The organism is Hallella absiana (assembly GCF_025457485.1).
Taxonomy (GTDB): Bacteria; Bacteroidota; Bacteroidia; order Bacteroidales; family Bacteroidaceae; genus Prevotella; species Prevotella absiana.
Genome location: NZ_JAMXSP010000010.1, coordinates 1 through 115,343, shown reverse-complemented (window position 1 = coordinate 115,343; position 115,343 = coordinate 1). Strand labels below are relative to the sequence as shown.

Sequence of the window (115,343 nt, the reverse complement as noted above, 5' to 3'; positions counted from 1 at the left end):
CGGTTCGGACATCATTGCCGCCATCGTGCACAAGTACCGCGACGTGTCGCTGGGCCGCATCATCCTGCTTTGCGACATGACCATCATCACGTCCAGCTACGTAGTGCTGCGGTCGTGGGAGAAGGTGCTCTATGGCTATGTGCTGCTGTTCATCGTGTCGTTTTGCGTGGACTATGTCATCAACTCACTGCGGCAGAGTGTGCAGTTCCTCATTATTTCGGACAAGTATCAAGAGATTGGCGAGGCCATCAACAAGATCGCGGACCGCGGCTGCTCCACGCTCAACGGCAACGGCTTCTACTCCAAGAAGGACATCAAGGTCATCTTCTGTATTGCCAAGCGCAGCGAGTCGAGTCTGATCTTCGACCTTATCGATGAGATCGACCCCGACGCCTTTGTGGCGCAGAGTGCCGTGACAGGTGTCTATGGCCAAGGCTTTGACCGTGTGAAGGTGAGGAAGAAGATCAGTCTGGAAGAGATCAACAAGCAGATAGGCGAGAGTGCCAAGCAGAGTTAATCGTTCTGCTGGCGGTTTTCCTTCTGATAGGCTTTGGGCGTGCAGCCAGCGTGTGCCTTGAAGAAATTGGTGAAGGCACTCTGGTCGCCGAAGCCTAAGGAAAAAGCGATCTCGCCGATGGGCATGTCGGAGGAGCGCAGCATGGTGCAGGCTTCCTCAAAGGCGAGGTTGTTGAGGTAGTTGTTGATGGTGTTGCCCGTGAGCTCACGCACCACGCGACTGAGATAAGTGGTGGTGATGCTGAGTTTGTCGGCATAGAATCCGATCTGTCGCTCTTGCCGGAAGTGCTTATGGGCCAGAAAGAAGAAGATTCTCAGAATGTCTTGCTTATGCCGGAGGTCGGGCGTTACGAGACTGCGGTCGTAGGGCAGTTCGCTGACAAAGAGCAGGCAGACGTGCACCAGTGAGCGTAGCATCTCCACCTTATATATATGTACATAGTGTATTGTGCGTCGGATTTGTTGGAAGATACCACTGAGTTCCGCAGCCTGTGCCGCGTCGAGATGATAGAGGCATGGCTCCGTGCCGCCATTGGGCATCAGGGGAGCGTCACCGCCGTCGAGTTGCATGAGCTGCTGATAGAAGCTGTCTTCTAAGAGCAGTCCCTCAGTCTCCGTGTCTTCGGGAAATGAGCAGTCGACGGGTTGAAAAGGATGAAGCAGAAGCAAATCACCGCTATGCAGTTCCATCCGCTCATCGCCCACGGTGACAGTGGCTGTGCCCGAGCTGATGAGGTGGAGCTCGTGGCAGCTGATGCTGTTGGTATAGGCGCGCAAGTCACTCTTGCCGCCCTCTTTTGAAGAGAAGTAGGCGACACTCCCGCCGAAGATATCCCGGATGTGATAGCGTTCGGCAAGCTGGGGTAAGCTAAGGTTTCCGCGACTGGCCATAGTGAATGTTGCGGCAAATATAGCGAATAGTTTTGGAATTTACAAAAAAAACTCTCTCATTCTTAAATACGATATCCAAGAAAACCTTATCTTTGCAGCAGTATTAAACCTAAACGCAAAACTAATATGGCAACAACCCTCATACTGATAGAACTGCTTGTCGTCTTGGTGTTTATTTTCATCGGAGCGCGCGTGGGCGGCGTAGGCTTGGGCATCTATGGCATGCTCGGCACCTTTATCCTCGTCTATGTCTTTGGCCTTGCCCCGGGCAAGGCCCCCATCGACGTGATGCTGATCATCCTTGCCGTCATCACAGCTTCGGCAGCCCTGCAGGCTACGGGCGGACTGGAATATCTCGTGGGGCGTGCCGCGCTGTTTCTTCGCCGCCATCCCGACCATATCACCTACTATGGTCCGCTGTGCTGTTTTGCCTTTTGCGTCTTTGCCGGCACGGCACATACCAGCTACAGTCTACTGCCCATCATCAGTGAGATCGCCCAAGCCAACAAGACACGGCCCGAGCGTCCGATGAGCCTCTCGGTGATCGCTGCCTCGCTGGGCATCACCAGCAGTCCCGTGTCTGCCGCCATGGCCGCGATGATCTCTTCTGATCTGCTCGGCGGACAAGGAATAGAATTGGGAACCATCCTTATCGTCTGTCTGCCGGCCAGTATCGTTGCCATCCTGATAGCCGCGCTTATCGAGAACCATGTCGGCAAGGAACTTGTCGATGACCCGGAGTATCAGCGTCGCGTGCGCGCGGGGCTCATCGACCCCGAGGCCGACGCCAACAATCTCAAGGAGGCCGAGACCGAGCATAACCCGCGCGCGCTGCGTGCCGTATGGGCTTTCTTCTTTGGTGTGGCTCTCGTGGTGCTCTTCGGCTTCGTACCCTCATTGCGTCCCGAAGGCGTGACGATGAGCGAGACGATCGAGATGGTGATGATGAGCGATGCCATCCTCATCCTGCTTGTCGGCAAGACCAGCGTGAAGGAACTGCCCAAGGGCAACATCTTCACGGCGGGCATGAACGCTGTCATTGCCATCTTCGGCGTGGCGTGGATGGGCTCCACTTTCTACACAGGTAATGCCGACGCCATCAACAGCACTCTCTCCGGCATGGTCGCCACGGCACCGATGCTCTTTGCCGTAGCCTTGTTCCTGATGAGCATCATGCTCTTTTCCCAGGCCGCCACAGTCACCACGCTTTATCCTGTCGGCATTGCCTTAGGCATCAACCCGCTGCTCCTCGTGGCGATGTTCCCGGCTGTCAACGGCTATTTCTTCCTGCCCAACTATCCTACAGAGGTTGCCGCACTGGAGTTTGACCGCACGGGCACCACCCATGTGGGCAAGTATGTCATCAACCACTCCTTCCAGCTGCCCGGCTTTGTCACCACCTTTGTCTCCATCGGCGTAGGCTATCTTGTCACCTTGCTGCTTTCCTGATATCATTTACTCATTATATATTATTCATTATTTATTATATTGGTTATGAAAACAAAACGTCTCTCATTGCTTTTGCTGCTCTTTACCTTCGTGGTATGCCTCGCAGCCAATGCCAAGCCTAAGATCAGAATCATTGCCACCGGCGGAACCATTGCCGGAGTGAGTACCTCAGCCACCAACTCTGCCTACAGTGCCGGACAGGTGGGTGTGCAAGCACTGATACAAGCCGTGCCGCAAATGCTCGACGTGGCGGATGTCAGCGGTGAGCAACTCGTCAACATCGGGTCGCAGGACATGAACGACAATGTGTGGCTCAAACTTGCCAAGCGCATCAATGAGCTGCTCAACAACGAGGGCTACGATGGTGTCGTCGTCACCCACGGTACAGACACGATGGAGGAGACCGCCTACTTCCTCAACCTCACCGTACACAGCGACAAACCTGTCATCCTCGTGGGATCCATGCGCCCCTCAACGGCAATCAGTGCCGACGGACCCGGAAACATCTATGCCGGTGTCGTCGCTGCCGCCAGTCCGCAGTCAGTAGGCCGTGGCGTGATGGTGTGCATGAACAATCTGCTGCTCGATGCTAAGGATGTCACAAAGATGCACACCACCGACGTGGCTACCTTTCAAGCTGCCAACTTCGGCAAGGTGGGCTATGTCTACAATGGTCAGGCCATCTACTGCCGCGACATCACCAACCTCCACACCACCAAGAGCGAATTCAATGTCGATAATCTCACTTCACTGCCTAAGGTTGGCATCGTCTATGGCTACGCCAACTGCTCGCCGCTGCCCATGAAAGCCTTTATGGACGCCAACTTCGACGGCATCGTGCTCGCTGGTGTCGGTGACGGCAACTTCTATAAGGATGTCTTCGACGTGGCTCTGCAGGCGCGTGCCAAGGGCATCAACATCGTACGCTCCAGCCGTGTGCCCACCGGACCCACCTGCCTCAATGGTGAGGTCGACGACAGCAAATACCACTTCGTCGCCGCGCTCACCCTCAATCCGCAGAAGGCACGTGTGCTGCTCATGCTCGCGCTCACCAAGACACGCGACTGGCAGAAGATACAGGAGTATTTCCAAAAGTACTGACACCACCGCGCCTTTCTGAATCCTCAACTCATTAACCAACCAATAACAGTCTACCGCCATGAAAAAAATGATGATATTGGCGGCCGCACTCTTCTTTGCGATGGGTGCTGCCGCACAGGGAGATAATGTCGGCATGGGAGGCCCAGACGGCAACTATACCAGTCTGGCTGAGCGCATTGCCAACCTTGAGAAGAAAAACGATGCCTTCAACGTCTACTTCAACTATGCCGCCTCGGCGCAAGCCAGCTACGACGGCCACACGTGGAGCAGCAAGCTGGCCAATAAGCAGCTCAGGCTGGAGATCAAAGGCAACATCACCCCACAGCTCTTCTACCGTCTGCGTCACCGCATGAACAAGGCCAATACGGCGCAGGGCGAGGACAACTTTGCCAAAGCCACCGACATCATGATGGTGGGATACAACGTCAGCGACAAGCTCACCATCATGGGTGGTAAGATGTGTCAGATATGGGGCGGACATGAGTTCGACGAGAACCCCATGTATATCTATCAGTATTCCGACATGGTCGACAATATGGACAACTTCATGGCGGGACTGGTGGTGGCTTATCATCCCGTGCCCTCGCAGGAGATTGCCGTGGAGGTGTCGGATGCTAACAACGGGAAGTTCACCGACGAGTATGGTGCCGGGGCTGTGGCTGTCACGGGGCGCGGCGATGGCATACGTCAGCTTGAGAAAAGCAACAATCCCCTGACCTATATCGTCAACTGGAACGGAAACTTCTTCGGCGGACGCTTCCAGACACGCTGGAGCTGGGGCTTGCAGACGCAGGCTCGCCATGAGTACTCTCGCATGTGGGTATTCGGGCAAAAGCTCAACCTGCCCACCGTGCAGTGGTATGTCGACTACATGGGGGCGTGGGACGGACTCGACCGGTTGCGCATCGCCACCAACGACCTCGGTGCTTTCCTCGACGGACAGAAAAACGCCTACTTCAGCGACGTGCACTACAACTCTCTGATCTCGAAGGTCAACTGGCAGTTTGTGCCACGGTGGAACTTCATGGCCAAGGGTACCTACGAGACGGCGAGTGTCAGCAAGATAGAGCAACTCAAGGACTACCGCAAGTCCATCGGCTATCTCGCCAGTCTGGAGTACTATCCCGTCAAGGACCAGGATCTCAGACTCTTCCTCGCCTACGTCGGGCATCACTACGACTTCAGTAGTAAATGCGGACTTGCAGACTACAGCACCTCGCGCATCGAACTCGGTTTCATGTATCGCATCAAGTGCTTCTAACCTTGGAATCAGACGAGGATAATAAAAAAACAGCAAGTGCTTTCACAATTTATTGTGAAAGCACTTGCTGTTATGGATGATTTTACTTATCTTTGCCACAAAATAACAATATATTGTGAATACTAAGGAAATTGGAGAATTCATAAAGAAACGAAGGCAGGAGTTGCAAGTCAATCAGCTGACGCTTTCTGAATTGGCAGGTGTAGGCATCAACACGCTTGTGGCTATTGAGCGTGGAACCGGTAATCCTCAGTTAGCAACATTGCTTGCCGTGCTTGATACACTAGGATTGCAAATGAAAATAGAACTTAAAGATTAAACATGATGAGACAGTGTGAGGTTTATATTCATGACTTCTCTACTCAATACTCGTTAACCCAGGAATTGATCCATCACTCTTTTCTCTCAGAGCGTAACAAAACTATTTATTGGCGAAGTACGGATTATAGACGGAAGATGCTGGCATAACTCTGCTGATACACTTGCAATAAAATCAGAGTCGAATTCTTGTTAGAGTTCTTGAAAACGTGCGAGGGCCTTTAGTTGCGTCTACAATTCCTGCCGCGTTTCGTTATTTACAAAAAGGCGAATGTTTTTTGTAAATAGATTCATGCTAAAACGCTTAACTTTGCAGGCGTAAACAATAATCATTTCATCAACCATTCATAATTACTACTATGGCAGAAGAAAAGAAATACAGAGTGGAGTCTGACCTCTTGGGCGAGCTCAAGGTGCCCGCTGAGGCTTACTACGGTGTGCAGACACAGCGCGCCATCAACAACTATCATATCTCGCGCAAGAAGATGCGCGACTATCCCGACTATGTCATCGCCATCGCCTACGTGAAGCTCGCCGCCGTGCAGACCAACCATGCGCTGGGCACTATCAACGACGAGATTGCAGGTGCCATCTCCCAAGCCTGCCGCGAGATCATCGATGGCAAGCTCCACGAGAACTTCCCCATCGACATGATGCAGGGCGGAGCCGGCACGTCGGTGAACATGAATGCCAATGAGGTCATTGCCAACCGCGCACTCGAGATCATGGGTCACAAGAAGGGTGAGTATCAGTATTGCTATCCCAACGACCACGTCAACTGCGGACAGTCGACCAACGACGTCTATCCGACGACCATCCGCCTGGCCATTATCCGTATGAACAAGACACTCGTCGGCTCGCTCACCGGACTCATCTCGGCATTCCGCTACAAGGCTGACGAATATCGTGACGCCATCAAGATGGGACGCACGCAGTTGCAGGATGCTGTGCCGATGACCTTCGGGCAGGAGTTCAATGCTTATGCCGATAACCTCGAGGAGGAAATCCTCAACCTGGAGCGCAACGTGAAGCTGCTCCACGAGATCAACATGGGCGGTACTGCCATCGGCACCGGCCTTAACGCTGTGCCCGGCTTTGCCAAGCTCTGCGCCGCCAACCTCAGCAAGCTCACCGGCGAGAGCTTTGTCTCTTCACCCGACCTTGTGGAGGCTACGCCCGACACGGGAGCCTACGTCAGCTACTCTGGAGCACTGAAGCGCTTGGCTGTGAAGATCTCCAAGATCTGCAACGACTTGCGTCTGCTGGCTTCCGGTCCACGTTGTGGCCTGCATGAGCTCAACCTTCCGCCAAAGGCTCCCGGTTCCAGCATCATGCCCGGAAAGGTCAACCCCGTCATTCCTGAGGTGACCAACCAGACCTGCTTCAAGGTCATCGGCAACGACACCACCGTGACCTTTGCCGCTGAGGCCGGACAGCTCGAGCTCAACGTCATGGAGCCCGTCATCACGGAGTGCCTCTTTGAAAGTCTTTGGTGGCTCAGCAACGCCATCACCACGCTCACCGACGAGTGTGTGCTCGGCATCACCGTCAACAAGGAACGCTGCTACGAAATGGTGAAGAACTCCATCGGCATCGTTACTGCCCTGAACCCTTACATCGGCTACAAGAGCAGCACGAAGATTGCCAAGGAGGCCAACGAGACCGGACGCTCGGTCTACGACCTCGTGCTCGAGCATAAGCTCATGACCAAGGACGAACTCGACAAAGCCCTCGACCCCAAGGAGATGCTGGAGTCGCATAAGTTCCTCACCAAGCATCTGTCGTCGAACTGATCATAAAGATATACAAGGAAAGCGGTTCACCTCTGAGAGGGGTGAACCGCTTTTTGCGTCATTTCCGGTCATGGTCATGTTGGTCAAACTCGACTTTTGTTACTCAACTTCCGTATATGAGAAAGGTATTTACCATAAAATTCTTGTGGGTTAAATAATAAAGTTGTATTTTTGCGGAGAATAAGATTAAATAGAGACGATTATGAAAGATTTTACTTTAAGAAAAAAGTTCTTAGATTGTAAAAGCGGAACCAGTAGTCTTTTTAAAGGCTTTGTTATGTTGGTAGTTCTGATGCTCATGACTACGAGTAGTGCGATGGCACAAGAAGCAAAATTTGAGGTGATTGATGGCTTTCGTTATTTGTTGGATTCTGATACGAAGACAGCTACACTTGTGCCTAAAACTGATGGTAAATATTCTGGTGATATTATTATTCCAGAGAAGGTTAAGGGTAATGATGGGGTAGAGTATGTTGTTACTTCATTGGGTGATCATTGCTTCGATGATTGCAGTGGTTTAACCTCTATCACCATCCCTTCATCTGTTACTTCATTGGGTAAGGCTTGCTTCTATGGTTGCAGAGGCTTAACCTCTATCACCATCCCTTCATCTGTTACTTCATTGGGTTCATCTTGCTTCGAATGGTGCAGTGGCTTAACCTCTATCACCATCCCTTCTTCTGTTACTTCATTGGGTGATTATTGCTTCTCTCTTTGCAGTGGCTTAACCTCTATCACCATCCCTTCATCTGTTACTTCATTGGGTGCTTCTTGCTTCTATGCTTGCAGTGGCTTAACCTCTATCACCATCCCTTCATCTGTTACTTCATTGGGTGCTTCTTGCTTCTCTGGTTGCAGAGGCTTAACCTCTATCACCATCCCTTCATCTGTTACTTCATTGGGTTTTGGTTGCTTCGAATATTGCAGTGGCTTAACCTCTATCACCATCCCTTCATCTGTTACTTCATTGGGTCAGTGTTGCTTCCAAGGTTGCAGTGGTTTAACCTCTATCACCATCCCTTCATCTGTTACTTCATTGGGTGGGGCTTGCTTCGAAGATTGTCAAAAACTGGAAAGTGTATATTTTAAAGGTAAATATTGTAGATCAAATTACGCAAACTTAAAAATACCAACGACAAGTATAATCAAGGTTCCTACAGAATACCTTCAGGAATATAAAGATGCCTTTGGCTCTGATTATAAATATATCTATGCCTGGAATCCAGACGAAACAGGAGATGATAACAAGCCAGTTACTCAGTGCTCTACACCATCTATCTCTTACGAATCAGGCAAATTGATGTTCGCTTGCGAAACAACAGGAGCAAAGTATCATTATACAATAACTGATACAGATATTAAGTCTGATGCGCTGAGCGAAAATGGGGAAGTATCTCTTTCTGCTGCCTATAATATTTCTGTTTATGCTACAGCAGATGGATATAAAGCATCTGATAAGGCGGAGGCAACGCTGTATTGGATTAATGCTAACTTGGATACTGGTACTAACATCAATATGGTAAGAACACGTGGCGTTGTGGCTTCTGCCCATGATGGTATTGTTACTCTCTCTGGACTTGATAATGGCGAAGTGGTGAAGTTCTATGCTACTGATGGCAAGTCTCTCGGCTCTTCGGTTGCAGCAAATGGTGCAGCCTCTTTTGCCGTAAACGAATCATTAGTTATCGCCAAAGTAGGTAAGGATTCTATAAAGATTGCGGTGAAATAATAATAAAACAATTATATTGCATAATTTAAGTTGTATCTGTTTACCACAATATGATTTCTTACATGAACTTTTAAATCTGCCGAATTGTCGAAAACAACAATAGAAACAAACGGAATATCAAAAGAGGTTTTGAGCAAATAGCGAAGGAATCTCCGTATATGAATAAGGTGTTGTGTCCATCGCGAGTTGGAATCTGAAAGAAGTCAGCGGCAAACATCTGCCCCGACGTACAGAAACCTAATACCAAGGCTTGCTTGCGAGGGAGAGGCGGCCTAAAGCGTCAAAGCCCTATAATAATAAAAACCATTAAAACTATGTAGAAATATTTGATTATTTGAATTCTTCTTCTTATCTTTGCGATATGAAGAGTGCTAAGGTGTTAAAGATATTGCATGTATCGCGCCAGACGCTCGTGCAGTACGTGAAGAAAAAAGATATAAGAGTCGTTAAGTTGCCAAACGGAACGTATGACTACAACGATGATGACGTATATCGCAAGGCCGGACTTGCTGCCGAAAGAATGAACGTGGTCTATTCGCGTGTATCAACGGCAAAACAAAAAACCGACCTTGATAATCAAGAAAAGACTTTGATTGACTATTGTAACAAGAATGGCATTAAGGTCAGCAAGTCTTATAAGGACATTGCGAGCGGAATGAATTTTGACCGCAAGCAGTTCAGACAACTTCTTGACGAGATACTTAATTTCAAAGTTAGCAGGTTGTACATTACGTACAAAGATAGACTTTCTCGCATATCATTCGATATGTTCAAGAGACTGTTCAGCGAGTTTGGATGCGAGATAATAGTCATCAATGATACGGACGATAAGGCAAACGAGACAGAGATATTCGAGGAAATCATTTCGATGCTTCATTGCTTCGCTATGCGGATGTATTCACGCAGGAGAAAAAAGAAACTCGAAATAATGGAAGAGGATTTGAAAAATGAGATTAGTCTATAAGTTTTACATACGCCACACGGAAGAACTTGACAGGTTGTTTAGAATTTCAAACAATCTGTACAATCAGGCGCTGTATCTGTTCCGTCAGCAATTGGATGCCGACGGTACGTGGCTATGGTATAACGACATGGATAAGCTCATGAAAAAGACCCTCAACCTTGAAGGCCAGTGTAACTACAGATTATTGAAATCACAATGCTCCCAGCAGGTGCTGCGTGTTCTCGACAAGAATATTAAGGCTTACTGTAAAAGTATTAAGGATTGGAAGAAACACCCCGAAAAATACAAGGGAGCGCCTAAGATGCCTAATTACCGAAAGCGTGGTGGTATGTTTAATATGTATTATACCAATTATGCGTGCAGTATTAAGGATGGGAGAATCCGACTTGCTAAGGGTTTGTTTGTCTCTGTACCCCAATGGGAGAAATATGGCGGGAATCTAAAGTCGGTACACCAGGTGCGCTTAATACCCAACAGCCGTAACATCAAGGTCGAAATTGTCTATGAAAAGGAAATAGAGCAAGCTGATGTTGATAAGACAAAATACGCTTCTATCGACCTTGGACTTGATAATCTCGCTACGATGGTTACTTCTGAAGGCTGCACGATTTATAGCGGCAAATATCTCAAATCTTACAATAACCACTTTAACAAAACACTCTCTCACTTGCAGTCTATCAAGGATCTGCAAGGCATAAAGCGAACGACAAGAAGAATCACTCGTATGTACGACAAGCGAGACCGCTATTTCGAGGATGCCTTTCAGAAGGTTAGCCGTCAGATTGTCGATACACTTGTGCGGAACCGTATAGGAACGCTGGTTGTAGGCTACAATGCCGGATGGAAACAAAACTCCGACATGGGCAAAAAGAACAATCAAAAGTTTGTTCAGATGCCTTTTGCGAGACTGGCAGACTATCTCCGCTATAAGTGCGAGATGATTGGAATTAAGTTCATTGTGCACGAGGAAAGTTATACAAGCAAGTGTGATGCTCTTGCTCTTGAACCTATTGGGAAGCATGAAACATATCTTGGACGCAGGGTAAAGCGCGGACTATTCCGTTCCTCGACCGGGAAGATGATTAATGCTGATCAAAACGGAGCCTTGAACATCCTTAGAAAAGTAGTCGGCGATTCCGAGTTCTCTCGGATAGTCGGTAGCGGGCACTCGTTATGTCCGATACGATACTGCAATCCGTTTCAAACGGTTGCAGGAAGTATGTAAAAAGTAGAATAATTATTAACACATTTAATACTTTTAATAACGTTAATATAGAGTATCTGATGGGGCTTGGCCATACCCCTGTCGAGCAATTCTGTTACAATTTGCCGCATCAACCAACTCTTTCCGGCTCGTCGTTGTCCGGTCATCACCTTGATGACTCGGTTGCCCGTGAAGGGCATGATGCGGTCGAGATAGAGTTTCCGTTCTATCCCATTTTCGAAATGGTTTCCCTGCCAATAGTTCAACCTCGATATTCTTTCCAACCTTTCGTCCATAGCTCTAATGTTTTTGCAAAGATAGCGATAAAAAATCAAATACACTTGAAAAACTACTGCAAATTACGCGAAAAATCAAATGTATTTGAAAAAATACGTGTTCATTCCGCTATGATTCATTTGTTCCTGTTACCCTTATGATGATCTTTTCGCTTGGGTGAGGGTGGGAGAAAATGCCAATACTATCTCTATACTTCTTGTCTCTATCTGTTTAGAAAACTGACAAAAAACGGGCTCTGAGAAGGCGAAAATTGAAAACGGATGGCCACTTGCTCGATTTTTCGCGAATTTTGGGCTATTTTCTAACTTGCTGAATATCAGTAACTTTGATTTTTAATCACTTTTTTATTGTGGAAAAAAGGCTGTTTTGACCCGATCATCTCACCGTTTTGACCCGGTCATCTCACCGTTTTCTCACCATCAAACAACTGAGATGACCGGATCATCTCGGTTGTTTGTCCGGGACAGCCTTGTTTTTTGTCATCAAGAGCCCCGTTTCTCATCGTTTTCGGCAAGGAATTTTCTCTGGAAGCGAAGGTCGGGATGAAGATGTTTTGTCAAAGAAAATAATGATGTTTTCCTGCTTTCGCCATTTCTTTGGATTGTGTCGGTGACTGTTTGCCGAGGCTATCGACGAAGATACCCGTGCACATTTCTTTGGCACCATGCCGCTTTTTGACGAAGACCTGCTGCATTGCGTGAAAGGCTTGAGCAACTAATCGAGCAGACAAAGAACTGCATGAACGCAGCCGCAAAGAACTTGAAGAAGCGTGACGTCAAGCCGATGCGGCAGAAGGGCGACGACTTCATCAGTGTCTTGCAATCCATCATCACCGTCATTGATGACCGCCAATGGCTTGTCGACAAGTTCGGCGATGAAGGCATCTATCAGGACGTTGCTGGACTGTGCAAGATTGCCACCATCGGCGAGATAGCCGAGAAGGACTATAGTCTCACTCCCGGTGCATACGTAGGCGTGGCGGCCCAGGAGGACGATGGCGTTGACTTCCACGAGCGCATGACCGAGATTCATGTCGAGCTCAACAAGCTGAACGCCGAGGCCAACAAGCTGATGGAAGAGATAAACAAGAACTGGGAGAAGATAAGTGGCTGATTATTTGGAAGAATCACAAGAAAAACTTATCTTTGCAATGTTATAATAAGAAAGGATATGGAAACGATGACAAGAGAACAAGCATTACAACGGCTTCATAATGCCAAGCAAGTGAAAAAGAACCTCGTCGACAAGTTGACGAAGATAGCCGTTGAAGAATATGAGAAGAGCAATGGCGCAAAGCCAACATATATAGAAGTTCTATGAAACTTGATGTTGACAAGATAAACGAGAAGTCACCTTATTTCGTCAACAGTATTGGAGACTCCTATGTGAGTTCGGTTATGTTTGGGGATGAGGCTGTTGCTTGATGACCATGTCACGACAAAGGGATTATTGCAATTAGAGTTGAAAGAATATTCACCTTAGACATGAAACTATTAGTTTTCGCGACGCGCGACGCGTCGCCTCCTATGAGAAGAAAAACACAAAAAGAGCCACCCCAGTCCAGTGTGGATCGAGATGGCTGACCTATATTATATACTACAAACGAATTTAACTTCTGTATGTCAATAGACGTTTACTTTACCACGAACTTCTTGCCGCCCTGGATGTAGACACCCTTCGGCAGGTTGTTCTTGCTGCTCATGCGCACACCGTTGAGTGAGTAGATCGGTGCGTTGGCAGTGTTCTGAGTGTTGGCGTTGATGGTCTTGATGCCTGTTGCACCACCCTTGGCCGTGTAGACAGTCACCTTGCCCAAAGCGTCGGAGATACGATAGAGGCTGAAAGGTTTGTCGCCAGCGAGCACAGCGGTCACAGGAGCGTTGTCCTGAGCAAGATACTCATCAAGAGAGGCTACGGAAGGATGGAGCGAAGTGCCGCCATAATTGCCCACAGAAGCCACGGTGACGATGTCGTCTGCTGTCGCGCCGTCTACCTTGAAGAACCAGTTGCTGATCCATGAGCCAGCGCCGTCGTCGCCCTTGCGGCCGTCGAGGACGAGGCCGATGCCCTGATAGATGTGTGCGGTGACAGGTACATAAGCTGCAGCGTCTGTCTGATTGCCGTCAGGACCGCAGGCGACGAGTCCGCCGATGACATTGGCGTCGGTGAAGGCAGAAGCCTTCTTGGTGTACTGCGGAATCACGTTGTAGACGATCTTCTTCGGAGAAGTGTTGCCGTCCTTGTCTACCTCTGTCTCAGTGGAGGACAGCCCGTAGAAGCGACCGTAGTTGGAATAGTTGTTGTTGACGTTGTCGCCTTTCTCAAAACCAGCTGCTGTAATGTCTTTCTCACTCATGTGAGCCAGGTCGATGGTCTTCTTCACCTCATACTCCACACCGTTCTCGACAGTGGTGTTTGTCGAGCCGTAGCCGAAAGCCTGAGAAGTGATTTCCAGCGTACCGGCCTGATCCACGTCGATAGTGATGGGGAAGGCTTTGGGATCAGTAGACTCAGTGACCTTACCGTCCTTGCCGGTGAACTTATAGGTGCCGTAGATAGCCGGTGTGAGCGGCGTGTTGCTGTTGTCACAAGTGACGTTGTAGGTCTTGGCATATCCGGCCTTGACGTTGACGACCTTAGCCTCGGCGGCAGGCAGAGCGATGACATTGTTTGTAACCTCGGTGACAACCTCGTCAGACTTCATGTTGTCGAGCGTAGTCCATGCTTTCAGCGTACCACTCTCGCAAGCGTCGGTGACGGCCTTGTCGGTGTTTTTGGGATCATAGTTGGGATTGTTGGACCAAGTGTAGGTGCCATTGTCCACGTCGGAGTAGTTGACATTGGTAGTAGTGCCGTTGAAGTCGAGATGCAGGATCTCGTCCTCTTGGAACTTGACGGTGTAGACGCGCTGCGCGTTGTTGACGCCCGTGAGCGTGACAGTCGGTGTGTTGGCAGCCGTCTTGTCCACGCTGACCTCGATTTCGTCGAACATGATGTCCGGGGTATAGCGGCCACCGAGGACATAGAGTCCTGTTGCGGTCATGTCCACGCCCTCTGGAACGGTATAGATTTCAGAGGCGATAGGATCATCGGAGGTTGCCGACAGAATAGTGTACTCCACAGTGCGTTCCTGCGTGTCGATGTCGAGCGTGACGGTGTAGTATGTACCTGCGGTGAGCGCCTTGTAGTTGGTTGAGTCACCGTTGATGGCAAAGTCCTGATCGCCGGAAGCTGATGCTGTGCGGCCGGTGTTGCCGAGCTGTGTGAGGTCGAAGAGCGCACCCTTGTTGTTGGTGCGGTAGTTGGCATTAGGCTTCTTATTGGCGATGGACTCTTCAGACATCACGGCGATCTCAGAAGTCATGTGATTGTTACCGAACTTGTTGAAGCAGAAGCCGAAGGTGATCTGGTAGCTGGTGAAGTCAGCGCTGAGTTCGTTCTTGATGAGTGCGGCGTCCCAGAAGAGGTGTGCCGAGCGGTCGTTGCCCGATGGGACGAATCTGAGGAACTTGCCTTTTTCGTCTGAGCCGATGCTCAGTCCTGCGGCAGCAGATGGTGAGGTCCATCCTGTCTCTGCCACGCTGGTAGCCGTCTCGAAGTTCTGGCTGTAGAGAACCTTCTTGGCGCTGGTACTCAGGGAGCAGAGCAGTCCCATGAGTACGAGAAATAGGTAATAAACGTTTTTCATACGCTTTGGTTTTTAGAATGTGATGTTATTAATGAATTGTTGCTTCGCGTGAGTCTGGACGGGGGACAGTCCCCGTCCAGTATAGCCGTTGAGAGTTGCAGACCTTATTTCCAACCTTCGTTCTGCGTGAAGTTGCAGTTGAGCGCGTCTTTCTGCGGGAAGGGGAAGAGATACCATTTGTCGTCCCAAGTGCGTGTGGCGATGGTCTGCTCTTCATATTTCATCGTGCCGTCGTCCAGGCGCGTGATCTTCATGCCGCGGATGTTCTTGAGATATTGCGGAGCCTCTTTCCAACGTCTGAGGTCGAAGAAACGGTGTCCCTCGAAGGCGAGTTCCACGAAGCGCTCATTCTCATATTTCTTTTTGAACGCGTCGAAGCTCAGTCCCGTAGCCATGTTGGGTTGCTTGGCTCTGGTTCTGACAACGTTGATAGCCTGTGCTGCTGTCATGGGCAGACCGTCGGGTGCCGTGTATCCGCTGCCGGTGTAGTTGAGTGCCGCCTCGGCATAGTCGAGATAGAACTCGGCGAGGCGGAAGATGACCCACTCGTGGGTGAAGCTGTTGGAACCGGTCTTGGCGATGATCGTTCCCTTGTTGACGTATTTCTTCAGATAGTATCCCGTTGGTGTGCCGTAGGTGACTGACGACGAGTTGGCTCCACCTTCAAAGGTCTCCAGAGCCGCCTTGTCGGGCCAGTTCTCGCCATTGACAGCCACGGTCAAGGCCAGTCGTGCGTCTCGATTCTTGTAGGGATCCTGCGGATCGTATCCGCTGCCCTGCTCGTCGATGGCTTTTCCGTTGGTCATCTCGTAGGCGTCCACGAGGTTCTGCGTGGGGCAGTTGCCACCGCCGGCATTCTCTATGCCGATGGGATAGTTGTATTTCTCAAAGGCGTTGCTGGCTGTCGTGCGTCGTGCGAAGATGATCTCTTTGATACCGTCCTTGTAGCTGTCCTTGTCGAAGAGCTTGCTGTAGTCGGGCAGCAGTCCCATGCCCTCCTGGCGTGCCTCGGCGATGACGGCGTTGCTGAGCTGCGCTGCTTTCAGCCACCGGCTCTTGTCGCCCTTGGTGTTGAAGAGCGGGCTGGCCCAATAGAGTGCGGCACGGGCACGCAGTGCCATGACGGCGAGCTTGTTGGCACGGCCTGTCTGAGCCTTGTAGTACGACATGTCGCCCAGGTCGCCATAGTTGACGATGATGCTGTCCTGGATGTCAGCGCATTCCTTGTCGATGAACGCAAAGATGGAGTCGGCGGGCATCTGTGGCAGGCTGTTGGCCTCGTTGGCCGTCATCGTGCGTGTCTTCAACGGCACGTTGCCGTAGCGCTTGACAAGCTCGAAGTAGAAGAAGGCACGCGCCCAACGCGCCTCGTAGCGATAGTTCTTATAGAGGAACATCTGCTGCTGGTAGTGCTCATCCTCGGTATACTCCGGGAAGGTGCAGTCGCTGAACTCGTCGAGCACGAGGTTGCTGTAGGTGATGCCGTCCCATGCTGATTTCCACACGCGCTCCTTGGCGTTGGTGGGTCCCCAGGCGCCGTTGTAGAAGTCCTCAATGGCGTTGCCGGGATGGGAGTAGACACTCTCGTCGGTGGCAGAACTGGACATGGCCCCGCTGTAATTGCCGAAGTCATAGTCGATGTCGTTGTAGATTTCGGTCATCAGTCCGCCCACGCGTTCGAACATTTTCTCTTCGTAGGCCTTGTCATGGACGTTGTACTCCTTGTAGTCCATCTTGTCGGTACAGGAGGAAACCAGCGTCATGGCCAGCAGACCGCTGAATATATATTTCGCTTTCATGGTATATCTTTTTGTTTTTTTACCTTTTACTTTTTTACCTTTTTACTTTTTACCTTTTTCAAAAGGTGACATTCAGTCCCACGATGACGCTTCGTGTGAGCGGGCTTGTGGCCCCGTAGCTCTCAGCGTCGACACTGCGGAGGTGGTCAAGGGTGAAGAGGTCATTGCCGCGCACATAGACACGTGCCTCGGAGAGAGCTTTGGTCTTGCTGAGTAGCGTCTTCGGCAGGTTGTAGTACACCTCGATGTTGCGCAGTTTGAAGTAGGCGCGGTTGCGGAGCCAGAACGAGCTGGTTTGATAGTTGTTGGCATTGCTGCTCGAACTCAGGCGTGGGTACTCAGCGTTGAGGTTGTCGGGTGTCCAGCGATGGTCGTAGACATCCTGCGAGAGCGTGCGGTTGTTGATGAGTCCCCAGTAATATCCGCTGGTGTTGAGCAGTGCGCTGTATCGGTCCACGCCCTGGAAGAGTGCGTTGAATCCCACGCCTTTGTACTCAGCACCGAGGTGGAGCGAATAGAAAATCTCGGGGCAGAGCGTGCTGTAGCCGATCTTTGTGCGGTCGTTGGCGTCGATCTTGCCGTCGTGGTTCACGTCCTCGTACTTGATGTCACCGGGCTTCACCTCAGAGAAAGTCTGTGGCGCGCTGGCCTCGATGTCGGCCTGGTCCTTGAAGAGTCCGACGGCCTTCAGTCCCCAGATGCTGTTGAGCGGGTAGCCAGTGGTGACGAGGTTGTCGTAGGCTCTCGGCTCTTCGGCCTGGTCCTTGATCTTGTTCTTGTTGAGGCTGAACGTACCGCCGATGTTCAGCGTCACGTCGCCTACCTTCTGGCTGTAGTCCGCAGCGGCCTCAAAGCCCCAGCTGTCCACGACGCCGGCGTTGATGTAAGGCGCGCTGAAACCGATGATGCTGCCATAGCTGCCGCTACCGTCGACCCAGATGTTGTTGCGGCGCTGGAAATAGCCGTCGATTTGCAGGTCGAGGCCGTGGAGAATGGAGGCATCGAGCCCCACATTATATTTATAGGCCTTCTCGTGCGAGGGGTTGTCGGTGGCCATACGTCCGAGCGTCGTCCGTCCCCACGAGCTGTCGTAGCTGGAGTCGAAGGGATAGGTCACGCCGTCGTTGCTGTAGCTCTGCGTGTAGTAGGTCCACACGTTGTCGCCGGGGAGATAGTCGGTGTTGACGATGCCGAAGGAGGCACGCCACTTGAGGAAGTCGACCCATTCGGCGTTTTTCATCCATGGTTCCTGGCTCATCACCCAAGCAGCACTGAACGTTGGCGCCACTGCCCATTTGGTGCCCGGTGCCAAGCGGCTGGAGCCGGTGAGCACCCACGCCATCTCTGCAATGTAGCGGTTACGATAGGCATAGTGTGTGAGCCATGAAGCAGTCTGACGATAGACCGAGGTGTTCACGCCCGTGGTGTTGTGGTATTCATATTCCCAGCGCAGCGAGGAGAAGAGGTAGTGAGCCTCTTGCAGCGTGCGCTCATAGTTCAGACCACCGTCGAAATGGAAGCGACGGTTGTAGGCACTGGTGTTGGCACCGATACCCTGCGTGCCTTTCTCGCCGCCGATGGAGTAAGTGCCGGGTGTGGGCACACCGTCGTTCCATGTGGCGGGAGCGTAGAAACCGTATTGGAAAGTCTTGCTGTGATTTTCGTAGAGCGTGGAGTAGGTGTCGTAGCCCATGCGTGCCGAGGCACTGAGTCCGGGAATGAACATGCCCAGATTCTGGCGCAGCGAGAGGTCGGCGTAGAGCGAGCGCTCATGAAGTTTGTAGTAAGCAGCGGCCGCCGTGTTGGCTACAGGGTTGTCGGTGCCTGCCCAGGTAGCACTGCCGCCCCACAGCCCGTCTTTCTGAAACTTCACGGGGAAGGCGGCCGACGGCAGGTTGTAGACCAGTCCCCAGAGGTTGGTGGCGTTGCCGGGCTGCGACATCTCGCTGAGCATGCCCAGCACGTTGACCTTCATCAGCGTGGTGGGGCTCAGGTCTATGTCGAGGTTGATGCGCATGTTGGCTCTGACATACTTGTCCTGTGTGTGGTTGCCGTTGTCGTCGACATCGTTTTTGATGAATCCCTTGTCCGACAGCAGGTTGAGCATGGTGTAGTATTTAAAATTCTGGCCACCGCCGTAGAACTCCGACGCGATCTTGTTGGTCATGCCGTGATGGCGGAAGGTGGCGTCAACCCAGTTGACGTTGGGGTAGAGGTCGGGATAAGCACCACTCTGGAAAGCACTGATCTCGTCGGCTGTGTATTTCGGCGCCTTGCCCTCGTTGGCCAGCGCCTCGTTCATGGCAGCGGCATAGGTGGGTGCGCTGATGAACTTCGGGCGGTTGATCTGATAGTTGAACAGATGGTCGTAGGAGACTCTGACGCCCTTGGAGTTGTACTTTCCGCGTTTGGTGATGACGTTGATGGCACCATTGGCGCCACGGTTGCCATAGAGTGCCACGGCGGCAGCGTCCTTGAGAATGTCGACATGGTCGACTTCGGTGGGGTCGATGATGTTCATGTCGCGCTCAATGCCGTCGACGAGAACCAGCGGCGCGCTGCCGCTAAGCGACTGCAATCCTCTGACATAGAATGTCGGGTTGGCACTGAAGTAAGTACCGGCGTTGCGCATGGAGACGAGTCCGTTGCCGCCAAGTCCCACGAGACCGTCGCTGATATTCTTTGACGAGCGTCTGCCGGTCTGCTCACCGCTGATGGTGGTTACGGCTGCAGTGGACTGCGCACGTGTGAAGTCCTTGTTGGCTCCCGTGGCTATGCTGGCCTTGACAAAGGCGTCGTGGCGGGCCAGCGTCGTATCGATTTGTGCTGCTGCGGGCAGGGCGGTTCCTGCCAGCAGGGCGAGCACGCAAAGTTGTGTCTTGTTCATATTCGTTATTAGTGCTTAAAGGAAGTAAGGCGCTTCACATGCATCATTCCCAGCCGGGGTTCTGCACGAGGCCGTAGTGCTTGTTGATTTCGGTTTTCGGGAAAGGCCACAGATACCACTTGGCGACTTCCTGCGACTGCGGGTCTTTGTCCCAGAGATAGTGCTGGCGGTTCTGGATGGTGAACTTCTCGTATTCAAAGCGTGTGGGCTCCTTGGCGCCACCGTCTTTGTTGGCTCCTCTCCAGGGGATGTACTGACGGATATAGCCACCGGTGGGTCCCTGTTCCATGCGATAAGTGATGAGTCCGTGGAGCTTCTTGGTCATCCAGTCCCCACGCTTGTAGCGGATCATGTCGTAGTAGTGGTTGTTGCTCAGTCCGAGCTCGCAGGCACGCTCACGCAGTATCTCGTTGATGAGGTTTTGCTTGTTGCTGTGCAGGTCGAGGCTGGGATTCTTCAGTGCCAGACCTTTCAGTCCTACGCGTGCACGAACGATATCGACTTGTTTGAGGGCATCGTCGAGGCGGTCGCACTGTGCGAGGCACTCGGCATACATCAGATACATCTCGTCGAGGCTGAGGTAGACCCACTGCGTGAATTTGCGCAGGTAGTCTTGGTTCATGTAGTATTTGTTCTGGTCGTAGCCAGTGGCATAGCGGCTGGATAGCGCCTCGGTCTTGACAACCTCTTTGCTCGTCTCGTCGTAGCGGGCAACGGCGTTTCCGGCATCAGCACCGCCGACCCAGAGCTCGTAGACGTCACCGTTGGACTTGCCGGTGGTCCAGTCGAGTGAGGTCATCTGTCCGTTGACGATGCACTCCTCGTAGAGGCGTGGGTCACGGCTGGCTGTCTTCTTAAAGCCACCGCGTACCTTCTCATATTTATAGAAGAGCTGTCCCTTGGCGCCTTCTACCTTGCCTTTGATGCTGTCGCTCTTCCAGTCGAAGGGCGTGCCGTCGGCCCAGGGGAACATCTCTACATATTCTTCAGTAGGCAGACAGTTTTGTCGGGCCGGGTTGTCGAGCCACTGGTGCCAGGTATAGGTGCCGGACTTGTAGGCGTCGACACCGCCCACGCGGGTAGAGTGGAGGATCTCTTTGCTGCCCTGATAGGCGTAGCCCATGCGATAGGCCTGACGGTAACCGTCGGGAGTCTTGGACTCAGCCTGTGTCAGCTCATACCATCCGTTGGCGTTGAGCGCATCGAAGAAGTCCTGGCAGGCCTTGAGAGCTTTCTCCCAACGCTCCTGCTTGAAGTCGCCGTACCATACCATGTGCTTCTGCTCAGCTTCGGAGCTTCCGCCGTAGTAGCCTTGTGCAGCATTATAAATAGGAGAAGCGGCGAAGGTGAGTATCTTGGCTTTCAAAGCCATGGCTCCGGCCTTGGTCCATCGTCCGGTATTGTTCGTGGCGTCGGTCTCGGTGGTGTTGCCGTTGTAGGCCCAGGGCAGTGCACCGGAGTTGATGGCCTGGTCGAGCTGGTCGACCATGAAGGTGACGGTGGAGTCGAGGGTAGCGCGCGGCATGTCGTAGGAGCCTTCCGTGCCCGAGTAGGAGTGGTCGATGATGGGCAGTCCGCCATAGACAGCGAAGAGATCGAAGTAGCGGGCTGCGATGAGACAGCGGGCCTGGGCCGTAAAGCTCTGCTTTTTCTCTTCAGAGAGTCCGGGCACGTTGTTGACGTTCTCGATGAGCAGCCAGGCAGCGCGCACAGCTTTCCACACGTTGTCGTTCTTGTAAGACAGCAAAGGATCCTGGTTGGCATCGAGTGTACCGGAGTAGTAGGCCTTGTAGATGGTGTTGTTGTCCCAGTGCATCACCCAGCAGTCGGTGAGCTGGTCGAACTTGCCGCTCCAGGGACTGGCCGATGTGCCGCAGTTGCTGTTATAGGGCAGTCCGTAGTATTGCAGGGCATAGATGGAGTTGAGAAACTGCTCGGTGTAGATCGGGCTGTTGAACACCGTATCCTTGGTCACCGTGGAGCCCGACGGTTTCTCCAGCGCGTTGCTGCCGAGTTTGATTTCGTCGGTGCACGATGTGGTGGCGATCGTGGTGAGGGCAGCGAGTGCGATTCCGGCGAAGAGTTGTATATGTGGTTTCATGATAGTGTTTTTATTTTTAGAATGCTACTTTCAGGCTTGCAGTATAGGTGCGGTTGAGCGGGTAGGAGGGCGCATTGCTGGCGCGAGTCTCTGGGTCGCCCCACTTATACGGAGTGATGGTGAAGAGGTTGTAGGCGCTCAGAGCCAGTTGCAACTGGTTGAGGCCGAGGGTCTTCATCAGTGGGAAGTGGAAGTCATAGGCCACTTGAATGGTCTTCAGCCTGAGGTATTTGGCATCTTTCTCGTAGAGCGTGCTGGTGGCGTAGTTCTGTGCGGCGTTGGTCCAGGTGGCTCTTGGGTACTCAGCACTCTGCGAGGGGTTGTTGGGATTCCATGTGTTTTCGACCTGGAACTGTAGCAGTCCGCCCTCTGTGGTGGAGTTGGAGCTGAAGAAAGGCTGGCGGAAGATGTCGCTGAGCATACGGCTGACGTTCCACGCGCCGGTGAGCTGGGCAGAGAAGGAGAAGTTCTTCCACTGCATGCCGAGGTTCAGGCCGGCGATATACTGTGGGTCGTCGGTGAAGCCATAGTCGTAGCTGGCATCGTCGCCGTCGATCTTGCCGTTGCCGTCGAGGTCGACATACACGGCGTCACCGGGCTTGAGGTTGGCGACCATCTGCGTGGGGAACGACTTGGCACCGAACTCCTTCATATAGTCTTGCTCGCAGCCCTCGTAATAGAACTTCCAGAACTTATACTGGCTTCTTGCGCCGATGCGGTGGTTTTTCTGATATTGATATTCGTTGGTCTGCGGAGCTTCCTTTCTCTCCACCACCTTGTTTTGGTTGTAGGAAAGGTTGCCCTTGATCCAGTAGCGGAAATCTTTGCCGATCTTGTCGTTCCAAGTCACAGTGATTTCATAGCCCCACGACTTTGCCTCACCGAGGTTGGCGGCAGGCAGCGAGAAGCCGAGCGTGGTCGGTGCGGTCTGGTCGATGAGCAGGATGTCGGTACGATGCTCACGATAGTAGTCGAAGCTGGTCTCCAGTTTGTCGCGGAGGAAACGCATGTCGAAGCCGTAGTCCTGCTTGAAGGCTTTCTCCCAAGTGACGTCGGGATTGTTTTTCTGTGCTTCGATAGCTCCTTGCTTTGTCGTTCCGTTCTCCACACCGAAGTTGTAGCCATAAGAGCCGCCGTCTTTGCCGGTACGGTTGAAGAGCGCACCTTGGTTGACGTTGTAGGCATCGGGCAGATACATGAATCGTGTACCACCGATGCGGTCGTTACCGACGAGACCCCAGGAGGCACGCAGCTTGAGGAAGCTGACCACCTTCTTGATGGGCTTGAAGAAAGGCTCATCGCTGGCTACCCAGCCGAGAGAGCCGGCGGGGAAGAAACCGAAACGCTTGTTGGGCGCGAAATTCTCTGAACCGTTGTAACCCACGTTGAACTCTGCCATGTAGCGGTTGTTCCAGTCATAGGTCACACGGCCCACGAAGCCGAGCAGTCCGTGGCGGATGTCGCTATAGGTGCTGGGATAGTATTGCTGGCTTTGGTTGTAGAGGGCCAGGGCGGTGATCGTATTGAGTCCGAAGGAACGGTTATAGTTGAAGGCAGTCTCGAAATACCACTGTCTTGCCTTGCTGCGGCTCTCGCTGTATCCGGGCTCCGTGGTATCGCCGTTCTTGCGGTAGCCGAAGATGTTCTGTCCGTTCTCGTCGAGGCCCTTCCAAATAGGATTATAGGTAGCTACGGTCGCGCTACCGTTCTTGTAGACATAATAATCGGTGTGGTATGAGCCCTTGGCGTGCCAGGAGAGTCCTTTGGTGATCATGCCGAGATCCTGCTTGATCTGGAGATCCATGGAGAGATTGTTTCGGTTGGTGTTCATGAATCCCTTGTTGTAATAGTTGCCCAAGGGGTCACCACCGACGAAGGGCAGCACGTTGCCGTCAAGGTTGTCCTTGGTGCTGGCTGAGTTGATGATGTAGCGTCCGTCGATGATACCGGGACTGGAGAACGGCGTGGAGTAATACATATATTTAATGATACCCGCGGATCCCTGGCCGTTGTATGGCTTTTTGGCTTCGTCGACGATGCCGTTGAGGTTAGCGCTTAACGTGGTGGTGTTGGTGACATTAATGTCGATGTTGGCGCGATAGTTGAAACGATGATAGCGGAAATCATTGACATAGCTTTGGTCGAACTGCTTGAAGAGTCCTCCTGTGGTGTACATGCTGGCGCTGATGAAGTACTTCACCTTCTTCGTGCCGCCGGAGATGCTGAGGTTGGACTGTGTCTGCATGGTCGACTTCTTCATCACGTAGTCGGTCCACTGCGTGTTGGGGAAGCGGATGGGATCACTGCCGTCGCGGAACTTCTGGATGACAGCATCGGAGAAACGGTGGCCCGAGCCGTCGTTCTCGTCCATCTGATTGTAGAACATCGCGTAGTCGTAGCTGCTGGCCTGCTTGATGAGGCGGTTGGGCACGAGGATGGAGAAGTTGGTTGAGGCGGCGATGCGTGCTTTGCCTTCCTGTCCACGCTTGGTGGTGATGAGGATCACGCCGTTGGCGCCGCGTACACCGAAGACGGCGGTGGCGGAAGCATCCTTGAGCACGGTGATACTCTCAATCTCGTTGGGGTCGATGTTGTCGAGTGATCCGTCGACGCCGTCAATCTGTACCAGAGGGTTGGTATCGACCCATGTGCCCTTGCCGCGTACAAAGATGGTGGCGGCGTCACTACCCGGCTCACCGGAATACTGCACGGTGGTCACACCAGAAAGTTGACCGGCGAGCACATTGTTGACCGAGCTTACGGGTGTGCGTACGAGGTCTTCGCCCTTCACTGAAGAGAGGGCACCGGTGACGGTGACTTTTTTCTGCACACCGTAGGCGACGACCTCTACGCCTTGCAGGCTGGTGGCTTCCTCCTTGAGCGTGACGTGCATGTTGGTGCTGGCCGTCACGGTCTTGGTGATGTATCCTATATACGAGATCTTCAGCTTAGAGCCAGGCTTAGCTTTAATGGAGAAGTTGCCGTCGAAATCGGTGACAGTGCCCTGTGCGGCACTGCCTCCCACGACGACGATGGTGGCACCGATGACAGCCTCACCGTTCTCGTCAACCACGTTGCCGCGGATGACCTGTTGGGTTTGTTGCAGGCTTTCGGCCCATGTAGCTTGCGGGGCAGCGAAGGGAGGCGTGAGCGTCAGAGCTGCTGCCACGAATGCTGTGCGCAAGGCTTTCTTGCCTTGAATCGTGTTGGATGGGTTCATTTGCTTTAGGCGTTTATAATTGATGTAGGTGTTAATATCTTGATGAGTGGTAGGCATTTTAGCTGTAGGCATTCATGTCTTTAGTCTGTTGGTTTTTGTGAACCGATGCAAAATTAAAGTAATATTGTCTTTTTCCTTTGGTGAAATTGTACGAAACTCGGCAATTGCGTACGATTGTCCTATAGAAAAGGAAGAAAAACAACCTCACCCCAAGCTCCTTTCTCTTGGGAGAGGGACTTGGGGTGAGGCTGTTGAGAGGGGCGATACGGTAAGAGAGGAGGGATGGGGAAAAGAGTGGCCTATCCCCTGTATCTGCTTGGTACCGTGCCGAAGGCGGCCTTGAAGCATTTGTTGAAGTACGACGAGTCGGGGATACCCACACGGTAGCTGACTTCCGAAACCGTGTACTTGCCCTCGAGCAGTAGCTCGGCAGCCTTGTCCATACGACGTTTCATCAGATATTTGTTGGGCGACATGCCGTAGAGTTCCTTCATCTTGCCATAGAATTTTGTACGGCCCATGGTGAGCATGGCAGCGAGCTGGTCGATGGAGAAGTTCTGATCGGTGAGATGCTGCCCCACAAGCACTTCGACCTGTTCGCGGAAACGCTTGTCGGCAGGACTGGTGAGGATCACCTCGTCGACCGATGACAGGGTGACAGTGGGCGACGCCGTTGTCTTGTGTTCCTTTGAGGGCTGTTGCTTGTTTCGCTGCTGCCTCCACTTGATGAGCTGCATGGCACGGGCGATGAGCAGTCGGTAGTTGCATGGCTTGACCATATAGTCGTCGGCTCCTGCCTGATAGCCTTTGATCTGATGCTCCTCGTCGTCGAGGGCGGTGAGCATGATGACGGGGAGGTCGGTCAAGCCCTCCTGTTTGCGTATGCCGCTGATGGTGTCGTAGCCGTTGATGCCGGGAAGCATGATGTCGCAAAGCAGCAGGTCGGGCTTTTGTCCGGCAATGTCGCGTAGCGCATCCTCACCGGTGCTGTAGGTCACGGTGCGGAAATATTTGCCTACCTCAGTCTTGATCTGCTCCTGCATATCCGGTGCGTCCTCGACAATGGCCACGAGCTGATGGTTGAGCGCGTTGGGTGCCATGTCTTGTATGATTTGCAAGCTCTGGCTGTGGTCCTCATCGTTGTCGTGGCATTGCGGCTCTTTTTGATATTCTTCCAGCGTGTAGCTCTCTTCGTTGTCGGGGATGGAAAGGATGAACCGGGAGCCGCCCTCAGTGGAGGCGCGCTGATAGACAAGCGTGCCGTGGTGGACCTTGGCCATGTTGTAGGCCGTGTAGAGTCCGATGCCCATGCCGTTGTGCGAGACATAGCCGCTCATATAAGGATGGAAGACACGCTCTTGCTGGTCGGTGCTGAGCCCCGGTCCGTCGTCTTCTACGGTGATGACGAGCTGGCGCGCCGTAGTGTCCTGTCGGACGGAGATCGTCACCTCTCCCTTCTCGGGCGTGTATTTCACGGCGTTGGAGAGCAGGTTGTAGACGATGGTCTCCACAGCCTGTGGGTCGAAAGCCACGTCGAACGACTTGGCAAAGGTCACGAAGTTATAGTTCAGATGCTTTTGTGTGGCCATGCCCCAGAGGTCCTGGTAGATGTCGCGGAGGAAGGCGATGATGTCGCCGCTCTCGACTTGCAGCCGGATGTTGCCCGTGTTGAGGCGCCGGAATTCGAGGAACTGGTTGACGAGGCGCATGAGTCGGTGTATGCCGCGCTGTGCCGTCTGTATGTCCTTGCGCGAGGGCTTCTCGGGCTTGGCGATGTTCTCTACCGCATAGGAGAGCACGGCGAGGGGCGTGCGGAACTCGTGGGTGACGTGGGTGAAGAACGAGGTGCGCATCTCGGTGAGCTGTTTTTCCATCTTCATCTGCTGGTGGAGTCGCAGCCGCTCACGTGCGCTGCGAGAGATGTAGAGGATGATGGCGGCAATGAGCGCGAGGTAGAACGCCCAAGCCCACCACGTGTTGTACCACGGCTCGCTGATGTGGATGGTGAGCACACGCTCCGGTCCTACGGCGTCCTGCGTCACGGCACGCACGTGGAAGACGTAGGTGCCGGGGGCGAGATTGGAGTATTCGGCGTGGGGTGTGGCTGTCACCGGTCGCCACTGATGGTCGACGCCCTCCATATAATATTGGTATAGCTGCGCCTGCATGTTGCTGTAGGCGAAGGACGAGAAGTGGATGGTGAGCGAGTTTTGCGTGTGGCTGAGCGTGAGCCTGGCTGTGCTTTGCAGCGGACGGGCGAGTACGACGGAGTCAAGTCCCTCGTAGATGGAGATGCCGTTGATGAGCAGGTCGGTGATGAGCACGTGTGGCGCGGCGAGCCGGCGGTGGAGTTGCTCATGTGCGGGGTTGATGGTAACCATGCCGTTGCCCGTGCCGAAGATGATGCGGCCGTCGGGTAGTCGCAGCGCACAGTTCTCGGCGAAGGTGTTGCCCAGTACGTCGTTGGTGAGCTGGTAGCGTCGGATGTAGTTGTCGTGTGGATCTATACGTGAGAGTCCGTTGTCGGTACCAGCCCACAGATAGCCATAGCGGTCGGTGATGAGCGATTTGATGTTGTTGTTCGATAAGCCGTTGCGCTCAGAGAGTACATGGTAGGTCATACGGTCCAGGCCTTGGGAGAAGTCGCAACGGATGAGGCCGCCTACCGTGCCTACCCATACTGTGGTGGGCGTGGTGGCGCACACGCAGGTGATTTCGTCGGTGGGGAAGCGTCTGTTGAGCACGCCGTACCAATGGAAGTCCTGCGGTCGGATGTCGCGATGGTTGATGTTGGCGGCATAGATGCCGTTGAAGGTTGCCACCACCATTAGTCCTGCCGTCGTGATGGTGATGTCGTGGATGCGGCTCTCGTTGTATTGATTGCTAATGATGTTGTCGACGTCGAGTCGGTTGCCCCGGATGGCTTTCACCAGGAAGAGACCTTGTCCCCAGCTGCCTATCCACATGCGTCCGAGACGGTCTTCGGCCAGCGCGTAGAAGTCGTTGATCTCTACGCGCTTACCCCTGACATAGAGCGTCATCTGTTGTCCGTCGCGCCAGACGCCATTGCCGCGTGTGGCCAACCAAGTATGGTGCTGGCTGTCGGTGAGGCTGTTGAGGATCGTAGCCGTGACGGCTCCCTTGTAAGCAAAAGCGTGCTGCGTCATGTCGTAGGAGTAGAGCTGGTTGTCCTTCGCCATCACCATCAGTTGTCCTTGCGGGCTGAGATAGAGATAGCGCACGAAGTTGGTCCAGTCGCCCTGCCGTTGTGCGTCAATGAGATCAAAGGCGGCACTGTTGTCCGAGGGTGTGAGACAGACCACACCGGCATTTTCCATGCTCACCCAGATGGATCCCGTGCGGTCAGTGGCCACGTTGATGATATAGTTCGAGGGGATGATGGCATCGCGGTCAGCGGCAGTGTAGTGGTCGATGTGGCCTGTGGCATAGTCATAGACAAAGAGTCCGCCGCCGTAGGAGCCGATATAGTATTTCCCGTCGTGTCCTTGGGTGACGGCGAAGATGGTGTTGCGCTCCTTGTTGGCTTTCAGTCCGGGTATGAGATCCAGTTTTCTTACGGGCCCCTTCGGGGAAAATATCCACAGGCTGCCGCTTTGGTTGGCGACGAACTGCAAGTTGTCGACGGTGCTTTGTACGGCCCCTTTAGGTATCTGCAGCGCTTGCGGCCGGCTCCAGCCCCATGTGACATGGTTGTGCATTCGCCTGGGTTGCAGCAGCAGAGAGGCCTCGCCAGCGCAGAGCAGCCATTGTCCCTGCCAGTGTACACAGCCCTTGATGGCTCCGATGTGTCCGATGTTTTGCGGCAAGGTGGTGCGGCAGAGCAGACGTCCGCCAAGGTCGAAGACATAAGCGGTTTGGTTGATTTTGCTGAAAGCGAGTACGCGGTTGCCGTTGGCATAGCAGCCTAAGAAGTTGACGTGTGGCAGCAGGATGCGTGCGCGGCCGTGGCTGTCGATGCGTGCGAGTCCCCGGTCGGTGGCCGCCCAGATGTTGTGTTGCGTGTCTTCCTCAATGGTGAGCACACGGTCGCTCAGGAGTCGGTGGTTCTTGGTGGTGTAGTCCACGATATGGAAGCGGCTGCCCTGTTGGATGACGTGGCGCAGTCCCAGTGTGTTGCTGCTCATCCACACGCCGTCGGCCACGGCGAGGGCTTTGCGGTAAGGACGCTCGGTGTCGTGCCGGCCGGTGAAGTCGACGAAACGTCCGCTGCTCAGGTCAAGACAAGCGTGGGTATAGGTCGACGTGCTCAGCCACAGCGTGTGGTGACTGCGGTCGAGATAGAGTTTGCCGATGTGCTGCGGCAATGCGTTCTGTCCTTGTGACCCGAAGTTGTTGAACGGTACGAAGCGATAGCCGTCGTAGCGGGCCAGTCCGTTGGTGCCCGCCATCCAGAGAAAGCCATCGTCGTCCTGCACGATGTCGCGAATGGTGTTGCCCGGCAGTCCTTGTGCCGAGGTGATATGTGTCATCTTTAGGCGGCCGGGCATGCGCTCACCCAGGAGGCTGGCCGGAAGACAGAGTACGGCGGCGAGCAATAGTGCCCGCATATATATATAATAGGTGTGCAAGATGTTAGTGTAGTTTAGTTTTAGTATTGCAAAGTTACGAAAGATTTCTGAAACGAACGTACAATATTACCAATTAATGTACGCTTATACCATAGACGGACGGTAGGATCTGCGTATTTTTGCAATATCGTTTGAGAAATGCAATATCTAATAACATAAAGATCTAATTCGTTTTCCAATGAGAAAGAAATACATCCTGGTAGGGCTGCTGGTCATGTTCCTGGCCACAGGAGCCCATGCTCAGCGTGTAACCGATAAGCTCGACCGCGGTCTTGTCGCCGTGAAGACGTCGGGAGGTGTTTTCTGTTCCTGGCGTGTCAATGCTGAGGAATACTACGATGTTACCTATAACCTTTACCGCGATGGCGTGAAGGTCAACGACAAGCCTCTCACCGTATCGAATTACACCGATCCCGCCGGTACCGCCAGCAGTACCTATACCGTGCGACCTTTAATAAAAGGAGTGGAACTGACGGTCAGTTCCAAGGCTGCTCCCGTTTTGGCTTATGACTATCTTGAGATTCAAAAGCCTAAGCGCCTCTCCAACGACGGCAAGACTGACGTGACCGATGTCTATGAGCCCAACGATGCCACCATCGCTGATGTAGACGGTGACGGCGAGATGGAACTCATCGTCAAGGAGCTCTGCACCACCGACGACCCCAAGAACAAACCCGATGGTCCCGACTTCGATCGCATCGAGGTGCTTAAGCTCAACGGCGATCTGCTCTGGTGGATCGACTGCGGCCCCAACCTCTGCGACTTTCAGCACAACGAAACCAATATCGCTGCCTATGACTGGGACGGTGACGGCAAGGCAGAGTGCATCATGCGCGCTGCCGATGGTACCATCCTTCACACCGCTACGGGCAAGACCATCGTTGTCGGCGACAAGTCGAAGAACTATCGCGCCGACTGCCAGAACGGTTCCATGGCTGAGTTTTTCGTACATTCGGGTGCTGAATATCTCCTTTATCTCAATGGGCAAACCGGTGAGCCCTATCAGATAGGTCCCTCTGAACACCCCAATTATATGAGCTATCCTCTCAAGCGATTAGAGGACGGCGAGACGGATCTAAAAAAGGCGTGGGGCGACGGCTATGGTCACCGCAGTTCGAAGAACTTCTTTGGAGCCCCTTATCTCGACGGTCATAAGCCCAGTATCTTCCTCGCACGTGGTATCTACACCCGCCACAAGATGATTGCCCTCGACGTGGATCCGGCAACGCACCACCTCTCCACGCGCTGGCGCTGGAACTGCACCACACTGGGACCTTGGTATGGACAAGGCTATCACAACTATACCATTGCGGATGTCGACTGGGACGGACGCGACGAGATCTGCTTTGGCTCCATGGTCATCGACGACAATGGTAAGGGACTCAGCACCACGGGCCTCGGACACGGCGACGCACAGCATGTCGGTGACTTTGATCCTTACCGCCACGGACAGGAAATCTTTGCCTGCAATGAGGACGCGCCCGCCAATAACTATCGCGACGCTACCACCAGCAAGATCTATTATAGGCTCGCGGGCGGCGGCGACGACGGCCGCTCGATGATGGGCAACTTCTCAGATGACGTGCCAGGTGCCATTGGGGCGTCGGGGCACGACACGCCGATCAGTGCTGTCACTGCTAAACATACCGACAACACGAGCAAAGACTTCGACCTGAACTTCCGCATCTACTGGGACGGCGACCTTCTGGAAGAGACACTCAACGGTACACAGACTCGCAACTCCACCTTCCGCATCCATAAATATGGTAAGGGCGACATCAAGACCCTCGACGGTTCGCTGAGCAACAACGACACCAAGGCCACACCCTGCTTTCAGGGCGACATCTTTGGCGACTGGCGTGAGGAAGTCGTGGCACGTACGCCCGACAACAAGATACGCATCTACACTACTACAGACCCTACTGAGTATCGCAATTGCACGCTGCTCTCTGACAAGCAGTACCGCAACGCCATGGTATGGCAGATGAACGGCTACAACCAGCCGCCACACGTGAGCTACTTCCTCGGAAAGATGGAGGGCATCACTATGGCTCCGCCACCAGAGACCACCAACGGACGTACTGTCGTGAACAATGGTGGCTCCATCGGCACCGGACTCAACGACAAGCAGGTGCTTCTCGACGAGAACAACGACATGACGGTCAGCGTCAGCGAAGGCGCGGCTCCCTATATCTTCTTCGACAACGCGCCGACATGGGTACAGGGACACGACGATAACAACAATATTACTACCACTTCCTATACCCATACGCTCACCGGCGGTGCCTTCGCCGGTGCTATGAGACTCGTCAAGCAGGGCGATGGCACTCTCGTGCTGCCCAATGTAGACGAAAAATATACGGGCAACACCGACGTGTGGGCTGGTACGCTCGTCTTCGATGGTACGCTGAAGAGCAGCCGACTCTGGCTCAACCGTTTCGCCAACCTTCACAGCGACGGCGGTACGTTCTCCGCTATCAAGGCAGACTATGGCGCTGCTGTCCGTCCCGGCGGACAGGATAAGGTGGGCACGATCACCGCCGACACGCTTAAGCTTGGCTTTGGCAGTATTGTCGATTTCGACATTGATGCCAACAGAAACGCTGACCAAATCGTCGTGAACAAGGTGATGAGCATCGAACAGAAAGACTGGACACAAGGTCCCGAGTACCTCGTGCCACGTTTCAACTTCCACTTCATCGACGGAAATGTGAAGCCCGGAACTTATACGCTTGGAAAGGTACAGAAGATCGACGGCGATATTACTAAGGTGGTTGTCACCGGACTGAAGGGTCACAAGGCCGCCATTGCTGTCAACGATGGCAACCTCGTGCTCACCATAGCAGATACCCGTCAGGCCTCTGATGTAGCGTGGAGTGGCGCACAAGGATCTACATGGGATATTGCTGACGCAGAGAACTTCACCAACACCAGTGAGAAAACCAACGATGTCTTCGTCTCCGGCGACAACGTGACTTTCAACGACAATGCCGCTTCCGGCACGGTTGTCATCAAGGGCGAGGTAAGCCCGGCATCTGTTACCTTCAACAACAGCAAGCTCGAATATGATCTCTCGGGTGATGCCATCACCGGCAACACCACGATCACCAAGAAGGGATCAGCAACTGCCACACTTCACAATGTCAATGACTTCACGGGCTCGGTAAACATCGAAAACGGCACACTCGCTGTCGACAATCTCGGGCAGAAGTCAGGCGTCAACAATGGTGCACTCGGCGTCTATACTAATAAGGTGACGCTTAACGGCGGTACCCTTGAGACACTTACTACGCTCACCACCGACCATCCCGTTGTGCTCGGCGCTAAGGGAGGAACCATCCTCGTGGACGAAGGCAAGACGCTCACACTGAACGCCGGCATCACCGGCAATGGCAACGTTCTGACAAAGGCGGGTAAGGGAACGCTCACCCTCGCTCCATCGGCCAACTATGGTACACTCAACGTCATGGCAGGATGGGTCAATGGCCAGGAGAAAGACAATGCACATGGATATCCCAAGAATATCGTGCTCAACAACGGTACGACGCTCTCCGATGCTGATAATATATCCTCCTATTCCTCAAATGGTGTGAACGTGAAAGTGCCTGAGGGAGCCACTGCATCGTGGTATCTCGACTCGCGTTGCAACTACACGGGTCAGCTTACTGGCGGCGGAACGCTCAACCTCTACTCACGGAGTACACGCGCTTATCTCAAAGGCTATTGGGGCGACTTCACGGGGCGGCTGAATATTGCCGGTAAGAAGACCGGTTCTTACGATCCGATGCTCTATGTACAGGGTAGTCTGAAGAATGCCGAGATCAATGCTACGATAACGCTGAACAACAATGGCAGCAATGTTGCCGTCGGCAGCTTGAGCGGCTCGGCTGAACTCGACGGCAAGGGCACCTGGTCTGTTGGCGGCAACGACAAAGACTTCACCTTCCAGGGATATATCAATGGAGGAGGACTCATCAAGATCGGCAATGGCATGATGACCATCGGCAAGAAACAGGATAAACTTAATAAGCAGGTCGACGTACAGGGTGGAACGCTCAACATCAACAGCAGTGCCACAGCTATCACCGCAGACAACAAATGGTTTGGCTCACAGGCCGTCAGCGTCACTAATGGCGGGTGCTTTGCCGGACGTGGTATCGTGGAGAAGATCCTCGTCAACGATGGGGGTACGCTACAGCCCGGCAACGCTGCCAACGCTATTCAGTATGGCGCGCTGAAGACTGCCAACGGATGCTATCTCTATAAGGGAGCCAAGGTGCTGTTCAACATCTACTCTACTAAGCTCTATCCTTCTTTGGCCACCAATGGCACACTCTCGCTGGCTGACGGCTCTACAGTGGCTGTCGCGCTCAACAGCAAGTATGCGCCCAAGGTCGGAGATACCTTCACGCTTTGGGATGTCACCACGCTCAATGCCGCTGCCGACGGCGTGACACTCCAGTTGCCCACACTGCCCAATGGTCTTGCCTGGGACACTTCCGAGCTCTTCCAACAGAAGGGACTGCTGAAAGTAGTGGCCGCTACAGGCATCAACCAGCTCACTGCCGACGCGGTCTTCCACTGCGAGGTCTTTAAGACCAATGGCGCAAGAGTTGGTGTGCTCACAACGACCAAGGCAAGCCTCAATGAAGATATCCGTGGCCTCCACGTCGAACCGGGACTCTATCTCGTGAAGGTGGGTGCCACAACAATGAAAGTTCTTGTGAAATGATCCATCCCCTTTCATTGCTCCTCTTCCCGGCCCTCATAGGAGTGGGAGGAGGAGCTGATAGTCGCGCTTGCACATCCTTGCCACAAGGCAGTCAGGGACTTGAGCGTCTCGACCGTGGGCTCGTCGTAGCCCGTGGCGAGAAGACTGGCAGCTATTTTGTCTCCTGGCGCTCGCTGGCCGGTGACGAGCCTGACCTGCGCTTCACGCTGTTGCGCGACGGCAAGCCCTATGCCCGTCAACCTCAGCGGGCCACGTCGATGCAGGTCAGCGGTACACCGCATAGCCTTTGGCAAGTGGTCGCTGTCCATAGCGACGGACATTGTGACTCCTCGGCTGTCGTGATGCCTTGGACACTGCCGATGCTACGACTCCAACTCGACAAGCCTGCGGCAGGCGACGGCTATGACTATACCCCCAACGATTGTTCGGTGGGCGATGTCGACGGCGACGGACAGTATGAACTCTTCGTGAAATGGGAGCCCACCAATGCCCGCGACAACTCGACGGATGGTATGACTGCCCCCGTGATGCTCGATTGCTATAAAATGAAACTGCAGGGCGATGGACAAGTCAAAAGGCTATGGCGCATTAATCTCGGTGCGAACATCCGGGCGGGAGCACACTATACGCAGTTCATGGTCTACGACTTCGACGGCGACGGACGCGCGGAGATGATGTGCAAGACAGCGCCCGGCTCAGTCGACGGCACCGGACGCTATGTCAGCCAAGCCGCTACGGACAGCACGATCCTTACCGTGGACAACCAGCGCGACTGGCGCAACCGCCGTGGCCGAGTGGCGGGAGGGCAGGAATATCTCACCGTCTTCGACGGACTCTCGGGGCGCGCCCTCCACACCGTGTTCTATCAACCTAATCGCGACACTACCGTTGGCGGGGAGGCATCCGGCACCTTTGACTGGGACAACGACCGACATATCTTGGACAATGCCAGCTATGGCAACCGCGGTGAGCGCTATCTTGCTGCCGTGGCTTTCCTGCAAGGCCGTGATCACAACCCCTCCGCCATCTTCACCCGTGGCTATTACTCCTATGCTTTTGCATGGGCGGTGGACTTCGACGGGCACCGTCTCAAGACACGCTGGTTCCACGCCTCGCGCGATGGCAAACAATACACTGTCACTGATTCCCAAGGACATACTACTCACTACGATGCGGCACCACCCACCAGCGGGTCGGGGAGTGCCACGCTCTTTGCCAATGGCAACCACAACCTCAGCGTGGCGGATGTCGACGGCGACGGCCGTGATGAGCTTCTCTGGGGCTCCGCGGCACTCGACGACGACGGTCGCGTGCGCTATGCTACCGGCTTCGGCCATGGCGACGCCATGCATGTCTTTGCCATGAACCCGAAGCGGCAGGGACTTCAGGTCTTCGACGTGCATGAGAATAAAGGACCATACGCCTGGGACCTGCACGATGCCGCCACAGGAGAGATCCTCTTCAAAGGCGGACCAGCGGATATTGACAATGGACGCGGACTGGCTGCCAACCTCTCTGACAAAGCCCCAGGCGCACTGTTCACCAGTGCCGGGGATAACAGCCTGCGCTCGGCAGTGACGGGAAAGGTATTCTCTACGACCCGCTCTTCCATCAACTTCCGCATCTTTTGGGACGGTGACGAGCAGGACGAACTCCTCGACGGTGTCAACATCCAGAAATGGAGTCCCGATGGCAGAACCACGCTTGGCATCTTCGGGCCTACCAATGATTCGGGCAGCAATGCCGATGAGTCGAAGGAAGGACGGTACCGCCGTGGCACCCGCCGTACTTATTCTTTCCAACGACCCTCGGTGTCGTTCCAAGGTTATGGCAATCCGGCGTCGAACAACTGGACGAAGAACAATCCCTGTCTGCAGGCTGATCTCTTCGGCGACTGGCGTGAAGAGGTTATCTACCGCGACCGCGACGACAACAGCGTCATCTACATCTATATGTCGCAGATACCTACCACGATCCGCCACACCACGCTCATGCACGATCCGCTCTATCGCTTAGGCATAGCCTGGCAGAATGTGGGCTACAACCAGCCGCCCCATACCCTGCTGCCCTTCCCTAAGCATTGAACGCTCAGCATTGGGCATTGGAGCACTCGTCGTTCATCACTCACCATTCATCACTCATCATTCATCATTCATCATTCATCATAAACATCACTCATCTTTCAATATTCAACATTCAAAATGAAATACTTCCTTATCCTACCTCTTTTATCTGCCCTGCCCCTCATGGCACAAAACCGTGTGGCGGCTCCCTTGGAGGATATCAACCACGTCGTCGACCTTACGCTCGACAGCCTCGACAAAGCACAGACAGCACGCATTCCCGCCGGCAGTTCTCGCCACGGCAACAACCCCGTGCTCTTTCTCATCGGCAATTCCACCATGCGCAATGGCACGCTTGGCAACGGCAATAACGGACAATGGGGATGGGGATTCTATGAACATGCTTTTTGGGACGAGAACAAGATCACCGTGGAAAACCAGGCTCTCGGCGGCATGAGCAGCCGTACCTATTATAATAAGCTCTGGCCCGACGTGCGCAAAGCACTGCGCCCCGGCGACTGGGTCATCATCTCCATTGGCCACAACGACAACGGACCTTATGACAGCGGACGGGCGCGGGCTTCCATCCCCGGCGTGGGACACGACTCGCTCAACGTCACCATCAAGGAGACGGGCGTCAAGGAGACGGTCTACACCTATGGCGAATATATGCGTCGATATATCAACGACTGCCGCAAAGCCGGCGCACATCCCATCCTCATGTCGCTCACACCGCGCGATGCCTACGACCCGCAGACGGGAAAGATCGTCAGAAAGATCCATACGCAGTGGTTGCAGGCTGTCGCTGCCGAGGAGGGCGTACCCTTCATCGACCTGAACGAGATCTCGGGAACCAAGCTCGACGGCTTTAGCAAATGGAAAGAGAAATACTATTTCTATCAGGATCATATCCACACCAGCCGCTTCGGCGCGATGATGAACGCCCGCTCGGCTGCTGAGGGTATTGCTGCCAGTCACAATCCGGCCCTCAAGCCTTTGCAGTCCATGCTCCATAACCTTGCCCTGCCCACGGAGCCCGTGAAGCGCGAGGCTGGGAAGCCCGTGGTGTGGTTCACCGGTGACAGTACCGTGAAAAATGCCGATAAGGATAAGAACGGCATGTGGGGACTTGGCTCGCAGGCTTACACTGTCTTCGACAGCAAGAAGGTGGTCTGCTACAATGCCGCTATGGCGGGGCGCAGCTGCCGCACCTTCCTCAACGAGGGACGGTGGGAGCGTGTCTACAACTCCATCCAGCCGGGCGACTACGTGCTTATCCAGTTCGGTCACAACGACATTGGACCGATCGACCACGACAAGGAGCGTGGAGAGATCCCCGGTGCCGCTGACACTTGCCACGTATATAGAAGTAAGACGAAAGGTACCTATGAGCTCGTCTACAGCTTCGGCTGGTACTTGAAAAAGTTCATTGACGACGTGCGTGAGAAAGGTGCTACGCCGATCCTCGTATCGCTGACGCCGCGCAACGAATGGAGCAACGGACATATCGAGCGCCGCAACGACAGCTATGGCAAGTGGTACCGTGAGGTTGTGGACGCCACAGGCTGCGAGTTTGTCGACCTGCACAACATCGCCGCGGACTACTACGACAAGCACTGCGGATCGAAGGAAAAGGCGGCAAAGTATTTCAATCACGACCATACTCACTCCTCGCTCCTCGGTGCCCGGACCAATGTGCGGGCACTTGCCAAAGGACTGAAAGACATCCACAGCCCGTTGGCGAAGTATCTGAAATAAGAGAATCCCTTCCCTAACCCTCCCCAAGGGGAGGGGAGAAGCCCCACCCTACCCCTCCCCAAGGGGAGGGAAATGCTATACCAAATGGGTGGAAGGCTTCGTTGTTTGCAAAACATAGTTTGAAAGAACTGAATACAGAAAACTGAATACTGAAAACTGGATACTGAAAACTGATAAAATGAACCGACGACTTTTATCCTTGCTGCTCTGTCTCTTGGGCACATTGCCTTTGCTGGCAGAGACCGGCGCCGACAGCGTGCTGACCCTGGCTCGCCGTGTCAACGACCGCTTCATGAGGGTGTATGCCGACCCTACGCGGCCTACCTTTGTGAAGAAGGTGCGGCCGAGCTCGTTGTGGACACGTGCCGTGTACTATGAAGGTCTTATGGCACTCTATGCCATCGACCCACGACAATGCTATCTCGATTATGCCGACCGGTGGGGGGCCTTCCACCACTGGGCACCACGCGACGGCGTCACGACCACCGATGCCGACAACCAGTGCTGTGCTCAGACTTATCTTGAGCGCTACGCTATGACGGGCGACACGCTGATGGCCTGTCGCGTCAAAGCTAACCTTGAGCACCAGATAGCTACCGGACGCTATGACTACTGGACATGGATAGACGCCATACAGATGGCGATGCCGGTGTATGTGAAGTATTACAGTCTTACCGGCGACCGCCGCTATCTCGACTATGCCGTCAATAGCTATTTGTGGAGCCGCAACACTTGTGGAGGCGGACTCTTCAATAAAAAGGACGGACTGTGGTGGCGTGACAAGGACTATGTGCCGCCCTACCGCGAGCAGGATGGCAACGACTGCTATTGGAGTCGGGGCAACGGTTGGGTCTACGCGGCCCTGCTGAGGTGTATGGATGTCCTCAATGAGGACACGAAAGAATACAAACTGTTGGAGAAGGACTTCCTCGCTATGTCCAAGGCTCTGCTGCATTGCCAGCGTGCCGACGGCTTTTGGAATGTCAGCCTTCACTCCCCGGCAACCTATGGCGGTCCGGAGATGACGGGCACCGCGCTCTTCCTCTACGGCATGAGCTGGGGCATCCGTCACGGACTGCTCGCTGCCGCCAGCTACCGTCCGGCCTGCGACAAGGCTTGGCAGGCACTGATAACCTGCGTCCATCCCGACGGCTTCCTCGGTTGGAACCAAGGCACGGGCAAGGATCCGTCGGCCGGACAGCCGCTCAGCTATGACAAGATGCCCGACTTCGAAGACTATGGCACGGGTTGCTGGTTGCTTGGTGCTACGGAGTATGCGCGGCTGGCGCAACCTGCGCTCAATGCCTGCTTGCCCTTTGTACTGCCCGAGGCTCGTCCCGGCACACGTTGGTGGTGGTTTGGTTCGGCCGTGGATGAGACCGGGCTGAAAGACAATATCGACGCACTGCGCCACGTCGGCATGGGTACAGTGGAGATTACACCTGTCTATGGTGTACAAGGCAATGAGGCCCATGAGCTGTCCTATCTCTCTCCTGAGTGGATGCGCGCCTTGCAGATCACCGAGCGCACGGCTGCAGCCGACAGCGTGGAGGTGGACTTGAACAATGGCACGGGATGGCCCTTCGGCGGTCCTTGGGTGCCCATCGGCGAGGCGGCGTGCAAGGCGTTTTTCGTAGACACACTGGTGAATAGCAAGGCCGATATCAGCAAGCTGACCTTTTCCGTGCCCGACAAAGAAAAGAAATACGCGCGGCTGGCTGCCGTGAGAAGCTTTAAAACTGCCGACAAGCACCGCCAACGCGTGATCGCGCTCTTCGTTAGCCGTACCCGTCAGCGCGTGAAGCGGGCCGCTCCCGGTGGCGAGGGATGGGTGATCGATCACTTCGATTCACTGGCCGTGGCGCACTATCTCCAGCATATCGACTCGGCTTTCACGGCCAGCCACACCCCTTACCCCCATACTTTCTTCAACGATTCTTACGAAGTCTATGGAGCCAACTGGACGCCCCGTCTGCTCGAGGCGTTCCGTTCACGGCGAGGCTACGACCTCTTGGACAGCCTCGACCGTTTTGTCGACGGCGACGCACAGGTGGTCTGTGACTATCGCGAGACACTCTCTGACCTGCTCTATCACAACTTCACGCAGCAGTGGACGGCATGGGCACACAGTCATGGTGCCCTCGTGCGCAACCAGGCCCACGGTTCTCCTGCCAACCTGCTCGACCTCTACGGCACTGTCGACATCCCTGAGATAGAAGGCTTCGGCCTTTCTGACTTCGGCATCAAAGGCCTGCGGCACGATCCAGGATTCACGCGACCCAACTTCAGCGACATGAGCATGTTGAAGTATGCTTCCTCTGCCGCCCACGTCACGGGTAAGCCTTTCACCTCCAGTGAGACCTTTACCTGGCTTACCGAGCACTTCCGTACGTCGCTGAGCCAGATGAAGCCCGACCTCGACTTGATGTTCTCTTGCGGTGTCAACCACATGTTCTTCCATGGTACGCCCTACAGTCCGCGCAACGTGCCTTGGCCGGGATGGCAGTTCTACGCCTCGGTCAACATGAGTCCCACCAATTCCACTTGGCGCGACGCCCCTTGGTTGATGAGCTATATCCGCCGTTGCCAGAGTTTCCTGCAATGGGGCGATCCCGACAACGACTTTCTTGTCATCTTGCCCGTGAAGGAGATGTGGAAGAAAGATACCCGTCATCCGCTGATGCTCTTCGACATCCACTCTATGGACAAGAAGGCACCGGAGTTGATCCGTGCCATCCGTGAGATCGACTCCTTGGGCTATGACTGCGACTATATCAGTGAGCGGCAGCTTGCTCGCGCCAAGAAAGTAGGTGAGCAATGGATCACCGAGGCTGGCACACGCTATCGCGGACTCATCGATCCGACCAAGCCCATCGACAGTCAGACACTCGCACGTCTTGCCAACGCTGAACCGATGCGTACGCAACTGCACTTGAGAGCCATCCGGCGCAGAAACGGCATGGGCTATCATTATTTCATTGCCAACCTTACGCCCAACGATGTCGACAGCTACGTGCCGCTCGCCGTAGCGTGGCACGATGCGCTGTGGTACGACCCATTGACGGGTCGGCGCTATGCCGTGGAGCAGCGCAACGGACAACTGCATGTGGCACTGCGGAGTGGTGAAAGCATGATCCTCCAAACCTTCGACCGCACGCTGCCGCAGACGCTTGCCGCTCTGCCCCACCGTGCCCTGCCGGGAGACCAGACAAAAGTGCTGGGCGGTCCTTGGCAACTCGCCTTCGAGCAGTCGGCACCGACGGTGCGCCGCACGTGGAAGCTCGACAAGCCACAGACATGGGAAACGCTTGGCGACGACAGTGCTGCCGTGACAATGGGCAGCGGAGCCTATACCACCACATTCCGTCTGAGTGCTGACGAGGCGCGTCGGCCGTGGTTGCTCGACCTTGGCGATGTGCGTGAGTCGGCAGAGGTATGGGTCAATGGCCGCTTCGCCGGCTGTGCGTGGTCAGTGCCGTTTACCCTCGACGTGAGCGGACTGCTGAAGAAAGGCGACAACACGCTGCGCGTCGTGGTCACCAACCTTCCTGCCAACCGCATCGCAGACATGGATCGCCGGGGCATCACATGGCGTGTGATGAAAGACATCAACGTCGTCGACCTGCAATACCATAAGACTGGCTACGCCGATTGGACTCCCATGAAGAGTGGACTCAACGGTAGCGTCAAGCTGATAGAACTTCACCATTGATACGCTCTAAGGCAAGTGGCATGCGCTACACCTTATTATATATAGGCATGCTACACCTTATCATGTATATAACAAAAAGCAAAGCAATGAAACAGATCCTTCTTTTCCTCCTGCTGCTCTGTTGTGGCAGTGCAAATGCAGATACCTGGCCCGACGGCACACCGGTCGACGCGTGGTTCAGCGATACCACGAAAGTGGATGTGCGCAGCCTCGGCAAGCAATATGTCATCACCGACTATGGCGTGAGCGGCAATCCCACGCTCGTACAGACCTCAGCCATCCAGGCCGTCATAGACCGCTGCCAGCGCGAGGGCGGCGGTGTGGTCGTCATCCCGTCGGGCACTTTTCTCAGCGGTGCGCTGTTTTTCAAGCCGGGCACCCATCTCCATCTCTGTGAGGGAGCCACGCTGAAAGGCTCAGACCGCATTGCCGACTTTCCCGTGCTGACCACCCGCTTCGAGGGCGAGACCTGCAAGTATTTTGCCGCTCTCGTCAATGCCGACCATGTCGACGGCTTTACCATCACCGGCAAGGGCACCATCGACGGCAACGGCTATCACTATTGGCAGGAGTTCTGGATCCGGCGGCTGTGGAATCCCGACTGCACCAACAAGGATGCGCAGCGGCCCCGACTGGTATATATCAGCAATTCCAGTCGCGTCACCGTACAGGACGTGCATCTGATGAACAGCCCTGTATGGACCAACCATCTCTACAACTGCGATCACGTGCGCTATCTCGATTGCTTCATCTTTGCGCCTACTCAAGGCGTGAAAGCACCGAGCAGCGATGCCATTGACATCGACAAGTGCCACGACATCCTTGTGCGCGGATGCTATATGAACGTCAACGACGATGCCGTCGTGCTTAAGGGAGGTAAGGGCACCTATGCCGACACCATGGCTGTCAACGGTCCCGTCAGCCGCGTGCTTGTGGAGAACTGCCGTTACGGCACTGTGCACAGCATGCTCACCCTGGGCTCGGAGAGCCTCCACGACACCAACGTCATCCTGCGCAACTGCACGAGTGAGAACGCCGACCGCGTGCTCTGGTTGAAGATGCGGCCCGATACGCCACAACGCTACGAGCAGATTCGGGTCGAAGGCATCACAGGACGGGCCCGCAGCGGTCTCGTCATCCGCCCTTGGACACAATTCTTCCAGCTTGCCAGGCGACGCAATATGCCCAAGTCATCATGTAGAAACGTGACGCTGAAGAATATCCACATGGACTGCGACAACTTCTTCGACGTGGGTACCAGCGACAAATACAGTCTTGCTGATTTTGTCTTTGAGGATGTTCATGTCACCGACAAAGCCGGTAACTTCTCCTCTGCGCTTATTCCCGGCACCGTTGTCCGCAACGTGGTCATCAATGGTGACGCCAAAAAATAATGAGTTTCAGAAAATAGAAGAAAGACATGGAAGGCGTTTCCTCGAATAAAATCATAATAATCGTATGCTTTCACATGGCGGTCTGAAGCTCTTTGCTTATCTTTGCAGTGACCAAGACCAATGATTAAAAATCAGTAAACATCGACCAATGTATCGTTATCCCATCCGTTCTATATTCCGTCGGGGGTGGCTCAGCTCCCTCCTCCTTCTGTTCTTGTCCTTACCTGCTTGTGCCCAGCGTGACACGGTGAACATCGTCGACTGGCAGTTCACCCGTGCCGAACTGTCGCCTGCGCAGGCCCATCAAGGCCGTGGTGCGTGGCAGAGTGTGAGGTTGCCACACGACTTTCAGATCAGTCAGCCGTGGGTAGCTCCCGCTGCTGACGAGCACGCCGACAACCGTGATCAGGCTGCCAACGTCAAGAGCCGCCTCTCGTCGCGTGGCTTCAAGGAGATGGGAAAAGGCTGGTACCGCCGCACGTTCACGCCCGACAGCAGTTGGCGCGGTCGCCGCGTCGTGCTGGAGGTAGGCGGCATCATGCTCGTCGGCGATGTCTGGCTCAATGGTGAGCGCATCGGCGGCACGGAATACGGCTACGTCGGTTTCGGCATCGACATCAGCGACAGGTTGCGCTACGGTCAGGAAAACGTGCTCACCGTCTTGGCCGATACGCGTGGCCCGCAGAACTCACGCTGGTACACTGGTGGCGGACTCTTCCGCGACGTGAAGCTCATCGTCACCGACCGTCAGCTGTTTTTCGACCGCCATCCGCTACAGATCACAACCACAGACAACCGCGTCGTACATATCAAAGCTGCAGTTTCCAACTATGGGCGGCAACGGGAGGCACCGCTTGCCGTGCGCATCCTTGACGCCCAGGGACATGTGGTAGCCCAAGCCGACACCTTGTTGGCGCTGACCCGTCACCGTCACACGATGGAATATCCTTTGGCCGACATCACGATCGACCATCCTCATGTGTGGGATTTGGATACACCTTATTTATACAGTGCCGAGCTGACCCTTCGCGACGTCAGCGGACGGGTCGCCGACCGGGTGACAGAGCCTTTCGGTATCCGTACCATCGAGTACGGTCCTTCTTTTGGTTTCAAGCTCAACGGCCGCAAGGTGATCCTCAAGGGCATTGCCAACCACCACACCCTCGGCGCGCTCGGTGCCGCCGCCTATCCGCGTGCCATCGAGAAGCGCATCAAGTTGCTCAAGGACTTCGGCTTCAACCACATCCGCTGCTCCCACAATCCCTACAGTGAAGACCTCTACCGCCTTTGCGACAAATACGGTATCCTTGTCGTCGACGAGCTCTATGACAAATGGCTCACACAATATGCCGGAGGCCGGCAGCCGTGGATGAACCATTGGCAATACGATGTGCCGGAGTGGATACAGCGTGACCGGAACCATCCGAGCGTCGTCATGTGGAGCTTGGGCAATGAGTTGCAGACCTATCCCAATCTGCCTTTCAACGACTGGGGCGTGACACCCTATCGTTTGCTGCGCACTCTGCTGCGCCGCTACGACACTACGCGGCCCGTCACCGTGGCCATGCACCCGCGCGGCCGCAATTGGCAGACCGACTCGCTACCCTGCGACCTGGCGATGATCACGGACATCCAGGCTTACAACTATCGCTATATGTACTTTCCCGGCGACGGCCGACGTTTTCCCAACATGATCTTCTATCAGAGCGAGGCCAACCTGCCGATGATGGGTCCCAACTACTTCGACATGGATCTCAACCGTGTCGTGGGCCTGGCCTATTGGGGCATGATCGACTACAACGGCGAGAGTCTCGGATGGCCGCGCAAGGGATGGGACAACGGTGTCTTCGACCGCTCGCTGCTGCCTAAGCCGCAAGCCTATATGCTCAAGGCGATGTTCACCGACAAGCCTGTCGTGCACATCGGTGTGGCAGGTGGTAAGGAGGAGGCAATGACATGGAATGGTGTGACCTTCGGCGGCGATAAAGTCACGTGGCACTGGAACCGCATGACGGGCAAACGATATACCGTCTACACTTATACCAACGCTGAGGAGGTGGAACTCAGGCTCAACGGCAGAAGTCTCGGCGTGAAGAAAAACAGCTCAGATCCCAAGTCGCGTGACAAGATCCGGTGGGACGGCATCGCCTACGAGCCGGGCACGCTCCTCGCCATCGCCCGTAATGGTGGAAAAGAGGTGGCACGTCACGAGATCACCACGGCAGGACCTCTCAAGCGCTTGGCTCTCATCCCCGACAACGAGACGTGGAAGGCCGATGGTCAGGATCTGATGCACATCCGTGTGCTGGGGCTCGACGCAAAGGGACGGCGCACGCCACTGGCCAACGACACGCTCACGGTGCGCGTCAGCGGACCGGCGGAACTTGTGGCTGCCGACAACGGTGACATCACCGGCAACGCCATCGCCACCGATCCGACTACCACTCTCTATCAGGGCAACCTGCTCGTCATCCTTCGCGCAACGTCCAAGCCGGGGAAGGTGCGCGTGGAATTTGTCGACAAGGCAGGACGCGTGAGGGGTAAATGTACGCTGGCCACGAAGTGAATAAACAACGATTCATAAATAGGTTATAATATCGTTCAACTATGAGACATCTCTTTCATCTCTGCGCCTGTCTGCTGCTGTCCTTGACAGCACAGGCGCAAACGCAGACTTTCGACCTGTCGCGTCAGAGCAAGGCGGACAAGCCGTTCTCGTTTTCTGTGGCTGTGCCGGACGGCAACTATCGCGTCACGGTGGAACTGGGCAGCAAGAGCCATGAAGGCAACACGATGGTGCGTGCCGAGAGCCGCCGACTCTTTGTCGAGAACACGCCCACGAAAAGGGGTAAGTTCAAGACTTTCTCCTTTGTCGTGAACAAGCGATCGCCGTATATCACGGACAAAGAGCGGGTGAAACTAAAGCCCCGTGAGAAAGACTATCTCGACTGGGACGACAGTCTCAACTTGGAGTTCACCGGTCCGCACCCTGCCGTGCGGCGCGTGACAATAACGCCCGACACGACAGCCGTCACCCTTTTTCTCTGTGGCAACTCCACCGTTGTGGATCAGCCTTACGACCCCTATGCCTCATGGGGACAGATGATCACGCGCTGGATGGGCGATGGCTATGCAGTGGCGAACCATGCTGAGAGCGGACTCACCGCCTCGTCGTTTTATTTTCAGAACCGTCTCGACAAGATCCTGTCGATGATGCGGCCGGGCGATTACGTGTTTTGTGAGTTCGGCCACAACGACCAAAAGGAGAAAACGCCCGGCAGTGGCGCCTGGTATAACTTCTCCTATATGCTGAAGACCTATATCGACAAGGTGCGAGCTAAGGGCGGAAACATTGTCTTTGTCACGCCGACGCAGCGCCGTGCCTTCGACAACAGTCATCAGCATATCCTTGAGACCCACGGCGACTACCCCGATGCCATGCGTGCCGTAGCCAAGCGGGAGCATGTGCCTGTTATCGAGCTTCATGACATGACCCGCACGTTCTTTGAGACGCTTGGCTACGAGGGCAGCAAGCGTGCGCTGGTGCACTATCCCGCGGGCACATGGCCCAACCAGCCCAAGGCTTTGGCCGACAATACGCACTTCAATCCTTACGGTGCGTATGAGGTGGCTAAGATGGTGGTCATGGGCATGAAGAGCCTCAACCTGCCAATGATCAACGGTCTGCGTGACTGGAAAGACTTCGATCCTGCTCATCCCGACGATCCACAGCTCTTTCGCTGGACGCCCTCGGTACGCGTGGATGTGGTCAAGCCGGACGGAAACTAAGAGAAAGAGGCCCTCGGCAGAGGACCTCCTTTTTGGGACATCTCAAAGATCACGGGTGTGGCAATAGATGAGATGGCAAGGCTATAATGTTTGAGTGCCTTGTTTGTGTCGGTGTATGCTCTTCGACAACTGTTCGTAGAGTTGCTGGAGATTGGGATCATCGGCGAGGAGGGCAGACTGGGCGGCAATGACGTTTTCGTCGTAGCGGACGGCGGGACCCGTCTGAGCATCGTGGGGCGACAAAGAGTGGACTTTGCGCGCCGTCTCGTCGATGAGCGGGAGCATCACGTCGAAAGGCAGATGATGGGCGGCAAGGATACCGGCGGCAATGTCGTAGCAGTGGTTGACGAAGTTGCAAGCCCACACTGCTGACAGATGCAGGTACTTGCGGTCGGCGGTGGACAAGGGATAGACGCGACGGGTGACGGACTGCGCCAATGTGGTGAGCCGGGTGTGGGCGGTCTCGTCGTTCCATTCGATGAAGGTGGGGATGATGCTGAAGTCCACCTCACGTGCTTTCGAGAAAGTCTGCATGGGATAGAAGACGCCATAGTGCGGAGCCTTGTCCTTGAAGACGTCGAGAGGCATGGAGCCGGCGGTGTGGAGGAAAACTTTCTCCGCAAGGTCGCCGCCCGAAGAAGTCAGTGTGTGGGTCAGTTCCGCGATGACCTCACGTAAAGCCTTGTCCTTGATGGAAAGGATGTACACGTCGGCGTGGTTGTCGATGGCTGTCAGGTCGGTTGTTGCCGGACAGCCGAGGACGGTTGCTAAAGTTTCTGCAGAGGTTGCCGTGCGGCTATAAACCTGCAGGATGTCGTGTCCGGCCTTTTTCAATGCCTTGCCCAAGTTGGTGGCAAGGTTGCCGGCACCTATCAATACGATTTTCATGGATGCTTATTTCTTGTTGTTGACGTAGCTCAGTGCGGCACCGATGGCAGTGCAGAACTCGCTGCTCTCGGGTATGATGAAGCGCACGTCGTAGAGTTCTTCGAGTTTTGGGAAGAGCTCGTTGCACTGCGGCAGTCGTGAGAGGTTGCCGATGAGCACGAAGTCGCGAATGCCGCTGTTGAGTGAGCTGAGGATAGATGCTGAGCCGATGGCCTGCAGCACCATACAGATCAGACCCTTCGCGATGTCCTCGCGGCTGGCGTTGCCCTGGGCGTTGGCAAATAGGCTGGCGGTGGCGTCCATCGGCAGACCCGGTAGTGGGTGGGCCGAGATGTCGCCGATGCTCAGGTTGATGTGCGCGATGTCGCCGTCGAGAGCCATCTGCGAGATCTGCTTGATGTCGTCGGTTTGGAGTAGCAGACGGCTGAGGCCGTTGAGGGTACCGCCGCCGATGCCGATGCCGCCGAGGTGACGGATGGCGCCGTCCTGGTAAGAGACGAGCGACGTACCCGTGCCCATCGACACCACGATCATGCGGCTGAGCTTCGACTCAAAGGCCGCACCGAGTCCGTCGGCGATGAACTCCTCGACTTTCTGCGTGGTGAGACCGTAGATGGGGCTGTTGATATAAGCTGCGCCTACGCCGGTGAGCATCACGCGCTCCACGTCGTCGAGGGCGATGTCGTTGTCGTGGAGAAACTTCCCGAAGGCGCCGTAGAGCGAGGTGACGGGGTCGGTGGCCTTGATCCACAAGGGCGAGACGACCTCGCCGTCGCGGATTCCTACTATCTTTGTCGTGGAGATGCCCACGTCGATACCGATTGCTATCTTGTTCATGATCGATGTTGTTGTTGATGATAGGGATTATAGAAGCTATAGAGACTATAGAGGCTATAGAAGCTATAGAGATGATAGAAGCTATAGAGCCTATAGGAACTATCTAACCCTTAGAGACAGTCTACGATGTCCTTGGCCACATCGCGTTTGCTTTTCTTCGGGAAGTCGCGGCGACGGCCGTCGCGCGCGATGATGGCGATCTGGTTGTTGTCGCTGCCGAAGGTGGTGTCGGGGATGCGTGTGGAGTTGAGCACGATGAGGTCGGCATTTTTCTTCCGTAGCTTCTCCTCGGCATTGTGCACCTCGTTGTTTGTCTCCAGGGCGAAGGCCACAAGCTTCTGTCGGCTCGTTTTCATCTTGCCGAGCGCGGCAGCGATGTCCTGCGTGGGGAGCAGGTCGATGTGGAGCCCGTCCTTGCCCCGCTTGATCTTTTGGTCAGCGACAACCGCCGGTTTGAAGTCAGCGACAGCGGCGCAGAGGATTGCTATGTCGCAATGCGGAAAGGCCTCGGTGGCGGCATGGTACATCTCGTCGCAGCTCTCCACATCGATGCGGTGAATGGCCGGTGAGCACTGCAAGGCCACGGGTCCGGCGATGAGGGTGACGTCTGCTCCGCGTTGCAGGCATTCCTCGGCGAGGGCGAAGCCCATCTTGCCGGTGGAGTAGTTGCCGATGAAGCGCACGGGGTCGAGCTTCTCATAGGTAGGTCCGGCAGTGATGAGCACATGCTTGCCGGCGAGGGAGCGCGCCACGGGGGTCTGGCAGCTGCAGTTCGCGGCTTCTTCCTGAACAGTCGCCCCGGCGTTTCCTGCTTTGGTCTCAAAATACTCGTCGAGCGCGGCGATGATGTTCTCCGGTTCCTCCATGCGTCCTTTGCCCTCCAGTCCGGAAGCGAGAAAGCCAGAGCCCGGTTCGATGATATGGTTGCCATAGCCGCGTAGCGTCTCTAAATTGCGTTGCGTGGCGGGATGACAATACATGTCCAGGTCCATGGCGGGAGCAATGAAGACAGGCGCTTTCATGGAGAGATAGGTGGTGATGAGCATGTTGTCGGCGACGGCGTTTGCCATTTTGCCAAGACTGCTTGCCGTACAGGGCGCGATGAGCATGGCGTCGGCCCACAGTCCGAGATCCACGTGGGAGTGCCACGTGCCGTCGCGCTGTGCGAAGAAATCACTGATGACAGGTTTATGCGTCAGTGCGCTGAGGGTGACAGGAGTGATGAACTCCTTGCCCGCGGGCGTGATGACGACCTGCACTTCGGCCCCGCGCTTGACGAGTCCGCGGATGATCAGACAGGACTTATACGCTGCGATGGAGCCTGTGATGCCCAATACGATTTTCTTTCCTTTTAGCATTTCGCTGCGAGTTGAAATGAATAAATGAGCTTGGTCTTTACAGACAATTGCCTTATTGGCTACAAAGTTACAAAATAATTATATAACTTTGCACTTGTAAAAGAACTAATCAACATGGGTTATTTAACAACAGACAAGAAAAAGATTACAACAAAGACTATTTTGGAGATGAAAGCCGCGGGCGAGAAGATAGCCCAGATGACGGCTTACGACTTTACGACGGCTGGCATTCTCGATCGTGCGGGCATCGACGCGATCCTCGTCGGTGACTCTGCCTCGAACGTGATGGCGGGCAATGCCGACACGCTGCCGATCACCGTGGATCAGATGATCTACCATGCGCGCGCCGTGGCGCGTGCATGCCAGCACTGCTTAGTGGTGTGCGACATGCCGTTCGGCTCTTATCAGGTGAGCCGCGAGGAGGGTGTGCGCAATGCCATCCGCATCATGAAGGAGACGGGTGTCGACGCCGTGAAGATGGAAGGCGGAGCGTCTATTGCCGACACGGTGCGCGCCATCGTGGAGGCCGGTGTGCCTGTCGTGGGACATTTAGGACTCACTCCGCAGAGCATCCATAAGTTTGGCGGCTATGGTCTTCGTGCCAAGGAGGAGGCTGAGGCGCGTCAGCTGCTCGCCGACGCTCATGCCCTCGACGAGGCCGGTGTCTTTGCCATCACGCTCGAGAAGGTGCCTGCCAAGCTGGCGGCGCAGGTGACTCGCGAGGTCAAGGCGGCTACCATCGGCATTGGCGCCGGACCCGATACTGACGGTCAGGTGCTCGTCTATGCCGATGCGCTGGGCATGACGCAGGGCTTCAAGCCGAAGTTCCTCCGCCACTTCGCCGATGTCTGCAAGTGCATGACAGATGGTGTGCAGGCGTATGTGCAGGCCGTGAAAGGCGCTGACTTCCCCAACGAGGAGGAGAGCTACGGCCTCACCCCCAGCCCCTCTCCAAAGGAGAGGGGAGTGATATGTTAGATAAACAATAGCAGCCTCACCCCCTGCCCCTCTCCAAAGGAGAGGGGAGTGATATGTTAGATAAACAATAGCAGCCTCACCCCCTGCCCCTCTCCAAGAGAGAGGGGAGTGATATGTTAGATAAACAATTATTTGAGCATGAAGAAGAATTCCCAAAAGGACACACTTTCGCCATTCCCTTCGCCCGCAGAGCATTCTACTCCCCTCTCCTTTGGAGAGGGGCATGGGGGTGAGGCTGTAGAGGAGCTGGGGGTGAGGCTGTTATCCTCTTAGCCAGTTCTCCACGATCTTGCTGCCCATCGGTGTGAGCACGCTTTCGGGGTGGAACTGTATGCCGTGGATGTTGTAGTGCCGGTGCCGCAGTCCCATGATCTGTCCGTCGTCGCTGACGGCAGTGACCTCGAGGGCGGCGGGGAACTCCGTGCGGCTGACCACCCAGCTGTGGTATCGTCCCATGAGCAGTCGCTTGGGCAGTCCGTCGAAGATCGGGTCGTTGCCAAACTGTGTGCCCTCGGTGGCAACACCGTGATACACCTCGCTGAGGTTCTCAAGTTTGGCACCGAAGACCTCGCCGATGGCCTGATGACCGAGACACACGCCGAGCATGGGCTTGCGGCCGGCATAGGTCTTGATGACGTCGAGGAGGAGTCCTGCCTCGCTGGGGATGCCCGGTCCGGGACTGAGGATGATTTTGTCGAAGGGCTCCAACTGGCCGAGCGTGAACTGGTCGTTGCGGTAGACCTCCACCTCGGCACCTAATTGCTTCACCAAGTGCGCGAGGTTGTACGTGAAGCTGTCGTAATTGTCTATGATAACGATTTTCATATCATTCTGGTATTCTCAAATTCTTGATGGAATAAGTCTGTTTCTGCTGCTTATTCGTACTTTGAATTTCTGTTCTTCTCTACGTTTTTATAGCTTCTCCGCAATCTTGATGGCCTTGACGAGAGCACCGAGCTTGTTGTTGCTTTCGTTGAGCTCATAGGCGTCGTTGCTTTTTGCCACCACGCCGCTGCCGGCCTGGAACCACAGTTCGCCGCCACGGCTGATGAAGGTGCGGATGACGATGGCTTGGTTGAGGTTGCCGTTGAGTCCGATGAAACCGATGCATCCGCCGTAGGCACCACGGTTGTGGGGCTCCATCTCGCTGATGAGCTGCATGGCGCGCACCTTAGGCGCACCCGAGAGCGTGCCGGCGGGGAAGGTGTCGAAGAACGCCTTGATATGGTCGGCACCCTTGTTGAGCTTACCGCTGACGCGGCTGACGAGGTGGATGACGTGGCTGTAGAACTGCATGTCTTTATAGAAGTCCACCTTCACGTCGTGGCAGTTGCGGCTCAGGTCGTTGCGTGCGAGGTCCACGAGCATCACGTGCTCAGCGTTTTCCTTCGGGTCGTTGCGCAGGAACTCAGCGGCCCGGCGGTCCTGTTCGGCATTGCCCGTGCGCTTAGTAGTACCGGCGATGGGGTCGATATACGCCGTGTCGCCCTCAATGCGGTTGTGGGTCTCGGGGCTGGAGCCGAAGATGCGGAAACCGCCGAAGTCGAAATAGAAGAGGTAGGGCGACGGGTTGATGGAGCGCAGGGCGCGGTAGAGCTTGAAGTCGTCCCCCTCGTAGCGCTGGACAAAGCGGCGCGAGATGACGATCTGGAAGACGTCACCGCGCAGGCAGTGCTTGACGCAGCGGCGGATGTTGGCCTTGTGCTCCTCGTCGGTGAGCGTGGAGGTTGCCTCGCCCACAGGGTGGAAGCTGTAGGGCTTCACGCTCGCCTTGTTCACCGCACGCTGCAAGTCGGCGAGCTGGCGGTCGCCGTCGTCGCTGTTCTTGGCCAGGGTGATAAATGTCATCGTGTTGTTGAAGTGGTCAAAGACGATGAGGTCGCGGTAGAGGATATAGTAGATGTCGGGGGCATCGTTTTTTGCCATCGTGGTGTCCTTGACCTCGATGTTCTCGAAGTAGCGCACGGCGTTGAAGGCCGTGTAACCGTATAGTCCGCAGAAGTTTGCGCCTTCGCCCTCGATATGGAAGCGATGGATGAAGTTGTCGAAGTCTTTGACGATGGCGAGCTTGCAGGCTTCTCCCTTTCCGGGTCCTGTGGCGGGCAGCTCGTGTTCCTCGGTGGTGCCGTCGGGCAGCGTGACGATCGTCTTGCCGTGGCTGACGGCGATGGATGCGATCGGGTTGATGCCGATAAACGAGCGTGCGTTTTCCGAGCCGTGATAGTCCGAGCTCTCCATCAGCGCACTCTGTGGATAGATGTCGCGCAGCCGCATGTAAACGGCAACGGGTGTATAGAGGTCGGCGAGAATCTTACTTGTTCTCGTCTCAAACTTAAAACTTTCCATATTCTTTCGCCATGTCTTTGTGAGTGAGATAAGTGTTCATGTCCTTGTCGCCACGTCCGCTGACGGTGAGCACCACCACGTCGGAGGGTTTGAAGGACAGTTTGCGGAGGGCAGCGACAGCGTGTGCGCTCTCGATGGCGGGTATGATGCCCTCGGTGCGTGTGAGCTCATAGCCGGCATAGATTGCCTCGTCGTCGTTGATGGCGAGCACCTTTTCGCGTCCCTGCTGTGCGAGATATGCGTGCATGGGTCCGATGCCCGGGTAGTCGAGACCGGCCGAGATGGTGAATGCCTCCTTGATCTGTCCGTCGTCGGTCTGCATCACCAGCGTGCGTGCGCCGTGGATGATGCCCTCGGTGCCACAGTGCATGGTGGCTGCCGTGTAGTCGGTGTCGATGCCGTGGCCGCCTGCTTCGGCAAGCACAATCTTCACGCGGTCGTCGTCGACATAGTGATAGATAGTTCCGGCGGCGTTGCTGCCACCGCCCACGCAGGCGATGAGATAGTCGGGATAGTCACGTCCTATCTTCTCCTGTAGTTGCCACTTGATCTCTTCGCTGATGACGCTCTGCATCTTCGCGACGATGTCGGGGTAGGGGTGCGGGCCCATCGTGGAACCGACGAGATAGAAGGTATCCTCGGGATGGCAGCACCAGTCGCGGATCGCTTCCGAGCAAGCATCGGAGAGCGTCATGTTGCCGGTGGTCACCGGATGCACCTTTGCGCCGAGCATCTTCATGCGCTCCACGTTGGGATGCTGTCGCTCCACGTCGGTCTTGCCCATGAAGATCTCGCAGTCCATGCCGAAGAGCGCGCAGACCGTGGCTGTTGCCACGCCGTGCTGACCGGCGCCGGTCTCAGCGATGATGCGTGTCTTGCCCATCTTGCGGGCGAGGAGAATCTGTCCGATGGCGTTGTTGATCTTGTGCGCTCCCGTGTGGTTAAGGTCCTCGCGTTTGAGATAGAGCTGACAGCCGTAGCGCTCGCTCATGCGCTTGGCGTAGTAGAGTGGTGAGGGACGGCCGGCGTAGTCGCGCAGCAGCGTGCGAAACTCCTGCTTAAACTCCTCGCTCTCGATGATCGGCAAGTAAGCGTCTTGCAGGTCGTGTACACATTTATATAATATCTCTGGGACGTAGGCTCCGCCAAACTGGCCGTAAAAACCGGACTTTGTTGGAGAAGCCTCATCACTTACAGCCTCACCCCCATGCCCCTCTCCAAAGGCGAGGGGAGTAGAATGCTCTGCGGACGTTATGTGTTCCTGTTTTTGTTTTCTTTCTTTGTCTTCCATATCTTTAATCTTTATTATTTTGCTTTTATTATTGTGTTCTTTTTATTGTTTATCCCTCATATCACTCCCCTCTCCCTTGGAGAGGGGGTTGGGGGGTGAGGCTGCAAGTGATGAGGCTGTTTTTTATTCAATCCCCAATATCTTTCTTAGCCTTTCCAATGTTTTTCCTGTGTCAAAAAGAACTTCTTCATTGGTAAACCGAACCACATCAAATCCCAAGTGGTTGAGATCTTCTGTTCTACGAGCATCATCCTCCATCTGTTGCCGTTCAGCGTGGTAGCCCCCATCTACTTCAATGACAAGTTTGTATTCTAAACTGACAAAGTCGACGATATAATCCCCAATGATATGCTGTCGTCTGAAATGATAGGTATGCTGATAGTCTCGAAGATGATCCCACAGGTATCTTTCTGCCACGGTCATGTTTTGTCGATTCTCTTTAGCAAACTGTTTCAGTAAGCCATATCTATCAGGAGAAGCAGTCATGTAAGCATAAGTAGGAGCCCCACCCCCTTGCCCCTCTACAGCCTCACCCCCATGCCCCTCTCCGAGGGAGAGGGGAGTAGAATGCTCTGCGGGTGATGGATACTTCGAAAGTGTGTCCTTTTGGGAATTCTTCTTCATACTCAAATAATTGTTTATCTAACATATCACTCCCCTCTCCCTTGGAGAGGGGTTGGGGGTGAGGCTGTTGGAGAGGGGTAAGGGGGTGAGGCAGCTATTGTTTATCTAACATATCACTCCCCTCTCCCTCGGAGAGGGGGTAAGGGGGTGAGGCTGCTCTAATGCGTCAAACAATAGGTCAAGGGCGCGATCCGGGTCTTTTGTCTCGTTGAGCAACGTGACGAACTTCGAGCCGATGATGGCACCGGCGGCATTCTGCTGTGCGCTCTCTAAGGTCTGCTTGTTGCTGATGCCGAAGCCGATCATGCGAGGATTGTGGAGGTTCATGGAGTTGATATGGCGGAAATAAGCCTGCTTGGCCTCGCCGAAGTTAGACTGTGCCCCCGTGATGCTTGCAGAGGACACCATATATATAAAGCCGTCGGTGTGCTCATCGATGAAGCGGATGCGCTCCTCGCTGGTTTCCGGCGTGATCATCATGATCACACGGATGTCGTATTTGTCGGCGATAGGCTTCACCACATCCATATAGTCCTTGAAGGGCAGGTCGGGGATGATGCAGCCACTGGCACCGCTCTCCACACAGCTACGGAAGAAGTCCTCCAAACCATAGTGCATGATGACATTGAGATAGCCCATCATCACCAGTGGGATGGTGACCTGGTCTTTGATCGCTTTCAGTTGCGCGAAGATCTTCTTGAGCGTAGTACCATTCTTCAAGGCTACTGTGCCCGCACTCTGAATCACCGGGCCGTCGGCAAGTGGGTCGCTGAAGGGAATGCCTACCTCGATCATGTCGATGCCATGACGCTGCATGGCGAGAATCACGTCGGCCGTTCCCTCCAATGTCGGGCAGCCGACGCAGAAATAGAGCGACAGCAACTTGCGGTCGCCACGGGTGGAAAAAAGTTGGTTGATCTTATTCATATTCCTATTTTATTGTTTGTTCAATTGATGAAGGAAGTTTTGCAGCAGGTTTATATCCTTCATTCCCGGAGCTGTCTCGAACTTGCTGTTGAGGTCTATGCCGACGCATTGTGGATGGTGGAAGTCACGCAGTCGGTCAATGTCGTCCGGTCCAATACCGCCGCTAAGCAAGAATGGCGTCTGCCCCGTGTAAGCCTCAAGTACCGACCAGTCGTATTTCTGTCCGCTGCCGCCGTAGCCTTTGCATTTCGTGTCGAAGAGAAAGAGGTCGACATGCCCCTCGTATGGCTCGCAACGTTTCAAGTCCTCAGCACTGGATACGCTGATGGCCTTGATGATCTTGATCTGTGGTGCGATGTCGGGGACGAGTGTCCGCCGCAGGTTGTCGATCATCACGGGACTCTCATCACCGTGAAGTTGCACGTAGCTCAGATGATAGTTGTACACGGCGGTGACAATGTTCTGAGGCATGTCGTCGACGAAGACGCCGACGAATTTTGGAATTGCAGCCTCACCCCCTTGCCCCTCTCCGAGGGAGAGGGGAGTAGTTACTTTGTTAAACGGGGCCTTGGATTGCGTTGACTTTAACTGTGCCGATACTGGCTGTTTATTGCGTGTCTCTCCTTTCGTTTCTTCCGCTTTCAATTGTTTATCCAGCATATTACGCCCCTCTCCTTTGGAGAGGGGATCGGGGGTGAGGCTGCTATAATCCGGAATGATCCCCGCATCCGACGAGATGCTCTCGACATATCGCGGACTCTTAGGGTAGAAGATCAGACCGATGAGGTTCACGCCTAAGGCCGCCACCTCGCGGATGTTCTGCGCGTCGCGCATGCCACAAACCTTGATCAATGGATAGTTCATAACGCTATGGCCTTCATTCAACATTCATCTTTCAACACTCAACATTCGTATCAGTCTTGCCAGTTGCTCGCCGGGATCGTCTGCTTTCATGAAGTGTTCGCCCATGAGGAAGCCGTGGAAGCCCACCTCGCGCAGCTGTCGGATGGTGTCGGGATCGCCGATACCACTCTCGCTCACCGTGCACACACCTTTCGGCAGACGCTCGGCGAGACGGAAGCTATTGTTCACGTCGGTGACGAAAGTACCGAGGTTGCGGTTGTTGATGCCGTACATGTCCGGCTCTATGTCGGCGTATTCAAAGTCCTCCTCGCCGTGCATCTCCAGCAGAGCCTCCAGTCCGAGTTCGTGTGCCATGTGCAGGAGGTCGCGGCATTTGTCCTTTTCCAGGCAGGCAGCGATGAGCAGTACGGCAGAAGCACCGCAGTAGCGGGCTTGGAAGAGCTGGTATTCGTCGATGACAAAGTTCTTATATAATATAGGTATCGTCACGCCGGCTGCCCTGGCCTGCTGGATATACTCGTCGTAGCCACCGAAGAATTTCGTGTCGGTGAGGATACTCAGCGCGGCAGCTCCGTGTTGCTGATAGCTCAGGGGGATAACCGAAGCCTTGCCTTCCTGCTTGATCCATCCTTTGCTGGGCGACTTGCGTTTAAACTCAGCGATGATGCCCGTTGGCGAGTCCATGAGAGCCTGGCGCATCGAAGCCGGTGCGCTGGTCTCCTTCTTGATCTGTTCCTCCACGAGCGAATAGAGGCGGCGGGGCGGGATGAAGTCCATCCGCTCCTGCAGTTCCTCCACTTTGTGGGCTACGATTTCTTCTAATATATCCATGTTATTCTGTTTTTCTACAAGTTTCTCCCCCTTTACGAGTTGAGTTCCACAAACTTCTTGAAGGTGTTGAGCGCCTTGCCACTGTCGATGCTCTCGCGTGCGATGTCTATGCACTCCTCAATCGTTTTCTTACCTTTCTCATAGACTTGTATGCCGAAGGCAGCGTTGGCGAGGACGATGTTTTTCTGTGCGGGCAGTGCTTTGTTGGCCAGTACGTTGTCAAAGATCGCCTTAGCCTCTTCCTCAGTGGCACCTGCCTGTATCTCCTCCGGTTTGGCGATGTCGAAGCCGAGTTCGGCGGGTTTGAAGACGCGCTCATAGTCGGCAGTGGTCACCTTAAACGGTCCTGTGAGCGAGATCTCGTCATATCCGTCGATGCTGTTGACGATGCCGTAGTCGATACCGATCTTTTGGTAAACCTGCTGATAGAGGCGCATCTGGTCGAGGTTGGCCACGCCGAGCAGCTGGCACTGCGGTTTTGACGGGTTGATGATCGGGCCGAGGAGGTTGAAGAATGTCGGGAAGGGCAGGGCCTTGCGGATGGCACCGACGAACTTCATGGCCTTGGCGAAGAGCTGCGCATGGAGATAGACGATGCCGCACTCGTTGATAGAGCGGTTGAGCTTATCGAGATCAGCGGTGAAGTTCACGCCGTGGTTCTTGATGACGTTCGACGCGCCGCTGACGCTTGTGGCGGCATAGTTGCCGTGTTTGGCCACTTTGTATCCGGCACCGGCGATGACGAAGCAGGCTGTCGTGGAGATGTTGAACGTGTTCTTGCGGTCGCCGCCGGTACCCACCACGTCGATGTAGCGGTCACAGTCCAAGGGTACGGGCACGCCCGTGGCGAGGATGCCGTCGCGGAAACCTAAGAGCTCCTCCACGCTGATGCCGCGCATCTGTATGGCGGTCAGCAGGGCGGCGATCTCCGCGTCGTTGAGCTCACCGCGCGTGATGGCGATGAGCAGTTCCTTTGTCTCTTCACGTTGCAGCTCCTCATGGTTGAGGAGACGGTTGAAAATAGCCTTGATATCCATAAGCGTATATTTTTTAATTGTTATATGTCTTGTTTATCTTTGTTGCTTTTCCTTATCCAACATTCCCTCACAGAAGGATATTGAACATTCATCATAGAACATTCAACATTAAAAAAGGCCTGTCGCAAGAACGACAGGCCTTTGTATGTTGTTGGATGTAGTACCCACACGGCTTCTCGACTCACGACTTTTTAGATCTTGAGCTACGCCACCACCAATATGCAGATACGTGATTCTTCATCTTTCTTGTTGTTTTTATATTTCGGGTGCAAAGATACAAGTTTTCCTTTAAACTGCAAACGTTTTGAGTGTAAAAATATCAATTCGTTGCATTTTTAACATTTATACCGATCATCTTTACCTTTTCCTCAAAGTCATCCTTATCGCCTTTGGCTCCTTTCTTCACGCGCGCGCGATAATTATATATGGTGTTGACGCTATAGTGCAGGAACTCTGCGATCTTGGAACTGTCGTTGATGCCGAGACGGATGAGGGCAAAGATACGAATGGACGTGCTGAGCTGTCCGTCTTTCTCCACGCTCAGCTGTGCATCGGGACGCAGCAACGCATTGATGTCGTCGACGAAATGAGGAAAGAGATGGATGAAAGCCGAGTCGAAGCTCTTGTATAGTTCACTGGCATCTTCGTCGTCGCTTTCCTTGTTGTGGAGGATTCGCTCGAGTTCAGCGTATTGTTTGCTTTTGAGATAACGTGCCGTGCGCTTTTTGATTTTGTCGATACGGTTGACATAAAGGCTGCACAACTCCAGGAACCGGCCGATGTATTCTTCTTTGACACGGTTGCTGTCGGCGAGTCGTATGTTGCTGTCGGCGAGTCTGGCATTGCTTTCTTGCAGGTTGGCATTGCTGAGATAGAGCAGGTTGCGCGTGCGTCGGATGTGGTTGCGCTGCTTCATGGTCATCAACAGCAGTATGATGACAAAGATACAGAGTACGCTCAGAGCACACAGCGAAGCCATGAGGCGGCGTTGACTCTGCTCGCTTGCGCTCTTGTATTGTCCGGCGAGGCTGGCCATGAGCGGGGCCACCTGCCACTTTCTCTGACGTGCGCCGAAGGTATTTGCGCACGCGCTGGCAAAGCTGATATAGCGGTAAGCACGTTTGAGGTCGCCTTTGAGCATGAGTTGATTGGCCAGTTCCCAGATCGAACCTTGATCCGTGACGCCGAGTTGGATGTCGTTGATGACCGATTGTGTCACCCAATACATCATCTTCGTGGTGTCGCCGAGTGCCTTATAGGCCAGATAGCGGTAGAGGGCAACCAAGGCGTAGCCGTGTGAGTTCGGTGCTGTCTGCTTCATCCACCGGTCGTTGTATCGTAGTGCTTCTTGGGTTTTGCCATGCGCGATGAGTTGGTTTTGGTAGGTTTCGCGGTAGATGTCGTCATCTTTACTGACCAACGTCATCATAGCTTTCTCATACTTCTTTTGCAGAGCTTCATAGTGGCGCTTCATCACCGGCAGTGTTGTGTAGAAGGCGAGCTCACCGTTGAGCGCATAGCGAGCCACGTCGTAGAGAGTCTTTCCGCGGCGGTCGAGTGTGGTCGTGTCTATCTCTTGCAGGCAGATGCGGGCCTCGTCGTAGAATCCCGAGTTGATAAAATACTTTGCCAGCATAGCCCGGCAATGATTGGCCTCTTGCCGCCGCCCTTCTTTCTCTGCCAGGGAGATGCACCGATTGAGATAGGCGCATGCCTGACTGTGGATATAGGGATTATATAACAGGTATAGGTCATAGCACAGTTGATATTGCCGGTGAACATTCTTCGTGGCCTTGAGTTGTCGCTCAAGGACTTTGATTTTCTGTTGCCGTTGCGCAATATATTGTGCCGACCGGGCGATAGCGTCGTCAAGCCGGGTGTATTCTTTTTCCATGTCGATGTTGGCGGCTGAGACAGAAAATGCTGCCAGCATTGCGATGATGATCATAAGAGTTCGAGTCATTTTGGTAAATAGGCTTTATGTCGTTCTTGGTTTTTGTTGGTCACAAAGGTACAAAAATGCCTTTAAACGGCCAAATTTTGGTTGAAAGTCTATCGTACTCTTCCCCTTCGCATCCACTCTTTTAATATATCTAAAATCTCGTAACAGGCTTATACATAGCTGTTTCACGTTTTGAGTCCTCTATAAGCGTCCACTTTTTCAGCTCTCTGTGTTTTTAGTATGAAAAAAGGCTATTATCTTTGCACCAACGATTGACAGTCGTTAAAACCTAAAATGGGAATGACAATAAACCATATACAATATTAACCATCAAAACCCAACGATCATGAAAAGAATCAAAACCATGTTGACGGCGACGGCTTTGCTTGTCACCTCATCGTTATGGGCACAGCAGAAGAACTATTCCGGCACCGTGCTCGACGATCATGGAGAACCGATCATCGGCGCTACTGTCAAAGTACCGGGCTCCTCGACGGGAGTGATTTCCGACCTTGACGGTCACTTCACCATTACGGCCAATCCCGGCACCAAGATAGAGGTGTCGTATGTAGGTATGCAGACACAGACGCTCTCTGTGGCTGACAATATGCGCGTGACCTTAAAGGACGATGCCAAGACGCTCGGCGATGTGGTCGTCATCGGCTATGGTGTCCAGAAGAAGAGCGTCGTCACGGCCTCTATCGCTAAGGTCGATGCCGAAGATCTCGAAGGCAAGACACAGCTGCGCGCCGAGGATGCCTTGAAAGGTCTGGCCGCCGGCGTCAACGTCACGAGTGCTTCCGGACAGCCCGGTGCCAAATCTATGATTCGTGTGCGTGGTATCGGCACGATCAACAATTCCGATCCTCTTTATATCATCGACGGCATGGCTACCGATCAAAACGGCATGGAGCTCGTCAACCCCGAGGATATTGAGAGCATCGAAGTGCTCAAAGACGCTGCTTCCGGAGCCATCTACGGTTCGCGTGCAGCCAACGGTGTCATCCTCGTCACCACGAAGAAAGGCGCGAAGGGCAAAGCCAAGATCAACTATAACTTCTCTTATGGCTGGCAGAGCCCATGGCGCAAGCGCGATGTCACTGGTGCTACCGACTATGCCATCCTGCAAAACGAGAAATATGTCAACGGCGGGCAGGCGCCTCTCTATGCCGACCCTTACAACCTCACCGATGTCAACGGCAATGCCGTGAAGGGCTTCGGCACCAACTGGCAGAACGAACTCTTCAACGACAACGCGCCCATCGTGCAGCACGACCTCTCCATCAGCGGTGCCTCCGACAAGGTCAACTACTATCTCTCCATGGGCTACATGACCCAAGAGGGTATCGTCGGCGGAAACTACGGACAGTCGAACTACGACCGTCTGACGCTGCGCTCCAACACCAGCTACACGCTGTTCGACTTCTCAAAAGAGCGCAACTTCCTCAACAAGCTCGACCTTGGTGTCAACGTCGGCTACATGCGCGTACACAACACAGGCATTGACGCCAACTCCACCTGGGGCTCACCGCTCGGATCGGCACTGTATCTCTCACCGATCTTGCCCGTCACCATCACCAATCCGGATGTCGCAGCAGCCATGGAGAAGCAGTATAGTGCCTACGACCTCTACAAGGATGCCAACGGCAATCCTTATACCGTGCCCGGATATTTCGGTTCTTATCAAGAGCAGAACAACCCTTTGGCCATGATGCAGGGACATGCCACACGCAACTGGTCGCATAAGATCATGCCGAAGTTCTCCCTCGACCTGCAGCTCTTCGACAACCTGAAGTATCACTTTGCCTACAGTGCCGAGCTCTCCTTCTGGGGCTACGATGCTGCCACGACACAGAAATTCTATCTCTCAGGCAACAACAATGCCGACCACACCTCTGCCACCTCTTATAAAGGTGACAACAACTCCTGGCAGGTCGACAACACGCTGTCCTACGACAAAACCCTTGGCAAGCACACCTTCGGCGTTGTCCTCGGACAGTCTGCCAGCAAGTTCAAGGGCAGTGAGCTCGGTGGCGGTGCCTGGGATCTCATCAATATCTACAAGCCATCCATCAACTATACCAACGGCAACGGACAGGTCGTCTACAGCACCGACGCCGACGGCAAGATCACAGGAGCCACGGCACATTTCAACACATGGGGTGGACCTTACACCGAGCACCGGTTGTCTTCACTCTTCGCCCGTCTGAGCTACAACTACGACGAGCGCTACATGGCGCAGTTCACCGTGCGCCGTGATGGTTCCAGCCGCTTTGGTTCTGACAATCTCTACGGCACTTTCCCCTCCTTCTCCTTGGGATGGAACATCATGAACGAGAAGTTTATGCTCCCCACCCACAACTGGCTCAGCAATGCCAAGCTGCGTTTCAGCTGGGGTAAGAACGGCAACGAGAATATCGGCGACTTCGCTTACACCACGCTGACCTCCATGGGCAACGACTACTATTTCGGCACCAACAGCGTCAAGAACCATGGTTCCAAGGCCAACCGCCTGCCCAATCCCAACCTGAAATGGGAGGAGAGTGAGCAGACCGACATTGGTCTTGACCTCGGTTTCTTCAACAGTGCCCTGACCTTCACCGTCGACTACTTCATCAAGAAGACCAACGGTATGATCATCGCCATGCCTATCCCAAGCTATGTCGGTGAGACTTCCCCACTGGCCAACGTCGGCGATATGAAAAACTCCGGATGGGAGTTTGAGCTCGGCTACAAAGGCCACGCAGGTGATTTCCGCTATGGTCTGAAGGCCAACGCCTCCTATCTCCACAACGAGCTCACCAACTTGGGTAATGCCACGGGCTTCCTCGACTGGGGCATCTCACAGTTCTCCGACGGCGGAACGCGCGCTGAGAATGGACAGCCCTTCCCCTTCTTCTACGGTTACAAGACCGCCGGGGTCTTCCAGACCGTCGACGAGGTCAACGCCTACAAGAATGCTGACGGCAAGCTCATTCAGCCCAATGCCGTTCCCGGCGACCTTCGCTTCGTCGATGTCAACGGCGATGGAAAGATCACTTCCGATGACCGTACCAACATCGGCAACGGTACGCCTAAGTGGACCTTCGGCTTCAACCTCAACGGCGAGTATAAGGGCTTCGACATCAACCTCTTCTTCCAGGGCGTGAGCGGCGTGGACGTCTTCGATGCTACCTATCGTCAGGATATCGCATCGGGCAACTATCCTTCCTGGATGCTCAGCCGCTGGACAGGTCCCGGCACGTCTGACCGTGTCCCACGACTGGCTCTTGGCGACACCAAAAACTGGGTGGTCAGTGACCTCTACGTCCGCGACGGCTCTTATCTGCGCCTGAAGAACTTCCAACTTGGCTATACGCTGCCCCGCTATCTGACGCAGCGACTCGGCGTCGACCGCTTCCGCCTCTTCGTCATGGCCGAGAATCTCATCACCTGGACCAAGTACTGGGGCTTCGATCCTGAGATTGGCTCCGGCAGTACCTCGTTAGGTGTCGACTACGGCGTATATCCCCAGGCACGCACCTGGTCGGTAGGTTTTAACATCACTCTTTAACTGAAAAAAGCAGAAACCATTATGAAAACCAAGAAATATATCTATGTAGGAGCTTTGGCCGCTGCCTTTCTCTTGGGCTCATGCAGCGACGACTTCCTCAAAGTAGAGAATCCCAGTGGTGAACCACTGGAGGAATACTATACCACCGACGCCCATCTGCAGGAATCGGTGACCGCTGCCTACGACCCGCTCCACTGGCCCGACTGGGACGGCACGGCTTACAATGCACTGAATATCGACGCCGAGATCATGGGCGACGACTTCTTCCCCGGTGGCAGCAATATCTCCGATAACCAGCACTGGCACAAGCTCTTCAACTTCGAAGGCGATGGCAATAACACGCTCTCCACGCTTTGGGGTGACTTCTACTCCGGCATCAAGCGCTGCAACGACGTGCTGACCTACTGTGCCTACGATGCCAATAAGGACAACACCAATTTGCCAACCTATATCGAGCAGGCCCGCCTGCTGAGAGTCTACTATTATGATATCCTCTGGCACTACTACGGCGATATTCCCTTCTACCTCACCAACCTCTCCAGTCCTTACCAGGCCGAGCAGATCTCTGCCGACAAGGTCTACGAGAACCTCATCGCCGAGATGGAAGACATCCTCAAGAACAATGTCCTGCCCATGCGCTGGGACAATGCCAACGCCGGACGCGTGAGCAAGGCCTTCGCCTATATGCTCTATGCCGAGCTGGTGATGTACCAAAACGACACAGCACGCTACCCCCAGGCTCTGGCCTACATGAAAGAGATCATCAGCAGTGGTGACTATCAGCTCATGACCAACTTCGCTGACATCTGGAAGGAGAGCGGTGAGTGGGGATCGGAATCGATCTTCGAGGTCAACTATCAAGACGACCAGGCCGGGCGCGACTGGGGCACCTCTAAGTCGGCGGGCGGTACCGTGCTTCCCACGCTCATCTCACCCAACGGCTGGCAGGGCGGCGACGGATGGTCGGCCGGTCAGGATGGCTGGGGCTTCCTGCCCATGCGGGTCGAGACCTACAACATGTATGAGGACGGCGATCAGCGCCGCGAGGCTACTTGTTGGGATCTCCGCAGCCTCCTTGGCACCGACAAAGACTATAACGCACGCTATCAGGATACCCATCTCTGGCTGGCTAAATACCGTCCGATGGACGACAACAACAAGGATTGTCCGACGTCGAAAAACCTCAACTACAACAACAATCTGCGTATCTACCGCTATGCCGAGACGCTGCTCAATGCCGCTGAACTGACGCTGGCCACCGGTGGCAGTAATGCCGAGGCTACGGGATACCTCAATCAGGTGCACCGCCGTGCCGGGCTGCCTGCCATGCAGAGCATCACTGAGGACGACATCCTCAACGAGCGACACCTCGAGTTCGTCGGCGAGGGCAAGCGCTATTTCGACCTCGTGCGTACCGGCAAGGCGGCTACTACGCTGGTTGCCATACCGGGATCTGACCGTACCAACAGCTGGACACCTAACAAGAAACACGTGCCGCTGGCTCAGTCCGAGCTCGACAACGATCCTAAACTCCATCAGAACGACTACACCAAATAAATACCGAAACGATTATGAAAAAGATAATTAAGCTCTTGGCTTGCGCGCTCTTTGTGGGACTGACGCTTCCGGCCTGCTCGCCCGAAGACTTCAGCGGCGCTGACCAAAACGCACTCCCCACCATGGACGGTGTTGACTTCAACGTCAGCGTCGACCAGTCCACCAACACCATGACGGCCACGGCTCCGTCTGTCAAAGGGGAATACCCCGTCTGGCTCATCAATGGCAAGCAGTACTCCACACTGCCCACGGCGACCTATTCCAATAAGGTCAAAGGCACCTATACCATCGAGCTGCGCATGGCCAACCGCAACGGATTCAGCCAGGCTGGCCTGAAGAAGGAGTTTACCTTCAACGAGACCAAGGTCGACTTCTCGCCCTATGCCGAGAAGCTCCAGGGCAAGAAATGGCGCATCGACAACAATGCGCCCGGACACATGGCCTGCGGACCATCAGGTACCTCCGGCACCGAGTGGTGGTCGGCAGCAAAAGATGACAAGAAAGACTTTGGTGTCTACGACGACCGCCTGGCTTTCACACCGAATGAGGGCTCGGCGACTACCGGCACTTATGTCTACAGCTCCGGTGAGGACGGCAAGACGTTCGTCAACACAGGCACGACGCTTTGGGGCAGCAACAATCCCGACTGGGACGCTACCATCACGGACGAACAGACATCTGCCTACACGCTGGAGTCCGGAACATGGACCGATGCCGACGGTAAGGCGCAGGATGCCATCTTCCTCGTGTTGGCTGACAACAGCCTCTTCCCTTATATCTCCAGCGATGGACAGTACCAGCATCCGCGCTTCCGCATTGAAGGACTGACGTCCACCACGATGAACCTCGTCTATGACAATGGCTCTATCGCCTGGCATTTCATCCTGACAAGCAAAGAGCCTTCCTCGGAGGTCGTTCCCGTCAACCCCGACGATGACCCGGAGAAGATAGACTGGTGCGGCGTCAACAGTGACCTCAACCTTGGAAAAGCCTACAACAGTTTCGGGCAGATGACGTTCTGGTGGGCAGATGGCAACTGGACACAGCTCGCCGACCCGAAGCTTAGCTTCAAGGACGGCGTCTACACGATCTCCTTCAGTGGGCAGCCCGGCGGCGCAGAGTGGCAGGCTCAGTGCATGATTCACACAGCCGACGAGGGCGTCCCCGTCGCTTACGAGAGTGGACAGACCTATGATATCAGCTTCAAACTCAAGTCCAATGTCGACATCCCACGCTTTTCGCTGAAGATTGCAGATCAGAAGGACGACAACAACGCGCTGTACTACAACAACGCGATGACGGCTGAGATGGGTACCACGATGGTGCGTGTGCCCAATGTCAAGGCTACGACATCGTCTGCCTCCACCAAGTTCATCCTCGACTTCGGCGGTATTGGCACTGACCCAGAGTTGTCCATCAGCGACATCATCATTCAGAAGCACGTGTTGAAGAAGTGACGCTTCGTTCTTTATATATATAATAAGGAGTAGTCCTCGGCCTGTTGCCTTGGGCTTCTCCTTTTCACATGAAAATGAAATCATCATGAAACTGAAAACATATCTCAGCATTCTCTTCCTCGCGCTGTCGTTTCCGCTGACGGGTTGCGGCTCTTCCTCCGGTGATGATCCTGTGCCCGCGGTCACGATCTCGGTGAGCAACGACGCGCTCACCCTTCCCGCCGCCGGTGGCAGTCAAAGCTTCACGCTCTCGGCCAACCACGAGTGGGGGATGGTCTCCACACCGGATTCATGGCTCGCGGTTTCGCCAACCTCGGGACTGTCCTCCGGCGGTGCTGTACAGATCACGGTGACCGCTGCTGCCAATCCCAACACTTCGTCACGCTCTGCCTCGCTCGTCTTTGCGGCGGGAACGGTGCGAAAGACCGTCGTCGTGACGCAGGAGGCTGCCACAACGGCCAAATATGACGCGCCGGTAGGCTACGACCTCGTGTGGCACGATGAGTTCGATGGCAACAGCCTCGGCAGCGACTGGACAGAGGAAGAGAAGCCTGCAGGATGGGTCAACAACGAGTTGCAGACCTACATCAAAGGCACCACTGTCAACGAGGTCAAGGACGGACATCTGCTCATCCATTGCTATAAAGACGGCAGCAAGATCTACTCCGGCCGTGTCTACGCCAAGCCCGACAAAGGGTGGACTTACGGCTATTTCGAGGCACGCATTAAACTGCCACAGGGCAAAGGTACCTGGCCCGCCTTTTGGATGATGCCCGCCAACAACAACTTCTCCACCAACCCCTGGCCGGGTTGTGGAGAGATCGACATCATGGAGGAAGTCGGCGCCGATCCCAATATTGTATCCTCAACGATCCACTGCAACAAATACAACAACGGCAACACGCCGACGGAGCATGACACGCTGAACGTGCCCACAGCGGAATCGGACTATCATGTCTATGCCTGTGAGTGGACAGCCTCCAAACTCGAGTTTTTCGTTGACGGCAAGAGCATTCTCAAATACGAGCCCACCGACAGGTCCAAGGACTTCTGGCCGTTCAACGTGCCTTTCTATCCGATTCTCAACCTCGCATGGGGAGGCAGTTGGGGCGGATATAAAGGTGTCGATGCCTCCGCACTGCCTGCCACGATGAGCGTAGACTACGTCAGGGTGTTCCAAAAGCCCACCCCATAAAAGCCTCTCCCCCTTGCCCCTCCCCAAGAGGGAGGGGAGTGATTACCGCCAAGGGGTGAGCAACTCCGGCCTTGCCTTCTTCCGCTTGTCGTCCGGTAACGGGTTCGGCAACTCCGGTCTTGCCTTCTTCCGCTTTTCGTCCGGTATCGGGTTCGGCAACTCCGGTCTTGCCTTCTTCCGCTTTCGTCCGGTATCGGGTTCGGTTTGCCTCGGCTGTGCCGAGGCCCTCCCCTTGCCCCGTCTTGCGTCTCCCCTTGTTTCTCTCTTTCTTCCCCTTTTAATTCTCTAATCATCTATGAGCAAATTTCTTCTTTCCTTTTTCCTGCTAACGCTGCCGTTTCTCGCTTTTGCGCAGCAGCCCCTTTACCTCGATGACAGCCAGCCCATCGAGCGCCGCATCGACGACGCGATGAGCCGGATGACCCTGCAGGAGAAGATCAATATCCTCCATGCACAAAGCAAGTTCTCCTCGCGCGGCGTTCCTCGCCTGGGCTTTCCCGATTTCTGGACCGACGACGGCCCGCACGGCGTGCGTCCCGACGTGCTTTGGGACGAATGGGAACAGGCCGGACAGACCAACGACTCGTGTGTGGCCTTCCCCGCGTTGACCTGTCTGGCTGCCACCTGGAACCCCTCGCTGGCGTGGCACTACGGCCGCAGCCTTGGCGAGGAAGCCCGCTATCGGGGCAAGGACATGATCCTCGGACCCGGCGTGAACATCCTGCGCACACCGCTCGGCGGCCGCAACTTCGAATACATGGGCGAAGATCCCTGGCTCGTCTCCACGATGGTTGTCCCCTATATCCGCGGGCTGCAGAGCAACGGCGTGGCGGCCTGTGTCAAGCACTTCGCCCTCAACAACGACGAAGAGAACCGCCATCAGGTCAACGTCAAGGTCAGTGACCGCGCGCTCCACGAGATCTACCTGCCTGCCTTCCACGCTGCTGTCACCAAGGGCGGTGCCTGGGGACTGATGGGTGCTTATAATCTTTATCGCGACGAGCACAACTGTCACAACGAGTACCTGCTCAAAGACTTGCTCAAAGGTCAGTGGGGCTTCGATGGCGTCGTGGTCTCGGACTGGGGCGGTTGCCATGATACCGACCAGGCTGTGAACAACGGTCTTGATATGGAGTTTGGTTCTTGGACCGACGGTCTCCACACGGGTGCCAGCAACGCTTACGACAATTACTACCTCGCCAACGCCTACCGCGACGGACTCCTTTCGGGTAAGTACAGTATGCAGACACTCAACGACAAGGTGCGCCGCGTCCTGCGCCTGTTCTTCCGCACGACGATGGCGCGTCGCGGCCACGGCGCTCTGTGCTCCGACGCCCATTACCAGACGGTACGCCGCATCGCCGACGAAGGTATCGTGCTCTTGCAGAACAGGGGTGATGTGTTGCCCTTGGATCTCAGCCGCAGGCCTACGGTGCTCGTCGTTGGCGAGAATGCCATCAAGATGATGACCGTCGGTGGCGGTTCGTCTTCGTTGAAGGCGCAGCGTGAGATCTCGCCGCTCGATGGCTTGAAGGCCAGACTCAAGGATGTGGCCACCGTGGAGTATGAGCGTGGGTATGTCGGTGATACCACCGGCGCCTATAATGGTGTGACGACCGGGCAGAATCTGACAGACACCCGCTCGCGCCAACAGCTCATCGCCGATGCTGTCGCCAAGGCACGCAAGGCTGACTACGTGATCGTCGTCGGCGGTCTCAACAAGAGCGATTATCAGGACTGCGAGGGACACGACCGCAAGGAATACGGTCTGCCGTATGGTCAAGATGAGTTGGTAGAGGCGCTGACAAAGGCCAACCGCCGTGTGGTCTTTGTCAACATCTCGGGCAATCCCGTCGCCATGCCTTGGCACGACCGTGTAGCGGCTATCGTACAAGGATGGTACGGAGGCAGCGAGAGCGGTGAGGCGCTGGCCGATGTGCTCACCGGCGACGTCTGTCCGTCGGGTAAACTGCCGTTTACGTGGCCCGTAAAGTTGCAGGATGTCGGCGCGCACGCCTTGAAGACCTATCCCGGAACATGGCGCGACGGCCATAAGATCATCGACGAGACTTACAGCGAGGGCGTCTATGTGGGCTACCGCTGGACTGAGGCGAAGCACATCCGTCCGCTGTTTGCCTTCGGTCACGGCCTGGGCTATACCTCGTTCAAGCTTTCCGACCTGCGTCTGTCCTCGTCGTCGCTGACGGCTGCTGATTCCCTGACCGTCACCGTCAACGTTCGCAATACCGGTCACCGTGCAGGTGCAGAGACCGTACAGCTCTATATCCACGACGACAAGTGCAGCGTAGACCGGCCCGTCAAGGAGCTGAAAGGCTTCGCCAAGGTTGCCTTGCAGCCCGGCGAGAGCAAGGACGTGAAGATTGTCATCGGGCGCGACGCGCTGAGCTTCTACGATGAGAAGCAAGGTGCATGGACGGCAGAGCCCGGCACATTTACGGCTCTCGTGGGCAATGCCTCAGACAATATTGTGTTGAAAAGATCGTTTATCTTGAAGTAACAAATCTATTCATATGAGAAAACTATTCGTTGCTTTCTTTCTGAGTGTCGTGGCGCTGACCGGCAGAGCCGACAATGCCATGGACACCTATGTTTCCCAGCTCATGAGCCGCATGACGTTGGAGGAGAAAATCGGGCAGCTCAACCTTCTGCCGGGCGGAGACATCGTCACCGGCAAGGAGATGGACAGTCCGCTGGCGCGCTTGGCTGCCGAGGGCAAGTTAGGCGCTGTGTTGAGTCTGCGTGATCCGGTGAAGATCAAAGCCTTGCAGCAGATCGCCGTGAAGAAAAGCCGCCTGGGTATTCCTTTGCTCTTTGGCTATGATGTCATCCATGGCTTCCAGACCGTGCTGCCCATTCCCTTGGCGCAGGCGTGCAGTTGGGACACCACTGCGATCCGCCGCGGCGCGGAGATGGCGGCGCGCGAGTGCACCTCTCAAGGCATCGACTGGGTCTACAGCCCGATGGTCGACATCGCTCTCGACCCGCGGTGGGGCCGCATCGCCGAAGGTTCCGGCGAGGATCCGTTCCTTGGCAGTGCCATCGCCAAGGTGATGGTTGAGGGACTTCAGGGCAACTATGGACCGGAGAACGCCATGGCCTGTCTGAAGCACTACGCGCTCTACGGTGCCGTGGAGGCAGGCCGCGACTACAACACCGTGGATATGAGCCACGTCAGAATGTACAACCAGTACTTCCCGCCCTACGAGGCGGCTGTGCGTGCGGGCGTCGGTTCGGTAATGTCTTCCTTCAATCTTGTTGACGGCATCCCCGCCACGGCCAACCCCTGGCTCCTCAACGACGTGCTGCGCCGGCAGTGGGGCTTCGACGGCTTCCTGGTGACCGACTACGGTTCGATCAGCGAGATGGTCGTCCACGGCATGGGCGATCTCGCCACCTGCTCGGCAGAGGCACTGAAGGCAGGTACCGACATGGACATGTGCTCCAATGCTTACAGCACCCATCTGCTGCAACTCGTGAAGGAAGGAAAAGTCAGCGAGGCAGATGTCGACCAGGCTTGCCGCCGTGTGTTGGAGGCTAAATACAAGTTAGGGCTCTTCCAAAATCCTTATCGCTTCCTCAACAGCAAGCGGGCTAAGACAGCGCTCTACACCCCCGAGCACCGTGCGCTCGCCCGCGACATGGCGGCCGAGACCTTCGTGCTGTTGAAAAACGAGGGCGACATCCTTCCGCTCAAGCGTGAGGGAACCATTGCCCTCATCGGACCGCTCGCCAATGACCGGTCGAACATGGTCGGCAGTTGGTCGACAGCCGACAAGCCCGAGCTCTACGCCACATTGAAAGAAGCCATGGAGCGCGCTGTTGCCGGCAAGGCCCGTGTGGTCTATGCCCAGGGCTGCAACATCTACGACGACTCGGCCACACAAGCCAACTGCTCTTTCGGCCGTCCCATCCCGCGTGTGGACAGCAGGCTGGCTGAGCAGGAAGCCTTGGCAGCCGCTCGTCAGGCCGACGTCATCGTCTGTGCCATGGGAGAGATGACCGAGATGAGCGGCGAGAGCTCCTCGCGTGCTGATCTCTGTCTGCCCGAAGCACAAATGCGTCTCTTGCGTCAGCTCTGCGCCATGGACAAGCCCGTCGTGCTGCTCAACTTTGCGGGTCGCCCGACGATTTTGAAATGGGAGAGCGAGCATTGTCGGGCCATCCTCAACGTATGGTTTGGTGGTTCGGAGGCTGCTGATGCCATCTGCGACGTGCTCTTTGGTGATAAAGTGCCTACGGGGCGCCTCGTGACGACATTGCCGCAGTGCATGGGACAGATACCGCTCTATTACAACCATCTCCGCACGGGACGCCCCGTGGCTGAGGGCGCGAAGAAATACTATAAGTATCAGAGCAACTATATCGACGTGCGCAACGACCCGCTCTATCCCTTTGGCTACGGATTGAGCTACACCACTTTCAGCTACGGCGACGTGCTGCTCAGTGCCGACCACATCGCCCGCGATGGCAGCGTGATGGCTTCCGTGATGGTGACCAACACCGGGCGGCGCGACGGCGACGAGGTCGTGCAGCTCTATATCAGCCATCCTGCCGCACAGATCGCACGTCCGGTGAAGGAGCTCAAAGGCTTCCGCCGTGTGCATCTCAAGGCCGGTGAGAGCCAGCGCATCGACTTCACGGTCACATCCGACATGCTGAAGTATAAAGACGGCAATGGACGCGATATCCTCGACGCGGGCGACTACGACATCATGGTGGGACCCAACAGCAGCGACAATGCGTTGAAGAAGTCGACGCTCAAGCTGTAACAATAATTATTATTTGACAAAAGCGTGTTGGAATTATTGTGCGTTCTAGAAAAAAAACAAGGTTTGGAATAGACAAAAACAAGCCTTGGAAGGGGAAAAAGTACCGGTGGCGTGGTCATCTCGGTTGTTTCATCAAGTCATCTCACCGAGATGACTTGATGAAACAACCGAGATGACAGCATAAAACCACTGAGATGATCACGAAAAAAGGTGCTTTGACAATGTCAAAGCACCTTTTTTGTTGGTACGCAAACTAAGCGTTTTGCGTATCTTGTTGTGCATCAGTGGTTTAAGAAAAATCGCGCGAAAATCGCGAAATCACGGGCGACTGGACGTTTGTTGACGAGAATCGTCTTCTCAGGACCTGTTTTTTGTCAGTTTTCCCAACAATATTCTTCTTATGCAAACTTACATAATTTTTTTAATTTATCAGCATATACGTCTCAGAAATGTGTAAATATCTCGAAAGTAGATCTCGCTCAGCGTCTATACAACAGTATGCATTAAAAAGCTTTGTGGGTAGTGATGGGACCTTTCCATCAGTTTTTAAAAAGAAAAAACCTTTTTGGGTAGTGATGGAAATAAAAATGTGGGTAGTGATGGACCTTTCCATCAGTTTTTAAAAAGAAAAAACCTTTTTGGGTAGTGATGGAAATAAAAATGTGGGTAGTGATGAACCTTTCCATCAGTTTTTAAAAAGAAAAAACTTTGTGGGTAGTGATGGATTCGAACCACCGAAGGCAAGAGCCAGCAGATTTACAGTCTGCCCCATTTGGCCACTCTGGTAACTACCCAGTGCTGTAAAGCGAGTGCAAAAGTAATAATTTATCGTGAGACAGCAAAGACTTTGCAGTCCCTTTTTTATTACTTTAACAGATCGCGGCTAATACCGGATGTGCAGGACCAACACGCTGTCAGCCCTGCACATCACCTTTTATATATGCTTTACCCTATGGTCGATTAGAGTTTCACTACGAGATATTTGCTGACGCTCCAGAAGCGGTTGGCGTCATTGATATGCAGTGTAGTGGTACCGTTGCCGTTGTCGCGAAGCGAGTAAGAGTCAGACGGCATCTGCGTCATGATCTTCGGCTTCTTCGATTTCAGTACGATGTCGTTGTAGTTGCGGATGTCCACCTTAGTGAAGCCCGTGCCGGAGAGTTTGCTGACATCGACACGCTTCTTGGCCAGGAAGCCGCCGGTGAGGAGGCCTTTCGCCTTCAACTCCTTAGATGTGCCGATGGTGACGAAAGCCTCGTGGATAGCCTGGTCCTGTTCGGCGATTGTCGTCTTCTGGCTGGCCACGGTCTGCCCGAGTTGGTTGTTGCTGGCCGTGAGGTCGTTGACGTTGGTGGTGAGCTTGTTGACGTGCTCGTTGAGTGTAGCGATGTCAGCGTTTTTGTTGTTCAGCTCAGTCTTGAGCTCAGCGATGGTCTTGTCCTTCTCGTCGAGCTGAGCCTTATAGTAGGCGATGAGCTTCTTCACGCGCTGCGCATAGCTTGTGTTCTGCCCTTCGAGGCTCTTCTCGAGTTCGCTGATGCGGTTGCGTTGGCGTGTGACGAGCTGGGCCAAGTCGTTGAGTTGCTGGCGCAGGTGAGCTTTGTCGAGCTTGCCGCCCTGCTCCTGTCCCATCTGCTTGATCTGTCCTTCCTGGCCGTTGATGCTGTCGAGACCGCTGGACATGATGTCGACGAAGTCGGCCATTGCCTTGATGTCCTCTTGGTGCAGGCTGTCAGCGGTGGCCAGTGAGTCGAGCTGTGATTGCAGCTGTGCGTTTTTGTTATTACCGTTGCAGGAGCCTAGTCCGATTGCTACGGTTGCCATGGCGAGAGCCATGACAAGATTTCTTGTCTTTTTCATATTCTTGCTATTTGATATGCTTGTTTAGTTATCCGTGGCAAAGATAAGCGCATACGTGCTATTAATGTTCTTTTCTGTTTGTTTTTTTTAATACGTTAAGACAATGAGTTCACGATTTGCGGAAAATTAATACAAATGCTCAAGGTTATAGCTCCTTGAGCAGTTTTCCATCGAGGTTATATACGGCAACACGGCCGTTGTCCATCAACGCCATGGTGGGTTCGTTGCCGCCCTTGGGAAAGGTGATGGAACCCGTGTTGCAGATGAGCATGCCGTCGGCATTGTGCTCGAGCTGCCAGAGATGGGTGTGGCCGAAAAAGACGGCGTCGTAGTGTCCGGCGGGCAGGTGGTCGGGATTGTAGACGTGGCCGTGGGTGAGCAGGATGCGGCGGCCCTCGTCGACAAGCAGCACATAGTCGCTCATCATCGGAAAGCGGAGTAGCATCTGGTCGACCTCGGCATCACAGTTGCCGCGTACGGCGACAATGTCATCGGCCAGCGGGTTCAGTGCCGCGACGATGCCCTTGGCGTCGATGCCCTCGGGGATGCTGTTGCGTGGCCCATAGTTGAGAATGTCGCCGAGGATGAGGAGCATGTCGCACTGCTGTTGGCGGTAAAAGTCCAGTGCACGTTGCAGCCGGGGCAGACTGCCGTGGATGTCGGAGATGATCAGATAGCGCATGGTGATGTCGGCGGTGTATTATTTGAGGAGAAACGATTTGATGTTTTTGTTTTTCGAGAGTTTGCAGAGCTTTCTGATGGCTTGGTTGCGGATCTGTCTGACGCGTTCACGCTTCAGCCCCATCTCCTGTGCCGTCTCGGCGAGCGTGCGGTGCTCAGCGCCGATGCCGTAGAAGCGCTGTATCACCTGCCGGCTGCGGGCGTCGAACTTGTCGATGATCTGCCACAGTTCGGCAGTGGCGGTCTCGTCTTCCAGAGCGTTGTCGGGCTGCGTGGCGTCTTTGTCGGGTATGACATGTCCCAGGCTCAGCTCATTGCTGCCGCCGATGGGAGCATCGATCGACAGCGGATGGCTGCGTTTCTTCTCCCATGCGGGGTCCTTGGCGTTGCGCGGCACACGGTAGAGTCCTGCCTGCTGCTCGATAGCCTGCTCGATGGCCTTGCGGATGTAAGGCGCGGCGTAGGTGACAAAGCGCTTGCCGTGCTTGCCGTCGAAGTGTGTGGCAGCTTTGAGCATGCCGATGTTGCCCTCGCTGACCAGGTCGTCCATGCTGAGCCCTCGGTTTTTGTATTGGTTGGCGACGCTGATGACATAGCTCAGGTTGGCAGCCACCAGTTTGTCCAAAGCCCGTTTGTTACCTTGGGCAATTTTCTCGGCGAGTTGCTGCTCCTCGTCGTCGCTGAGTAATTTTTGCTTTCCTACTTCCTGTATGTAAGCGTCGTTGAGTTCTTCGTTCATGTTGATATCCTTTCGTGAGTATTGTGTGGTAGAGCGGACGGGCTTGTTTCTTTCTGCTTAGTCGAGTCCGCTGTCGACCAGCAGCTCTGCTACCTCTTCCGGTGTGTTGTAGTCCATGCCGAAGGCGAGGTCTTCGTCGGAGAGTTCCTCCGAGAGTCCTCTGGCCTGCTCCTCGGTATCCCATGCACAGCGGGCGTGAAGAGGTGGTCATCGGCATCGACTCGGGTTCCACGACGACAAAGCTCATCGTGGTGCGGGCTGACAAAGACCATCAGGGCGAGATCATCTTCAGCGACTACAGCATGAATCTCGGTAATCCGATCCATGCCGTGGAGCAAGCTCTGAAACGCTTGAAGCAAAAGGCAGAAGAGAGCGGAACCACGCTCGACATCGTGGGCTCCTGCTCTACGGGCTATGGAGAGGAACTGATCAAGGCTGCTTTCAACCTCGACGACGGCATCATCGTTTTTCTCCAAGACGTTGCGATTGCATAAGCGCCATCTGACCGGTGCGACAGGAGTCATCGAGGGCAAGAACCTGATGCGCCTCTTCCGGCATCTCACGGTCGGATACACCGACTCGATGAGCTTCGACAGCTTGCCGCGTCGCTTTGCCTGTGTGGCGACCAACATCGTCGACAATACGGAGTACGACTTCCACAGCGGCGTGCTGGCCGAGGCGATGCGCACGAGCATGTCCATCCCCGGCGTGTTCACCCCCGTGAGAAAGGCCAACTGTGTGCTGGTCGACGGCGGACTGCGCAACAACTATCCCGCCGACCTGGCACGCGCGATGGGCGCCGCGTATGTCATCGGTGCCACCGTGCAGGGACCGCCCAAGACAGCTGACGACCTGGCCAACGGCTCCTCTGTACTGGGACAGATCGTCGACGTGAACTGCAAGAACAAATACGACGACAACCTCAAGCTGACCGACATTGTCTGAGATCCGCGAGGCACTTCGCTTTATGATGCACGGCAAGCGGTTCATCTGTCAGCATGCCATGGAGCTGCTCATCGAGGAGCAGTCCACTGACAGTCATCCCGAGACGGTCAACCTCACCAAGACCGAGCAGGAGATCCTCAAAGACATTGCCCTTGGCATGACCACCAAGGAGATTGCTGCCAAGCGCTTCTCCAGTTTCCACACTGTCAACACCCATCGCAAGAACATCTTCCGCAAACTCGGCGTGAACAACGTCCATGAAGCCACGAAGTATGCCCTTCGTGCCGGCCTCGTCGATGCGGCGGAGTACTACATATAGAATTTGATTAGTTTTGTTTCGCTGAATACAGATTTCCTTTAAACAGATTTCCTTTAAAAAGTTTGGATAAGAATATAATTTTTACTACCTTTGTAACATTGAGTAAAGATACTGCCAAAGATGAAAAGATATAAAGTAATAGAAGTTATTCGTCTTTTGGAAAGTGATGGTTGGATCCAATGCTATTGTAAGGGTGACCATCGACAATTCAAGCACCCCCAAAAGAAAGGGAAGGTGACGGTCAGAGGCAAAAATAGTGAAGTATTAAGCTAGTTCTTGTTGAATAGCATTTGGAAACAGGCTGGATTTAAATAGAAATTAGGAAAGGAGTGTATACTATGGTAAAGGTAGATGTTTATGTAGATTGGTGCAACAAGAATTTTGCTGCATCATTTGGCGATATGATTCCAGGCGGTGTAGTATTTACGGCTCGTACGTGGAGCGAGGTTCAGAAAGAAGCGAAGGATACTCTTGATTTCCATGTAGCAGGCATGTTAAATGACGGTGACGAAGTACCAGCTTGGTTGCGCGAGGGTGATTACGAGTTCGTCTATCATCCAGTAAGTACCGCAGCTTTGCTTCGTTGCAGTGAGGATTATACTACCATGGCAGCCATTTCACGGGCTTCAGGCGTTAACCAACGTCAGCTTAGCCACTATGCCAATGGTCTGAAAAAACCGCGGGCACAGCAGCGTAAGCGTATCGTTGCCGGACTTCATAAGATAGGGCAGCAACTAATGTCTGTTGAGTAGTAATTGCATCTATAAATGAGTACTCAATATTTAATGAGTACTCAATATTTCTTTTTGCCATATTCGCTCGGCGTGCAGCCAAACTGCTTCTTGAAGGAAGTGGAGAAGTGCGAGAGCGTGTTGAAGCCTGTCATGAAGGCTATCTCCGATATGGTGTGCTCACCGGCCTTGATCAGTTCCGCAGCTTTATTGAGCTTATAGGTTTTGAAGAATGTGCTGGGACTCTCACCTGTGAGTCCTTTCACCTTGTAGTAGAGTTTGGTGCGCGAGACATGCATCATTTCTGTAGCCTTGTTCACGTCGAGCTCTGCATTGGCCATTTCCTTTTCCATCATCTGATAAAGTTCGTCCATGAAGTGCTTGTCTTGTGCCGAGAGCACATCCTCCACGTCTTTGTCAGTTTCTGTCGTGGAGGTGAGAATCGTGCGTACCCGTTCGCGATTGGTGAGCAGCGATTTGATCATTGCCATCAACACTTTGGGCGCAAAGGGCTTGGTGACGTAGGCGTCAGCACCACTGTTGAGGCCTTCCACTTTGTTTTCGTCCGTTATCTTTGCTGTAACCAGTATCACGGGGATGTGGCTGGTCTGCAAGTCGTCCTTGATCATGTGGCAGAGTTCATAACCACTCATGCCCGGCATGACCACGTCGCTGAGGATAAGCTGGGGTCTCTCTTCGTGTGCTGCCTTCAATGCACTTTCAGCGTCGAAGCAATAAATCATTTTATATTCGGGGGCAAGCAGCGTGCGCAGATAGTGTACTACCTCGGTATCGTCATCCACGACGAGGATCTTTGGCCGTTTGTCCTCACCGTCTTGCTCGTCAGCGACATCGTCCACGTCGCTTGCCGGTGTCTTTGCGGGAATGTCGGCGAAAGCCGGTTCCAAAGATCTTTTTTCCTCCTCGGTGTAAGCGCCTTCGTCGGTCGGCAACACCAGGGTGAAGAGAGCGCCTGTGCAGTCCGTGCGATTGCTGGCCGACAGCGTGCCATGATGTAGCCGGGCCAGTTCCCGGGCATAGTAGAGTCCGATGCCTGACCCCCAGTTGATGGTGCCTTTCGACTGGTTGTCGAGCTGATAATAGCGCTTGAAGATATTCTCCAATTCGCTTTGTGGTATGCCTTTGCCGGTGTCGGCAATGCTGAGTGAAATGCGGCGCCCATTGTCCAGCGTGTCGAAGATGACATCGATGGCACCGCCACGTGGCGTAAACTTCATGGCGTTGGACATGAGGTTGTTGAAGATCTTCTCCAGTTTGTCGGCATCGAGCCACATCGTCAGGCTTCCTTCCAGTCCTTGCGTACGGATCGTGATGCCCTTCTCTTCAGCATTCATGGCGAAGAGGGTAAGGTATCGGCGCAGTTCTGCGATGATATCTTTTTGTTCCACATGCAGTCGTAGCGTGTCGTTCTCGAGCTTGTTGAAGTCGAGCATTTGGTTGACCAAACGTAGCATGCGGTTGACGCTTCTGGCCACGATGTCGAGCAGCCGATGGTCTTGTGGTCGGATATCGCCGCTGTTGCGCAGTTGATCCACGGGTCCGGCGATCATGGTGAGTGGTGTCCGGAACTCGTGTGAGACATTTGCGAAGAAGCTCATGTTCATCTTGTTGATGCGCTGCTCCTGCTCTCGCTCTTCTTCCGCTTTTAGGGCGAGTCGCTTCTCTTCCTCGATGCGCTTTCTTGCTTTTCGGACATACCAGAAGATGGCAACCGCTGCTAAAAGATAGAAGCACCATGCCCACCATGTATTCCAAGGTTCCGGAGCTATGCTTACCTTAATGGCGTTTTCGGCTAACGGCCGATCAGAGTCGTTGCCTACGATTTTTACGCGGAAGATGTAGTTGCCTGATGGCAGATTGGAGTAGTGCGCCTCGTTGTTGCCGTCGGCGTCTGTCCATATGTTGTCGTGTCCTTCCAGACGGTAGTAATAGTGTATGCGTTTGAAGTCGCTGTAGTCGATGGCGGCAAAAGATATAGAGAAGCTGTTTTGGCGATAGCCAAGGTTGATCTCTTTCGCTGTCTCCATGCTCTCGCTGATAGGCTGTCCTTTGCCGGGGATGACGATATTGTTGTGCACTTTCAGGTTTTCAAACATCAGCCGTGGCGAGCCTGTGGCTACTATCTTCATTGGGTTGAAGACCGTAAGTCCATGCGTGCCACCGAAGACGAGCGTGCCGTCGGCCATACGACAGGAGGCTCTGTCGTTGAATTGGAAGCCTCCGATGCCGTCTGCCTCGTGATAGATGGTGATGCTGTAGTTGCGTGGATCCACCTTGTTGAGTCCGTCCATGGTGCTCACCCAGATGTTGCCTCTCTGATCCTCCTCAATACTCGACACGTCAGCGCATGACAATCCTTGGATTGCAGTCATGCGGTGGGTGCGGGCGTCGTAGCGCAGCAGTCCGTTGGTCACCGTGCCGAACCAGATGTTTCCTTTGCTGTCTTGGAAGCTCTTCGTCGGGATGTAGACGCTGCGTCGTATGCAGGCTTGGATATCTTCCTGCCTGATTGTGAAGCGTCGCAACTCCTGGCTTTGTCTGTCGATGAGCATGGGTGATTGGGCAAAGGCAGAAAGGAGAATGTCGCCATTGTGGAGCGTGAGCAGCCCGGGGATGAAGGTGAAAGTCTTCGGGAATACTTGTTTCAATGTATAATGGTCGTTCTCGGGATTGATGGTACAAACATAATATCCTGCCGTCGAAACCCATATCGTGCCACGGTGGTCTTCAGTGATTTCCATGGGCATGTAGACTGGATAGGTTTTGAGCACACTGAGGCGGTTTCCATCGTACTGGCATTTACTGATTCCGCTCATGGTCAGTAGCCACAGTCTCTGTTTGTGATCGACAAACACTTTGTAGATATCGTATTTGTCGCTGTTGGTCGGCGAGTAGCCCGTCTGCAGGTTGGTCAGTTGTCGCGTCTGCGTGTCGTAGACGCAGAGTCCTTTTTGCTTGCTTGCTATCCAGAGCCGATGCTGGTTGTCAGCAGCTACTGATTTCACGTCTTGTCGGTTGAGAGCCCGAATGAGATGGGTGTCGGCATTGAACATGTCCTTATATCTATACACCACCTTGAATCCTTGGCCTTCAGAACCCAACCAAAGGTTGCCGTGAGAGTCGGTATAGATCTGCGTGACATTGAAGTCCGGAGCCTCGAATGGAAACTCTTCTTCCGATTGGTTGACGAGTTTCTGCTGTCGATGATCATAGAACCAGAGCCCGTGTCGGTAGGTGTTGAGCAGCAAGTCGCCTTTGCCGTAAGGAAGGATCAGCGACACAACATCATTGCTGATTGCCGGATGCTCAAGCACCGGCGGCAAGGGCATGAAGCGGCGCAGGGTAGTGTCGAAGAGTCGCAGGCCTTCAGGACCGCTGATCCATAACTGATGCCCATTGAGCAGAAAACTGCCCTTGCTGTTGTCGATGACAATGGTGGCGACGGGACGAAACGTGCTGAGAGCGTATGCCGTGAGCGTCTTGGCCTTACGAATCCATAGCAGGTTGTGGTTATCGAGGTGACAGGTGACGTTGAAAGGGCTGTCATGGTCGATATTGCGCAGCCTGACATCAACGCTGTTGTCTTTGTCGTTGTATTCATAGACTTGGTCCATGGTGACAAAGAACATGCGGTGATCCCGGCTTTCCAACATGTAGAGCACATTTTTGTTTTTGACATTCATTTTGACCCGTGTGAATCCGTCATTGCCATTGTATCGGCATAGTCCGTTGACGGTGGCCACCCACAGCTGTCCGCGCGAGTCACGGTAGCAACATTTCACGTTGTTGTCGGGCAGTCCGATGCTGTCGTCGATGCAATAATATTGGTGAAAGGTGTTGCCATCATATTTGTTGAGTCCACGGAAAGTGCTGATCCACATCTGCCCGAAGCGGTCCTCCATGAATCCGTTGATCTGCTCGTTGGAGATATGGTTGGAAAGCAATAAGGGCTGCTCCTTATGGTTTTCACTGACATTGTCTGGGTTGTGGGAACACGCGAGCAAGGCCAGTGGCAGTATCAGCGATAGCAAGACATGTGTTGTTTTCATATTTTTAGATTGTGTTCTATAGACAAAGATACGCTTTTTTCCTATGAATGCCAATGGATTGACAGCATTTTTGAACACAAATGTAACGATTTAAACAAATAAGCAAATGACGCGATGGAAAATCAAGTGGGATGGGCTGACAGGGAACCTATTTTAAACCATTGAGAAATACTTTAGTACATAAGAGGAAGTATTTTCACGATGATTTTCATAACTTTGTGCATAAAACATTTTATTCACTTTCTAAACCCCAAATTAATGACAGCCAAAAAACTATTTACCTTGGCCGTAGCAGCTATCAACGTGCTCTGTGTCATGTCACAGCCACGGCTTCGTGCCGACAATGTCGACGAAGTGTTGCAGGCCATGACACTGGATGAGAAATGCCATTTGCTGCTCGGCTGCGGAATGCATTTCAATGATGACGCGAAGTTCCCTGGAACGGCGGGCAGTAGCTATGCCGTCCCCAGACTGGGTATCCCCTCGATCTACTGTGCCGACGGCCAGCAAGGATTGCGTATGAGCGCCACGCGCCCATGGGATCACCGTGAATATTTGACTACTGATTTCCCGGCTTCCATGACCGTGGCCTCCACGTGGGATTGTGAGGCCGCCTACGCTGTGGGTAAAGCCATCGGCAACGAGGTGAAGGAGTATGGACTGGACTGGATACTTGCTCCTTCCATGAATCTGATGCGCTCGCCGCTGTGTGGCCGCAACCATGAGTATTATTCCGAGGATCCACTGCTCTCCGGAATGATTGCCGCGGGATATGTACAAGGTGTGCAGAGCGAGGGCGTGGCTGCCACACCTAAGCATTTTGTAGCCAACAACCAGGAGACCAACCGCAACAATAACGATGCCCGTGTCTCTCAGCGTGCTTTGCGCGAGCTCTATCTTCGGGCTTTCGAGGTGGTGGTGAAGAAAGGACAGCCCTGGACGATCATGACATCCTACAATAAGCTCAATGGTACCTATACCCTTGAGAACAGCGAGCTGCTGAATACGGTGGTGCGTAAGGAGTGGGGATGGAAGGGCATGTTTGTCTCTGACTGGAATGCTGGTCAGAATCCGGTGCTCTCCATGATGGCAGGCAATGACATGCTTCAGCCCGGACAGGACCGGCAATACAAGGCTATTCACGAGGCTGTGGAGAGTGGACGGCTGCCGATGGCGATGCTTGATGCCAACGTGCGTCGCGTGCTCCGGCTTATTGTGAAGACACACAGCTTTGCACAATATCCCTATCAGAGCCAGCCCGACTTGCAGCAGCATGCTGATGTGGTGCGACGCGTGGCCGCCGACGGCATGGTGCTGTTGAAAAACAACCATGAGACTTTGCCGCTCTCTCAAGGCAGGATAGCCCTCTTTGGCAATACCAGCTACGAGCTGATCTCCGGAGGCTCAGGCTTTGGAGGCATGTCTACCGGCCACTATACCGTATCACTAGTCGAAGGTTTGCGCGCTGCAGGGTTCACGGTCAATGAACAATTGCTCAAAACCTATAGCCAGTATCTGTGTCAGGCCAATGCCCAACTCTTTCCCCATGGCAAGCCCGCCTTTACCCTTGCACCGCCGGCGCGCCCCGAAGAGATGAAGCTCAGCGACTCGTTGCTCACTCAGTCGGCTCGGGATGCCGATGTCGCCGTGTTCACTATCGGACGTAAGAGCGGCGAAGCTACCGACCGGCCTAAGACCGACTTCTATCTCACTGCGGCAGAAAAGGAGAGTCTGCATCTGCTGTCACAGAGCTTCCACAAAGCTGGCAAGAAGGTGGTGGTACTGCTTGACATCTGTAGTCCTGTGGATGTGACGTCTTGGCAGGACGATGCCGATGCCATCCTTTGCACCTGGCAAGGCGGTCAGGAGATGGGCTTTGCCGTGGCAGATGTCCTTTCGGGCAAGGTCAACCCGTCGGGCAAACTGTCCATGACTTTTGAACGTAGCTATGGAGATGCTTATGCCGACCGAAACTTCCCCTCAGAGGTTGACGACAAGACACTCGGCAGCATGTTTATGTGGGGAAACAATGATCAGCAGGCTCAGCCGCGTGAGCTACAGAAGGATATCGACTTCACCAACTATGATGAAGACATCTATGTGGGCTATCGCTATTTCGACTCTTTCGGCAAGCCGGTGGCCTATCCTTTTGGCTATGGACTCAGCTACACGACCTTTGACTACAGCGACATGAAGGTGAAAAAAGAGGGAGGAAACTACAGTGTGGCTGTGACCGTAGAGAACACGGGCAAGCGCCCCGGACGCAATGTGGTGGAGCTCTTCGTTGCTGCTCCTGACAGCCGAAGACTCAACAAACCGGAGAAAGAATTACGTGCCTTCGCCAAGACACGGCTGCTTGCTCCCGGAGAGAGACAGACGGTGGAAATGACCGTCACGGCAGCTGATCTTGCCTCTTTCAATGAGAAGAAGAGTGCGTGGGTGACAGATGCTGGGGTATATCGTTTTCTCGTTTGCTCTTCCGCGGAGAAGGTAGAGGCCCAGGCAAATGTACGTGTAGATAAATATGTGGCTAAGGTTCACAATGTGTTGAAACCAAAGGTAAGACTGGATCTGCTGCACCGATAGCAGCTGGATATGAACCTAAAAAGAGAGCCGACGCAACCGAAAAACAGTTGCGTCGGCTCTATTCATTATGTTTGGGATAGCTATTTGAACATATAAATAAACTTTAGGACTGGCAAATATCTCTTTTGAACAAACGTGTAAATCTTTAAAACCTATTAGAAAAAGAAATATTGTTCTTTTCACTAATTTTGCGACAGTTTTTAAACCCTATAACTAAAATCTTATGAGAATCAACTTACAGAAAAAACGCATCTTGGCAATGGCCATCTTGCTGGCATCCTGTGGGCTTCCGTCGTTGGCACAGGAACTGTTGCGTGTCAATGGTGTAGTGGTCGACAAAGATGCTAACCCCATGATTGGCGTCACGGTTCGTCCGGAAGGAACCTCTACCGGTACGGTCACTGATCTTGATGGTCACTTCTCCATTCAAGTCAAGCGTGGTGCCAAACTCTCCTTTTCTTATTTAGGCTATCGCAGTGCTGTCGCCACAGCAACGTCGAATATGAAGGTGCTGATGCAGGAAGACAGTAAGGTGCTCGATGATGTAGTTGTCGTCGGCTATGGCGTGCAGCGCAAAAGCTCTGTCACCGGAGCCATCTCGCAAGTCAAGGCTGAGGATATGGAGCACCGCACGATCACCGATGCCAATCAGGCTTTGCAAGGCAAGACTTCCGGTGTGCAGGTCATCACCACTTCTGCAGCGCCGGGCAGCACGCCCACAGTGCGCATCCGTGGCTACTCTTCTAATGTCAGTTCAAGTCCGCTCTACGTCGTTGATGGCGTGCGCACGACCAATATCAGTGGTATTGATCCTAACGACATTGCCTCCATGGAGATCCTCAAAGATGCCGCCTCGGCTGCTATCTACGGTGCTGAGGCTGGAAATGGTGTCGTGCTGATCACAACGAAGAAAGGTACTACGGGCAGCGGTAAGATCTCCTACGACTTTCAGTACGCATCGCAGTCGGTCAACCATGTGCCAAAGGTGCTCAATGCCGAGGAATATATCAACTATATGAGTGAGGCCGGTGCCTTCACCAAAGACTACTTGCTCAAGAACTGGGACGGCGTGACCGACACGGACTGGGCCAAGGAAGCTTTTGAGAACGGCGAGATGATGAAGCACAATCTGGCATTCCAAGGCGGAAACAATGACGGCAACTACTATCTCTCGCTGTCCTATCTCAATAACGACGGTATTGTCAAGGGCGACCGTGACAGCTATACCCGACTGACGGCGACGATCAATGCGGAATACAGAATCAAGAAGTGGCTCAAGGTGGGCACGACCAACCAAATCGAGAAATACAATACCCGTTCTGTTTCTGAGGGCAGCGAGTATGGTTCTGTACTGACAGCAGTGATGACCATGGATCCGCTGACCCCTGTCTATTACAGTCCCGACAACTTACCTGATTTCCTTGCGCAGGCACAAGCCAACGGACGTACATTGCTGCGCGACAAGAACGGTGACTATTATGGTGTGTCACGCTTCTCCAATGGTGAGCAATACAATCCGCTGATCATGAGCCAGAACAATGCCAACAAGGCTTCGGGCTACAATGTCAATGGATCGATCTATGCCGACTTCACTCCGCTCAAAGGTCTGACGCTCACCTCGCGCTTTGGCTACCGTCTCGCTGGCACGCGCAATCGCACGGTCTCACTACCTTTCTACGGCAATGCCACGCAAAACCGCGATTTTGTGGACATGGGCAGCACGTCCTCGACCAGTATCTATTACCAATGGGAGAACTTCGCCAACTATATGAGAACGTTCGGAGGACACACCCTTACGGCGATGCTGGGTATGAGCTATCAGGAGTCTTCATATGACTACGTGAGTGGTACGCTTAATGCCAATGGAGAGCATTCTGTGTCGAAAAACGATCCGCTCTTCTACTATCTTCACTACAAAACAGCATCGGCTACGCAGGTCGTCGACGGTGAGACGACACGTGGTTCCAAACTTTCATACTTCGGACGTGTGGGCTATAATTATCGCAATCGTTACTATGCTCAGTTCTCCTTGCGTGCCGATGCCGCTGACCTGAGCAAATTGCCAAAGAACAAACGATGGGGTTACTTCCCAGCAGTTTCCTTGGGATGGACAATGTCGGAAGAGAACTTCTTCCTGCCGTTGCGCAAGGTCATTGACAGTGCCAAGCTGCGTGCCAGTTGGGGACAGAACGGCTCACTTTCCGCTCTTGGCAACTATAGCTATGGTACTGACATGGCACAAGGCGGTATCTATGCTTTTGCGCCGGGATTGGTCTACACCAAGGCTGTGGCTCCCTCTACAATGGGCAATGACGACCTGAAGTGGGAAACCTCTGAACAGTTTGACTTGGGTCTTGACCTCTACGCGTTTAACTCCCGACTGAATTTCAGCGTTGACTATTTCAATAAGAATACTAAGGACCTCCTGATCTGGAACACTACGCCTTCTTTGGAGATCGGCGGCGCTACCTCACCGATCAATGCAGGTAAAGTGCGCAACCGAGGATTTGAATTTGAACTGGGATGGAGAGACCATATACGTGATTTCCAATATAGCGTGCGTGGCAACCTCTCTACGCTGAGCAACAAGGTGACCTACATCGATCCGTCAATCACCCGACTCACCGGCGCGAAGTTCCATACCTATGACATCACCTTCTTTGAGCAGGGCTATCCGGTCTACTACTTCCGTGGCTATAAGTTCAAAGGTGTTGACCCCAAGACCGGTGATCCACAATTCTATGATCTCGACGGCGACAATCAGATCACGGAGAATGACCTGACCAATATCGGTGACGGCATTCCGTCGATCACCTATGGCATCACACTCACTGCTGCCTACAAGGGTTTTGACTTCACGCTCTTTGGTACTGGTGCACAGGGTAATGACGTGTTCTGCTGTATCAACCGTCCCGACATGCTCGCTTGGAACAAAATGAAGGATTATCTCTATGACGGCCGCTGGACTCCCGATCATACCAATGCCTCTGTGCCGCGGGCCGGAGCCAACAACATGGACAAGTATTCCGTTTCGGATGCCATGGTCAAAGATGGCTCTTATTTCAAGATCAAGCAAATACAGCTCGGCTACACCCTGCCAAAGACTTTGCTGAATAAGACTTTCATCAGTAACTTGAGGATCTACGCTTCTCTTGATGACTTCTTCACCTTCACCTCTTATAAAGGCTTTGACCCGGAGGCTTCGACCAGTGCTACTTCCGGCATGGGTGTGGACAAAGGTGCATATCCCACATCGAAGAAGGTTGTTGTCGGTGCTACCATCGAGTTCTAACCCTACGTGAATATGCATGAATAAACCTTCTAACTAAAAAGAACGCAACAATGAAAAAGAATATATTCTATAGCCTGATGCTCCTGCTCGTGGCCTTTGTGAGCGGATGCTCTGATCGTCTCGATATTCCCAAGAACGGCAACATGGGCGGTATAGACGATTTCTATCAGACCGACAAGGAAGTCGACGAGGCCTTGGCCACGCTCTATGTGGGCCTGAAGTCCAACTACTATAACTGGTGGTTTGTCAAGAACTCTCTCTCCGATGATGCTTGGGTCGGCGGTGGGTCACGTGGTGACAATGGTGAGATGGAAAAGCTCAACGAGTATCGTTTCGGTGCCGATGAAAGTATGATCCAAGCTTTGTATAGCGGGCTCTATACCAACATCTATAATGCCAACCTCATCATTGACAAGACGGATCCTAATACCAACGAAAAGAAACGTTGCGTGGCTGAGGCTAAGTTCTGGAGAGCTTTCTGCCATTTCGAGCTCGTCACACTGTGGGGCACGGCACCCGTTGTCGATCATCTGCTGCTGCCCAACGAATACCGCCCGGGCAACAGCACACCGGAACAGTTGTGGGCATGTGTGGAAAAGGATCTGAGTGAGGCCATCAGCAGTGATGCGCTACCGTCGAAGACTGACGCGAATGACCAGGCAACCACCATTCGTGTCACGAAGGAAGTCGCTGAGGCAATGCTGGGTAAGGCTTATCTCTTCCAAAAGAAATATGCCGAGGCCGCTGACATGTTCAACAGGGTAGTGAACAGTGGAAAGTATCAACTCTATCAGGGTGACTATGGCAAGATCGTGCATGCGGCTACCAACAACTGCTGTGAGTCGATGCTTGAGATTCAGATGCGCAATGACCCTAGCCAGCAATGGTCGCAACTGACCATGCAGTTCCTGATGATTGGCTGGCGTACCGATCATCTTATTCTTACCGGTAAGGCCGCCTCTGAGATTGCTACTGGTACCTACGGCTTTATGAATCCTCGCAAAGAGGTCTATGATGCCTTTGTCGCTGACGAGGGTAAGGACGGATACCGACTCAACAACACCATCCGTACCTATCAGCAGATGCAGGATTATGGCGTGACATTGCAGGCCGGTGCTTCTTATTATGGCAATGAGGGCTATTTCAACTGGAAGAACCGAGCGCTCAAAGAGGACTGCATCACTGATGCTTCCTACTTCCAGGCTTTGCAATACATCGACTTGCGCATCATGCGCTATGCCGAGGTGCTCTTGCTGGCTGCTGAGGCTAATCTGCAGAATGGAAATGCAGAGGAGGCTCTCAAAGACATCAATCTGATTCGCTCGCGTGCCCGTCTCGCTCCGCTGACTACTGTCACACTCGACAACATCAAAACGGAGAAACGGCTGGAGCTTTGGCTTGAATGCACACGCTATCAAGATCTTGTCAGATGGGGCGATGCAATGAAGGTATTGGGCAAACAAGGTGAGCAGATTCCTTCCTTGACGGCTAAGGGAGTCAGCTGGGACTTCAAGAACACAGATTATGGCTTCAAGGAGAAAAACATGCTTCTGCCAATTCCTTTAAAGGAGAAAGAACTGAATCCGAATATCAAGCAAAACGTCAATTGGTAAAATTTATAACATATAATCATCAAGAAATATTCCTAAACTATGAATCTTAAACGTATTTCAACTTTGGCTCTTGGTGCTCTCATGGCAATGGGCCTTTATGCACAGCAAAATCTCTCTTGGGCTCAGATGCCAGTGGTGTCGCCCGAAATCAATGCCGACAACAGTGTCACCTTCCGCGTGTTAGCGCCTCAGGCTCAGAAAGTACAGATTACCGGCGATATGCTTCCTACCCGTAAGATAGACACGCCGATGGGTAAGTACGATGCACCGGGTGTGGCAGATCTCGTGAAGGACGACAAGGGCGTGTGGTCGTTCAAGACGGGTAAACTCCCCTCGGAACTCTATACATATAATGTGGTGGTCGATGGCGTACGTACACTTGACCCAAGCAATGTGTATTGTGTACGCGACGTGACCAACCTCTTCAGCATGCTGCTCATCGGTGGCGGGCAGGGAGACTGGTACCGTGTGAAGGAAGTGCCTCATGGTACCGTGTCAAAGATCTGGTACAACAGTCCTACTGCAGGCCTGAAACGTCGCCTCACGGTGTATACGCCTGCCGGCTATGAGACCAGCAAGGAAAAGTATCCTGTGCTCTATCTGCTTCATGGCATTGGTGGTGATGAGAATGCTTGGTCGGAACTGGGAAGGGCGGCTCAGATCCTTGATAATTTGATCGCCGCCGGTAAGGCGAAACCAATGATCGTGGTGATGACCAATGGCAACATATCGCAAGAAGCCGCACCGGGTGAAACTCCTAATGGCTTCACCGTGCCAACACTGATGCTTCCTAAGACTATGGACGGTAACTTTGAGTTGGCTTTCCCTGATGTGATCAAGTTTGTAGAAAGCAACTATCGTGTCAAGGCCGACAAAAACGACCGTGCCATAGCCGGTCTGTCCATGGGCGGTTGCCATTCGCTGTATATCTCTGCCAACTATCCTGATACTTTTGGCTATGTCGGCCTTTTCTCTGCCGCAATCAACAAACAGCAGAAAAGTGGTGTGGAAAGCGAACGCGTTTATGATGATCTTGACGGGAAACTCGCCAAACTGTTTGCTGCTAAACCTAAGCTGTACTGGATCGGCATCGGCAAGACCGATTTCCTCTATAAGGACAATGCGGACTTCCGTGCGAAGCTCACAGCCAAAGGGTATCCTTTCACCTATATGGAAACCGAGGGCGGACACATCTGGCGCAATTGGCGCATCTATCTCACCGAGTTTGCTCAGAAACTGTTTAAATAGGAAGGACAGGTTTCTTCATGAATAATTACGGTTCTATGAAAATCAAAGCGTTGTTATTTTCTGCGCTCACGGCGTTCGCCTCACTGCCGGCGGCCGCACAGCCTGCGCCTCAATTGCGTGCCGATAATATAGATGCTGTCATTGCTGCTATGACTTTGGAAGAGAAAGCTAATCTTGTAGTCGGTGATGGTATGGGGGGATTTTCTGCACGACCTGTAATAGGCTCTTCTTCAAGTATCGTGCCTGGAGCGGCTGGTACGACAAAGGCTATTCCACGTCTTGGTATCCCTTCTGTGGTGCTCAGCGACGGCCCTGCGGGATTGCGCATCAATGTCGACAGACCGTTTGATCACAATAAATACTATGCTACTCATTTCCCTATTGGCACGTCTTTGGCCAGCTCTTGGAATACGGCACTCGTCGAAGATGTCACTAAAGCTATGGGACAAGAAGTGAGAGAGTATGGTGTGGAGGTGTTGTTAGCTCCTGCTCTTTGTCTGCAACGCAATCCGCTGTGTGGCCGCAACTTTGAGTATTACTCCGAGGACCCGGTGCTCTCGGGCAATATAGCTGCTGCCTATGTCAATGGCATTCAGAGTCAGGGCGTCGGCACGTCTGTGAAGCACTTTGCTTTCAACAATCAAGAGACAATGCGTATGGGCAACGATGCCCGTGTCAGTCAGCGTGCGGCTCGTGAGCTCTATCTTAAGAACTTCCAGATATGCATTGAGAAGTCCCATCCTTGGACTATCATGTCGAGCTATAACCGTGTCAATGGTGTCATGACCTCTGAAAGTCACGATTTGCTGACAACCATTCTGCGTGATGAGTGGGGATATAAAGGGCTTGTGATGACAGATTGGTTTGGTGGCACCGATCCCGTGTGGCGCGGTGGACATACCGATCGTGGTGCTAACATCTGGGCTGGCAACGACCTTATTGAACCGGGGATGGACAAGGATGTCAAGGAGATTGTGGATGCGGTGAAGAGTGGCAAACTCGATGTGAAGTATCTCAATCAGTGTGTGCGTAATGTGCTCGACCTGGTGGTGCGTACCAAGCGCTTTGTCGGTTATCACTATAGCAATCATCCTGATCTTGAAGCTCATGCCCAAGTAACCCGTCAGGCTGCTGCGGAAGGAACTGTTCTGTTGAAGAACAATGGCACATTGCCGTTGACATCCGTGCGCAATGTTGCACTCTATGGCAATGCCAGCTACAGTCTGATAGCAGGCGGTACAGGTTCTGGCAATGTCAATCGGGCTTATACAATTTCTCTTGTTGAGGGCTTGCGTAATGCTGGTTGTCATGTCGATGAAACCCTGACCAACCGCTATGCTGCCTATTTGGAAGAGTGGACACGCAAGCACGGTAAGCTCAACGCCAACGTACTTGAGGTTCCAAAACTTCCTGATGAGTTGGAGGCTGAGGTCACAAGTGAGGAGGTGAGCAACAATGATGTGGCAATCATCACCTTGAGTCGTATTTCGGGAGAAGGACAAGACCGCACGGCAGAGAACTATAACCTCAGTACTCAGGAAAAGGAGCTGCTGCATCGCGTCTGCTCGGCTTATCACCAGGCTGGAAAGAAAGTGGTGGTGGTGCTCAATGTGGGCGGCGTCATGGAGACTGCCTCTTGGAAGGATCTGCCTGATGCCATTCTGTTACCATGGCAGTGTGGGCAGGAGATCGGCAACTCCATCGCTGACCTGCTCATGGGTAAGTCTACACCATCTGGTAAACTGCCAATGACATGGCCGGTGAGTATCAATGATGATCCTTCAACAAAGAATTTCCCGTCTGATGTGAAGGATGAGTCTCTTGATCTGTCGAGTATGTTTAAGGATGCCTCTAAGATGGCACAGGTGAAAAACTTCGGTTACACCAACTATGAAGAAGGTGTCTACGTGGGCTATCGCTATTACGATACGTTCAAGAAAGAGGTGTCCTATCCTTTCGGCTTTGGCTTAAGCTATACGACTTTCTCGTTTGGCAAACCGTATGTAAAGGATCAGGGAAAGAGCATCAGCCTATCTGTGACGATTACCAATACGGGTAAGCGCCCGGGTAAGGAAGTGGCGCAAGTCTATGTGACAGCACCAAAGGGTAAGGAAGACAAGCCCGCACAGGAACTCAAGGCTTTTGCAAAGACACGTACCTTGCAGCCCGGCGAGAGCCAGACGCTGGTGATGAATATCGACAAGATTGATTTGGCCAGCTTCTATGAGAGCAAGAGCGCTTGGGTCGTTGATCCGGGTGTTTACACTTTCCGAGTGGGTTCGTCAAGTCGTGATATAAAGGGAAATGCCACGTTGGCCGTTAAGAAACAAATAAAGACGGTCCACAACGTACTTAAACCGCAAGTGAAGCTTACTTCATTGAAACTTGCGCAGTAAGAAAAGGCTTATCCTTGCGTTGAACTGAAAGCAAAATCGTTTGGGCTTGCTTATGTCCCCCCAGGGGAACATTAATAGTGAGAATTTAATTCCTTATGCCAAGTTGTTTCAACTCCTGATTACAACTGTTTTTTAGTTAACGCTCCGCTCTGCGGAATAAAGAATATAACCGAATATCGAGAATATCTTATCTTGATGTTCGGCTATATTCTTTCTCGGTTATATTCTTTCTTCTTTTAGCATCTTGCCGTCGAGGTTGTAAATGGCGACATGGTCTTTGTCCATCACGGCCATGGTGGGTTCGTTGCCGCCCTTGGGAAAGGTGATGGAACCCGTGTTGCAGATGAGCATGCCGTCGGCATTGTGCTCGAGTTGCCAGAGATGGGTGTGGCCGAAAAAGACTGCGTCGTAGTGACCGGTGGGCAGATGGTCGGGATTGTAGACATGGCCGTGGGTGAGCAGGATGCGGCGGCCCTCGTCGACAAGCAGCACATAGTCGCTCATCATCGGGAAACGGAGTAGCATCTGGTCGACCTCGGCATCACAGTTGCCGCGTACGGCGACGATGTCATCGGCCAGCGGGTTCAGTGCCGCGACGATGCCCTTGGCGTCGATGCCTTCGGGGATGCTGTTGCGCGGCCCATAGTTGAGGATGTCGCCGAGGATGAGGAGCATGTCGCACTGCTGTTGGCGGTAAAAGTCCAGTGCACGTTGCAGCCGGGGCAGACTGCCGTGGACGTCGGAGATGATCAGATAGCGCATGGTGATGTCGGCGGTGTGTTATTTGAGAAGAAACGATTTGATGTTTTTGTTTTTCGAGAGTTTGCAGAGCTTTCTGACGGCTTGGTTGCGGATTTGTCTGACGCGTTCACGCTTCAGCCCCATCTCTTGTGCCGTCTCGGCGAGCGTGCGGTGCTCGGCGCCGATGCCGTAGAAGCGCTGTATCACCTGCCGGCTGCGGGCGTCGAGCTTGTCGATGATCTGCAACAGTTCGGCTGTGGCGGTCTCGTCTTCCAGAGCGTTGTCGGGCTGCGTGGCGTCTTTGTCGGGTATGACATGTCCCAGGCTCAGCTCATTGCTGCCGCCGATGGGTGCGTCGATCGACAGCGGATGGCTGCGTTTCTTCTCCCATGCGGGGTCCTTGGCGTTGCGCGGCACACGGTAGAGGCCAGCCTGCTGCTCGATAGCCTGCTCGATGGCCTCGCGGATGTATGGTGCGGCATAGGTGACAAAGCGCTTGCCGTGCTTGCCGTCGAAGTGTGTGGCAGCCTTGAGCATGCCAATGTTACCCTCGCTAACCAGGTCGTCCATGCTGAGCCCGCGGTTTTTGTATTGGTTGGCGACGCTGATGACATAGCTCAGGTTGGCAGCCACCAGTTTGTCCAAAGCCCGTTTGTTGCCTTGGGCAATCTTCTCGGCGAGCTGCTGCTCCTCGGCGTCGCTGAGTAATTTTTGCTTTCCTACTTCCTGTATGTAAGCGTCGTTGAGTTCTTCGTTCATGTTGATATCCTTTCGTGAGTATTGTGTGGTAGAGCGGACGGGCTTGTTTCTTTCTGCTTAGTCGAGTCCGCTGTCGACCAGCAGCTCTGCTACCTCTTCCGGTGTGTTGTAGTCCATGCCGAAGGCGAGGTCTTCGTCGGAGAGTTCCTCCGAGAGTTCTCTGGCCTGCTCCTCAGTATATCGTGCGTTGCCGTCCTTGTCTTTGACCAGACAGATGGCTGCGACGATGCGCTCGCGATAGGCGGCGATGGCCTCTTTGCCGTTGGCGGCGGAAATGTTGTCTAAAGTCTGCTCCATAGTGGTGACGTTTCTATTACGTACAAAGATATGAATTATTTGGGAAATAACCCTCGTAATTTGGGATAAATAAGCTAAAAAAACTAATTCCCCGATGAAAACGTAATGTTTTTTTAGTAACTTTGCATAGATAAAGAAATATAGGAATACGCCAATAAAGATATGGGAAAAGAATACAGAGCCGGACTGGATGTCGGATCCACGACGGCTAAGATCGTTGTTCTTGATGACGAAGATCATATCGTTTATTCACAGTATCGGCGACACAACGCCCAAGTGCGTGAACTGACCACGACCTATCTCAACGAGATCAAGCATCAGCTCGGCAATCCGTCACTGCGTCTTTGCGTGACCGGATCGGTGGGTATGGCCACAGCTGACGAGCTCCGTGCGGAGTTTGTCCAGGAGGTGGTGGCAGCCACGGTGTTTGCCCGCAACCGCTATCCCGAGGCGCGTGCGCTGGTGGACATCGGCGGCGAGGATGCCAAGGTGGTCTTCTTCAATGGGCAGAGTACGGAACTGCGCATGAACGGCAACTGCGCGGGAGGCACCGGCGCGTTTATCGATCAGATGGCATTACTGCTCGGCTGCGACAACCAGCGCATGAGCGAGCTGGCCATGACCTCCACCCATGTCTATCCGATGGCCGCACGCTGTGGTGTCTTTGCCAAGACCGACGTGCAGAACCTCATGTCGCGCAACCTGCCGGAGAGCGACATCGCCGCCAGCATCTTCCACAGCATCGCCGTGCAGACCGTCACCACGCTCAGCCACGGCATCGACTTCACGCCGCCGATCCTCCTTTGCGGTGGGCCGCTGACATTTCTTCCTGCCCTACGCAAGGCGTTTGCCGACTATCTCCATCTCGAAGCCAGCGACTTCATCGTACTCCGGGAGGGCAACCTCATCCCGGCACTCGGCTGTGCCATCCGTGCCGGGAAGGAAGCTGAGGCGGTGGACATCGACGAACTTCTCGACCGTATCGCACATCCCGAAGCATGCCGCCACCAACAGAAGTGTGGATGCACAGCTGTCGCTGACGCCGACGAGTTGCAGCCGCTCTTCCATTCTGAGGCTGAATATACAGCATGGTTGCGCGACAAACAGCGTTATGCTACCCCTCTCTATCCCATGCACAGCGGGCGTGAAGAGGTGGTCATCGGCATCGACTCGGGTTCCACGACGACAAAGCTCATCGTGGTGCGGGCTGACAAAAACCACCAGGGAGAGATCATCTTCAGCGACTACAGCATGAATCTCGGCAATCCGATCCATGCCGTGGAGCAAGCTCTGAAACGCTTGAAGCAAAAGGCAGAAGAGAGCGGAACCACGCTCGACATCGTGGGCTCCTGCTCTACGGGCTATGGCGAGGAACTGATCAAGGCTGCTTTCAACCTCGACGACGGCATCATCGAGACGATGGCGCATGAGCGCGCGGCGGCACGGCTGTTGCCCGACGTGTCGTTTATCCTCGATATCGGCGGGCAGGACATGAAGGCCATCTTTGTCGATCATGGTGCTGTGGTGCGTATGGAACTCAACGAAGCCTGCTCGTCGGGTTGTGGAACGTTTATCCAGACCTTCGCCCAAAGTTTGGGCTACCGGGTGCAGGACTTTGCCGCCTTGGCTTGTCAGGCAGACCGCCCCTGTGACCTCGGTACGCGCTGTACGGTGTTTATGAATTCTAAGGTGAAGCAGGTGCTGCGCGAAGGCGCTACAGTGGCTGACATCGCAGCCGGACTGGCCTACTCTGTAGTGCGCAACTGCCTCTACAAGGTGTTGAAGCTCAGAGGTAATGATGATCTCGGAAAGCATATCGTCGTGCAAGGCGGCACGATGAAGAACGATGCTGTCGTGCGTGCTTTCGAGCTCCTTTCGCATACGCAGGTGGCACGCAGCAACATTCCCGAGATGATGGGTGCGTATGGTTGTGCCCTGCACGCCATTGCCGCTTGCCAGTCCTCAACCCAACTGCATCATGTCTCGCTTGACGATCTGCTCCGGCAGTCGGCGTGCGAGACTCGTCTGCTCAACTGCAAGGGTTGCGAAAACCAATGTCTCGTGACGATGTATCGCTTTGGCAGTGGTCGCCGCTATTACTCCGGCAACAAGTGTGAGCGGGTCTTCAACAACCAGGGAAAGAACCACGACAAGGGCGAGAACATCTATCGCGAGAAATACGAGCTGCTCTTTGGTCGTGCCGAACAGCCTTCTATGCCGTCGCGCACAGAGGTTGTCGCCATTCCGCGTGTGCTGAACATGTATGAGGAGTTTCCGTTCTGGCATACACTCTTCACGAGTGCTGGTTTTGAGGTGATGCTCAGCTCGGAGTCTACATTCAAGAAATACGAGCGCACACTGGGCACGGTGATGAGCGACAACATCTGTTTCCCGGCGAAACTCACCCACGCGCATGTCAAGGAACTCGACGAACGGCTCGGTGAACTGCCTGAGGGAAGAACGGGATTTATCTTTATGCCGTATGTGGTCTTTGAGCATCAAGACGATGACCGCACCATCAACAGCTATAACTGCCCGATTGTCACAGCCTACTCCGACGTGATCCGCAGTGCCATGACACTGCAGCACCGTGTGGAGTCGCCCGTGATCAACTTCCGCGATGAGCCTCTGCTGCGCAAGCAGATCCTTGCCTTCCTCAAGAAACACGGTGTCGGCAAGCACACTGCCGAGGCTGCGCTGACTGCGGCTTTGAAGGCAGAACAGGAATATACTTCTCTGGTGAAACGCCGCTGCGAGGATATCCTGGCGCAAAGCCGCAAGGAGGGCAAGCTGACCATCCTCTTGGCGGGCCGTCCTTACCATACTGATCCGCTCATCCAGCACAAACTCTCGGAGATGATCGCGGCGCTTGGCGTGAACGTGATCTCCGACGACATTGTCAGAACTGACGAGCAGACACCTTCCGGCGACACCTGTCTGGTGAAGCAGTGGGCTTATATGAACCGCATCATCAAGTCGGGACAGTGGTGCGCTGAAGAGCCCGACGATGTGCATTTCGTGCAGATGACATCCTTCGGTTGCGGTCCTGACTCGTTCATCCAGGACGAGGTGCGGCATATTCTTCGTGAGCATGGCAAGCCCTACACGCTGTTGAAGATCGACGATGTGAGCAATCTTGGCAGCTTGAAGTTGCGTGTCCGTTCACTCATCGAGTCGCTGAGAGGACAGAAAGGCGAAACGGAAAAGCAGAAGACCGCCTGCAATGTAGACTCGCAGACAGCAGACAAGGTTAGTGACGAGAACTCTTTGCCACCGATCACCCGCCATATTCTGGCTCCTTATTTTACGGAATATCTCACACCGTTGCTGCCTCCGATCTGCCGTTTGATCGGTTGGGATGTGGAAGTCTTGCCGCCCAGCGATGCCGAGAGTGCGGAGTATGGACTAAAGTACGCCAATAATGAGGTGTGCTATCCTGCCACGCTGATCGTCGGCGACTTTGTCAAGGCACTGCGGTCGGGGAAATATGATCCCGACAAGGTGTCGGTGGTGATGAGTCAGACCGGTGGACAGTGCCGTGCGACGAACTATGCCGCGCTGATCCGCCGTGCTCTCGATGCCAACGGTTTCAAGCGTGTGCCATTGATCACCTTGGGCGTGTCGACGAGTGCCGAGGACGAAGACGAGAACCAGAGCGCGGCACTCGATGTGCCATGGATGCGTCTGGCTCCGATCATCACGACGATGTTTCTTTATGGCGACACCATCTCTAAATTCTATCACGGCGCTGTGTGCCGTCTGCGCAAGGATGCTTATCATGTGGGACCACAAGGGGCAACGAACGACGCTGAGCTGCTGCGTGACAAATATCTCGCTTTGGCCGCTGAGCCGATACTCCGTAACAGCCCCAAGGGACTGATGGACCTCATCCGACAAGCCGCCCGGGAGTTCGACAGCATCGTGGAGGATAAGGAGGTGCCTGCCGTGGGTATCGTGGGAGAGATCTTTCTGAAGTTCAATCCCTTTGCCCATCAGTTCCTGGCGCGCAAGATCATCGCCAAGGGATGTGAGGTCGTTCCGCCGTTGCTCTCTCCTTTCTTCTTGCAGGAGTTTGTCAACGTGATTGCCTCTAAGCATCTCGGACTGAAGTGCAGCAACGTGCCCGACTTCCTGGTGAAGAGCATCTACAGTCTGATCTGGCGGCGCGAGAAGAAAATCAATCGCCTTGCCTCACGCTTCCGCTATTACCGTCCGTTTACCAACATCTTCGACGATGCCAAGGAGGTCAACGGCGTGGTAAGCCTTGCAGCACAGTTTGGTGAGGGCTGGCTCTTGCCGAGCGACATCATCAGCCTGGTCAGACAAGGGGTGAACAATGTGGCAAGCCTCCAGCCCTTCGGCTGTATCGCCAATCACATCGTCTCGAAAGGTATTGAGAAAAAACTCAAGAAGATGTATCCACAACTCAACCTGGTATCGCTTGACTTCGATTCCGGCGTCTCTGCCGTGAACGTTACCAACCGCTTGTTGCTGTTTATAGATAGCATCAGAGGATAGAAAAATGGTAAGAAACAAAAAGTCCCGCGGCAACAGCCGCGGGACTTTTTGTTATTTCAGTGCTTCCAGCGCACTCTTATAGTCCGGCTCGTCCTCGATCTTCTCCACCTGTTGGGTGTAGACGACCTTACCTTCCTCGTCAACGACGACGACGGCACGGGACTGCAGGCCACGCATCGGACCGTCGACGATCACGGTGCCATAAGCCTTACCGAACTCGGGAGAGCGGAACAGTGACACGGGAACCACGTTTTTCAAGCCTTCTGTCGTGCAGAAGCGGCCTTGGGCGAAAGGCAGATCCTCAGAGATGCAGAGCACCACGGTGTTGTCCATCTTCGAAGCGTCAGCGTTGAAGTGACGTACGGAGGCGGCACAGGTGCCCGTGTCGAGGCTGGGGAATATATTGAGCACTACGCGCTTGCCGCGCAGGTCACTGAGTTTCAGTGTGCTGAGGTCACCTTTGGTAGCCTCGAAATCAGGTGCGATACTTCCTTTTGCGGGCAGAGTGCCGATGGTGTTCATCGCATTGCCTAATAAACTAACTTTTGCCATAATCTTTAGTGTTTAATGTGTTGAGTGCCGCAAATTTACGAAACACTGTGTGAAGTGCCAAATCTTTCTCTCTCTTTTTCGAAATATTAATAGAGCGACATTTATTGATAACAGCTCAGTGTTGCAGGTCTTTCAAGTTACTCATTAATTACTCATGAAGAATTAATCCACGAATCTTCACAAATCTCCACGAATAACCATTGACATACGTGTCGATACTTAGTTTTATTATCCACGAATCTCCACGAATTTCCACTAATTTTCATCCGCATTCGTGTCGATTCGTGCAGATTCGTGGATTAACTCTTTTCACCGATTATCATCTTTATTCGTAGAGATCCATGGATGAAGGCTTTAAAGTACAATACGTCTCCATTCTAAAACATTGGGATTCCCAAAGTTGATTAGCAGGCCAAGCCTCATTTTCGTCGCATGAAGGTAATTAATCACCTGAGCAACGTTGGCATTGTCGAGTTGTGATTGAGCCTTAATCTCCACGATAATCTTATTCATGCAAAAGAAATCCGGACGATATTTTTGTTTGAGACAAACACCATCGTAAAAGATATCTATGCTTTTCTCACTATCAAATAATATATTACACTTGTCAAACTCTATCTCGATAGCCTCATGGTACACAGCCTCAAGGAATCCAGGCCCCAACGTATTATAGACTTTCATTGCGGCTCCCACAATTTCGTAACATTCTTGTTGATATAGCATAACGAGTCAAATTAATTTCCATTAATATCCACATACGTGTCGATACTTCGTTTAATTATCCACGAATTAACACTAATCTCCACTAATTCTCATCCACATTTGTGTCGATTCGTGAAGATTCGTGGATTACTCTTCCACCCTTTTTGCATTCTTATCAATTTGAGAAGATCCATGGATGGCTTATCCAACCTCCTTTGATTTCAACTTATCGTATTCGTGTTGAGAGTGAAGTGATCCATAATTCTATAGATCCGTGTGGACGGCATTCACTTCCCAAATCTCACTCCCACATTGACATTGAACAGCAGCTGCTTGTCGGTGTAGGCTGACTTCACGCCACTGCCATTCTTGAAGTGGTATGACAGGCCAGGCTCGGCGAAGAGGCTGAGGCTCGGCAATAGCGAGTAGGAGATGCCAGCGTGGACGTGTGTGCTCAGCACAGGCCGGTGCTCGCTGATCGTTGTCGTTGTCGTCTCGTTGGTGGTCATGTCGGCATAGTGTGTCTTCTTCTTGCCGGATACCAGTTTTTCAATCTCGCCGCCGGCACTGGCGTAGACCTTCACCTTGCTCTGTTGCCATATATTGTAGTGGATGCTTACCGGAATGCCGAGATAATGCAGTCGCTGTGTACTGCTCTCACAGTGATTGGCATAGAGATCCTCAAAGTCGGAGCTCATCGTACTGTAGGTCAGTCCCGTGGTCACGCCCCATTGCCCGTTGAGAGGTATCGACACGGAAAGCCCTGCACGGACTGGCAGATGATGATGCTTCTCACTATGCATGGGAGTTTCTTGAAGTACCTTGTTGAGCAGAGAGGGGTAGGCGTAGAGTACGGGTACACTGGCCACCATTGGGTCGCTCATCGTCATGACTTGCCCATTACTGTTGCCATTTCTCTGAAAGCCGCCAACCCCCTGGTAGTAAGCACCCACATGTATTGTATGGTGAGGGCTTTCATTATTGTATGCTAAGAGTCGGTCACTGCTGTTCCAGTGATCCTTGTAACTGTTTTGAGATTGATTTGCCGAAGTCCGCTGCTGTTCTGCCGCTTTGCGCGTCTCAATCTCTACCACCGTATTCGCGTCTTTTGTCTCTACAGTGTTGTTCTCGACAGAAGCAGACTGAGGGTTCGAGACATTCTTCGCTTTGTATTCTTCTGTTATCATCGAAGCAGACGGCATTGTCCTCTTACCATGGTTTTTACTTAAGACTTGGGCGATCAGACTTGAAGCAGGGATGCTTGCTGGTTGTGCCGTATGCTGCTCGACGTTTGCCGAAGCTTGCCGTTGCACTTGTGTCGCAGGTTCTCGGTGCTGTAGCTGTTGCGATAGCATTGTGTCGCTATCGGGTTGTAGCAAAGCCAGATATACGGCTGTACCTCCAACGGCCACTACCAGTGAGGCGGCGACAGCCCATCGTTGCCACGTCAGACGGCGTGTCTGGGCAATGGGGCGCGGTGGTGTCATCGTCAGACCACGGCGTGCCATCTCTTGCTTGATGTTGTCAAGCATATCATCGGGAGCCTTCCGCTCATAGCTGTCGGCTTTCCGCTTGATGTCTGTTATCCATTTGTCGTTCATCTTAACCTCCTTTTGTAGTCGTTGATCATCTTGGCAAGCATCGCCTTCGCACGGTGTAGCTGCGAAGCCGAACTGTCGGGTTTGATGTGTAGCATTTGTCCGATCTCCTTATGGCTCAAGCCTTCTACGACGTAGAGGTTGAGCACTTGGCGGTAGCCTTCGGGCAGACGTCGGATCATTTCCATGAGCACATTACCGTCGAGCCCTTCTGTGTCTGGCTCCTCGTCGGACAGGTCGGGGACTTGCTCCCCGTCGACGACATCGATCTTTTGCTTCTGGCGTAGCGTTGTCAGACATTCGTTGACCATAATGCGCGTCACCCATGCCTTCAGACTGCCTTTGCCGCGGTACTGAAATGTGTGGAACTGTGTGAAGATCTTGATGAAAGCCTCTTGCAACACGTCTTTCACTTCGTCGTCGTCAGCGATATAGCGTATACCCACACCCATGAGATACCCGCTGAACAGTGCGAACAGGTCGTCCATCGCCGAGGTTTCTCCCCGGCGAAAGGCTTCTGCGATCTGTTGTTCCTTGTCGATGACCTTCATGATGGCAACACTCCTATGGTGTTAATGTCTTGTTATGATCCTGATCTTTTGCTTGATAAATGCAGAAAAGTTCAGAACCTTGCGTGAATCGATCCCTTATTTTTTAGATAGTTACACCTTATTATATATACAACTCTATACCATTGTCATATAATCTTACGCTATTATATATTTGTACCTACGCCCGATGTTGTGCTGCCACCTGTCGGAGGGTGATGGCATAGGCGGTGAGCATTAGCACGCCGGTGAGTATCCACGAGATGGGATACACGGCCATGAGATGGTTGAAGCCGGGATGCGACGGGCAGTAGAAGAAGATCCAACCCAGTCGAAACACGCAGGTGCCAAAGATAGCAATCAGCGTAGGCTCCAGCGAATGCCCCAATCCACGAAGGCATGCAGCCGAAATCTCGTAACTCGCCGCGATCCATTGGAAGATGAGCACATCAGACAGTCGCTCACGGGCAAAGGCAGTGACATCGGGATCGGCGGTGAACAGCCAGAGGAAAAAACCGCGTCCGCTGTAGAACAGCAGGTTGCCGGCCAAACAGAACAGCGCACCGCAGGCCATGCTCAACCAAAACACACGCTTACAGCGGTCGATGAGCCCGGCACCATAGTTTTGTCCGACAAAGGTGACGGCGGTGCCCGTGAAGGCACTCATCAGAAAATAGCAGTAGTATTCAAAGTTCTGTTCCACTGACGATCCTGCGATGGCCGCGGCACCGTAGCTGTTGATGCCGGTTTGAACAAACACGTTGCTGAAGGAGAAGAGCATGCTCTGCACGCCGGTGGGGATGCCGATGACCAGAATGCGGCGCAGTGACTGACGGTCTACGTGCAGTCGAGTGGCTTGCAGACGGAAAGGCCCACTCTCATGGCGCAATACGCATATCATGCACGAGGCGCTGAACACATTGGCCAGCCCCGTAGCCGCCGCCACGCCCGCCACGCTCCAGTGGAGGACGATGACGAAGAGCAGACAGCAGAGCGTATTGACCACGCCAGCGGCAAGCAACATATACAGCGGGCGGCGTGTGTCGCCTTTACTGCGCAGAATGGCGGCGCCAAAGTTGAAGACGATAAAGAAAGGTACACCCAGAAAGTAAACGCGTAGATAGGTCGTCGCGTCGGAAAGAATCTCTTGCGGCGTCGCCATCCAGCGAAGTATCGTAGGTGCAAAGGTCAGCCCTATGATCAATAGCAGCAAGCTGCATACTATGGCAATGACACATGTGGTTCCTACGGCGTTGCGCACACGGTGACGGTCTCGGGCGCCAATGGCCATGGCTATGACGGCGTTGGCACCGACCGATATGCCGACAAAGAGATTGATGAGCAGGTTGATGAGAAAGGTGTTTGCACCGACGGCTGCCAGTGCCTCACTCGACGCAAAGCGCCCTACCACAGCCACGTCGATCGAGATAAACAGCTGTTGCAGAATGCTGCTCACTGCGAAAGGCATAGCCACTTGCAGCATTTTGCCTAAGAGAGGTCCGTGGAGCATGTCCATCATCTTGCCGTCCTTGCTTTTCTCGTTTCCCATGACTCAACACGATTGATTCTAACTTTTCTCTGCAAAGTTATAGTTTTTTTCTCATATATCCATCGTTTCATAGCTGTATGCCCATGATTTTCTCTATGAATCTGTTGTTCCTGGGAATGTGGAAAGAAGCGAGTGAAGATGTTGGCGTCTGACAAGGTTGGATGGGTGAGGACGTGTTGTTAATCAATATTAAATGATGGTAAGTTTTGACACACATTCTTCGTTGATTGACGAAAAAATTGTAACTTTGCACCCGCATTTGCGAAAACAGATGCGATCAACATGGGCAAGTCTCTTACGGTCAGCTCCCTCGGAATCCCCCAGGACGGGAACGTAGCAAGGGTACTTGGTTGTAGCGACGCGATAAGAACCGCTTGCCCACCTGCCTCTTTAGCTCAGTTGGCCAGAGCACGTGATTTGTAATCTCGGGGTCGTTGGTTCGAATCCGACAAGAGGCTCATCAAAAATCCTTCCTCACAGGGAAGGATTCTTTGTTTCTACACCTTATTATATATATAGGACTCGATTTCTAATAAGGACATCGGTCTTCTTCCTCTTTAGCTTATGAACATTCTCGATACATTCCACTCTTTCCTTCAGCGTTTCAGAAGATCTTCCAAGGATGTCGCTCTCGTCCTTGGCGGTGGCGGCGCGCGCGGCTTTGCACATATCGGAGCCATTGAGGCCTTGCAAGCGCATGGCTATCATATCACTTCTGTGGCGGGAACATCGATGGGCGCGCTGGTGGGTGGACTCTTTGTTGCCGGCAAGATGGAGGAACTCAAAACGATTGCGCATCGTCTGACAAAGATGCAGATACTCAAGATGATGGATGTCTCTCCCGGTCTGGATCATCTGGCCAGCGGTGAGCGGCTGCTCAAGGAGTTGCGTCAGATAGTGGGAGAGGTGCGTATCGAGGATCTCCCGATACCCTATGCTTGTGTGGCTTCTGATATCATCAGTGGACAGCCCCATGTCTTCCATGAGGGCGAACTGGCGCAGGCCATACGTGCCTCGGTGTCTATCCCTTGTTTTTTTAAACCTGTAGAGATAGGCGGCGCACTCTATGTCGACGGCAGTGTACACGACACGCTGCCCTTGGACGTGGTGAGCAGAAAGAAAGGGGATCTGCTTGTCGCCGTCAATGCGAGTGCACCCGACGCATATCCACAGAGCAATGGCGCACCTGCGACAACGCGTGAGAATAGTAGCTTTTGGATGCGATGGATACCAGTCATGAAGTCAGGATTGTCGAGCAATTATGTCAGAATGGCTGTGCGGGTAGCCTGCCTGTCGGTACAAAACAATACGATGATGGCTGAGCGGCTGACACCTCCCGACATCCTTGCTGACATACCGATGGACGCCTTTGGTCTCTTCGACTTTACGCGTGCCGACGAGATCATTGCTTATGGGCGACAAGTCATGGAGAAGACTTTGAAAGAGAAAAGCTTTAAAAAAAGCTAACTGCCTGTTTGGCATATACTTTGCAGAGGGCGGAGTAGAAACAAAGTTCGTTATGCCATGAAGCAGAGTAAGTTGAACAATAACAACAAACCCCAACCCAATATCGGTTGGAGTGGTATTTTTGTGGGACTGTTGGTCTTGATTCTTCTCAACAGTCTGCTTTTCCCCTACGTCGGTAACCAGCCCGTGAAGGATGCTGACTACAACACTTTTATCACAGCTGTGGACAAAGGAACGGTCACGAGCGTCAACATCAAGGAGGGCCGCATCTATTATGAGGTAGCAGGAAAGAAAGGCAAGCAGTATTTCCGTACCACCGAGGTCAACGATCCCCAGTTGGTAGACCGGTTGCTCAAGGCGAAGAGTCCTGCCAAGGGTGGTCACATCGTTTTTACTAAGCAGTTGCCACAGAAGAATTCTCCCATCGTCGACTTCTTTCTTTGGTGGATCCTGCCGGGTCTGATTTTCTATTGGATCTGGCGTGCGGGAGCCAATAAGATGGTGAAGGGTGCCAGCGGAGGCTTCCTCTCTTTGGGAAACTCCGGTGCGAAAGTCTATGCCGAGAGTGACGTAAAGACGCGCTTCGCCGATGTCGCCGGGCAGGACGAGGCCAAGGCAACGCTCAAGGAACTCGTCGACTTTCTCCACAATCCGCGGAAATACACGGCTTTGGGTGCCCGTCTGCCCAAAGGCGCACTGCTCGTTGGCCCGCCGGGAACAGGCAAGACGCTGATCGCGCGTGCTGTGGCCGGTGAGGCTCACGTGCCATTCTTCTCGATTTCCGGTTCCGAGTTTGTACAGATGTTCGTCGGTATGGGTGCTGCCAAGGTGCGTGATCTGTTCCGTCAGGCTGCACAGAAGGCACCGTGTATCATCTTCATCGACGAGATCGATGCCATCGGCAAGAGCCGTGACCAAGCCATGGGCAATGATGAGCGTGAGCAGACGCTCAACCAGCTGCTCACCGAGATGGACGGTTTCGATGCCACCAAAGGCGTAGTGATCCTTGCCGCCACCAACCGGCCGGAGAGCTTGGACAAGGCACTGTTGCGTCCCGGACGTTTCGACCGCCGCATTATCATGGAGCTGCCGGATCTGGAAGGGCGTAAGGCAATCTTCCAAGTACATCTGAAGAAGGTAAAACACGGCAATATCGACTTGGATGTAGTCGGTCGCGCTACTGCCGGATCCAGTGGTGCCGACATCGCCAACATCGTCAACGAGGCTGCTCTGCGTGCCGTGAGACTTGGTAAGAGCGAGGTCGAGACCGATGACATCGAGGAGAGTGTGGAGACCGTCATTGCCGGTGAACAGAAGAAGGGTGCCGTCATCTCGCCCGAGGAGAAGCGCATCATCTCCTATCATGAGCTCGGACATGCCATGGTGGCAGCCATGCAGACCCATTCCGCACCGGTGCAAAAGATCACCATTGTGCCGCGTACGAGTGGCGCACTGGGCTATACCATGCAGGTCGACAGTGGAGAGAAGCACCTGATGAGCAAGACCGAGATGCTCAACCAAATTGCCACACTCACCGGAGGGCGTGCCGCTGAGGAAGTGATGTGCCACACATGTACGACAGGTGCTTCCAACGACATCGAGAAGGCTACACAGTTGGCTCGTGCCATGATCACGACCTATGGCATGAGTGACACGTTCGGCATGATGCAACTCGAGCAGCAACGCTATAAGTATCTTGGCGGTGCCAGCAGTTTGACTTGCTCGCAGGAGACAGCCAAGGACATCGACACCGAGGTGCGTGACATCATCCGACAGGCTCATGACAAGGCCGTCGGCATCATCAAAGCCCATGAGCCGGAGATGAACGCTGCTGCCAAGATCTTGCTGAGCAAGGAGACGATCACGGGCGATGAGTTCATGAGTGTGCTCAAGCGCTACGAAAAGGATAAAGAATAATAAAAAAGCAGGGATTGCGTTGGCAGTCCCTGCTTTTTTGCTTATTTTTGTCTGACGGATGTGACGCTTCTGTCAGATCCATCATTGCTAACAACAAATCAGATATAGAATCAGACAAAAAGACAATGACAAGAAACAAAAAGAGAATGATCACGCAGGGACTCTGTGCCCTGCTGTTGCTGTTGTCGCCACTGTCCTCTGTGCGGACTTCCGCACAGGGGCAAGATCAGCGGCACGATGCAGCCATGATGATGCCGCAGGATTTCGACAGTAAGTATGCCACCGATTTGGTGAAGGCGGGCAGCGAGGCTCCCGACTTCAAGATGAAGACCGTGGACGGCAAGACTTTCAAGCTTTCTAAGTTGCGCGGAAAATATGTCGTGCTTGACTTCTGGGCTTCCTGGTGTCCCGATTGCCGCCGCGACATTCCTGAGATGCTTAGGATGTATGACCACTTCCATGGTAAGGGTGTGGAGTTTGTCGGCGTATCGTTCGATACCGATGCACAGAACTGGAAGAAAGCCTTGCAGAAGTATGGCATTCGCTGGACGCAGGTCAGCGAGCTTGTGAAGTTCCACGATGCCCAGATCTCCAAGACCTATGGCGTGAAATGGATTCCCTCGATGGTGCTCATCGACCCACAGGGCAAGGTGGTGCTGAGCACTGTGCTGTGGCCGAAGCTGGAACGAACGCTGACCGAACTCTTTCCTGAGGGCAAGGCAAAGGCTATCGATGAGAAAGTCGCCATTGAAGGCAGCAAAGGCAAACTGTCTGCTATTGTCAGCCGTCCGGAAGGTGTGACGGGGCGCATGCCGACCGCTATCATAATGCACGGGTTCAGTAGTAACAAAAATACCCAGCTGATGACACTGCTCTCCGACTCTTTGCTGCGCCATGGGATCGCCACGGTACGTTTCGACTTCAACGGCCATGGCGAGAGCGAAGGGAAATTTGAGGAGATGACCGTGCCCAACGAGATTGAAGATGCGAAGAAGGTATATGCCTATGTCTGCTCGCAGCCTTGGGCTGACAGCACGCGCGTGGCACTGGTCGGCCATTCTCAGGGTGGCGTCGTTGCCAGCATGACAGCAGGCGAGCTTGGCGAGAAACGTGTCGCCGCCGTAGCACTGATGGCTCCTGCCGCTGTGCTGCGCGAAGATGCCATTCGCGGCAATACCTTCGGCACTACTTACGATCCGCTTGATCCTCCGGCAGTGATCAACTTGATGGGCGGTCATCTGAAGTTGGGCCGCAACTATGTGCGCACGGCTTTCCGCTTACCGATCTACGAGACGGCAGCTAAGTATCAAGGTCCGGCCTGTATCGTACATGGTACCGGCGACCGCATCGTACCCTATACCTACGGTGAGCGCTTCCACAATATATGGAAGGGTAGTGAATACGACGAGCTCCCGGGCTTTGACCATGGCTTCGGTCAGGATTCCTACCGGGCGGTGGAGCTGGTCAGTGAGTATTTGGCCAAGAATATCAACAGGAAATAAATATAAAAAAAGAATAGGGGAAGAGGGCTGACTCTTCTCCTATTCTTTTTATATAGTTTCTATTTTTATCAGTCTTACGACAATCCCACGATGTTGCCGTCGACGATGTCGATGTGGTTGGCTTGCGGATCTTTGGGCAAGCCCGGCATACGCATCATGCTGCCGGCCACGGGCACGAGCATCTCAGCACCATTGTTGATGACGATGTCGTCTATTTCCATCGTGAAGCCGTCGGTGGGGCCGTAGGCTTTTGCGTCGGTGGAGAAGCTGTATTGTGTCTTGGCAATACAGACCGGATAACGGCTGATGCCCAATTGCTCGATCAGCTGCAGTTGTTGCTTGGCTTTTTTGCTGTAGACAATCTTGCCGGCACCATAGATCTTCTTGGCCACGGCAGCGATCTTGTCTTCCACGCTGTCCTCGTCTTGGTAGAGCAACTGTAAAGGCTCGGAAGGCTCTTTCTCCACAGCGCCGACGACCATACGGGCCAGTGCTGCCGCACCTTTTCCGCCCTCAGCATAAGCGTCGTTGACGGCAAACATCACGTGCAGGTCCTCCTCGCAATGGCGACGCACGGCCTCCATCTCTTCATACGAGTCGTCGGCATAGCGGTTGAAGGCTACGACGACCGTCTGGCCGAAGCGACGCAGGTTCTCCACGTGCTTGTCGAGGTTCCACATTCCCTTCTTCACTGCGTCGATGTTGCTCTCGTTGATCTTGTCGTAGCTGGCACCGCCGTGCATCTTCAGAGCCTTGAGCGTCACCACGAGCACGGTGAGATCCGGCTGTAGTCCGGCCTTGCGGCATTTGATGTCGTAGAATTTCTCTGCGCCCAGATCAGCACCGAAGCCGGCCTCCGTGATGGCGTAGTCGCCGTAGGTCAGCGCGCAGCGTGTGGCAACCACAGAGTTGCAGCCGTGGGCAATGTTTGCGAAAGGTCCGCAGTGCACCATAGCCGGGGTGCCTTCTGTCGTCTGTACCAGGTTGGGGTTGAGGGCATCCTTGAGCAGTACGGTGATGGCACCTTCCACGCCCATGTCCTTGACATAGAACGGTGTGCCGTCGTACTGTATGCCGAGCAGGATATTGCCGATGCGACGGCGCAGATCCTCCACGCTGGTGGCGAAGCACATGATCGCCATGATCTCGGATGCGGGCGTAATATCGAAGCCTGTCTCGGCGATCATGCCGTTGGTGCGGGGACCAAGACCGGTGACGATATGTCGGAGTGCACGGTCGTTGATGTCCAGGACACGCTTCCACAGTACTTCTTTCAGTGCGAATCCGTCGGCAGCGTGCTGATAGATATAGTTGTCGAGCAGGGCTGCAATCATGTTGTTGGCCGAGGTGATCGCATGGAAGTCGCCCGTGAAGTGGAGATTGATCTTGTCCATAGGCAGCACTTGTGCATAGCCCCCGCCGGCGGCACCGCCTTTCTGACCGAAGCAGGGACCGAGGGAAGGCTCACGCAGTGCCACGACAGCATTCTTGCCGATGGCGTTCATGCCGAGCGCCAGACCCACGCTGACCGTCGTCTTGCCGATGCCGGCCTTGGTGGGACTGATAGCGGTCACGAGGATGAGGTGGTGCTTGCGCACGGCTTCTTCCTGGATGGCACTGATGTCCACCTTGGCGATGTACTTACCGTAGCCTTCAGTCTTCTCCGGGTCGATACCCAACTGCCCGATGATGTCGTTGATGGGACGGAGAACTGTCGACTGTGCAATTTCGATATCCGATTTCATCTTTCTACTATAAAACGATTAATATATGGGAGTCCCAGACGGGGCTTTTCTGTATTTTATATGCAAAGTTACTCGTTTTTTCTCTTTTTTATTCATTATTAGCCTTAGAATTGAAGACGAAAGCACAAAAAAGTCCTAACTTTGCCGAAAACAATTTTATATGATGAACAATAGAACATTCCTCGTTATGGCTTTGAGCCTTTTGCTGCGTCTGCCTTCGCTGGCACAGGAAGACCGAAAGGCTCTGCGCGACAGTCTGAAGCTGGCGATGGAACAGCTGTCTTATCATCCCGACTCAGTTGACTTGAGGCTCCGCAAGGCCGCGTGGAACATGCAGCTGGGCGAATGGCAGTATGCCAAAGACGAATACGACTGGGTGATCAACCACCATCCCGACAATCTGGCAGCAAGATACTATCGCGCCTATGCCAACACACAGTTGCGGCGCTACAACTTCGCACGGCTCGACTACGAGACTGTGCTGCGTGTGGTGCCCGGCAACTTCGACGCGCGTCTGGGGCTGGCACTGCTCAATCAAAAGGATCATCACTATACCGAGGCAATGGACGGTGTGAACATGCTCGTTTCGACCTACCCCGACTCGGCAACTGCCTGGGCCGCGCGAGCAGGCATAGAAAAGGAGCGTGACATGAAGGAACTGGCGGCCTATGACTATGGCGAGGCCCTGCGACGGCAACCCGATAACCGCGACTGGCTGCTGGCGCGTGCCGATCTGCTCATTGCCCTGCACCGCTATAATGAAGCCAGAAAAGACCTCGACCGTTTAGTTGCGCTTGGCGTCTCAAGAGGTCAACTGAGGGATATGTACAGGCAAACCAAAGAATAGAAAAGATCTCTATTGCAATCTGTTTGTCAAACTGAGTTTGTCGTGCAAAAATAACAGGTAGAAACTTTCTTTTTTTGCACGATTATCATATTTCATGATGATTTATTTATCTTTTTGCATCGTTTTGAGAAAAATGTAGTAACTTTGCCGTCAAACTATAAATAACACATAACTAGCCAGAACCTCTATGATGAGACAACTAAAGATCACAAAGAATATCACGAGCCGAAACAGTGAGGCCCTTGACCGATACCTCACTGAGATTGCCCGTGAACCGATGTTGACTCCCGACGAGGAAGCCACGTTGGCACATGCCATCCACCAAGGCGGACCCGCCGGGGAGCGCGCACGCGACAGACTCGTCAGCGCCAATCTGCGATTTGTCGTTTCTGTAGCTAAGCAATACCAGCATCAGGGCATCTCGCTCACCGATTTGATCAACGAAGGAAATGTGGGACTCGTCAAAGCCGCTGAAAAGTTCGACGAGACACGCGGCTTCAAGTTCATCTCTTACGCTGTGTGGTGGATACGCCAAAGCATCATGGAGGCCTTGGCGGTCAAGAGCCGCATCGTGCGCGTGCCGCTTAACCAAGTGGGCATCGCCGGGAAGGTCAATAGGGCCACGGAGCAGTTCCTCCAGGAACATGGGCGTGTGCCGTCTACCCACGAGCTCGCCACGATGACGGGAATCGACGAGGATCTGGTGATCTCCGCCTTTGAGGCCAACGGCCGTTCGACGAGCATCGACGCTCCAATCAGTGAGGATGACGACAACTCGCTGGCCGACACGCTCTCCTCCGACGATGCCGACTCTCGCTCCGACAGCTCGCTCGACCGCGAGTCGATGAATCTCTTCATCAACGACTTGCTCAAGGAGGTGCTCAACGACCGGGAGCGACGCATCATCACCGAGTCGTTTGGCATCGGCCGCATGGAGAAAAGCCTGGAGGAAATCGCAGACGAGATGGGCATGACACGTGAGCGTATACGGCAGGTTAAGGAAAAAGCACTGCGCAAGATCCGCAACAGCAAATATGCGGTAACGCTCAGACAATATCTTGGATAATAAGTAACGTAAGATGAAAATAGCCGTTTTTTGTTCTGCTAATAACAGCATAGACTCTCTATACTTCAAAAAAACAGAGGAGCTCGGGCACTGGATGGCGGAAGAGGGGCATACGCTTGTCTATGGCGGATGCAACAGCGGACTGATGGAATGTGTCGGATGTGCCGTACACGAAGGTGGCGGCATGACAATCGGTGTCATCCCTACGCTTGTGGAGAAAGGAGGCCGACAGAGCCAATATGTCGACGTTGAGATCCCCTGCGACAACCTTGATGACCGCAAACATCTCATGCTGGTGCAGTGCGACGTGGCTGTGGCGCTGCCCGGAGGCATTGGCACGCTTGATGAACTCTTTACTGTAGCTGCTTCCCATACCATTGGCTATCACCAAAAAATGGTGATTCTCTACAATATTGGCGGCTTTTGGGACTCGCTCGTAGCGCTGCTCGATGATCTGCAGGCCAAGGGAATGATTCGTGGCAACTATACACAATATATACAGGTGGCCAACACGTTTGAAGAACTCCGCCAGTTGCTGACTCAGATAACGCCATCGACCGAATAAAGAATATTGTTTTTTTTGACAAAAGCCTGTCCGCTTCAACTTGCAATCTAGAGTTGAGCGGACTATTTTTTTGTTTCCTTCCTGCAAAAAACAAAGCTTTCTCGCCCCCAAAAGTGCATTCTTGCTGTCATCTCGGTTGTTTGTGCGTGTCATCTCGGTTGTTTGTGTGTGTCATCTCGGTTGTTTGTGCGTGTCATCTCAGTTGTTTGACAGACAAAATCATGAAGTTTTGGGGAGCCTAAAAAGTACATACAATATAACGCGTTGATTGTTAGTGACTTATAATTTTGCCTCATTTTTGGCGAAAATCCGACAGACACAGGTCTTCGTTCAAAAGAATCGATTCTCAGCCGCGGTTTATTGTCATAAATTAAGACAGAAGAACAGACGAAAAAGACAGAGTAACAGAGAGACAGATTTTCCTTTTAAGACAGAAAGACATAAAGGACATATTCTTCTTTTTTAGACAGAAAGACATAAAAGACATATTTTTTTTAAGACATAAAAGACATATTTTTTCTTTTTGGACAGAAAGACATAAAAGACATATTTTACAACGGACGCTATTTGTGAACAGGCTCTTACCCTCACACGAAAGTCCATGAATTGCCCACGAATTTCTCATCAATTATTAATTCATCCTTAATTCCGCAACACTATTACAAATATAACTTTTTAAGTACCTGAGCAACAAAAAGTTGCCCAGGATTTTGCCATGTCGAAGAATTCACTTATCTTAGTGTTGCAAAAATAAACAAGC

At 53.7% G+C, this 115,343-nt stretch carries 73 protein-coding genes, 2 tRNA genes and 3 pseudogenes (1 of these 78 running past the window's edge); 44 read left to right on the top strand and 34 right to left on the bottom strand.

What is annotated here, in order from left to right; translation table 11 throughout:
* Positions 1-517, top strand: partial view of a YitT family protein gene (locus tag NG346_RS07070; protein WP_262288508.1) — the 3' portion only. 422 nt of this gene lie to the left of the window's left edge; 517 of the gene's 939 nt are visible here — the last part of the coding sequence; the start codon falls outside the window, past its left edge; it ends in the stop codon at positions 515-517.
* Here NG346_RS07070 and NG346_RS07065 read toward each other — a convergent pair.
* Complete coding sequence (locus tag NG346_RS07065) at positions 514-1,407, bottom strand: AraC family transcriptional regulator (RefSeq protein WP_262288507.1); 894 nt, start codon at positions 1,405-1,407, stop codon at positions 514-516. The genes NG346_RS07070 and NG346_RS07065 overlap by 4 nt on opposite strands.
* 126 nt (positions 1,408-1,533) lie before the next feature.
* On the opposite strand from NG346_RS07065, the gene NG346_RS07060 reads away from it, so the two are divergent.
* The 8 genes from NG346_RS07060 (at position 1,534) to NG346_RS07025 (ending at position 11,247) form a co-directional block, all read left to right on the top strand.
* Positions 1,534-2,856 carry an anaerobic C4-dicarboxylate transporter family protein gene (locus tag NG346_RS07060; RefSeq protein ID WP_262288506.1) on the top strand — a complete coding sequence of 441 codons (1,323 nt, stop codon included), beginning with the start codon at positions 1,534-1,536 and terminating at the stop codon, positions 2,854-2,856.
* Positions 2,857-2,901: 45 nt separating this feature from the next.
* Positions 2,902-3,957 (top strand): L-asparaginase 2, encoded by a 1,056-nt coding sequence (ansB, locus tag NG346_RS07055; protein ID WP_262279839.1) that lies wholly within the window; start codon positions 2,902-2,904, stop codon positions 3,955-3,957.
* Positions 3,958-4,015: 58 nt separating this feature from the next.
* On the top strand, positions 4,016-5,218 hold the full coding sequence (locus tag NG346_RS07050; protein WP_262288505.1) for an OprO/OprP family phosphate-selective porin: 1,203 nt from the start codon (positions 4,016-4,018) through the stop codon (positions 5,216-5,218).
* 115 nt (positions 5,219-5,333) lie between these two features.
* Positions 5,334-5,537 (top strand): helix-turn-helix domain-containing protein, encoded by a 204-nt coding sequence (locus tag NG346_RS07045; RefSeq protein WP_262279837.1) that lies wholly within the window; start codon positions 5,334-5,336, stop codon positions 5,535-5,537.
* A gap of 358 nt (positions 5,538-5,895) precedes the next feature.
* The gene (gene aspA / locus NG346_RS07040) at positions 5,896-7,329 is read left to right on the top strand and encodes an aspartate ammonia-lyase (protein WP_154533830.1); all 1,434 of its coding nucleotides are present in this window, start codon (positions 5,896-5,898) and stop codon (positions 7,327-7,329) included.
* A 202-nt stretch (positions 7,330-7,531) separates the two neighbouring features.
* On the top strand, positions 7,532-9,058 hold the full coding sequence (locus NG346_RS07035) for a leucine-rich repeat domain-containing protein (RefSeq protein ID WP_262288504.1): 1,527 nt from the start codon (positions 7,532-7,534) through the stop codon (positions 9,056-9,058).
* A gap of 361 nt (positions 9,059-9,419) precedes the next feature.
* Entirely contained in the window at positions 9,420-10,022 is a 603-nt protein-coding gene (locus NG346_RS07030) for an IS607 family transposase (protein ID WP_154533826.1), read from the top strand.
* Positions 10,006-11,247: an RNA-guided endonuclease InsQ/TnpB family protein gene (locus tag NG346_RS07025; protein WP_262288503.1), complete on the top strand. Its 1,242-nt coding sequence runs from the start codon at positions 10,006-10,008 to the stop codon at positions 11,245-11,247. The genes NG346_RS07030 and NG346_RS07025 overlap by 17 nt, the downstream gene beginning before the upstream one ends.
* Here the strand turns inward: NG346_RS07025 and NG346_RS14590 are convergent.
* Positions 11,223-11,393, bottom strand: coding sequence for an AAA family ATPase (locus tag NG346_RS14590; protein WP_396266749.1), 171 nt, complete (start codon positions 11,391-11,393; stop codon positions 11,223-11,225). The two genes, NG346_RS07025 and NG346_RS14590, sit on opposite strands and share 25 nt — an antisense overlap.
* Positions 11,394-12,261: 868 nt before the next feature.
* Here NG346_RS14590 and NG346_RS07020 point away from each other — a divergent pair.
* Positions 12,262-12,636: an SAM-dependent methyltransferase gene (locus NG346_RS07020; RefSeq protein WP_262288502.1), complete on the top strand. Its 375-nt coding sequence runs from the start codon at positions 12,262-12,264 to the stop codon at positions 12,634-12,636.
* Between the two features lie 57 nt (positions 12,637-12,693).
* Complete coding sequence (locus NG346_RS07015; protein WP_206081711.1) at positions 12,694-12,843, top strand: hypothetical protein; 150 nt, start codon at positions 12,694-12,696, stop codon at positions 12,841-12,843.
* A 313-nt stretch (positions 12,844-13,156) separates the two neighbouring features.
* Here NG346_RS07015 and NG346_RS07010 read toward each other — a convergent pair whose 3' ends face one another.
* From NG346_RS07010 to NG346_RS06985, 6 genes are all read right to left on the bottom strand, one after another.
* Positions 13,157-15,211, bottom strand: coding sequence for a hypothetical protein (locus tag NG346_RS07010; protein ID WP_262288501.1), 2,055 nt, complete (start codon positions 15,209-15,211; stop codon positions 13,157-13,159).
* Positions 15,212-15,315: 104 nt separating this feature from the next.
* Complete coding sequence (locus tag NG346_RS07005) at positions 15,316-17,010, bottom strand: RagB/SusD family nutrient uptake outer membrane protein (protein WP_262288500.1); 1,695 nt, start codon at positions 17,008-17,010, stop codon at positions 15,316-15,318.
* A 58-nt stretch (positions 17,011-17,068) separates the two neighbouring features.
* Positions 17,069-19,897 (bottom strand): SusC/RagA family TonB-linked outer membrane protein, encoded by a 2,829-nt coding sequence (locus NG346_RS07000; protein ID WP_262288499.1) that lies wholly within the window; start codon positions 19,895-19,897, stop codon positions 17,069-17,071.
* Between the two features lie 43 nt (positions 19,898-19,940).
* A complete protein-coding gene (locus tag NG346_RS06995) occupies positions 19,941-21,998 on the bottom strand; it encodes a RagB/SusD family nutrient uptake outer membrane protein (protein ID WP_262288498.1) in 2,058 nt (685 codons plus the stop codon).
* Positions 21,999-22,014: 16 nt separating this feature from the next.
* Positions 22,015-25,218 (bottom strand): SusC/RagA family TonB-linked outer membrane protein, encoded by a 3,204-nt coding sequence (locus tag NG346_RS06990; RefSeq protein WP_262288497.1) that lies wholly within the window; start codon positions 25,216-25,218, stop codon positions 22,015-22,017.
* Between the two features lie 299 nt (positions 25,219-25,517).
* On the bottom strand, positions 25,518-29,786 hold the full coding sequence (locus tag NG346_RS06985; RefSeq protein ID WP_262288496.1) for a response regulator: 4,269 nt from the start codon (positions 29,784-29,786) through the stop codon (positions 25,518-25,520).
* A gap of 199 nt (positions 29,787-29,985) precedes the next feature.
* On the opposite strand from NG346_RS06985, the gene NG346_RS06980 reads away from it, so the two are divergent.
* From NG346_RS06980 to NG346_RS06945, 8 genes and pseudogenes are all read left to right on the top strand, one after another.
* Complete coding sequence (locus NG346_RS06980; protein ID WP_262288495.1) at positions 29,986-34,539, top strand: rhamnogalacturonan lyase family protein; 4,554 nt, start codon at positions 29,986-29,988, stop codon at positions 34,537-34,539.
* Positions 34,536-36,623, top strand: a complete 2,088-nt coding sequence (locus NG346_RS14520) for a rhamnogalacturonan lyase (RefSeq protein ID WP_317620784.1) — start codon at positions 34,536-34,538, stop codon at positions 36,621-36,623. The genes NG346_RS06980 and NG346_RS14520 overlap by 4 nt, the downstream gene beginning before the upstream one ends.
* 117 nt (positions 36,624-36,740) lie before the next feature.
* Positions 36,741-38,360: a GDSL-type esterase/lipase family protein gene (locus NG346_RS06965; protein WP_262288494.1), complete on the top strand. Its 1,620-nt coding sequence runs from the start codon at positions 36,741-36,743 to the stop codon at positions 38,358-38,360.
* A gap of 178 nt (positions 38,361-38,538) precedes the next feature.
* A pseudogene (locus NG346_RS14515) lies at positions 38,539-39,645 on the top strand (glycoside hydrolase family 88/105 protein); the annotation flags it as partial.
* A gap of 84 nt (positions 39,646-39,729) precedes the next feature.
* Positions 39,730-42,072, top strand: a complete 2,343-nt coding sequence (locus tag NG346_RS06960; RefSeq protein WP_317620785.1) for a glycosyl hydrolase — start codon at positions 39,730-39,732, stop codon at positions 42,070-42,072.
* A gap of 86 nt (positions 42,073-42,158) precedes the next feature.
* Complete coding sequence (locus tag NG346_RS06955; RefSeq protein ID WP_262288492.1) at positions 42,159-43,466, top strand: rhamnogalacturonidase; 1,308 nt, start codon at positions 42,159-42,161, stop codon at positions 43,464-43,466.
* A 148-nt stretch (positions 43,467-43,614) separates the two neighbouring features.
* Positions 43,615-46,032 (top strand): glycoside hydrolase family 2 TIM barrel-domain containing protein, encoded by a 2,418-nt coding sequence (locus NG346_RS06950; protein WP_262288491.1) that lies wholly within the window; start codon positions 43,615-43,617, stop codon positions 46,030-46,032.
* A 41-nt stretch (positions 46,033-46,073) separates the two neighbouring features.
* Positions 46,074-47,255, top strand: a complete 1,182-nt coding sequence (locus tag NG346_RS06945; protein WP_262288490.1) for a rhamnogalacturonan acetylesterase — start codon at positions 46,074-46,076, stop codon at positions 47,253-47,255.
* A gap of 81 nt (positions 47,256-47,336) precedes the next feature.
* Here the strand turns inward: NG346_RS06945 and NG346_RS06940 are convergent, their stop codons facing one another.
* The 3 genes from NG346_RS06940 to NG346_RS06930 form a co-directional block, all read right to left on the bottom strand.
* The gene (locus NG346_RS06940) at positions 47,337-48,143 is read right to left on the bottom strand and encodes a Rossmann-like and DUF2520 domain-containing protein (RefSeq protein WP_262288489.1); all 807 of its coding nucleotides are present in this window, start codon (positions 48,141-48,143) and stop codon (positions 47,337-47,339) included.
* 6 nt (positions 48,144-48,149) lie between these two features.
* The gene (coaW, locus tag NG346_RS06935) at positions 48,150-48,980 is read right to left on the bottom strand and encodes a type II pantothenate kinase (RefSeq protein WP_262288488.1); all 831 of its coding nucleotides are present in this window, start codon (positions 48,978-48,980) and stop codon (positions 48,150-48,152) included.
* Between the two features lie 110 nt (positions 48,981-49,090).
* On the bottom strand, positions 49,091-50,338 hold the full coding sequence (locus NG346_RS06930; RefSeq protein WP_262288487.1) for a bifunctional phosphopantothenoylcysteine decarboxylase/phosphopantothenate synthase: 1,248 nt from the start codon (positions 50,336-50,338) through the stop codon (positions 49,091-49,093).
* Between the two features lie 114 nt (positions 50,339-50,452).
* Here NG346_RS06930 and panB point away from each other — a divergent pair, with 114 nt between their 5' ends.
* Entirely contained in the window at positions 50,453-51,316 is an 864-nt protein-coding gene (gene panB, locus NG346_RS06925) for a 3-methyl-2-oxobutanoate hydroxymethyltransferase (RefSeq protein ID WP_262279819.1), read from the top strand.
* Positions 51,317-51,577: 261 nt separating this feature from the next.
* Here panB and NG346_RS06920 read toward each other — a convergent pair whose 3' ends face one another.
* The 9 genes from NG346_RS06920 to NG346_RS06880 all read right to left on the bottom strand — a co-directional run bounded on the left by NG346_RS06920 (position 51,578) and on the right by NG346_RS06880 (position 61,199).
* Positions 51,578-52,141 carry an anthranilate synthase component II gene (locus NG346_RS06920; protein ID WP_262279818.1) on the bottom strand — a complete coding sequence of 188 codons (564 nt, stop codon included), beginning with the start codon at positions 52,139-52,141 and terminating at the stop codon, positions 51,578-51,580.
* A gap of 87 nt (positions 52,142-52,228) precedes the next feature.
* A complete protein-coding gene (locus NG346_RS06915; RefSeq protein ID WP_262288486.1) occupies positions 52,229-53,662 on the bottom strand; it encodes an anthranilate synthase component I family protein in 1,434 nt (477 codons plus the stop codon).
* Entirely contained in the window at positions 53,649-54,953 is a 1,305-nt protein-coding gene (trpB, locus tag NG346_RS06910) for a tryptophan synthase subunit beta (protein ID WP_262288485.1), read from the bottom strand. Before trpB ends, NG346_RS06915 begins: the two co-directional genes overlap by 14 nt.
* Positions 54,954-55,076: 123 nt before the next feature.
* Entirely contained in the window at positions 55,077-55,577 is a 501-nt protein-coding gene (locus NG346_RS06905) for an endonuclease domain-containing protein (protein ID WP_396266744.1), read from the bottom strand.
* A 105-nt stretch (positions 55,578-55,682) separates the two neighbouring features.
* The gene (gene trpA, locus NG346_RS06900; RefSeq protein ID WP_262288484.1) at positions 55,683-56,504 is read right to left on the bottom strand and encodes a tryptophan synthase subunit alpha; all 822 of its coding nucleotides are present in this window, start codon (positions 56,502-56,504) and stop codon (positions 55,683-55,685) included.
* 9 nt (positions 56,505-56,513) lie between these two features.
* Entirely contained in the window at positions 56,514-57,368 is an 855-nt protein-coding gene (locus NG346_RS06895) for a phosphoribosylanthranilate isomerase (protein WP_262279814.1), read from the bottom strand.
* 24 nt (positions 57,369-57,392) lie between these two features.
* Positions 57,393-58,199 carry an indole-3-glycerol phosphate synthase TrpC gene (gene trpC, locus NG346_RS06890; protein ID WP_262288483.1) on the bottom strand — a complete coding sequence of 269 codons (807 nt, stop codon included), beginning with the start codon at positions 58,197-58,199 and terminating at the stop codon, positions 57,393-57,395.
* Positions 58,200-58,231: 32 nt separating this feature from the next.
* Complete coding sequence (trpD, locus tag NG346_RS06885; protein WP_262279859.1) at positions 58,232-59,230, bottom strand: anthranilate phosphoribosyltransferase; 999 nt, start codon at positions 59,228-59,230, stop codon at positions 58,232-58,234.
* 325 nt (positions 59,231-59,555) lie between these two features.
* On the bottom strand, positions 59,556-61,199 hold the full coding sequence (locus NG346_RS06880; RefSeq protein ID WP_262279812.1) for a DUF6377 domain-containing protein: 1,644 nt from the start codon (positions 61,197-61,199) through the stop codon (positions 59,556-59,558).
* Between the two features lie 325 nt (positions 61,200-61,524).
* On the opposite strand from NG346_RS06880, the gene NG346_RS06875 reads away from it, so the two are divergent.
* From NG346_RS06875 to bglX, 6 genes are all read left to right on the top strand, one after another.
* On the top strand, positions 61,525-64,731 hold the full coding sequence (locus NG346_RS06875) for a SusC/RagA family TonB-linked outer membrane protein (protein ID WP_262288482.1): 3,207 nt from the start codon (positions 61,525-61,527) through the stop codon (positions 64,729-64,731).
* Positions 64,732-64,752: 21 nt separating this feature from the next.
* Complete coding sequence (locus NG346_RS06870; protein ID WP_262288481.1) at positions 64,753-66,288, top strand: RagB/SusD family nutrient uptake outer membrane protein; 1,536 nt, start codon at positions 64,753-64,755, stop codon at positions 66,286-66,288.
* Between the two features lie 14 nt (positions 66,289-66,302).
* Positions 66,303-67,745, top strand: coding sequence for a hypothetical protein (locus NG346_RS06865; RefSeq protein WP_262288480.1), 1,443 nt, complete (start codon positions 66,303-66,305; stop codon positions 67,743-67,745).
* A gap of 85 nt (positions 67,746-67,830) precedes the next feature.
* Positions 67,831-68,940, top strand: coding sequence for a family 16 glycosylhydrolase (locus NG346_RS06860; protein ID WP_262288479.1), 1,110 nt, complete (start codon positions 67,831-67,833; stop codon positions 68,938-68,940).
* A gap of 295 nt (positions 68,941-69,235) precedes the next feature.
* On the top strand, positions 69,236-71,458 hold the full coding sequence (locus NG346_RS06855) for a glycoside hydrolase family 3 C-terminal domain-containing protein (RefSeq protein ID WP_262288478.1): 2,223 nt from the start codon (positions 69,236-69,238) through the stop codon (positions 71,456-71,458).
* A 13-nt stretch (positions 71,459-71,471) separates the two neighbouring features.
* A complete protein-coding gene (gene bglX / locus NG346_RS06850) occupies positions 71,472-73,730 on the top strand; it encodes a beta-glucosidase BglX (protein ID WP_262288477.1) in 2,259 nt (752 codons plus the stop codon).
* Between the two features lie 711 nt (positions 73,731-74,441).
* On the opposite strand, the gene NG346_RS06845 is transcribed toward bglX, so the two are convergent.
* The 4 genes from NG346_RS06845 to NG346_RS06830 form a co-directional block, all read right to left on the bottom strand.
* Positions 74,442-74,524, bottom strand: a tRNA-Tyr gene (locus NG346_RS06845).
* 166 nt (positions 74,525-74,690) lie between these two features.
* Positions 74,691-75,590 (bottom strand): Cbp1 family collagen-binding glycoprotein adhesin, encoded by a 900-nt coding sequence (locus NG346_RS06840; protein WP_262288476.1) that lies wholly within the window; start codon positions 75,588-75,590, stop codon positions 74,691-74,693.
* A gap of 145 nt (positions 75,591-75,735) precedes the next feature.
* Positions 75,736-76,272: a phosphodiesterase gene (gene yfcE / locus NG346_RS06835; protein WP_262288475.1), complete on the bottom strand. Its 537-nt coding sequence runs from the start codon at positions 76,270-76,272 to the stop codon at positions 75,736-75,738.
* Between the two features lie 18 nt (positions 76,273-76,290).
* Positions 76,291-77,010 (bottom strand): sigma-70 family RNA polymerase sigma factor, encoded by a 720-nt coding sequence (locus tag NG346_RS06830; RefSeq protein ID WP_262288474.1) that lies wholly within the window; start codon positions 77,008-77,010, stop codon positions 76,291-76,293.
* A gap of 182 nt (positions 77,011-77,192) precedes the next feature.
* Here NG346_RS06830 and NG346_RS06825 point away from each other — a divergent pair, with 182 nt between their 5' ends.
* The 5 genes and pseudogenes from NG346_RS06825 (at position 77,193) to NG346_RS06805 (ending at position 79,026) form a co-directional block, all read left to right on the top strand.
* The gene (locus NG346_RS06825; protein WP_262279802.1) at positions 77,193-77,504 is read left to right on the top strand and encodes a BadF/BadG/BcrA/BcrD ATPase family protein; all 312 of its coding nucleotides are present in this window, start codon (positions 77,193-77,195) and stop codon (positions 77,502-77,504) included.
* Positions 77,482-77,949: pseudogene (locus tag NG346_RS06820) on the top strand (patatin-like phospholipase family protein); the annotation flags it as partial. The gene NG346_RS06825 and the pseudogene NG346_RS06820, both read left to right, overlap by 23 nt.
* A pseudogene (locus NG346_RS06815) lies at positions 77,948-78,274 on the top strand (response regulator transcription factor); the annotation flags it as partial. The pseudogenes NG346_RS06820 and NG346_RS06815, both read left to right, overlap by 2 nt.
* Before the next feature lie 120 nt (positions 78,275-78,394).
* Positions 78,395-78,547, top strand: coding sequence for a type II toxin-antitoxin system HicA family toxin (locus NG346_RS06810; RefSeq protein WP_262279801.1), 153 nt, complete (start codon positions 78,395-78,397; stop codon positions 78,545-78,547).
* Positions 78,548-78,612: 65 nt separating this feature from the next.
* Positions 78,613-79,026, top strand: coding sequence for a type II toxin-antitoxin system HicB family antitoxin (locus tag NG346_RS06805; RefSeq protein ID WP_154534119.1), 414 nt, complete (start codon positions 78,613-78,615; stop codon positions 79,024-79,026).
* A 41-nt stretch (positions 79,027-79,067) separates the two neighbouring features.
* Here NG346_RS06805 and NG346_RS06800 read toward each other — a convergent pair whose 3' ends face one another.
* Positions 79,068-83,075, bottom strand: a complete 4,008-nt coding sequence (locus NG346_RS06800) for a hybrid sensor histidine kinase/response regulator transcription factor (RefSeq protein ID WP_262288473.1) — start codon at positions 83,073-83,075, stop codon at positions 79,068-79,070.
* 258 nt (positions 83,076-83,333) lie between these two features.
* Here NG346_RS06800 and NG346_RS06795 point away from each other — a divergent pair, with 258 nt between their 5' ends.
* The 5 genes from NG346_RS06795 (at position 83,334) to NG346_RS06775 (ending at position 94,210) form a co-directional block, all read left to right on the top strand.
* A complete protein-coding gene (locus NG346_RS06795) occupies positions 83,334-85,661 on the top strand; it encodes a beta-glucosidase (protein ID WP_262279799.1) in 2,328 nt (775 codons plus the stop codon).
* 223 nt (positions 85,662-85,884) lie between these two features.
* Positions 85,885-88,953: a SusC/RagA family TonB-linked outer membrane protein gene (locus tag NG346_RS06790; RefSeq protein ID WP_262288472.1), complete on the top strand. Its 3,069-nt coding sequence runs from the start codon at positions 85,885-85,887 to the stop codon at positions 88,951-88,953.
* A 50-nt stretch (positions 88,954-89,003) separates the two neighbouring features.
* Positions 89,004-90,566 carry a RagB/SusD family nutrient uptake outer membrane protein gene (locus NG346_RS06785; RefSeq protein WP_262288471.1) on the top strand — a complete coding sequence of 521 codons (1,563 nt, stop codon included), beginning with the start codon at positions 89,004-89,006 and terminating at the stop codon, positions 90,564-90,566.
* A gap of 39 nt (positions 90,567-90,605) precedes the next feature.
* Positions 90,606-91,814, top strand: a complete 1,209-nt coding sequence (locus NG346_RS06780) for an esterase (protein ID WP_262279796.1) — start codon at positions 90,606-90,608, stop codon at positions 91,812-91,814.
* A gap of 35 nt (positions 91,815-91,849) precedes the next feature.
* Positions 91,850-94,210 carry a beta-glucosidase gene (locus NG346_RS06775; protein ID WP_262288470.1) on the top strand — a complete coding sequence of 787 codons (2,361 nt, stop codon included), beginning with the start codon at positions 91,850-91,852 and terminating at the stop codon, positions 94,208-94,210.
* Positions 94,211-94,429: 219 nt separating this feature from the next.
* Here the strand turns inward: NG346_RS06775 and yfcE (NG346_RS06770) are convergent, their stop codons facing one another.
* The 3 genes from yfcE (NG346_RS06770) to NG346_RS06760 are packed head-to-tail and all read right to left on the bottom strand — an operon-like array spanning position 94,430 to position 96,007.
* Positions 94,430-94,972 carry a phosphodiesterase gene (gene yfcE / locus NG346_RS06770; RefSeq protein ID WP_262288469.1) on the bottom strand — a complete coding sequence of 181 codons (543 nt, stop codon included), beginning with the start codon at positions 94,970-94,972 and terminating at the stop codon, positions 94,430-94,432.
* A gap of 18 nt (positions 94,973-94,990) precedes the next feature.
* A complete protein-coding gene (locus tag NG346_RS06765) occupies positions 94,991-95,710 on the bottom strand; it encodes a sigma-70 family RNA polymerase sigma factor (RefSeq protein ID WP_154534127.1) in 720 nt (239 codons plus the stop codon).
* A 57-nt stretch (positions 95,711-95,767) separates the two neighbouring features.
* Positions 95,768-96,007 carry a hypothetical protein gene (locus NG346_RS06760; RefSeq protein WP_262288468.1) on the bottom strand — a complete coding sequence of 80 codons (240 nt, stop codon included), beginning with the start codon at positions 96,005-96,007 and terminating at the stop codon, positions 95,768-95,770.
* Positions 96,008-96,169: 162 nt separating this feature from the next.
* Here NG346_RS06760 and NG346_RS06755 point away from each other — a divergent pair, with 162 nt between their 5' ends.
* Positions 96,170-100,525, top strand: coding sequence for a BadF/BadG/BcrA/BcrD ATPase family protein (locus tag NG346_RS06755; RefSeq protein ID WP_262288467.1), 4,356 nt, complete (start codon positions 96,170-96,172; stop codon positions 100,523-100,525).
* 51 nt (positions 100,526-100,576) lie between these two features.
* On the opposite strand, the gene tpx is transcribed toward NG346_RS06755, so the two are convergent.
* From tpx to NG346_RS06730, 5 genes are all read right to left on the bottom strand, one after another.
* A complete protein-coding gene (gene tpx / locus NG346_RS06750) occupies positions 100,577-101,077 on the bottom strand; it encodes a thiol peroxidase (RefSeq protein ID WP_262288466.1) in 501 nt (166 codons plus the stop codon).
* A gap of 354 nt (positions 101,078-101,431) precedes the next feature.
* The gene (locus NG346_RS06745; RefSeq protein ID WP_262288465.1) at positions 101,432-101,800 is read right to left on the bottom strand and encodes a GxxExxY protein; all 369 of its coding nucleotides are present in this window, start codon (positions 101,798-101,800) and stop codon (positions 101,432-101,434) included.
* 266 nt (positions 101,801-102,066) lie between these two features.
* Positions 102,067-103,380, bottom strand: coding sequence for a PorT family protein (locus tag NG346_RS06740; protein WP_262288464.1), 1,314 nt, complete (start codon positions 103,378-103,380; stop codon positions 102,067-102,069).
* Positions 103,377-103,928 (bottom strand): RNA polymerase sigma factor, encoded by a 552-nt coding sequence (locus tag NG346_RS06735; RefSeq protein WP_262288463.1) that lies wholly within the window; start codon positions 103,926-103,928, stop codon positions 103,377-103,379. The genes NG346_RS06740 and NG346_RS06735 overlap by 4 nt, the downstream gene beginning before the upstream one ends.
* 178 nt (positions 103,929-104,106) lie before the next feature.
* On the bottom strand, positions 104,107-105,474 hold the full coding sequence (locus NG346_RS06730) for an MATE family efflux transporter (RefSeq protein WP_262288462.1): 1,368 nt from the start codon (positions 105,472-105,474) through the stop codon (positions 104,107-104,109).
* A gap of 384 nt (positions 105,475-105,858) precedes the next feature.
* Here NG346_RS06730 and NG346_RS06725 point away from each other — a divergent pair.
* The 4 genes from NG346_RS06725 to NG346_RS06710 all read left to right on the top strand — a co-directional run bounded on the left by NG346_RS06725 (position 105,859) and on the right by NG346_RS06710 (position 110,360).
* Positions 105,859-105,932 (top strand) — tRNA-Thr (locus NG346_RS06725).
* A 106-nt stretch (positions 105,933-106,038) separates the two neighbouring features.
* Positions 106,039-106,941 carry a patatin-like phospholipase family protein gene (locus NG346_RS06720; protein WP_262288461.1) on the top strand — a complete coding sequence of 301 codons (903 nt, stop codon included), beginning with the start codon at positions 106,039-106,041 and terminating at the stop codon, positions 106,939-106,941.
* A 57-nt stretch (positions 106,942-106,998) separates the two neighbouring features.
* Complete coding sequence (ftsH, locus tag NG346_RS06715; protein WP_262288460.1) at positions 106,999-108,858, top strand: ATP-dependent zinc metalloprotease FtsH; 1,860 nt, start codon at positions 106,999-107,001, stop codon at positions 108,856-108,858.
* 125 nt (positions 108,859-108,983) lie between these two features.
* On the top strand, positions 108,984-110,360 hold the full coding sequence (locus NG346_RS06710) for an alpha/beta fold hydrolase (protein ID WP_262288459.1): 1,377 nt from the start codon (positions 108,984-108,986) through the stop codon (positions 110,358-110,360).
* A gap of 74 nt (positions 110,361-110,434) precedes the next feature.
* Here the strand turns inward: NG346_RS06710 and NG346_RS06705 are convergent, their stop codons facing one another.
* Entirely contained in the window at positions 110,435-112,105 is a 1,671-nt protein-coding gene (locus NG346_RS06705; protein ID WP_262288458.1) for a formate--tetrahydrofolate ligase, read from the bottom strand.
* 160 nt (positions 112,106-112,265) lie between these two features.
* Here NG346_RS06705 and NG346_RS06700 point away from each other — a divergent pair, with 160 nt between their 5' ends.
* The 3 genes from NG346_RS06700 (at position 112,266) to NG346_RS06690 (ending at position 114,583) form a co-directional block, all read left to right on the top strand.
* Entirely contained in the window at positions 112,266-112,952 is a 687-nt protein-coding gene (locus NG346_RS06700) for a tetratricopeptide repeat protein (protein ID WP_396266743.1), read from the top strand.
* 190 nt (positions 112,953-113,142) lie between these two features.
* Positions 113,143-114,018 (top strand): sigma-70 family RNA polymerase sigma factor, encoded by an 876-nt coding sequence (locus NG346_RS06695; protein WP_262279857.1) that lies wholly within the window; start codon positions 113,143-113,145, stop codon positions 114,016-114,018.
* Positions 114,019-114,031: 13 nt separating this feature from the next.
* Positions 114,032-114,583 carry an LOG family protein gene (locus NG346_RS06690; protein ID WP_262279783.1) on the top strand — a complete coding sequence of 184 codons (552 nt, stop codon included), beginning with the start codon at positions 114,032-114,034 and terminating at the stop codon, positions 114,581-114,583.
* Positions 114,584-115,343: the final 760 nt, after the last annotated feature.

Excerpts from the sequence above, each read along its gene's own strand:
- NG346_RS07065 (WP_262288507.1), bottom strand. The coding sequence starts at position 1,407 with ATGGCCAGTCGCGGAAACCTTAGCTTACCCCAGCTTGCCGAACGCTAT.
- NG346_RS07060 (WP_262288506.1), top strand. The coding sequence starts at position 1,534 with ATGGCAACAACCCTCATACTGATAGAACTGCTTGTCGTCTTGGTGTTT.
- ansB (WP_262279839.1), top strand. The coding sequence starts at position 2,902 with ATGAAAACAAAACGTCTCTCATTGCTTTTGCTGCTCTTTACCTTCGTG.
- NG346_RS07050 (WP_262288505.1), top strand. The coding sequence starts at position 4,016 with ATGAAAAAAATGATGATATTGGCGGCCGCACTCTTCTTTGCGATGGGT.
- aspA (WP_154533830.1), top strand. The coding sequence starts at position 5,896 with ATGGCAGAAGAAAAGAAATACAGAGTGGAGTCTGACCTCTTGGGCGAG.
- NG346_RS07035 (WP_262288504.1), top strand. The coding sequence starts at position 7,532 with ATGAAAGATTTTACTTTAAGAAAAAAGTTCTTAGATTGTAAAAGCGGA.
- NG346_RS07030 (WP_154533826.1), top strand. The coding sequence starts at position 9,420 with ATGAAGAGTGCTAAGGTGTTAAAGATATTGCATGTATCGCGCCAGACG.
- NG346_RS07025 (WP_262288503.1), top strand. The coding sequence starts at position 10,006 with ATGAGATTAGTCTATAAGTTTTACATACGCCACACGGAAGAACTTGAC.
- NG346_RS14590 (WP_396266749.1), bottom strand. The coding sequence starts at position 11,393 with ATGACCGGACAACGACGAGCCGGAAAGAGTTGGTTGATGCGGCAAATT.
- NG346_RS07020 (WP_262288502.1), top strand. The coding sequence starts at position 12,262 with ATGAACGCAGCCGCAAAGAACTTGAAGAAGCGTGACGTCAAGCCGATG.
- NG346_RS07015 (WP_206081711.1), top strand. The coding sequence starts at position 12,694 with ATGGAAACGATGACAAGAGAACAAGCATTACAACGGCTTCATAATGCC.
- NG346_RS07010 (WP_262288501.1), bottom strand. The coding sequence starts at position 15,211 with ATGAAAAACGTTTATTACCTATTTCTCGTACTCATGGGACTGCTCTGC.
- NG346_RS07005 (WP_262288500.1), bottom strand. The coding sequence starts at position 17,010 with ATGAAAGCGAAATATATATTCAGCGGTCTGCTGGCCATGACGCTGGTT.
- NG346_RS07000 (WP_262288499.1), bottom strand. The coding sequence starts at position 19,897 with ATGAACAAGACACAACTTTGCGTGCTCGCCCTGCTGGCAGGAACCGCC.
- NG346_RS06995 (WP_262288498.1), bottom strand. The coding sequence starts at position 21,998 with ATGAAACCACATATACAACTCTTCGCCGGAATCGCACTCGCTGCCCTC.
- NG346_RS06990 (WP_262288497.1), bottom strand. The coding sequence starts at position 25,218 with ATGAACCCATCCAACACGATTCAAGGCAAGAAAGCCTTGCGCACAGCA.
- NG346_RS06985 (WP_262288496.1), bottom strand. The coding sequence starts at position 29,786 with ATGCGGGCACTATTGCTCGCCGCCGTACTCTGTCTTCCGGCCAGCCTC.
- NG346_RS06980 (WP_262288495.1), top strand. The coding sequence starts at position 29,986 with ATGAGAAAGAAATACATCCTGGTAGGGCTGCTGGTCATGTTCCTGGCC.
- NG346_RS14520 (WP_317620784.1), top strand. The coding sequence starts at position 34,536 with ATGATCCATCCCCTTTCATTGCTCCTCTTCCCGGCCCTCATAGGAGTG.
- NG346_RS06965 (WP_262288494.1), top strand. The coding sequence starts at position 36,741 with ATGAAATACTTCCTTATCCTACCTCTTTTATCTGCCCTGCCCCTCATG.
- NG346_RS06955 (WP_262288492.1), top strand. The coding sequence starts at position 42,159 with ATGAAACAGATCCTTCTTTTCCTCCTGCTGCTCTGTTGTGGCAGTGCA.
- NG346_RS06950 (WP_262288491.1), top strand. The coding sequence starts at position 43,615 with ATGTATCGTTATCCCATCCGTTCTATATTCCGTCGGGGGTGGCTCAGC.
- NG346_RS06945 (WP_262288490.1), top strand. The coding sequence starts at position 46,074 with ATGAGACATCTCTTTCATCTCTGCGCCTGTCTGCTGCTGTCCTTGACA.
- NG346_RS06940 (WP_262288489.1), bottom strand. The coding sequence starts at position 48,143 with ATGAAAATCGTATTGATAGGTGCCGGCAACCTTGCCACCAACTTGGGC.
- coaW (WP_262288488.1), bottom strand. The coding sequence starts at position 48,980 with ATGAACAAGATAGCAATCGGTATCGACGTGGGCATCTCCACGACAAAG.
- NG346_RS06930 (WP_262288487.1), bottom strand. The coding sequence starts at position 50,338 with ATGCTAAAAGGAAAGAAAATCGTATTGGGCATCACAGGCTCCATCGCA.
- panB (WP_262279819.1), top strand. The coding sequence starts at position 50,453 with ATGGGTTATTTAACAACAGACAAGAAAAAGATTACAACAAAGACTATT.
- NG346_RS06920 (WP_262279818.1), bottom strand. The coding sequence starts at position 52,141 with ATGAAAATCGTTATCATAGACAATTACGACAGCTTCACGTACAACCTC.
- NG346_RS06915 (WP_262288486.1), bottom strand. The coding sequence starts at position 53,662 with ATGGAAAGTTTTAAGTTTGAGACGAGAACAAGTAAGATTCTCGCCGAC.
- trpB (WP_262288485.1), bottom strand. The coding sequence starts at position 54,953 with ATGGAAGACAAAGAAAGAAAACAAAAACAGGAACACATAACGTCCGCA.
- NG346_RS06905 (WP_396266744.1), bottom strand. The coding sequence starts at position 55,577 with ATGAAGAAGAATTCCCAAAAGGACACACTTTCGAAGTATCCATCACCC.
- trpA (WP_262288484.1), bottom strand. The coding sequence starts at position 56,504 with ATGAATAAGATCAACCAACTTTTTTCCACCCGTGGCGACCGCAAGTTG.
- NG346_RS06895 (WP_262279814.1), bottom strand. The coding sequence starts at position 57,368 with ATGAACTATCCATTGATCAAGGTTTGTGGCATGCGCGACGCGCAGAAC.
- trpC (WP_262288483.1), bottom strand. The coding sequence starts at position 58,199 with ATGGATATATTAGAAGAAATCGTAGCCCACAAAGTGGAGGAACTGCAG.
- NG346_RS06880 (WP_262279812.1), bottom strand. The coding sequence starts at position 61,199 with ATGACTCGAACTCTTATGATCATCATCGCAATGCTGGCAGCATTTTCT.
- NG346_RS06875 (WP_262288482.1), top strand. The coding sequence starts at position 61,525 with ATGAAAAGAATCAAAACCATGTTGACGGCGACGGCTTTGCTTGTCACC.
- NG346_RS06870 (WP_262288481.1), top strand. The coding sequence starts at position 64,753 with ATGAAAACCAAGAAATATATCTATGTAGGAGCTTTGGCCGCTGCCTTT.
- NG346_RS06865 (WP_262288480.1), top strand. The coding sequence starts at position 66,303 with ATGAAAAAGATAATTAAGCTCTTGGCTTGCGCGCTCTTTGTGGGACTG.
- NG346_RS06860 (WP_262288479.1), top strand. The coding sequence starts at position 67,831 with ATGAAACTGAAAACATATCTCAGCATTCTCTTCCTCGCGCTGTCGTTT.
- NG346_RS06855 (WP_262288478.1), top strand. The coding sequence starts at position 69,236 with ATGAGCAAATTTCTTCTTTCCTTTTTCCTGCTAACGCTGCCGTTTCTC.
- bglX (WP_262288477.1), top strand. The coding sequence starts at position 71,472 with ATGAGAAAACTATTCGTTGCTTTCTTTCTGAGTGTCGTGGCGCTGACC.
- NG346_RS06840 (WP_262288476.1), bottom strand. The coding sequence starts at position 75,590 with ATGAAAAAGACAAGAAATCTTGTCATGGCTCTCGCCATGGCAACCGTA.
- yfcE (WP_262288475.1), bottom strand. The coding sequence starts at position 76,272 with ATGCGCTATCTGATCATCTCCGACATCCACGGCAGTCTGCCCCGGCTG.
- NG346_RS06830 (WP_262288474.1), bottom strand. The coding sequence starts at position 77,010 with ATGAACGAAGAACTCAACGACGCTTACATACAGGAAGTAGGAAAGCAA.
- NG346_RS06825 (WP_262279802.1), top strand. The coding sequence starts at position 77,193 with ATGCACAGCGGGCGTGAAGAGGTGGTCATCGGCATCGACTCGGGTTCC.
- NG346_RS06810 (WP_262279801.1), top strand. The coding sequence starts at position 78,395 with ATGAAAAGATATAAAGTAATAGAAGTTATTCGTCTTTTGGAAAGTGAT.
- NG346_RS06805 (WP_154534119.1), top strand. The coding sequence starts at position 78,613 with ATGGTAAAGGTAGATGTTTATGTAGATTGGTGCAACAAGAATTTTGCT.
- NG346_RS06800 (WP_262288473.1), bottom strand. The coding sequence starts at position 83,075 with ATGAAAACAACACATGTCTTGCTATCGCTGATACTGCCACTGGCCTTG.
- NG346_RS06795 (WP_262279799.1), top strand. The coding sequence starts at position 83,334 with ATGACAGCCAAAAAACTATTTACCTTGGCCGTAGCAGCTATCAACGTG.
- NG346_RS06790 (WP_262288472.1), top strand. The coding sequence starts at position 85,885 with ATGAGAATCAACTTACAGAAAAAACGCATCTTGGCAATGGCCATCTTG.
- NG346_RS06785 (WP_262288471.1), top strand. The coding sequence starts at position 89,004 with ATGAAAAAGAATATATTCTATAGCCTGATGCTCCTGCTCGTGGCCTTT.
- NG346_RS06780 (WP_262279796.1), top strand. The coding sequence starts at position 90,606 with ATGAATCTTAAACGTATTTCAACTTTGGCTCTTGGTGCTCTCATGGCA.
- NG346_RS06775 (WP_262288470.1), top strand. The coding sequence starts at position 91,850 with ATGAAAATCAAAGCGTTGTTATTTTCTGCGCTCACGGCGTTCGCCTCA.
- yfcE (WP_262288469.1), bottom strand. The coding sequence starts at position 94,972 with ATGCGCTATCTGATCATCTCCGACGTCCACGGCAGTCTGCCCCGGCTG.
- NG346_RS06765 (WP_154534127.1), bottom strand. The coding sequence starts at position 95,710 with ATGAACGAAGAACTCAACGACGCTTACATACAGGAAGTAGGAAAGCAA.
- NG346_RS06760 (WP_262288468.1), bottom strand. The coding sequence starts at position 96,007 with ATGGAGCAGACTTTAGACAACATTTCCGCCGCCAACGGCAAAGAGGCC.
- NG346_RS06755 (WP_262288467.1), top strand. The coding sequence starts at position 96,170 with ATGGGAAAAGAATACAGAGCCGGACTGGATGTCGGATCCACGACGGCT.
- tpx (WP_262288466.1), bottom strand. The coding sequence starts at position 101,077 with ATGGCAAAAGTTAGTTTATTAGGCAATGCGATGAACACCATCGGCACT.
- NG346_RS06745 (WP_262288465.1), bottom strand. The coding sequence starts at position 101,800 with ATGCTATATCAACAAGAATGTTACGAAATTGTGGGAGCCGCAATGAAA.
- NG346_RS06740 (WP_262288464.1), bottom strand. The coding sequence starts at position 103,380 with ATGAACGACAAATGGATAACAGACATCAAGCGGAAAGCCGACAGCTAT.
- NG346_RS06735 (WP_262288463.1), bottom strand. The coding sequence starts at position 103,928 with ATGAAGGTCATCGACAAGGAACAACAGATCGCAGAAGCCTTTCGCCGG.
- NG346_RS06730 (WP_262288462.1), bottom strand. The coding sequence starts at position 105,474 with ATGGGAAACGAGAAAAGCAAGGACGGCAAGATGATGGACATGCTCCAC.
- NG346_RS06720 (WP_262288461.1), top strand. The coding sequence starts at position 106,039 with ATGAACATTCTCGATACATTCCACTCTTTCCTTCAGCGTTTCAGAAGA.
- ftsH (WP_262288460.1), top strand. The coding sequence starts at position 106,999 with ATGAAGCAGAGTAAGTTGAACAATAACAACAAACCCCAACCCAATATC.
- NG346_RS06710 (WP_262288459.1), top strand. The coding sequence starts at position 108,984 with ATGACAAGAAACAAAAAGAGAATGATCACGCAGGGACTCTGTGCCCTG.
- NG346_RS06705 (WP_262288458.1), bottom strand. The coding sequence starts at position 112,105 with ATGAAATCGGATATCGAAATTGCACAGTCGACAGTTCTCCGTCCCATC.
- NG346_RS06700 (WP_396266743.1), top strand. The coding sequence starts at position 112,266 with ATGATGAACAATAGAACATTCCTCGTTATGGCTTTGAGCCTTTTGCTG.
- NG346_RS06695 (WP_262279857.1), top strand. The coding sequence starts at position 113,143 with ATGAGACAACTAAAGATCACAAAGAATATCACGAGCCGAAACAGTGAG.
- NG346_RS06690 (WP_262279783.1), top strand. The coding sequence starts at position 114,032 with ATGAAAATAGCCGTTTTTTGTTCTGCTAATAACAGCATAGACTCTCTA.